The sequence below is a fragment of the Citrobacter sp. CK194 genome (assembly GCF_030333395.1).
Taxonomy (GTDB): Bacteria; Pseudomonadota; Gammaproteobacteria; order Enterobacterales; family Enterobacteriaceae; genus Citrobacter_B; species Citrobacter_B koseri.
On record NZ_JAOWGA010000018.1, the window covers coordinates 674002 to 789344 of the forward strand.

The following is a 115343-nucleotide window of genomic DNA, read 5'->3' on the forward strand; positions in this document are numbered from 1 at the left end:
AGTCTCTGGCCTGTTCCTGATTGGCTATGGCGCGTTTCGTATCATTGTTGAATTCTTCCGCCAGCCGGATGCGCAGTTTACCGGCGCATGGGTACAGTACATCAGCATGGGGCAGATTCTCTCTATCCCGATGATTGTCGCTGGTGTGATCATGATGGTTTGGGCTTACCGCCGCAGCCCACAGCAACACGTTTCCTGAGGAACCATGAAACAGTATTTAGAACTGATGCAAAAAGTGCTGGATGAAGGCACACAGAAAAACGACCGTACCGGAACCGGAACGCTTTCCATTTTTGGTCATCAGATGCGTTTTAACCTGCGGGAAGGATTTCCGCTGGTGACGACGAAGCGCTGCCATTTACGCTCCATCATTCACGAGCTGTTGTGGTTCCTGCAAGGCGATACCAACGTCGCTTACCTGCATGAAAACAATGTGACGATCTGGGACGAATGGGCCGATGAAAACGGTAATTTAGGCCCGGTATATGGCAAACAGTGGCGCGCATGGCCTGCGCCGGACGGTCGCCATATTGACCAGATCACCACGGTCATGAACCAGTTGAAAAATGACCCGGACTCCCGCCGTATTATTGTTTCCGCCTGGAACGTCGGCGAGCTGGATAAAATGGCGCTGGCGCCGTGTCATGCGTTCTTCCAGTTCTATGTTGCGGACGGCAAACTCTCCTGCCAGCTGTATCAGCGCTCCTGCGACGTCTTCCTGGGGCTGCCGTTTAATATCGCCAGCTATGCGTTACTGGTGCATATGATGGCGCAACAGTGCGACCTGGAAGTGGGCGACTTTGTCTGGACCGGCGGCGACACGCACCTGTACAGCAACCATATGGAACAGACGCATCTACAGTTAAGCCGCGAACCGCGCGCGCTGCCGAAACTGGTGATCAAACGTAAGCCTGACTCTATCTTCGACTACCGTTTTGAAGATTTTGAGATTGAAGGCTACGACCCGCATCCTGGCATTAAAGCGCCGGTCGCTATCTGACCTGAGCTCATCCTGTCATAACCGACGCCCTTGCGCGTCGGTTTTTTTTATCCTGTACGCCATTCTTCGGCGCTGATTCCCGAATTTTTGCAACGCGCTGTAATACGATAACTATTTCTCGTAACGCGCCGAATAATCTGCATTCTTGCCTCGTCATTTTCTCCGCCCCCGGCATACTGCCGCTATGAAAAAACAACAGGGCTATACGCTCATTGAAACAATGGTCGCAATGTTTCTTATGGTTAGCCTTAGCGCCACAGGACTCTATGGCTGGCAGCGTTGGCAACAGCAGCAGCGGTTATGGCAAACCGCCAGCCAGCTGCGGGATTATTTGCTGCAACTGCGTGAGGATGCGAACTGGCACAACCGGGATCACATTGTTCAGGTCATCAGAGAACGCGGCGGCTGGTGCTTTGTCAGCGCTGCTGCGGCGCAAGGTGCCTGTACGCCAGACGCGCCGTTCGTCTTTATTCCAGCATGGCGCGATATCGACATGGTGGAGATCACCCCCTCGCTGGCGTTTTTTGGTCTGCGCAATACCGCCTGGGCCGGGCATATCCGCCTGAAAAACGCTGCGGGCGAATGGCGTCTGGTGGTTTCGTCCTGGGGGCGAATCCGGCTCTGTGAGGGACGCGAGGCCGAAGCATGTCGATGAACGAGCGCGGTTTTTCTCTGCTGGAGGTACTTATCGCGATGGCGATAAGCAGCATGCTACTGCTCGGCGCGGCACGATTTTTACCCGCGCTACAGCGTGAGATTCTACAGACCACGCGGCAGCTGTTGCTGGAAGATGAGATCTGGCAGCGTGCTTATACCGTGGCAAAACACCTGCAACGCGCGGGATATTGTCGGGGAAACTGCACAGGGAAAGGACTGGTGATTGCCGGGCAGGGGGAGTGCGTTATCGTACAGTGGGATGCCAATAATAACGGGCGCTGGGAGACTGCGCCGGGAAAAGAGGCCGAACAGATCGGGTTTCGTTTAAACAATAAAACGCTGGAAACACTGCGCGGGGCAACATCATGCGCAGATAAAGGGTGGGATAAAATGACCGATCCCGATACGGTACAGATTGAGGCATTTAACGTTGAGCGTCAGGAGATGCCCGGTTTTACGCCGGTACTGACGCTGTCTCTTCGGGGGCGCAGTAAAGCGGCTTCTAAAACCGCTGTTGAGGCGCAATACAGCGTCACCGGGTTTAATCTGTGAAGCGTGAACGGGGTGTGTCCTCTCTGGTGATGGTGCTTTTGCTGCTGGTATTGGGCAGCCTGCTGCTTCAGGGGGCAAACCAGCAGCAGGCGAGTTTTTCCACTCTGGTGGCGACAGAAAGCCGGGCCTTGCAGCGTCAGGCGGTGGCGCAGTCGGCGCTGGAATGGGGAAGGATGCAGTCATGGTCGGCGCAGGCTGCGGTTGAGTGTCGGCAATACGCCACGCCGAATGCCCGCGTTTGCCTGCGCCTGCTCGCGAACAACACCGCTTTATTGATTGCGCAGTATGATGGCGCATCGGTCTGGCGCCTGGGAGCGCGGGAGGAAAGCGGCGTTGTATTTTCTCCGCATGGATGGAGCGATTTTTGCCCGTTGAGTGAGGTGGCGTTATGCCAGATACCCTGAACAGGCAGCGTGGTTTTAGTCTGCCGGAAGTGATACTGGCGATGGCGCTGCTGGTGATAACCGTCACCGCGTTATCGGGTTATCAGCGGGCGTTGATGACGAGTCTTGTCGTCAGGGCGCAATATCAACAGCTCTGGCGGTACGGCTGGCAGCAAACGGCGCTGTATTCATTTTCACCTCCCGAAAGCTGGCAGACCAACCGAATGCAGACAACACAAGCGGGATGTGTCAGCATCAGCGTTAAACTCATTTCCCCTTTGGGCAGGCAAGGCCAGATGTTGCGCTTACACTGCCCGAAAAGTCAGTAGTCAGGAGTTGCTATGTTAAGGGTCTACCACTCCAACCGTCTGGACGTGCTGGAAGCGTTAATGGAATTCATCGTTGAGCGCGATCGGCTTGACGATCCCTTTGAACCCGAAATTGTGTTGGTTCAAAGTACCGGTATGGCGCAGTGGCTGCAAATGACCCTTTCGCAGAAATTTGGTATCGCCGCGAATATCGATTTTCCGCTACCCGCGAGTTTTATCTGGGATATGTTTGTACGCGTGCTGCCTGATATCCCGAAAGAGAGCGCGTTCAGCAAGCAAAACATGAGCTGGAAGCTGATGACGCTGCTGCCGCAACTGCTGGAGCGTGAGGATTTTACGCTACTGCGCCACTATCTGACGGACGACGCTGATAAGCGCAAACTATTCCAGCTTTCCTCGCGTGCCGCCGATCTTTTCGATCAGTATCTGGTCTATCGCCCCGACTGGCTTACCCAGTGGGAGGCGGGGCAGATGGTTGACGGGTTAGGGGAGGCTCAGATCTGGCAGGCGCCGCTGTGGAAGGCGCTGGTGGAATACACGGCTGAACTGGGGCAGCCGCGCTGGCACCGTGCGAATGTGTATCAGCGTTTTATCCAGACGCTGGAAAATGCGACAACCAGCCCGACGGGGCTGCCTTCGCGCGTCTTTATTTGTGGTATTTCCGCGCTGCCGCCGGTGTATCTCCGGGCCTTGCAGGCGCTGGGAAAGCACATCGAAATCCATCTGCTGTTCACTAACCCCTGCCGTTATTACTGGGGGGATATCAGAGACCCTGCCTGGCTGGCAAAACTGGTGGCTCGTCAGCGTCGTCACAGCTTTGAGGAGCGCGACTTACCGCTGTTTCGCGATAACCAACGCGCCGGGGAGTTATTTAATAGCGACGGCGAGCAGGATGTCGGGAACCCGATGCTGGCGTCCTGGGGGAAACTGGGGCGGGATTACATCTACTTGCTTTCCGAACTGGAAAACACGCAGGAACTGGATGCGTTTGTCGATATTCCCCCGGACAACCTGCTTCATAACATTCAGGCGGACATCCTTGAGCTGGAAAGTTGCGCCGTGGCTGGGGTGAACCTCGAAGAGTACGCCCGAAGCGACAACAAGCGTCTGCTTGACCCGAATGACGCCAGCGTGACCTTTCACGTATGCCATAGCCCGCAGCGTGAAGTGGAGATCCTGCACGATAGTCTGCTGGCGATGCTGGAGGCCGACCCGACGCTGATGCCGCGCGATATTATCGTCATGGTGGCGGATATCGACAGCTATAGCCCCTTTATTCAGGCCGTATTTGGCAGTGCGCCTGCCGAACGCTATCTACCTTATGCCATCTCCGATCGCCGGGCGCGTCAGTCGCATCCTGTTTTGCAGGCGTTTATCAGCCTGCTGTCGTTGCCGGACAGCCGTTTTGTCTCTGAAGATGTGCTGGCGCTGCTGGACGTGCCGGTTCTGGCGGCTCGGTTTAACATCAACGAAGAAGGGCTGCGCTATCTTCGCTTATGGGTCAATGAGTCGGGTATCCGCTGGGGGATTGATGATGACAACGTGCGCGAGCTGGCGCTTCCTGCAACGGGGCAGCATACCTGGCAATTTGGCCTGACGCGTATGCTGCTGGGTTACGCGATGGAAAGCGCGCAGGGCGAATGGCAGTCCGTGCTGCCTTATGACGAGTCCAGCGGGCTGATTGCGGAGCTGGTCGGGCATCTGGCGTCCCTGCTTATGCAGTTGAACCTCTGGCGTCGCGGACTGGCGCAGGCGCGTCCGCTGGAAGAGTGGCTCCCGGTTTGCCGCGACATGCTCAATGACTTTTTCCTGCCCGATGCGGAAACGGAAGCCGCGATGACCCTTATCGAGCAGCAATGGCAGGCGATTATCACCGAAGGGCTTGAGGCGGAGTATGGCGATGCGGTGCCGCTGTCTCTGTTACGGGACGAGCTGGCGCAAAGGCTGGATCAGGAACGCATCAGCCAGCGTTTTCTGGCGGGGCCGGTAAACATCTGTACGCTCATGCCTATGCGTTCTATCCCCTTTAAGGTTGTGTGTCTCCTTGGTATGAATGACGGCGTCTATCCGCGTCAGCTGGCGCCGCTCGGTTTTGACTTGATGAGTCAGAAACCGATGCGTGGGGATCGTAGCCGTCGCGATGATGACCGCTACCTGTTCCTTGAGGCCTTAATCTCTGCGCAGCAGACGCTCTATATTAGCTACATCGGGCGCTCTATTCAGGATAACAGCGAACGTTTCCCGTCAGTCCTGGTGCAGGAACTGATGGATTATATCGGGCAAAGTCACTATTTGCCGGGAGATGAAGAACTGACCAGCGATGAGAGCGAGGCCCGCGTGAAAGCGCATATCGCTCGCCTGCACACGCGGATGCCGTTTGATGCGCAAAACTATCTTCCCGGTGAACAGCAAAGCTACGCGCGCGAATGGCTACCTGCTGCAAGTCAGTCAGGCGAGGCCCATTCTGATTTTGTACAGCCGTTGCCCTATGAACTCCCTGAGACGTTGACGCTGGAAAAACTTCAGCGCTTCTGGGCGCATCCGGTGCGGGCGTTTTTCCAGATGCGGCTACAGGTGAATTTCCGCGCGGAAGAGAGTGAAATTCCCGATACGGAGCCGTTCATTCTGGAAGGGCTAACCCGCTATCAGCTTAATCAGCAGTTGCTTAATACGCTGGTCGAAGAAGAGGATGCCGGGCTTTTATTCCGTCGCTTCCGGGCGGCGGGCGATCTCCCGTATGGCGCTTTTGGCGAGATCCTCTGGGATACGCAGCGTCAGGAGATGCAGTCGCTGGCGGACAGGATTATCGCGTGTCGTCAGCCGGGGAAAAGTATGGAAGTTGATCTGCTCTGCAATGGCGTGCAGATCACGGGGTGGTTGCCGCAGGTGCAGGAAGACGGTTTGTTGCGCTGGCGCCCATCTTTAATAAGCGTTGCGCAGGGAATGCAACTTTGGCTGGAACACCTTGTCTATTGTGCCTGTGGCGGAAAAGGCGAAAGTCGTTTGTTCCTGCGTAAAGAGGGAGAGTGGCGCTTCCCGCCGTTAGAGGCTGAACAGGCGTTAACTTACCTCGCTCAGCTGATTGACGGTTATCGGGAAGGGATGTCGTCCCCACTGCTGGTTCTTCCTGAAAGCGGCGGCGCATGGATAAAAGCTTGTTATGACGCGGCGAATGATGCCATGTTAGATGATGCTGACACGCTGCAAAAAGCCCGGACGAAGTTCTTACAGGCTTATGAAGGTAACATGGTGATACGCGGAGAAGGGGATGATATCTGGTATCAACGGTTGTGGCGTCAGCTGGAGCCGAAGACGATAGAGAGCATTATTTCTCAGTCTCAACGTTATCTGTTACCGCTATTTCGTTTTAATCAGTCGTGAGGGTTGTATAAAAATTGCGCAATTAAATGGCTTCATTTATGATGCGTTTTCTGTCACGGACTGATTTTACAATAAGAGATGCTGACTCGTTTAGCACACAGTTTTGTCCTGCTCAATAAGCGCCAGCGTCGCGCTCGCGCTTCACCTGAGCGGGAAAGAAAGTTAATGATGAGGTTCGTGAATGCCCCGCAGCACCTGGTTCAAAGCGTTATTGTTGTTTGTCGCCCTTTGGGCACCCTTAAGTCAGGCAGATACCGGTTGGCAGCCTTTGGCGGAAACCATCCGTAAAAGCGAGAAAGATACGCGTCAGTATCAGGCGATTCGTCTGGACAATGACATGGTGGTTTTGCTGGTATCCGACCCGCAAGCGGTGAAATCGCTTTCCGCGCTGGTGGTGCCTGTTGGATCGCTGGAGGACCCCGATGAACATCAGGGGCTGGCGCACTATCTCGAACATATGAGCCTGATGGGGTCTAAAAAATATCCCCAGCCTGACAGCCTTGCCGAATACCTTAAAATGCACGGCGGCAGCCATAATGCCAGCACCGCGCCGTATCGTACCGCCTTCTATCTGGAGGTAGAAAACGACGCCCTGTCAGGTGCGGTCGATCGCCTTGCCGATGCCATTGCCGCCCCGTTGCTGGATAAAAAATATGCCGAGCGTGAGCGCAATGCGGTCAATGCCGAACTGACGATGGCGCGTACGCGAGACGGTATGCGTATGGCGCAGGTCAGCGCAGAAACCATCAACCCGGCGCACCCGGGTTCGCGATTCTCTGGCGGCAATCTGGAAACCTTAAGCGACAAACCTGGCAATCCGGTTCAGCAGGCGTTGCAGGCGTTTCACGAAAAATATTATTCAGCGAACCTGATGAAGGCGGTGATTTACAGTAACAAACCGCTGCCGGAACTGGCGCGTATTGCGGCTGAAACCTATGGCCGGGTGCCGAATAAAAATATCAAAAAGCCGGAAATTACCGTGCCGGTAGTAACGGACGCGCAAAAGGGCATCATCATTCATTATGTGCCTGCTCTGCCGCGTAAAGTGCTGCGCGTGGAGTTTCGTATTGATAACAACAGCGCGCAGTTTCGCAGCAAAACCGACGAACTGGTGACCTACCTGATTGGCAACCGGAGCCCGGGAACGCTCTCCGACTGGCTGCAAAAACAAGGATTAGTGGAAGGCATTCGTGCGGACTCTGACCCGGTGGTTAACGGTAACAGCGGCGTACTGGCTATTTCCGCTACCCTGACGGACAAAGGGCTGGCGAACCGGGACGACGTTGTCGCCGCCATCTTCAGCTATCTCAACCTGTTACGTGAAAAAGGCGTGGATAAACGCTACTTCGATGAGCTGGCGCATGTGCTGGATCTCGACTTCCGTTACCCCTCTATCACCCGTGATATGGATTACGTCGAATGGCTGGCGGATACGATGATTCGCGTTCCGGTGGAACATACGCTGGATGCGGTGAATATCGCCGATCAATACGATGCGGCGGCGGTGAAATCACGCCTGGCGATGATGACGCCGCAGAATGCGCGTATCTGGTACATCAGCCCGAAGGAACCGCACAACAAAACGGCCTATTTTGTCGACGCGCCTTATCAGGTGAATAAAATCGACGACAAAACGCTCGCCGACTGGCAGCAAAAAGCGCAGGGCATTGCGCTGTCATTACCGGAGCTTAATCCCTATATTCCAGACGATTTCACGCTGATCAAACCGGAGAAGGAATATCCCCACCCGGAGCTGATTGTCGATGAACCGGATTTGCGCGTGGTTTATGCGCCGAGCCGTTATTTTGCCAGCGAGCCTAAGGCGGATGTCAGCGTTATTCTGCGTAACCCGAAAGCAATGGACAGCGCCAGAAACCAGGTGATGTTTGCGTTAAACGATTATCTCGCGGGGATCGCGCTCGACCAGTTAAGCAACCAGGCATCGGTCGGCGGGATTGGCTTTTCCACCAACGCCAACAATGGTCTGATGCTTAACGCGAACGGTTACACGCAGCGCTTGCCGCAGCTTTTCCAGGCATTGCTGGAAGGGTATTTCAGCTACACCGCGACGGAAGAACAGCTGGAACAGGCGAAATCCTGGTATGCGCAGATGATGGATTCCGCCGAAAAAGGGAAGGCCTACGATCAGGCGATTATGCCGGCACAGATGCTTTCTCAGGTGCCTTACTTCCAGCGTGATGAACGCCGTAAGCTGTTGCCTTCGATCACGCTGAAAGAGGTCATGGCTTACCGCGATACGTTAAAAGCAGGCGCGCGACCGGAGTTCCTGGTGATTGGCAATATGCGCGAAGCGCAGGTGAAAACCATGGCGCGGGATATCCAACAGCAGCTTGGCGCCAACGGTTCAGAGTGGTGTCGCAATAAAGACGTACTGGTGGATAAAAAGCAGTCGGTCATCTTTGAGAAGGCGGGAAGCAGCACTGACTCCGCGCTGGCGGCGGTATTCGTTCCAACCGGTTACGATGAATATGCCAGTTCAGCCTACAGCGCGATGTTAGGGCAAATCGTTCAGCCGTGGTTCTATAATCAGTTGCGTACTGAAGAACAGTTAGGCTATGCGGTGTTCGCTTTCCCGATGAGCGTCGGGCGTCAGTGGGGGATGGGTTTCCTGCTGCAAAGCAGCGACAAGCAACCGTCTTATCTCTGGGAGCGTTACAAAGCATTCTTCCCAACGGCAGAAGCGAAGCTGCGGGCGATGACGCCGGAAGAGTTTGCGCAAATTCAGCAGGCGATCATCGCGCAGATGTTGCAAGCACCGCAAACGCTGGGCGAAGAGGCGTCGAAATTAAGCAAAGATTTCGATCGCGGCAATATGCGCTTTGATTCACGTGATAAAATCGTGGCTCAGATTAAACTGCTGACGCCGCAAAAACTTGCCGATTTCTTCCATCAGGCGGTGGTTGAGCCGCAAGGCATGGCGATACTGTCACAGGTTTCCGGCAGTCAGAATGGGAAAGCAGAGTACGTGCGCCCGGAAGGCTGGAAAGTGTGGGAGAACGTCAGCGCGTTGCAGCAAACCTTACCCCTGATGAGTGAAAAGAATGAATGATGCCGCTGAGTCCCTTGATCCTTTACGCTTGCCCCTCACGGGCGAGCGTCTGATTGAAGCCTCTGCGGGCACTGGCAAAACGTTTACTATCGCCGCGTTGTATCTGCGCCTGCTGCTCGGATTGGGCGGCCCTGCCGCCTTTCCCCGACCGCTGACCGTGGAAGAACTGTTGGTCGTGACGTTTACCGAGGCGGCCACTGAAGAGTTACGCGGCCGCATCCGCAGCAACATCCATGAACTGCGTATCGCCTGTCTGCGTGAAACTACCGATAACCCGTTATATGCCCGCCTGCTGGAAGAGATCGAGGATAAAAAGCAGGCGGCGCAGTGGTTACTGTTGGCGGAAAGACAGATGGATGAGGCGGCGGTATTCACCATCCACGGTTTTTGTCAGCGCATGCTCAGCCTGAATGCGTTTGAGTCCGGCATGCTGTTCGAGCAGCAATTAATCGAAGATGAATCCCTTCTGCGCTATCAGGCCTGCGCCGACTTCTGGCGGCGTCACTGTTATCCGCTGCCGCGCGAAATTGCCCAGGTTGTCTTTGAAGCGTGGAAAGGCCCCCGGGCGCTACTGAAAGATATCGATCGTTATTTGCAGGGCGAAGCGCCGGTCATCAAAGCACCGCCGCCGTCAGACGAGACGCTGGCGTCTCGCCACGAACACATTTTGTCGCGTATTAACGCCCTGAAGCAGCAATGGTGCGCGTCCGTTGATGAACTGGATGGGGTGATAGAGTCGTCGGGAATCGATCGCAGAAAATTCAATCGCGGCAACCAGACGAAATGGATCGAGAAGATCACGGCGTGGGCGCAGGCGGAAACGCAAACCTATCAATTACCCGACGCGCTGGAGAAATTCTCCCGGCGATTCCTGGAAGAGAGAACCAAAGCGGGTGGCATAACCCCGCAGCATCCGCTGTTTGTCGCCATTGAGGAGCTGCTGGCTGAACCGTTGACGATAAAAGATCTGCTGATCACCCGTGCGCTGGCGGAAATCCGCGAGACGGTTGCGCAGGAAAAACAACGCCGGGGTGAATTAGGTTTTGACGACATGCTGAGTCGTCTGGATGTTGCGCTGCGTAGTAATAGCGGCGATGCGCTGGCAAGCGCAATTCGTGGCCGTTTCCCGGTGGCGATGATTGATGAATTTCAGGATACCGACCCGCAGCAGTACCGCATTTTCCGCCGCATCTGGCGGCATCAGCCGGACACCGCGCTGTTGCTGATTGGCGATCCGAAACAGGCGATTTATGCGTTTCGCGGCGCGGATATCTTCACCTACATGAAAGCCCGCAGCGAGGTCAGCGCCCATTATACGCTGGATACCAACTGGCGTTCCGCACCGGGAATGGTCAACAGCGTGAATACGTTGTTCAGTCAGATGAACGACGCCTTTATGTTCCGCGAAATTCCATTTGCGCCGGTTAAATCGGCCCAGAAGAACCAGTCGCTGCGCTTTGTGCTGAACGGCGAGACGCAGCCCGCCATGAACATGTGGTTGATGGAAGGGGAAAGCTGCGGCATTGGCGACTATCAGAGTTACATGGCGCAGGTGTGCGCGACGCAAATTCGTGACTGGCTGAAAGCCGGGCAAACTGGCGATGCGCTGCTTGTTAGCGAGAAAACCTCACGCCCGGTTCGAGCCTCGGATATCAGCGTGTTGGTGCGAAGCCGCCAGGAAGCGGCGCAAATTCGTGATGCGCTGACGCTGCTGGCGATTCCGTCCGTTTATCTCTCCAACCGCGACAGCGTATTTGAGACGCTGGAAGCGCAGGAGATGCTGTGGATCTTACAGGCCGTCATGACGCCTGAGCGTGAAAATACGCTGCGTAGCGCGATGGCGGCCTCGATGATGGGGCTGACCGCGCAGGACATCGAAACGCTGAATAACGACGAAAATGCCTGGGATACGGTGGTCGAAGAGTTCGACGGCTATCGTCAAATCTGGCATAAGCGCGGCGTCATGCCCATGCTGCGCGCGCTGATGTCAGCGCGGAATATTGCCGAAAACCTGCTGGCGACGGCGGGAGGCGAGCGCCGCCTGACCGATATTCTGCACATCAGCGAATTGTTGCAGGAAGCCGGTTCGCAGCTGGAAAGCGAGCATGCGCTGGTGCGCTGGCTGTCGCAGCATATTCTTGAGCCGGACAGCAATGCCGCCAGCCAGCAACTGCGGCTGGAAAGCGATAAACATCTGGTGCAAATCGTCACCATCCATAAATCAAAAGGGCTGGAATACCCGCTCGTCTGGCTGCCTTTTATTACCCATTTCCGTGTGCAGGATCAGGCGTTTTATCACGATCGCAATTCGTTTGACGCGGTGCTGGATCTCAGCCACGCCGAGGAGAGCGTTGAACTGGCGGAAGCAGAGCGTCTGGCGGAAGACCTGCGTTTGCTTTATGTGGCGCTGACCCGTTCGGTGTGGCATTGCAGTCTCGGCGTTGCGCCGTTGGTGCGTCGTCGCGGAGATAAGAAAGGCGATACCGATGTACACCAGAGCGCGCTCGGACGCCTGCTGCAAAAAGGTGAGCCGAAAGATGCCGCTGGGCTTCGCGCCTGCATTGACGCGCTTTGCGGGGAGGATATCACCTGTCGGACGCCAGACGAACCGGACAGCGAACGCTGGCAGGTAACGGAAGCGTCGCGTGCGGCGCTAAGCGCCAGAGCGTTACGCCGAACGCCTGCCGATAACTGGCGAGTAACCAGTTATTCCGGCTTACAGCAGCAAGGCCATAGCGTCGCCCAGGATTTAATTCCGCGTCTGGATGTGGATGCCGCCGGAGTGGGGGACGTGGTGGAAGAGCCGGAGCTGACGCCGCACCAGTTCCCGCGAGGGGCATCGCCGGGTACATTCCTGCATAGCCTGTTTGAAGACCTCGACTTTACGCAGCCCGTTGACCCGGCCTGGGTGCGGGAAAAACTGGAGCTTGGCGGTTATGACGCGCACTGGGAGCCGGTTTTAACGCAGTGGCTGGACGCTGTTTTGCAGGCTCCCCTGACCGAACGCGGCGTGAGTCTGCGTCATCTTTCTGCCCGTGAAAAACAGGTGGAGATGGCGTTTTATCTGCCGATCGCACAGCCGCTTATCGCCAGTCAACTGGATGCGCTGATTCGCCGGTTTGATCCGCTCTCGGCGGGCTGCCCGCCGCTCGACTTCATGCAGGTTCGCGGCATGCTGAAAGGGTTTATCGACCTGGTGTTTCGCCATGAAGGGCGGTATTACCTGCTCGATTACAAATCAAACTGGCTGGGCGAAGACAGCACGGCCTACACTCAGGAGGCGATGGCCTCAGCGATGCAGGCGCATCGCTATGACCTGCAATATCAGTTGTATACGCTGGCGTTGCACCGCTATCTGCGCCATCGCATCGCCGATTATGACTATGAACGCCATTTCGGCGGCGTGATCTACCTTTTCCTGCGCGGCGTTGACCGTGAATATCCACGGCAGGGCATTTTCTCGACCCGACCGGACGGCGAACTGATTGCGTTAATGGATGAGATGTTTGCAGGCGTTGTAGCGGAGGAGGCGCAATGACAATTCAGAAGCGATTACTGGAGGCCGTAGAACAAAAGCTGTTGCGGCCATTAGACGCTCAGTTTGCGCTGGCGGTTGCCGGGCAGGACGATCCGTGCGTGACGCTGGCCGTTGCATTGCTCAGCCGCGATGCCGGGGAAGGGCATGTCTGTATGCCGCTTTCGCGCCTGGCGATAACGGAAGAGTCGCATCCGCTACTGGTCTCCTGGTTTAGCGAGAGGGATGCGCCTGAAGACTGGGCATCGTGTCTGCTGGCTTCCGGGGCGGTCAGTCGGGGAGAGCGGCCAACGCCGTTGATTCTGCATGAAGATCGCCTTTACCTGAACCGGATGTGGAGTAACGAGCGCACGGTAGCCCGCTTTTTTAGCGAGGTTAACCAGGCGATCGCGGTAGATGAACAGCAACTGGCCCGCACGCTGGATGCGCTTTTCCCGCCGACGGATGACGTCAACTGGCAAAAGGTGGCGGCGGCCGTGGCGTTGACGCGCCGTATTTCCGTCATTTCCGGCGGGCCTGGCACCGGTAAAACCACTACCGTGGCGAAGCTGCTGGCCGCGTTGATTCAGATGGCGGACGGCGAGCGATGCCGTATACGACTGGCGGCGCCGACGGGGAAAGCGGCGGCGCGTCTGACCGAGTCGCTTGGCGCGGCATTGCGCCAGCTTCCGCTCACGGATGAGCAAAAAAAACGCATCCCGGATGACGCCAGTACGTTGCACCGGCTGTTGGGCGCACAGCCCGGTAGCCAGAGGCTGCGCCATCACGCGGGAAACCCGCTGCATCTGGACGTGCTGGTGGTGGATGAGGCATCAATGATCGATTTGCCGATGATGTCGCGGCTAATTGAGGCGCTGCCGCCGCACGGACGCGTGATTTTTCTCGGCGATCGCGATCAGCTGGCTTCCGTTGAGGCGGGGGCGGTGCTGGGCGATATCTGCGCCTGGGTAAATGCCGGATTTACCGCCGGGCGCGCGCAGCAGCTGAGCCGACTGACGGGAAGCCCCATTCCTGCGGGCGCAGGCACGGAGGCGGCCTCTTTGCGCGATAGCCTGTGTTTGCTGCAAAAAAGCTATCGCTTCGGGCATGATTCCGGCATTGGTCAACTGGCGGCAGCCATTAATCGCGGCGATAAAGCGGCGATGAAAACGGTCTTTCAGCAGGGATTCAGCGATATTGAAAAACGAACGCTACAGAGCAGCGAGGATTACGCCGCCATGCTCGATGAGGCGCTGGCCGGTTATGGGCGTTATCTGGCGCTTGTTCGCGAGGGCGCGGAGCCGGGGGCGATTATTCAGGCTTTCAATGAGTACCAGTTGTTGTGCGCGCTGCGTGAAGGGCCGTTTGGCGTTGGCGGTCTGAATGAACGCATCGAACAGGTTATGCTGCAAAAGCGCAAAATTCAGCGTCACCCGCACAGCCGCTGGTATGAAGGGCGTCCGGTAATGATTGCGCGCAATGACAGCGCGTTGGGGTTGTTCAATGGCGATATCGGCATTGCGCTCGATCGCGGCCAGGGGTTGAGGGTGTGGTTCGCCATGCCGGATGGCAGCATTAAGTCGGTGCAGCCCAGCCGTTTGCCGGAGCATGAAACAACCTGGGCGATGACGGTACATAAATCGCAGGGATCGGAGTTCGATCATGCGGCGCTGATTTTACCCAGCCAGCGCTCGCCGGTTGTGACCCGCGAGCTGGTGTATACCGCCGTGACGCGCGCACGTCGTCGCCTGTCTCTCTATGCCGATGAACGGGTTTTGAGCGGGGCAATTGCGACGCGCACGGAGCGACGTAGCGGACTGTCCGCGTTTTTTAATAACGGGCTGTGAGGCAAGTTGCCGGATGGCGCCTGCGCTTATCCGGCCTACAGCATCTCCGTAGACCCGATAAGACGCTTTAGCGTCGCCGTCAGGCAAAATGGGTTATCCCAAATCTGCCATCAACACCTTTGAACGACGCTGATAGTTGTACATCTCTTTTTTGCTCTCGGGCAGCAGTTCGATATCCACCGGCGTAAACCCACGTTCCTGGAACCAGTGAATACTGCGCGTTGTCAGCACAAACAGCTTGCTGAGGCCCATCTGTCTTGCCTGCACGGCTATCCGCTCCAGCAAAACTTCGCCACGCGATGAACTGCGATAATCTGGATGTACCGCCACGCAGGCCATTTCGCCGATTTTTTCTTCGGGGAAAGGGTACAGTGCGGCGCAGGCGATGGTCAGATTATCTCGCTGGATAATCGTGAATTTGTCGATCTCCATCTCCAGTTGTTCACGGGAGCGGCGCACCAGAATCCCCTGTTGTTCCAGCGGGCGAATCAGCTCCAGGATCCCGCCGATATCGTTAATGGTGGCGCGGCGAATCTGCTCGGCGCTCTCCATCACGATTTGCGTCCCGATCCCGTCGCGTGAGAACAGCTCCTGCAATAGCGCGCCGTCTTCCTGGTAGCTAATCAGATGGCAGCGACGCACGCCGCTGCGACAGGCTTTCACCGCGCCGCGCAGGAACCGCACGGTGCCTGAATTGTAATCGCCTTTTTCTTCCTGCGCTTCAACGCGTGCCTGCGCTTCGTTCGGGAAAAGTTCGGAAACGATGTCGCCTTCGTCGTTAGTTACCCCTTGCGACGAACAGAAGCCGATCATCTTCTCCGCCTTCAGTTTGATGGCGAGCTGCGTGGCGATCTCTTCTGAGGTCAGGTTAAAACTTTCGCCTGTGACGGAAACCGCGACCGGCCCCATCAGCACAATTGCGCCGCTGTCTAACTGGCGATGAATCGCCTCTTCATCAATACGGCGAATGCGTCCGCTGTGGCAGTAATCCACGCCGTCATCCACGCCCAGCGGCTGTGCAATAATAAAATTGCCGCTGACGACGTTGATGTGCGCGCCCTGTAAGGGGGTGTTGTTCAGGCTCATCGACAGACGGGCGGTGATATCCAGCTGCAACGTGCCTGCCGCTTGCTTAACCAGTTCCAGCGTTTTGGCGTCCGTCACGCGGGTATTTTTGTGGTACAGCGGCTCATGATGATGTGCGGCAAGGTTCGCGTCGATTTGCGGACGCGCGCCATACACCACCACCAGGCGAATGCCCAGACTGTGCAGAAGCCCGATGTCATTGACGATACTGGAGAAATTTTCATGCTCAATGGCCTCACCGCCAAGCATAATGACAAACGTTTTTCCCCGATGGGTATTGATATAGGGAACAGAATGGCGGAATCCCTGTACCAGTTCGGTTCTACGTTCCTTCACCACGGCACACCCTCATTGCATGATTATTCGAAATTAATGTATTTTTATTCTGTTTTTCCGTCGCACGCAAGCGCAAATTTTAATCCCGCTGAAGTTTTCTCTCAGTAATACCGTGAATACAAAAAGAAAGTTTACCCTTTTATAGATGACAGATTATGCGTCATTCGCTAAAGTTTCCGGTCAATTTAGACGTTTTGTACATCAGCACCGTTAAGTTTGTTTTGCTCGGGAGAAGCATGTCGGGATCCAACTCAGCAATCAGTCGCCGTCGTTTACTACAAGGGACGGGCGCCATGTGGCTATTGAGCGTAAGTCAGGTCGGTTTGGCTGCCGTCAGCCAGGTCGTCGCGGTACGCATCTGGCCTGCGTCCAGCTATACCCGCGTCACGGTGGAATCGAACCGTCTGCTGAAATACAAACAGTTTGCCCTGAGTAACCCTGAGCGCGTGGTGGTGGATATTGAAGGCGTGAATCTGAACTCGGTGCTTAAAGGCATTGGCGCGCAGATCCGCGCGGACGATCCGTATATCAAGTCAGCGCGAGTGGGGCAGTTTGATCCACAGACGGTGCGGATGGTGTTTGAGCTGAAGCAAAATGTGAAACCGCAGCTGTTTGCCCTTGCGCCAGTGGCGGGCTTTAAAGAACGCCTGGTGATGGATCTCTACCCTGCCAATGCGCAGGATATGCAGGACCCGTTGCTGGCGCTTCTGGAAGATTACAACAAAGGCGATCTGGATAAGCAGGTGCCGCCTGCGCAGAGCGGGCCGCAGCCGGGCAAGGCGGGCCGCGATCGCCCGATCGTGATCATGCTCGATCCCGGTCATGGAGGGGAAGACCCCGGCGCCGTGGGGAAATACAAGACGCGCGAAAAAGACGTGGTGTTGCAGATTGCCCGCCGCTTGCGCGCGTTAATTGAGAGAGAAGGCAATATGAAGGTCTACATGACGCGTAATGAGGATATCTTCATTCCGCTGAAAGTGCGCGTGGCGAAAGCCCAGAAGCAGCGCGCCGACCTGTTTGTCTCTATCCATGCGGACGCGTTTACCAGCCGACAGCCCAGCGGTTCATCCGTTTTTGCGCTCTCGACGAAGGGCGCGACCAGTACGGCGGCAAAATACCTCGCGCAAACTCAGAACGCCTCGGATTTGATCGGCGGCGTGAGTAAAAGCGGCGATCGCTATGTCGATCACACAATGTTCGACATGGTGCAATCGTTGACCATCGCCGATAGCCTGAAGTTCGGTAAAGCGGTGCTCAACAAGCTGGGAAGGGTTAATAATCTGCACAAAAATCAGGTCGAGCAGGCCGGCTTTGCGGTGCTGAAAGCGCCGGATATTCCCTCTATTCTCGTGGAAACCGCCTTTATCAGTAATATTGAAGAGGAGCGTAAGCTCAAAACGGCGAAGTTCCAGCAGGAAGTGGCGGAGTCGATTCTGGCGGGTATTAAAGCCTACTTTGCCGATGGGGCGACGCTGGCGAGAAGGGGATAATAAAAAAGCGCTGAAAGGCGCTTTTTTTACGGACCGCAGAAACGAAAAAACACCCGTTAAGGTGTTTAATATTGGTTGCGGGGGCCGGATTTGAACCGACGACCTTCGGGTTATGAGCCCGACGAGCTACCAGGCTGCTCCACCCCGCGTCCGTCTGTTACTCTTCCATCGAGTAACCTTTTCTTCACATTGTATTGGTTGCGGGGGCCAGATTTGAACTGACGACCTTCGGGTTATGAGCCCGACGAGCTACCAGGCTGCTCCACCCCGCGTCCGTGGATGCGCACTATACTCTGCTAACATTTTCATGCAACCCTTTTTTCACCCGGATCACGAAATTGGGATGATTGTGTGCAAAAACAACGCGCTTTGGTACGTTTTTTGTGCGTAATTTGCGTCAGGGGAGCGCTTCGCATTTCATTAGGTTCGGGGGTTTGTTATCTTCATAGCGCAAGATTTACAGCTAAAAGACGAGAACTCATGAAAGGACGTTGGGCAAATTACCTTCTTATGGGGGCGGTGGTTGCAATGCTTGCCGCCTGTTCCTCTAAACCGACCGATCGCGGCCAGCAGTATAAAGACGGGAAGTTTACCCAGCCTTTCTCACTGGTGAACCAACCTGACGCCATTGGGGCGCCTATCAACGCAGGCGATTTCGCCGAGCAGGTCAACCAAATCCGCAGCGCGTCGCCGCGTCTGTATGGCAACCAGAGCAACGTCTATAACGCCGTGCAGGAGTGGTTACGTTCCGGTGGCGATACGCGAATGATGCGCCAGTTTGGTATTGATGCCTGGCAGATGGAAGGGGCGGATAATTACGGCAACGTCCAGTTTACTGGCTACTACACGCCGGTTATCCAGGCGCGCCATACCCGTCAGGGCGAGTTCCAGTACCCTATTTATCGCATGCCGCCAAAACGCGGCCGCTTACCGTCTCGTGCCGAGATCTATTCCGGCGCGCTGAGCGACAGCTACATTCTGGCGTACAGCAACTCGCTGATGGATAACTTCATTATGGACGTTCAGGGCAGCGGCTATATTGATTTTGGCGACGGCAGCCCGCTGAATTTCTTCAGCTATGCCGGGAAAAACGGCCATGCTTACCGCAGTATCGGCAAAGTGCTGATCGATCGCGGTGAAGTGAAGAAAGAAGATATGTCGATGCAGGCCATTCGCCACTGGGGAGAAACCCACAGTGAAGCGGAAGTGCGCGAGCTGCTGGAGCAAAACCCGTCATTCGTCTTCTTTAAGCCGCAATCTTTTGCCCCGGTGAAAGGCGCCAGCGCCGTGCCGCTTATCGGCCGTGCGTCTGTGGCTTCCGATCGCAGCATTATCCCGGCAGGAACAACCCTGCTGGCGGAAGTCCCGCTGCTGGATAACAACGGCAAGTTTAACGGCCAGTACGAACTGCGCCTGATGGTGGCGCTGGACGTGGGAGGCGCGATTAAAGGCCAGCACTTTGATATTTATCAGGGGATAGGCCCGGACGCCGGGCACCGCGCAGGCTGGTATAATCACTATGGGCGCGTCTGGGTGCTGAAAAACGCCCCGGGAACCGGTAACGTATTTAGCGGTTGATTGCCTGATGGCGGCTTCGCTGAAGATTTAAATCGTAGGCCTGATAAGCGTAGCGCCATCAGGCAAATCATGCCGGATGGCGTCGCAAGCGACGTATCCGGCCTACGATCGTATTACCCCTTTTTAATTCTGAGGTCGTATGTCTGTTGTAATTAGTGATGCCTGGCGCCAGCGTTTTGGCGGCACCGCCCGTCTGTATGGTGAAAAAGCGTTGCAGCTGTTTGCCGGTGCGCATATTTGCGTGGTCGGAATCGGCGGCGTCGGCTCCTGGGCGGCAGAGGCGCTGGCGCGTACCGGCATTGGCGCGATCACGCTCATCGATATGGATGACGTATGCGTCACCAACACCAACCGGCAAATTCATGCGCTGCGCGATAACGTCGGTCTGGCGAAAGCCGAGGTGATGGCCGAGCGTATTCGTCAGATCAACCCGGAGTGCCGGGTGACGGTGGTGGATGACTTTGTCACGCCGGATAACGTTGCAGAGTATATGAGCGCAGGGTTTTCGTATGTTATTGATGCCATCGACAGCGTGCGGCCAAAAGCCGCGCTGATTGCCTGGTGCCGCCGAAATAAGGTTCCGTTAGTCACCACCGGCGGGGCGGGTGGGCAGATAGACCCGACCCAGATTCAGGTAACGGATCTGGCGAAAACCATCCAGGACCCGCTGGCGGCGAAACTGCGCGAACGGTTGAAAAGCGACTTTGGTGTGGTGAAAAACAGCAAGGGCAAACTGGGCGTGGACTGCGTGTTCTCAACGGAAGCTCTGGTTTATCCGCAGGCTGATGGTTCCGTATGTGCGATGAAAGCGACGGCGGAAGGGCCGAAAAGAATGGATTGCGCCTCTGGATTCGGCGCAGCCACGATGGTAACTGCGACCTTTGGCTTTGTTGCCGTGTCCCACGCGCTGAAGAAGATGATGGCGAAGGCGGCGCGTCAGGCTTGATTGTGTCGGATGGCGCTATGCTTATCCGACCTACGGTTCGTGCGGTGTTGTAGGCCGGATAAGATGCATCAGCGTCGTCATCCGGCTTGCTGGGCAGCCTCAAGAATCGCGTTATTCAGCGCATTCAGCCCCTGGCTGCGCGATGCGCTAAGTTGTGTTGTTAAGCCTAACTCATCAAACAACCCCAGCGGCGAGTGCGTCAGCAGTTCCGCCGGGGTCTTTCCCTCTACCGCCGTGAGTAAAACCGCCAGCAAACCGCGTACAATACGCCCTTCGCTGTCACCGAAAAAGTGCAGCGTTCCCTTCTCTGACAGGGTATGCCCCAGCCAGACGCGGTTCTCACATCCTGCGATCTCTTTTGCCTGCGTTTTTAGCTCATCCGGCAATGCCGGGAGTTGCTTACCCAACAGAATAAGCTGGCGATACTTGTCCTCCCACTGCGAGAGCGGGATAAAGAGAGCGCGTAACGTCTCTTCCGTTACGGTCGTGCCAAACGGGTGTCCGGCAAAAAGAGGGCTTGTCATTAATCCACCAGTATTTCCAGCGCGCGGTCAACGGCGCTGACCAACGCATCCACATCATGCTTTGTATTATACGGCGCAAAAGAGGCGCGCAGGGTGCCCGTTACGCCAAGCGCCGCCAGCAGCGGCTGCGCGCAGTGCTGCCCGGCGCGCAGGGCGATGCCGTATTCGGCCAGTAATGTCACCATATCGCTATGATGAACGCCGGCAAAATCGAAGGCCAGCAGGCTGGAGTCCTGGCAACGGAAAGAGCGGAAACCCGGACGCTTCGCCAGCGCGTCTTCCGCCAGCGTCGCCAGACCGCGACTCCAGCTTTCGGCCTGCGCCATATCCACTTCCGCCAGCCACTCCAGCGCGGCGCTAAGGCCAATAACCCCAGCCACGTTTGGCGTGCCGGCTTCCAGACGCCAGGGAACGGCCTGGGTTGTGAATCCTTCAAAATTGACTTCAGCGATCATCTTACCGCCGCCGAGCCACGGGGACATCTCTTCCAGTAAGGCCGGTTTGCCGTACAGCGCGCCGATGCCCGTCGGGCCGTACAGCTTGTGGGCGGAGAAGGCATAAAAATCAATATCCAGCTGCTGTACATCGGCGGGGAAATGCACCGCACCTTGCGCGCCGTCAACCATCACCACCATCCCTGCCGCGTGTGCCAGCGTGATAGCGCGCGCCAGGTCCGGGCAGCCGCCCGTGACGTTCGACATCTGTCCCAGCGCCAGAATTCGGCTGCGTGGCGTGATGAGTTCAGGCAGACGCTCCACGTCGGGGAGAAAAAGGGCATTCAGGGGCAGTTTGACGATTTTTGCGCCCGTCTGCTGAGCGACCATCAGCCAGGGAATGAGATTCGCGTGATGCTCCGCTTCACTGACGATTATCTCATCGCCGGGTTGCAGGCGCGGGCGGGCATAGCATTGCGCCACCATATTGATGGCTTCCGTAGTGCCGCGTGTCCAGACAATCGATGCATCATCAGGCGCGTTCAGCCACTGCGCCACTTTGCCGCGCGCCGCTTCATAGCGCGCGGTTAGTCGCTGTGCCTCGGCGAACTGGCTGCGATGGACGTTTCCGGCGCTCAGGCTGTAGAACTGATGCGTGGCGTCGATCACGGCCTGAGGCTTAAGCGCCGTCGCGGCGCTGTCGAGATAAACGCCCGCATCGGTAAGGGCAGGAAATTGCGCGCGAAACTGCGCAGGATTGAAAGCGTTCATGGTATTCCTCAATTCAGTATACCGATCGTGGCGCAAAAAGGGCTGTGATACAAGGTTTGTCCTAACCATCGGAATTGTCTGGTTATCCTGGTGAAGTCAGGGAAGCAGGTTATGCTAAATAGTGTTAGGCGAATGTTTTTGCCTGTTACGGAACCCGTTTTATTTAGCATAAACAGCTTTAAGGAGAAGAAGATGAAAATGAAAAAAACTGCCGCAATGATCTCTGCATGTATGCTGACTTTTGCCCTGAGCGCCTGTTCCGGTCCGAATTATGTGATGCACACAAATGATGGCCGTACTATCGTGTCAGACGGTAAGCCAAAAACCGATGATGAAACCGGCATGATTTCTTATAAAGACGCTAACGGCAACAAACAGCAGATCAATCGTACTGACGTTAAAGAGATGGTCGAACTGGATCAGTAACCGGTCGGTCATGGACAAAAAAAAGCACCGCAATTGGCGGTGCTACATTAATCACTATGGACAGACAGGGTAAATGTACAGGAAGTGAAAAAGGGTAGCTTCGCTACCATGGTCTGAATCGCAGACCAATTGCAAACACAACAACACAACATCACAACCGTAAGCCAAAAGCCCATCAGAACACGCATTCCGATAAAACTTTTCGTTCCGGCTCAGGAAGTGTCGCCACTATAGGTATTTGCTGGTAGAACCTCAACGGACAAATTATAATGGCTCAGATTAAAAAAACTAATAGGTTACACAAGGTTACCTAATTGTTAAATTTATTTAACATCAAAGTCTAAAAGCCATGTCAAAACGATTACCACCCTTAAATGCATTACGTGTTTTTGATGCCGCAGCGCGGCATTTAAGCTTCACTCGCGCAGCAGAAGAGCTTTTTGTGACACAGGCCGCAGTAAGTCACCAAATCAAGTCACTTGAGGATTTTTTGGGGCTAAAACTGTTCCGTCGTCGCAATCGTTCGCTTTTGCTAACGGAAGAGGGGCAGAGCTATTTCCTCGACATCAAAGAGATTTTTTCGCAATTAACCGAAGCGACGCGTAAACTTCAGGCGCGGAGTGCAAAAGGCGCGCTTACGGTCAGTTTATTGCCCAGTTTTGCGATCCAGTGGCTGGTTCCTCGACTCTCAAGCTTTAACTCAACTTATCCGGGAATCGATGTCAGAATTCAGGCCGTGGACCGTCAGGAAGATAAGCTGGCTGATGATGTCGACGTCGCTATTTTTTATGGGCGTGGCAACTGGCCAGGCTTGCGCGTCGAAAAATTGTACGCAGAATATTTACTGCCGGTGTGTTCACCGTTATTACTGACGGGCGATAAGCCGTTAAAGACGCCGGAAGATCTGGCAAAACATACATTACTGCATGATGCTTCGCGAAGAGACTGGCAGACCTATACGCGTCAGTTGGGGCTGAATCATATTAATGTGCAGCAGGGACCTATTTTCAGCCATAGCGCAATGGTGCTACAGGCTGCCATCCACGGACAGGGGGTTGCGCTGGCGAACAACGTCATGGCGCAATCAGAAATTGAAGCCGGGCGTCTTGTCTGTCCCTTTAACGACGTTCTGGTCAGTAAAAATGCTTTTTATCTGGTTTGTCATGACAGTCAGGCAGAACTGGGTAAAATAGCCGCCTTTCGTCAGTGGATTCTGACCAAAGCGGCCGCTGAACAAGAAAAATTCCGCTTTCGTTACGAACAATAATTTATTTAGGGTACTACCATGACCAGCCGTTTTATGCTGATTTTTGCCGCGATAAGCGGCTTTATCTATGTTGCTCTGGGTGCCTTTGGGGCGCATGTCCTGAGCAAAACTCTTGGTGTGGTTGAAATGGGCTGGGTCCAGACCGGCCTGCAATATCAGGCATTTCATACGCTGGCCATTTTTGGCCTGGCGGTTGCGATGCAGCGACGCATTAGCATCTGGTTTTACTGGAGCAGCGTTTTTCTGGCGTTAGGTACGGTGCTGTTTAGCGGCAGCCTGTATTGCCTGGCGCTGTCTCATTTACGCCTGTGGGCGTTTGTTACTCCTGTCGGCGGCGTGAGTTTCCTGGCAGGCTGGGTGCTGATGTTAATTGGCGCCATCCGTTTGAAACGTAAGGGCGTTGGTCATGAATAAGGTTGTATTGTTGTGTCGCCCTGGTTTTGAAAAGGAGTGCGCTGCTGAAATAACGGATAAGGCGGCGCGTCGGGAAATCTTTGGCTTCGCTCGTGTTAAAGACAATGGCGGATACGTCGTCTTTGAGTGCTATCAGCCGGACGATGCTGAAAAAGTAGTAAAAGAGTTGCCTTTTTCCTCGCTCATTTTTGCGCGTCAGATGTTCGTCGTCGGCGAGTTGCTGCGCGACCTGCCGCCGGACGATCGCATTACGCCGATTGTCGGGATGCTACAGGGCGTTGTGGAAAAAGGCGGCGAGCTGCGTGTTGAAGTCGCAGACACCAATGAAAGCAAAGAGTTGATGAAGTTTTGCCGTAAATTTACGGTGCCGCTGCGGGCCGCGCTGCGCGACGCGGGGATTCTGACAAACTATGAAACGCCAAAGCGTCCGGTGGTGCATGTTTTCTTCATCGCGCCGGGCTGCTGTTATACCGGGTATTCGTATCCTGACAACAACTCGCCGTTCTATATGGGGATTCCGCGGCTGAAATTCCCGGCCGATGCGCCAAGCCGTTCGACGCTGAAGCTGGAAGAAGCGCTGCATGTTTTTATTCCGGCCGATGAGTGGGATGAACGTCTGGCGAACGGGATGTATGCCGTGGATTTAGGCGCCTGCCCTGGCGGTTGGACCTACCAGTTAGTGAAGCGCAACATGTGGGTTTACTCTGTCGATAACGGCCCAATGGCGCAGAGCCTGATGGATACCGGGCAGGTGACCTGGCTGCGCGAAGATGGATTCAGATACCGTCCGAATCGCAATAACATCTCGTGGATGGTGTGCGACATGGTGGAAAAGCCTGCTAAGGTTGCCGCGCTGATGGCGCAGTGGTTAGTAAACGGCTGGTGTCGCGAGACGATCTTCAATCTCAAGCTGCCGATGAAAAAACGCTATGAAGAGGTGTCGCAGAACCTGGCGTACATTCAGGCGCAGCTTGATGAACACGGCATTAACGCGCAAATTCAGGCGCGACAGCTGTATCACGATCGTGAAGAAGTGACCGTGCATGTCCGTCGGCTGTGGGCCGCCGTGGGCGGGCGTCGCGACGAGCGGTAATACGATGGATTGCCGGATAGCGGCGTAAATGCCTTATCCGGCCTGCGCCGGGTATTTGTTGGCCTGATAAGCGGCAAGGCTATCAGGCGTGAATTACCCCCTGGCGCTCATCGGAAATGATGTGCGTCACATCATCCAGATGCCCGATGCAGGCCTCTCCCGAGCGGTTGAGCTTACTCTTGTCGATCAACAATAAAGACTGTGATGCGCGCTTAAGCAGCGTGGATTTGAAATCCGCGTTGATCGTATTTGAGTCCCAGAGCGCGCCGCCGCGGTCGATCCCCTCGCAGGAAAAAATAAACAGGTCAATGTCGAGCGGCTTAAGCTGAGAAATAAGCGACGGATTGACGTAGCAGCCATATTTACGCTCAAGCTGGCCGCCGGAACTGATGAGCTGAATATGCTCGCGTTTGCCCAGTTCCTGGCAAATCGGGTGACTGTTGGTAAAGACGTGAATATCAATGTCCGGCAACTGGCGGGCCAGATACCAGCAGGTTGAGCTGGCGTCCAGAGCGATCACCATGCCCGGTTCTATCCATGCCAGCGCTTCCCTGGCGATATCCGCCTTATGTGCATAGTGGCTTTTCAGCCGGATGTGGAACGGGTCGCCGCTGTCCTGGTTTTCCCGGTGAATATACTTGGCGCGCCCGTGATTGCGCAGCACTTTTCCCTGCGCCTGTAGCTCGCTGAGATCGCGGCGAATGGTCTCTTTGCTGACGTTAAGCTGTACCGATAGCGCCTCGGTGGTCAGACTTTTATGGTTGATCAGCAGGTCTACTATCGCTTGTTGGCGTGCCGCTTTCATCTTTTCTCACCCCATCATTCGATGAACGCCCGCATCATGCGGGCGCACCGGCAAGAGATTACGGCGTTACCCCTTTTTTTAAAAGAATATTCCCGTACTTCGCGCACTCTCCTGTGATAACGATCGCAAAGGCTTTTTGCGCCCGCTCATAAAACGCATAGCGGTCGATGCGGACAATCTCCGGGCACGGCGTCTGCAATGAGAGCGCATCGCGATAACGCGCTTCAACCGTCGGGTCGAGCGAATCGCCCTCTACGGCGGCCATCATCACCAGCGGCGGCGCGTAGCCGTCCAGTTCAAACAACGGGATAATCGCCCGGAGCAGATCGCTGACTTTCAGACCATCTGCACGAATAACCTGCGGTCCCATGCTGTGCGCGGGAAAGTGGGCATCGGAAAAAATAATCTCATCCCCGTGCCCCATTTCAGCCAGCACTTTCAGTAACTCAGGGGATATTAATGGCGAAATAGTTTTTAGCATCTCACACTCCCTCAATAAATTCGGGTTCAGTTTGCGGCCAGAAATAGCGGTACTGATAGCGTACCTGGGCTCGGGCCTGTTCCGGGCTGGCAAATTCGCCTACGCCATACCAGCCGAACATGGCTGCCCCGGCGACGGTGGTTTCCGCGTCATCCAGCACCTTAATCGGTATATCAAGCAGATTGGCTTTGATTTGATTCCACAGCGCGTTGCGGCTTCCGCCGCCAACCAGCAGAAGCTCAGTTGCCTGGAAGTGACCAATCTGTTCCAGCGTTTGCAGATTACGTTGCAGTTGCGCCGTGAGCCCTTCCAGCGCGGCGCGGTAAAAATGACCACGCGTTGTGTTCAGCGTCACCCCCTGCCAGCCCGCGTTTTGACAGGTGAGGAGATCGCACTGCATCTTCACGCCTTCAGCACCCGGCGGAATGGCGTGCGCCTCGTCAATCAGCGTCTGCCACGGCGTTTCTGGCGTCCAGAGCAGTTTGCGCACCCATTCGAGCACGCCGGAAGCCAGCCACTGCATGCCCGGATTATAAAGTCCGGCCTGGCTGTCCAGTTCACAGGTGGAACCGGCGTAATGGCTGAGCAGCGGCGTGTTCACCTGCGCGCTGCGTACCATCAGGATTTCCCACGTACCGGACGAGAGTACCGGTTCATCCTGTTCTGCGCCGGCGCCAAAAAGGGCAAACTGCGTGTCATGCCCGGCGGAGATCACCGGAATACCTGCCTCAAGCCCAAGCAGGTTTGCGGCGTCGTTTTGCAGCGTGCCAATCCGTTCGCCTGCTTCAACTAACCGTGGAAACAGACGGCGGGGTAAACCCGTGGCCTGTAAAATCTCCGGGCTGAAATCCCGCTGGTGAATATCCAGCATCTGACTGGTGCCCGCCATGGTGATATCCGTGGTGAATTCACCGGTTAAACGGTGGTTGATCAGCGATGAAATAAACAGCCAGGCGTGCGCCTGTTCGAGCAACTGCGGGTGGTTCTCTTTCAGCCACACCAGTTTATACAGCGTATTAAAGGCGAATGCGCCGACGCCGGAGATCGCCTGCAACTGCTGCGGCGGCATAAAGCGGCCGATGTTTTCCATGACGGCAAGGGTGCGAGGGCATTTCCAGCTGATGACCGGATAGCGTAACTGACCCTGTTCATCAACCAGCGCGCCGTCTACGCCGAACGTCGTGACGGTGATGCCGCGAACCCGGCAGGCTGCCAGTTCCGTCTTTAGTTGCTGACAGCAGTCCGCGAAGCGTTGCAGAATGGCCGCCAGCGACCACTGATGCCAGGCGCTATTTTCCGTGGCGATGTCGCTGGTATTCGCTGTTGATGCGCGGGCGACAATGTTTCCCTGACGGTCAACGGCCATTGCCCGTACGTTGGTGGCGCCGCAGTCGAGAACCAGAATGACGTCTTGTTTCATAGTAGCTCCGAAACGTTGCCGGATGGCGCTGCGCTGATCCGGCCTACAAAATGCGAAATTGTAGGCCCGGTAAGCTTACGCCACCGGGCAAAGAAGTGACGCATTAACGTTTGTACAGCGGCCCGTAGTTCTGGCAGGCGCGATAATCCTGGCCTTCAATATCCATACCGTGCGCAGCCCAGGCGGAAGGACGGTAGATTTTCGCATCGTCCACGTTGTGCATGCAGACCGGAATACGCAGCATGGCGGCGAGCGTGATGAAGTCAGCGCCGACGTGGCCGATGGTCAGTACGCCGTGGTTAGCGCCCCAGTTCGCCATCACCGAGTAGACGTCGGTGAACGGGCCTTTACCGGTAAGACGCGGCGCAAACCAGGTGGTCGGCCAGGTCGAGTTGGTGCGGGCGTCGAGCTGATCGTGCATCTCCTTCGACAGTTCCACGCTCCAGCCTTCAGCGATTTGCAGTACCGGCCCCAGACCCTTGATGATGTTCACGCGGGTCATGGTGAACGGCACGCCGCCTTCGGTCAGGAAGCGAGAGGAGTAGCCGCCGCCACGGAAGTATTCGTGGATCGCCGGGCACCATTCGGTAGCGGCCAGGCAGGCGTCCGCTTCCTGTTGGCTGATTTCCCAGTGCGGCTTCATGGTCGGTTTGCCTTCGCTATCGCGCTGCTTGCAGGAGCCGTCCAGCGCCGCAGAGCCGGAGTTGATCAGGTGAATGATGCCGTGCTCCGCAAGGCCGGTGAGCGGCTGGCCTGTGACGCGCTCTACCGCTTCCGGCGACCAGTAGGTTCGCACGTCGGCAAAGACCTGCGCGGTTCCGGTGAGTTGGTGGCCCAGCAGCATCGCTACGCCGTTGAGGCTGTCGTTTTCGGTAGCGACGACAAACGGTTCGCGCACGCCGTTCCAGTCAAAGGAGCTGTTCAGCAGCGCTTCGGCGGTGTCGCCGTTCGGGTATTGATCGGTCCAGTGGCGCTGGCCCTGGAAGCCTGCCGCAATGGCGTTATAACCCAGCGACTCTTCGACCAGCCCTTTTTCCGCCAGCTTGTTGTTGCCCTGCATCATGTCGCGAATGCACATTGCCATCAGCAGGCTCTCTTTCAGCACCGCGCGGCTTTGTTCTTCATTACGTTTGTACTGCTGCGCGTTCTGATCCTCGCCATAGCGGAAGTTTTTATCCGCCCACGCCAGCGCCATCTCCAGCTCGGCTTCGTCATAGATTTTCTGGTCGATGCGACGGCGCAGCTCGGTCATGTCCACCGCCTGCACTTTCATCCCCAGCCAGGACTCAAAGAAGTTGTGATCGACGATGGAACCGGCAATCCCCATTGAGACTCCGCCCACAGAGAGATAGCTTTTGCCTTTCATGCTGGCGACCGCCAGACCCGCGCGCGCAAAGCGCAGCAGTTTTTCTTCAACGTCGGCAGGGATCGAGGTGTCGTCGGCATCCTGTACGTCATGACCATAAATAGAGAATGCCGGAATGCCTTTCTGGCTGTGCGCGGCCAACGCGGCGGCCAGATAAACGGCGCCGGGACGTTCCGTACCGTTGAAGCCCCAGATGGCTTTCGGGCGCATTGGGTCCATATCGATGGTTTCGCTGCCGTAGCACCAGCACGGCGTCACGGTAATGGTTACGCCAACATTCTGGCTGCTGAATTTCTCTTCACAGGCGGCGGATTCCGCCATTCCGGCAATGCAGGTATCCGCAATCACGCACTCAATCTGCGCGCCGCAGGCATGGCGGAGTTTTTCGGTGATAAGCGCAGCGGTGGCTTTCGCCATATTCATGGTCTGTTCTTCCAGCGACTCGCGTACCCCCATGCGACGTCCATCAATAACCGGGCGAATGCCAATTTTCGGTAAGCTGATTTTTTTCATTACAGGTTCCTCACGTTATTCGGAAAAATGTTCAGTTAGTTGCCGCTTGTGAACGGAAACGGGCAAAGATGAAGATGACGGCAAAGCAGAGCGCCGGGACCAGCTCAGCCGTTGGGATGTTGCCAGCCGCATCGCTGACAAAACCCATGACCGGCGTGACGATGCCGCCGCCAATGATGGTCATGACGATGAACGACGAGCCGTATTTGGTGTCCTGTCCCAGATTTTTAATACCCAGCGAGAAGATAGTGGGGTACTGAATCGACATAAACGCGCTGCACAGCGTCAGGGCCAGCAGGCCGATATGGCCGCCGCTAAAGGCTGAAACCAGACACAGGATCATGGAGAGCAGGGCATAGGCCGCCAGCACTTTATGCGGCGCAAAGCGGCTGATAAGCCAGGTGCCGGAGAAGCGGCCGATAAAGAAGCACACCATCGTGCCGGTCAGGTAGTTGGCGGCAAAGCCAGGCGTCATGCCGGGGATCTCTTCGATAGCGTAACGGATCAGGTAGCTCCAGCAGGCGGTTTGCGCGCCGACGTAGCAGAACTGCGCCAGCACCGCCCAGCGCCAGTGGCGAATACGCACCAGGCGGGCAAGCGAAGCGGTGAATGAACTTTGTTGGGCGTCACTGTGATCGTCGCTCTGTAGCGCCGGGAATTTGGTCAGCATGATCAGCAGGGCAACCAGTAAAACGATAGCCACGATGATCATATAAGGCGTCTGTACCGACAAAACCAGGCTGTGTTTATACGTACTCAATTGCTCAGGCGTCATTTTATCGAGCACGTCCTGAGATTGATGTGGGACGTTAGACAAAATAAGACTTTGCCCGAACACCACGGCGATAATAGCGCCGAAAGAGTTAAATGTTTGCGCCAGATTGAGACGGAAATGGCCACCGCTTTCTGGCCCTAATACCGTAACAAAAGGGTTCGCGGCGGTTTCAAGACAACCAAGTCCTGCGGCAATAATAAAAAGACCAATCAAAAACAAGGTGTAATTCATCACTTCAGCAGCCGGCCAGAATAATGCTGCGCCAAAAGCATATAAGAATAGTCCGGTAATTATCCCCGCTTTATAACTCAGCTTTTTCATCAAAATACCCGCGGGGATGGGAATAACAAAATAGCCGAAATAAAAAGCAGACTGAATCAAACCTGCCTGAAAATTAGTTAACGTAAAGGCTTGCTGAAATTGTGGTAATAAAATGTCATTCAGGTTATTGGCAACCGCCCAAAGGAAAAACAGTGAGCAGAGTAAAGCGAACGGAATGATATAGCGTTTGCTTTGCCCTGTATCCACCGCACGAAAACTCTGCGTCTGTATTGTTGTGTTTCCCATAGCATCCTCATTGGCTCAGAAGCGTGTTCAACATTTTAGAAGTACGACCGGTGTTTCTCACCAGATCGACAAACCAGGCGAGTTCCTGTTATCTGCCAGAGAAAATTGGCTGTTGATGGTGAACTCATGAATTCATTTTCAAATAAAAAACGCTGTTTAATATGATGGTGGTCACATTTAGCACCTGGAGGGTGGCTTTATGTGATTATCATCACTTTAATTTCTGAAAAATGATGCCCGTTTGAGTAAATAAAATTAAAAACCCACAGCGTTGATGACCGATTTAATTTATTACTGCGAAAACGGGCATTTGTTACAAATATTATGAAAATGCCCGTTTGGATAAATAATATTAAGAGCGGTCATTTTGGCGAGAGTGAATCCGGCGAAAACGGTATTTAACTGACGTGATTAATTGATGCGTATCACAAAATAAAGTCATGTAAATTCCTTTATCGCTATTCAATATGATGATGGTTACCAAATGTTCAATTAATTCAGCAGAGCAACGTGCTGTTCTGTTGTCGCGTTTTGAATGACTGAGAGAGGTAACTAATGGAACGAAACACACTGGCCCGCCAGATTATCGACACCTGCCTGGAGATGACCCGGCTGGGGCTGAACCAGGGGACCGCAGGCAATGTGAGCGTGCGTTATCAGGGCGGGATGCTGATCACGCCAACGGGCATTCCGTATGACAAACTCACCGAATCACATATCGTCTTTATTGATGCAGAGGGTCAGCATGAGCAGGGAAAATTGCCTTCCAGCGAGTGGCGTTTCCATATGGCGGCCTACCAGACGCGCCCGGATGCTAATGCTGTCGTCCATAACCATGCCGTTCACTGCACGGCGGTGTCGATCCTCAATCGTCCTATTCCAGCCATTCATTACATGATTGCGGCGGCGGGGGGGAACTCCATTCCGTGTGCGCCTTACGCCACGTTCGGCACGCGTGAACTTTCTGAATACGTTGCCGTTGCGCTCAAAAATCGCAAAGCGACCCTGCTACAGCATCATGGGTTGATCGCCTGCGAAGAGAACCTGGAAAAAGCGCTGTGGCTGGCGCATGAAGTGGAAGTGCTGGCGCAGCTGTACCTCAGTACGCTGGCGATTACCGATCCGGTGCCTGTACTGGATGATGAGGCTATCGCCATTGTGCTGGAAAAATTCAAAACCTACGGATTACGTATCGAAGAGTAATTTCGCACAGCGAAGGAGACGGGCTATGGCGAACAGAATGATCCTGAACGAAACGGCATGGTTTGGCCGGGGGGCGGTGGCGGCGTTAACCGATGAGGTTCAACGCCGGGGCTATCGCAAGGCGCTAATTGTCAGTGACAAAACGCTGGTGCAGTGCGGTGTGGTCAGAAACGTCACGGATAAGATGGATGCCGCAGGGCTGGCATGGGCGATCTACGATGGCGTGATCCCAAATCCAACCATCGGCGTGGTGAAAGAGGGGCTGAACGTATTTCAACAAAGCGGGGCAGACTACCTGATTGCCATCGGCGGCGGCTCCCCGCAGGATACCTGTAAGGCGATCGGTATTATCAGCAATAACCCTGAGTTTGCTGACGTGCGCAGTCTGGAAGGTCTGTCGCCGACCCGTTATCCGAGCGTACCGGTGATGGCGATCCCGACCACTGCGGGAACCGCAGCGGAAGTGACCATTAACTATGTGATCACCGATGAAGAAAAGCGGCGTAAATTTGTTTGTGTCGATCCGCATGATATCCCACAGGTCGCGTTTATTGATGCCGACATGATGGACGGCATGCCGCCCGCGCTGAAGGCGGCAACCGGGGTGGATGCGTTAACCCACGCGATCGAAGGATACATCACCCGTGCCGCGTGGGCGTTGACGGATGCGCTGCATATTAAGGCCATTGAGATCATCGCCGGGGCATTGCGTGGTTCGGTTGCGGGCGAGCGTGAAGCGGGCGAAGCGATGGCGCTGGGGCAGTACGTTGCCGGGATGGGCTTTTCCAACGTGGGGCTTGGGCTGGTGCACGGGATGGCGCATCCGCTGGGCGCGTTTTATAACACTCCGCACGGCGTTGCTAATGCGATTCTTCTGCCGCATATCATGCGCTACAACGCGGAATATACCGGTGAGAAGTTCCGTGATATCGCGCGTGCGATGGGCGAGAAGGTCGAAGGGATAAGTTTGAGCGAGGCGCGTAATGCCGCCGTGGAAGCGGTATTTACCCTAAACCGGGACGTCGGTATTCCGTTGCATTTACGCGATGTCGGCGTGCGTAAAGAGGATATTCCGGCGCTGGCGCAGGCGGCATTTGACGATGTTTGCACCGGTGGTAATCCGCGTGAAGCGAGTATTGCCGATATCATCGAGTTGTATCATACCGCCTGGTAATTTTGCCAGATGGCCTTATCCGGCCTACAGGATTGCACGAAATGTAGGTCGGATAAGCGTAGCGCCATCCGGCAACACAGCTACCGCGTCAGCCGTAGCTGCTGCAAGTTCCCGTCGATATGGAGATCCGTTTGCAGGCGCGCGATATCGCGGCACAAAAATGCCATCTCTTTATGCGCTTCAAGCTTCTTGCGCCACTTTTCCGCTACCTCGTCGAGGTGCGCATAAATCCCTTCCAGAGTCTGAAACTGAACCAACAATTGAGTCGCGCTTTTGGGGCCGATGCCCGCCACGCCGGGGACTTTTGAACTGCTGATCCCCGCCAGCCCCCAGTAGTCCGGCAACTGTTGGGGGAGGACGCCGAACTCTTTCTCAATGAATGGCGTATCCAGCCAGCGTTTCTGGAAATAATCGCGGATACGCAGCGTCGGGGAGAGCAACTGACAGTAGCCTTTGTCGGTAGAAACGATAGTGGCCTGATGCCCGGCCTGTGTGACCTTGAGCGCCAGCGTGGCGGCTAAATCATCCGCCTCATTGCCGCTGGAAACCCAGCATTGCACGCCGCGCTGTTCGAAGGCGGCGCGTATTGCGGGCATTTCATTGTGCAACTCGTCAGGCATGGGAGGACGACCGGCTTTGTAGTCCGGGAGACGCTGATGACGCCAGCCGCTGTTGCGCGCTTCATCGTCAAATACGGCGACGGCGTGCGTCGGCTGACTGTGTACAACCAACTGCTCAAGCGCATGCAGGCAGGTCTCCGCGCAGGGCGAGCCTTGAACCGCATGAATACGGCGAATTAAATTCAGTGCATCGACGATAAGCAGATGGACGGCCACGGTGTTCTCCCTGACAAATTTGGGGACAGGGTAACATCCAGGGCGACAGGAGGCGAGTGTTGCGAAATAGCGCGATCCGTAGGCCTGATAAGCGAAGCGCCATCAGGCAATAAATGCCGGATGGCGGCGAGCGCCTTATCCGGCCTACAGATCCTGAAACGTGGTAGGACTTAATCGCAGGCGACAATCTTCATCGCCAGGCCGCCGCGAGAGGTTTCACGGTACTTGGCGTTCATGTCTTTACCGGTTTCGTACATGGTCTCAATAACTTTATCGAGGCACACGCGCGGCTCGCTGGTACGACGCAGCGCCATACGCGCGGCGTTGACCGCTTTCACGGAGGCAATCGCGTTACGCTCAATGCACGGCACCTGTACCTGACCCGCAACCGGATCGCAGGTCAGACCCAGGTTGTGTTCCATGCCAATTTCCGCAGCGATGCACACTTGCGTCGGACTGCCGCCCAGCAGCTCTGCCAGACCCGCCGCCGCCATAGAGCAGGCCACGCCGACCTCACCCTGACAGCCCACTTCCGCACCGGAAATGGAGGCGTTCATCTTGTACAGAGAGCCGATCGCGCTGGCCACCAGCATGTAGCGAGCCAGTGAGTTGGCGTTAACTTCGCGGATAAACTTGTCGTAGTACGCCAGTACCGCCGGAACGATGCCGCATGCGCCGTTGGTTGGCGCAGTCACGACACGCCCGCCCGCCGCGTTCTCTTCGTTGACCGCCAGCGCGAACATGTTGATCCAGTCGACAACCGCCATCGGATCGGTCGTGGTTTTATCCTGGCTGACCAGCATACGACGCAGCGCTGCGGCACGACGTGGAACGCGCAGTTTCCCCGGCAGTACGCCTTCCGTCGTGATGCCGCGCTCAATACCGCCGCGCATCACTTCCCAGACGTTGGCAAAGTGCTGTTCCAGCTCTTCTTTGCTGTGCAGCGCCAGCTCGTTTTGCATCATCAGGCCGGAAAGCGACAGACCGGTTTCCTGGCAGTGTTTTTGCAGATCGGCTGCGGATTTGTACGGATACGGCACGTTGACCGGCGCACTGTTCGACAAACCGAAATGTTCTTCATCAACGATGAAACCACCGCCAATGGAGTAGTAAGTTTGGCTGTAGAGGACCTTATCGCCCGCCAGCGCGCTAATACGCATCCCGTTCTCATGCAGAGACAGGTTGTCGGCATGGAAATTCATGCACTTATCGACCGGAAACTCCACTTCATGCTGACCATTCGCCAGCAGTAAACGTCCGTGGGTGTTCACGTCCTGAATAAAGAATGGAATGGAGTCGATGTCGACGGTATCCGGCAGATTTCCCGCCAGACCCATAATAATGGCAATGTCAGTGTGGTGACCTTTACCGGTCAGCGACAGTGAACCATAGACATCCACCACGACGCGGGTGACATCGGTCAGGATATTGCGGGCAATCAGATCATCCGTGAATTGTTTGCCTGCTTTCATTGGCCCGACGGTGTGAGAGCTGGAAGGGCCAATGCCGATTTTGAAAATATCGAATACGCTAATCATAGGGCATCCATTGCTTAAATCTCAGGGAGGAAGCGCCGCCCGAAAGCGGCGCTACAAAACTTAGCTGAACAGGGAGTAGAAAATAGCGGAGATAGCGATCAGACCCATAACAACAACGAATACGTTGCTGATGTGGCCGCTGTACTTACGCATTGCCGGGACTTTCTGGATGGCATACATCGGCATCAGGAACAGAATCATCGCGATGATTGGGCCGCCCAGGGTTTCAATCATTCCCAGGATGCTTGGGTTCAGCGTGGCGACAATCCAGGTCGTAACCAGCATGAACAGCGCAGTGATTTTGTTCAGTTTGTTGATTTCGATGGATTTGCCTTTGCCGCGCAGAGACTTGATAACCATTCCGTTGAAACCTTCACGAGCGCCCAGGTAGTGGCCGAGGAAGGATTTCGTGATGGCGATAATCGCGATGATCGGCGCCATCCAGGCGATAACCGGTGCGTTAAAGTGGTTCGCCAGGTAAGACAGAATAGAGATGTTCTGCTCTTTCGCTGCCGCCAGGTCTGCTGGCGTCAGGCTCAGTACGCAACTGAAGACGAAGAACATAACGGTCAGCACCATCATGATGTGAGCGAATGCCAGGATCTTAGAGCATTTCTTCTCAGCCGCATCGCCGTACTCTTCACGCTTCGCGACCGCGAAGGAGGAGATGATCGGAGAGTGGTTGAAAGAGAACACCATTACCGGAATTGCCAGCCACAGCGTCATCCACAGACCATTGCCGGTAGAGGCAGCGGAATCAAAGGAGAGCGTTTCCAGCGCTGCGCCGCTCCACTGAGGGATCAGGTACAGGGCCAGCAGCATCAGGGCCGCAACAAACGGGAATACCAGAATACTCATCGCTTTAACGATCATCTGCTCACCGAAGCGCACGATGGTCATCATGCCGACAATCAGGATCAGAGACAGAATCGCGCGCGGCGGCGGGGTGATGGCCAACTGGTGGGTCATGAAGCTTTCCACGGTGTTGGTAATCGCCACACTGTAAACCAGCAGAATCGGGTAAATCGCGAAGAAGTAGAGCAGGGTGATCAGTTTACCCGCGCCAATACCGAAGTGCTCTTCAACCACTTCAGTGATGTCTTCGCCAGGGTTTTTACCGGACAGCACGAAGCGAGTCAGGCCACGGTGTGCGAAGAAGGTCATCGGGAAAGCGATAATCGCCATGATGATCAGCGGGATCATACCGCCGACGCCTGCGTTAATTGGCAGGAACAGTACGCCCGCGCCGATTGCCGTGCCGTAAAGGCCCAGCATCCACATGGTGTCCGTCTTGCGCCATCCGCTTCGAGAATCAATCGAAGCAATAGTGCTGGTTTGAGTGGTTTCCATCTGTTTCTCCTGGAGGAAGCTAAAAGTCAGGTTTGTGGTCTAATCCAATGAAAAAAGACCTGACCGTAAAATGAAATTCGTTTAATGACGATTTTTATATAATTTTTCGCCGTAATAATTTGCGGGCGGAAAGATACATTTAACTTATGAATGTATCAGTGATCGCGATCCCAAATGCAATAATCCACCTGTTATGTGGATAAATTTGGACCATTAATCTGTTAAAAAAACGTCAAAGCGAATTTACGGGCGCGAAGGCTACCATTAACGACATATGCCCTAAAAGATCGGGGCGCAATATACGGAGGTTTGGCTATAAAAAACAATGTTTTTGGAGGATTGTCGCGACTAATAAGAATTACGGCTGATAAATTACTATTGGCATTGTAAGGTAAACGTTTGCGCGTTAATGCTTTTATTTTGAAATATAAGCGGCATTTATAAACTTAGCTTCACTATGTGACTGGTATCAATGAAAAAACCGGGCGGTGAAAACACCAGACCCGGTCTGAGAAAGCGGACGATCGTCTGACCCGGCGGATGTGCTCCACCGGGCGCTGCGCGTTATGCGCAGATTTCGTAGCAGGGAATGTAAGCCGAGCCGGGCAGTTTCATACGATGCTGCGCGACAAAGCCCTGGAGCAGGTCGTCCATGCGACGCATCATCTCGCGGTCGCCGTGGATTTTATAAGGCCCGAACTCCTCAATCGCACGGATGCCGACCTCCTTGACGTTACCCGCAACGATGCCGGAGAAGGCGCGCCGCAGATCCGCCGCCAGAATTTCAACCGGTTGATCGGGGTAAAGTTGCAGATTCGCCATATTCTCATGCGACGGTTCGAACGGAATTTGCAGGTCCGGCGCGATGCGAATCGACCAGTTGAAGCTGTAAGCGTCGCCAGTGTCGCGGCGATTCTCTTTCACCAGCGGCATCGCTTTTTTCATCAGCCGCGCCACTTCCGTGGCGTCATCAATGATGACGCGGTAGTAACGGCGGGCGTCTTCTCCCAGCGTATGCACGATAAATTCGTCCAGCACGCGGAAGTAATCCGCACTCTCTTTCGGCCCGGTGAGGATCAGCGGCAGCACCTGATCTTTATTCGCCGGGTTCATCAGGATCCCCAGCAGATAGAGAAGTTCTTCCGCCGTACCGACGCCGCCCGGGAAGATGATGATGCCGTGGGCGATACGCACGAAGGCTTCGAGGCGTTTTTCGATATCCGGCATGATGATCAACTCATTGACCAGCGGGTTAGGCGGTTCTGCCGCGATGATGGAAGGTTCCGTCATACCGATAAAGCGGCTGTCTTTGTAACGCTGCTGCGCGTGGCCTACCGCTGCGCCTTTCATTGGCGCTTCCATTGCGCCTGGCCCGCAGCCGGTGCAAATGTTCAGCTCACGCAGACCCAGCTGGGTGCCGACGCGGCGGGCATAGAGATATTCGTTTTCGTTAATGGAGTGACCGCCCCAGCAGACGACCATGTTTGGCGCTTCGCCGACGTGCAGCGCCCGGGCGTTGCGCAGAATCGAGAACACCAGGTTGGTAATATGCACCGAGCTTTCGAGATCCAGATGCTGGAAACGGCCTGCATTGTGAATCTGACCGTTGACGAACAGGATGTCGCGCAACACGGCGAACAGGTTAGCCTGCAAGGCGCGGATGATGCGTCCGTCCACAAAGGCGTCTTCAGGCGGGTTAATCAGTTCGAGCTTCACGCCGCGTTCACGACGCAGCACGTTGATGTCGAAACTTTCAAAACGAGACAGCAATTCTTTGCTGTTATCAGTCAGACTGCCGGAGTTCAGTACGGCAAGCGAACAGTTACGAAACAGTTGATACAAGTCGCTGCTGGCCGTGCGTTTAAGCATATCGACTTCCAGCTGCGACAACATGTCCATTGAGCCAAGCGGGCTAATATGTGTAATCAAGTAAACTCCTTATGGGACGCAAGACGTCATTCCCTGTTGATTACAATAGCGCTGGCTTATGACCTTTCACAACCTTGCGCGCGGAATCCGGCGCGCAAAATTGAGAAAAAAAGATTACTGACGCACCAGTCTGCCCGTTGCAGGCACAAAATCGGTGTTGCTGCGCCACGGGTTGATATCCAGACCGCCACGACGCGTATAGCGTGCGTACACGCTCAGTTTTTCCGGCTGGCAGAAACGCAGAAGGTCGTTAAAAATGCGCTCTACGCACTGCTCGTGGAACTCGTTGTGATGACGGAACGAGACCAGATAACGCAGCAGCTTCTCGCGGTCAATTTTGCGCCCGCGATAACAAATTTGTATGGAGCCCCAGTCCGGCTGGTGGGTGATCAGGCAGTTTGACTTCAGCAAATGGCTGACCAGCGTCTCTTCCACGACTTTTTCGCCGCTGGCGGCATTCTCCAGATAGTCGGTGCTGAACTGATAGTTATCGATGGTGATATCCTGGTCATCAATGCAGGTGCCGTGAAAATGGGCGACAGGTTGCCCTTCCAGCTCATCAAGACGGTACAGCGCGACGCTGACTTCGCCTTGCGCACAGGCGCGCAGGTCGTTTTCCAGCGTCTGGCGCACGGCGTCCCAGGAGTCAAAACGGGTCTGGTTAAAGCTGTTCAGGTACAGCTTAAAACTTTTCGACTCAATCAAATTGACGCTGGTGTAGTCCAGTTCCACATGACCAACGGCGACCTGCGGCACGCCTTTCGCGTTCAGCCATGACAGTTCATACAGCGTCCAGATATCGGCGCCGTGAAAAGGCAGGTTGTCCGCTTTTAAATCCAGCGGATCGCGATTCAGGCTGCGCGGGACGCCTTGTAACAGGCTGGCGTCATAATTATCCCGGTAATCCGTTGATTTTCCGAGAGTCAGGCCATCAAGCGCCTGATGGTTTTCATAAGAAGACATGTTTCACCGTCATAAACCAGATACACTATGCGTCAAGTGTATCCTGGCTTTTATGAAGAGAGAAATCGGTGGACGAACTGACATCGCAAGCCCTGACGGCATTTACGACGCGTTATTGCGACGCATGGCATGAGAAACACAACAGCTGGCCGCTCAGCGAAGAGCTGTATGGCGTGCCTTCCCCGTGCATTATCTCTTCGACCAGCGATGCCGTTTACTGGCAGCCGCAGCCGTTTGAAGGCGAGGCGAATGTAAACGCGGTTGAACGCGCATTTGATATTGTGATACAACCTGCGGTCCATGCTTTTTACACCACGCAATTTGCCGGGGATATGTACGCGCAGTTCGCGGATGAAAAGCTGACGCTGCTGCAAACATGGAGCGCAGATGACTTCAGACGCGTTCAGGAAAACCTGATCGGCCATCTGGTCACGCAGAAGCGTCTCAAGTTACCGCCTACGCTTTTTATCGCCACGCTGGAAAATGAACTTGAGGTCATTTCGGTGTGTAATCTCTCTGGTGAAGTTTGCAAAGAGACCCTGGGAACGCGCAATCGTACCGTTCTGGCCGCCTCTCTTGCGGAATTCCTGACTCAGCTTAAGCCGCTTCTGTAATCCACTTTGCCAGACACCGTGTGAGAGATCTCTTACATACCCTGTGAGAGATCGCCAGATAATAAGCGAATACTTATCTCATAGTGTTAACTATAATTCCTTTAATATTAATGAGTTGAGTTAATAATCCTGCCTTTCATATGAAAATATCCTTAAGGCATTGTCTGTAAGTGTCTTGTAAGACAAGGCGAAACAGGCGATTCTATACCTGTCGACAAGGAGTCGCACAACGAAGCGAACGTCAGGATGATGGCGCTTCAGCAGGACACGCCAGGATGGTGTTACAAGGACAGGCTTCAGGATGAAGCAAAGTGGAAAACGCCGGATGCGTTAAGGGACACCTCCAGGACGGAGAACGAGAGCCGGGCAGGATGTTCGGTGGGTCAGGATGGCCAGGATACTTCAGGATGAAGTCGATTCACATCGGGGTGATGTGAGCAGGATGCAAATTGTTCAGGATGAGCAGGTCGCAAGACCACAGGAAAAGTTGTCACGGATGAGCAGGGAGCACCAAAAGTAGCCGGAATGCTGCGAAACGAACCGGGAGCACTGTTTTTACAGTGCTCCCTTTTTTTATTTCGTCTTCACTGATGCTATCCTTCGCGCCAGTTTTTCATCACTGAGGTTAATTTCATGACGACTCATGACCGTGTGCGCCAGCAACTCCACGCGCTGGAAGCCCTGCTGCGTGAACATCATCACTGGCGGATGGACGAGCCGCAGGCCCACCTGTTTACCAGCACGCAACCTTTTTGTATGGATACGATGGAACCGCTTGAATGGCTGCAATGGGTGCTGATCCCCCGTATGCACGCGTTGCTCGATAACGCGCAGCCGCTTCCGCAAGCCTTTGCTGTCGCGCCGTATTATGAAATGGCGCTGACGGCCGATCATCCTCAACGCGAGGTGATCCTGACGACATTGCAGGATCTGGACGCGCTGTTTACGAGCGATAACGTCTGATGCTGGAAATCCTCTATCAGGATGAATGGCTGGTGGCGGTGAATAAACCGTCTGGCTGGCTGGTTCACCGCAGCTGGTTGGATCGCGACGAAAAAGTCGTGGTGATGCAAACCGTACGCGATCAGATTGGTCAGCACGTCTTTACCGCCCACCGGCTCGACAGGCCGACTTCCGGTGTCCTGTTGATGGGGCTTTCCAGCGAAGCGGGGCGCCTGCTGGCGCAGCAGTTTGAGCAGCATCAGATTCAGAAACGCTACCATGCGATTGTGCGCGGCTGGTTGATGGATGAGGCCGTTCTGGATTATCCGCTGGTGGAAGAACTGGATAAGATTGCCGATAAATTTGCCCGCGAGGATAAAGGCCCGCAGCCTGCCGTGACCCATTACCGGGGGCTGGCGACGGTCGAAATGCCGGTGGCGACCGGGCGTTATCCGACAACCCGCTACGGCCTGGTGGAACTGGAGCCGAAAACGGGCCGTAAACACCAGCTCAGACGTCATCTCGCGCATTTACGCCATCCGATTATCGGCGACAGCAAACACGGCGATTTACGTCAGAATCGCAGCGCCGCAGAGCATTTTGGTTGCCAGCGCTTAATGTTGCACGCCAGTCAACTGACGCTTACCCACCCCTTTACCGGTGAACCGCTGATCCTGCGCGCCGGTCTGGACGACGTCTGGATGCAGGCGTTATCACAGTTTGGCTGGCGCGGACTTCTCCCTGAGAATGAAAGGGTTGAGTTTAATGCGTTGTCCCGGCAGGATGAAAATAATCAGGCTTAAATCAGGGAGAAAACGTTAATGGCGGAAATTGGTATTTTTGTCGGCACCATGTATGGAAACTCGCTGTTGGTTGCCGAAGAGGCCGAGGCGATCCTTACCGCGCAGGGGCATAAAGCAACTGTCTTTGAAGATCCGCAACTGAGCGACTGGCAGCCGTATCTGGATAAAGTTGTGCTGGTTGTGACATCGACGACGGGGCAGGGCGATCTCCCGGACAGCATTGTGCCGCTATTCCAGGGAATAAAGGACAATCTCGGTTTTCAGCCAAATCTGCGTTACGGCGTGATTGCGCTGGGCGACAGCAGCTACGTTAATTTTTGCAATGGCGGCAAACAGTTCGATGCGCTGTTGCAGGAGCAAAGCGCGCAGCGTGTTGGGGAGATGCTGTTGATTGACGCCAGCGAACACCCGGAGCCGGAGAGCGAATCCAACCCCTGGGTCGAAAACTGGGGAACATTGCTCTCCTGAGCAAAACCCAGCCGGATGGCGACGTCCGGTCTACATGCGCAGTCTGTTGGCCTGATAAGCGTAGCGCCATCAGGCATGTGCCCTAAAACCCTTTCATACGAAAGGGTTTTCAGAGGCATTTTCATAGGGTCAAGCGACCCGTTTCACACTCCTCTTCTTTTGCTTCTCGCACCCTGTCTGTTTACCTCTTCGTTTTTCATTTCCGTGAAGTGGCTTCCATTGCCCTGGGCTTTTGCCACAAACATACGTGATACGCTGCCGAAATACTGTGTTGTTGCACGGTGAGAGTGCGAGGTGTGCTTTTTATACTTCTCGTGCCAGTTATTAAAAATGCAGTACACAAGGCAAACGACCTCATAAAAAGCTGCAAAAAAACACGAAACGTCATCTCTGATTCCCTACCGGTTGTGCAGTTCAGAGTGAGCGTAGATAACGCGAAAATTCAGGAGTGCAACAATGAGTTCATTAAGTCACGCGGTGAGCGGCGCGGAAAAACGCACCAATGCCCGCTACTGGATAGTGGTGATGCTGTTTATCGTCACATCCTTCAACTATGGCGACCGCGCCACATTGTCCATTGCCGGATCGGAAATGGCCAAAGATATTGGTCTCGACCCGGTAGGCATGGGGTACGTGTTCTCCGCTTTCTCATGGGCCTACGTGATCGGGCAAATCCCCGGCGGTTGGCTGCTCGACCGTTTTGGTTCTAAACGTGTCTACTTCTGGTCCATCTTTATCTGGTCCATGTTTACCCTGTTACAGGGCTTTGTGGATATATTCAGCGGTTTTGGCATCATCGTGGCGCTGTTTACCCTGCGATTCCTGGTCGGGTTAGCCGAAGCGCCATCTTTCCCCGGCAACAGCCGAATCGTCGCGGCCTGGTTCCCGGCGCAGGAGAGGGGAACGGCGGTGGCGATTTTCAACTCCGCGCAATACTTTGCCACCGTTATCTTTGCGCCAATCATGGGCTGGCTGACCCATGAAGTGGGTTGGTCGCATGTCTTCTTCTTTATGGGCGGTCTGGGGATCGTGATCAGCTTTATCTGGCTGAAAGTGATCCATGAACCAAACCAGCATCCCGGCGTTAACAAAAAAGAGCTGGAGTACATTGCTGAAGGCGGCGCGCTGATCAATATGGATCAGAAAGATACGAAGGTGAAAGTCCCGTTTAGCGTGAAATGGGGCCAAATCAAACAGCTGCTGGGTTCCCGCATGATGATCGGCGTCTATATCGGCCAGTACTGCATTAATGCGTTGACCTATTTCTTTATCACCTGGTTCCCGGTTTATCTGGTGCAGGCGCGTGGCATGTCGATTCTGAAAGCGGGGTTCGTCGCTTCCGTCCCGGCTATTTGCGGCTTCGTGGGCGGCGTGCTGGGCGGCATTATTTCCGACTGGCTGATGCGTCGTACCGGCTCGCTGAACATCGCCCGTAAGACGCCGATCGTGATGGGGATGCTGCTGTCGATGGTGATGGTGTTCTGTAATTACGTCAACGTCGAATGGATGATTATCGGCTTCATGGCGCTGGCCTTCTTCGGTAAAGGCATTGGCGCGCTGGGCTGGGCAGTCATGGCGGACACCGCGCCGAAAGAAATCAGCGGCTTGAGCGGCGGCTTATTCAACATGTTTGGCAATATTTCCGGCATCGTAACGCCAATTGCGATTGGCTACATCGTCGGCACGACCGGCTCGTTCAATGGCGCGCTGATTTACGTTGGCGTCCATGCGCTGGTGGCGGTACTGAGTTACCTCGTGCTGGTCGGGGATATTAAACGCATCGAACTGAAACCTGTAGCAGGACAATAAATATGACAACGCAATCAAGTCCCGTCATTACCGATATGAAAGTCATTCCGGTGGCCGGACATGACAGTATGTTACTCAACATCGGTGGGGCGCATAACGCGTATTTCACGCGCAATATCGTCGTCCTCACCGATAACGCCGGTAACACCGGCGTGGGTGAAGCGCCCGGCGGCGAGGTGATTTACCAGACGCTGGTGGATGCGATTCCGATGGTTTTAGGCCAGGAAGTGGCCCGCCTGAATAAAGTGGTGCAACAGGTGCATAAAGGTAATCAGGCTGCCGACTTTGATACCTTTGGTAAAGGCGCCTGGACTTTCGAACTGCGGGTGAATGCGGTAGCGGCGCTGGAAGCGGCGCTGCTGGATCTGCTGGGCAAAGCGCTGAATGTACCGGTGTGCGAACTGTTAGGGCCGGGCAAACAGCGCGATGCGGTGACTGTGCTGGGCTACCTTTTCTACGTGGGCGATCGCACCAAAACGGATTTGCCTTATCTCGAAAAAACGCCGGGCAATCATGACTGGTATCACCTGCGCCATCAGGAAGCGCTCACCAGCGACGCGGTTGTGCATCTGGCGCAGGCGGCGCAGGATCGCTACGGCTTTAAAGATTTCAAACTGAAGGGCGGCGTGTTGCCCGGCGAGCAGGAGATCGACACGGCCCGCGCGCTGAAAAAACGCTTCCCGGATGCGCGAATCACGGTTGACCCAAACGGCGCCTGGCTGCTGGATGAAGCCATCGCGCTGTGTAAAGGGCTGAACGATGTGCTCACGTATGCTGAAGATCCGTGTGGCGCAGAACAAGGATTCTCCGGGCGTGAAGTGATGGCGGAGTTCCGTCGTGCGACGGGGCTGCCGGTCGCGACCAACATGATTGCCACCAACTGGCGTGAAATGGGCCATGCGGTGATGTTAAACGCGGTGGATATTCCGCTCGCCGACCCGCACTTCTGGACGCTCTCCGGCGCGGTGCGCGTGGCGCAATTATGCGATGACTGGGGGCTGACCTGGGGCTGCCATTCGAACAACCATTTCGATATTTCCCTGGCGATGTTCACTCACGTTGGCGCTGCCGCGCCGGGTAAACCGACGGCGATTGACACCCACTGGATCTGGCAGGAGGGCGATTGCCGCCTGACGAAGCAACCGCTGGAAATTAAAGACGGAAAAATTGCAGTGCCGGATGCGCCGGGTCTTGGCGTGGAGCTGGACTGGGAGCAGGTGCAGAAAGCGCATGACGCTTACAAGAAACTGCCCGGCGGCGCGCGCAATGACGCAGGCCCGATGCAATACTTGATCCCCGGCTGGACTTTTGATCGTAAACGCCCTGTTTTCGGCCGTCGCTAATTCATATAAGGACTGAATGATGAGTACACAATTTACGACCCCTGTTGTTACCGCTATGCAGGTTATCCCGGTTGCGGGGCATGACAGTATGCTGATGAACCTGAGCGGGGCGCATGCGCCGTTCTTCACCCGTAATATCGTCATTATTAAAGACAATTCTGGTCACACCGGCGTGGGGGAAATCCCTGGCGGCGAGAAAATCCGCCAGACGCTGGAAGAGGCGATCCCGCTGGTGGTGGGTAAAACGCTGGGTGAGTACAAAAACGTGCTGAATGCCGTACGTCATCAGTTCGCCGATCGTGATGCGGGCGGGCGCGGCTTACAAACCTTCGACTTACGTACCACCATTCATGTGGTCACCGGCATTGAAGCGGCGCTGCTTGATCTGTTAGGCCAGCACCTGGGGGTTAACGTGGCATCCCTGCTGGGTGAGGGGCAACAGCGTAGCGAAGTAGAAATGCTTGGCTATCTGTTCTTTGTCGGCAACCGTAAAGCGACGCCGCTGCCGTACCAGAGCCAGCCGGATGAGAAATGCGACTGGTATCGTCTGCGTCACGAAGAGGCGATGACTCCTGATGCGGTCGTCCGCCTGGCGGAAGCGGCATACGAGAAGTATGGCTTTAACGACTTTAAACTGAAGGGCGGCGTTCTGGCGGGAGATGAAGAGGCGGAATCCATTGTAGCACTGGCAAAACGCTTCCCGAATGCCCGCGTGACGCTGGACCCGAACGGCGCCTGGTCGCTGAACGAAGCAATCCAAATCGGTAAGTACCTGAAAGGCTCGCTGGCCTATGCGGAAGATCCGTGCGGGGCGGAGCAGGGTTTCTCTGGCCGCGAAGTGATGGCGGAGTTCCGTCGCGCGACCGGCCTGCCGACGGCCACCAATATGATCGCCACTGACTGGCGTCAGATGGGGCATACGCTCTCCTTGCAGTCTGTGGACATTCCGCTGGCTGACCCGCATTTCTGGACGATGCAGGGATCTGTTCGCGTCGCGCAGATGTGCCATGAGTTCGGCCTGACCTGGGGTTCGCATTCCAATAACCACTTTGATATTTCCCTGGCGATGTTCACGCATGTGGCGGCCGCCGCGCCAGGCAAGATCACCGCGATCGACACCCACTGGATCTGGCAGGAAGGTAATCAGCGTCTGACCAAAGAGCCGTTTGAAATCAAAGGCGGTATGGTGCAGGTGCCTGATAAACCAGGTCTTGGCGTTGAGATTGACATGGATCAGGTGATGAAGGCGCACGAGTTGTATCAGCAACACGGCCTGGGCGCGCGTGATGATGCGATGGGAATGCAGTATCTGATCCCGAACTGGACATTCGACAATAAGCGCCCGTGCATGGTGCGCTGACTGTATTGAACCGGTTTCGTCATGGGGTCGGTTCTTCTCCTGGTGTATGCTTAGTACAGTCAACATGCGTAAGGATGCTTTATGAAAATAGTGATCGCACCGGACTCTTATAAGGAAAGTTTGAGCGCTCTTGAGGTAGCGACCGCCATTGAGGAGGGGTTTCGTGAAATCTGGCCTGATGCGGATTACGTAAAACTCCCGGTTGCTGATGGTGGTGAGGGAACGGTTGAAGCGATGGTCGAGGCCACGGCAGGCCGAATTGTTGATGTTGACGTGACGGGCCCGCTCGGCGACAGCGTGCGGGCATTTTATGGGCTTTCTGGCGACGAACGTTCGGCCTTTATCGAAATGGCCGCCGCCAGCGGGCTGGAGTTGGTTTCACCGCAATTACGCGATCCGCTAAAAACCACCTCGTGGGGAACCGGCGAGTTAATTCGCCACGCCCTCGATGCCGGGGTGGAACATATTATTATTGGCCTTGGCGGTAGCGCGACGAATGACGGCGGCGCCGGTATGGTGCAGGCGCTGGGGGCGAAATTGCTGGATGCGCAGCACCAGGAGATTACGCAAGGCGGCGCGGCGCTGGAAGCGCTCTCAAAGATTGATATCAGCGGTATTGATAAACGTCTTGCCGCGTGTCGTATCGAAGTCGCCTGCGATGTCACGAATCCGCTGACCGGGAAAGAGGGGGCATCTGCGGTATTTGGTCCGCAAAAAGGCGCCACGCCGGAGATGATTCAACGCTTAGACGACGCGCTGACGCACTATGCCCGGCTGATTTCCCGCGATCTGGATATTAACGTATTCGAACTGGCGGGCGGCGGCGCGGCGGGCGGTCTGGGGGCCGCATTATATGCGTTTTGCGGCGCGGAGTTACGGCGCGGCATTGAGATCGTGACCGATGCTTTGCATCTGGAGGAGTGCGTTGCTGATGCGGATCTGGTTGTTACCGGAGAAGGGCGCATTGACAGCCAAACGATACACGGCAAAGTGCCTGTCGGCGTGGCAAAGGTCGCGAAACGACATAATAAGCCCGTGATTGGTATTGCAGGTAGCCTGACGGCGGATGTGGGTGTTGTACACCAACATGGGCTGGATGCTGTTTTCAGCGTGATTTATACCATCTGTACGCTGGATGAGGCGCTGGAGAATGCCGCAGAAAATGTGCGTATGGCTGCGCGCAATATCGCCGCCACCCTTAACGTGGGGCAGCATTTACGTTAACTGCCTGATGGCGCTGCGCTTATCAGGCCTACGGTCACGCACCTGTAGGCCGGTCACGCTGCGCTTATCAGGCCTACGGCCACGCACCTGTAGGCCGGATAAGACGCGCTAGCGTCGCCATCCGGCATCCCCTCATCCTAATATTTTCTTTGCTTCGCGCGCGACGTTGTCCATCTCATCAAGCAGCTCCAGAAACTCGGGTTCAAGCTCCTCTTCTTTGGTGCCGCTGCGTAACTGCTGCTCAATTAACTGGCACAAGTTTTTCATGCGCGGCACCCCGCTGTAGCCGCAGCTGCCGTGCAACGTATGGATGAGATCCACCAGCCCTTCGGGCGCCTCTCCCACCAGCTGTTCTTCAATTTTGTTACGCACTTCCGGCAGGAAGTCGATGAGCATTTGCAGCAGATCCCGCGCCAGATCGGATTTTCCGGCCGCCTGGCGCAGCGCCAGTTGCCAGTCGAGCGTTGCGTTCGGGTTGACGATAAACTCTGTCGATTCAGCGGCGGGTAATCGGGTCGCTACCACGGCCCCCGGCTTATAGCGCAACAGCAGGCTGTGCAGTTTCTCTTCTTCTATCGGCTTGGCCAGATAGTCATTCATCCCCGCGCTCAGCAGCTTCTCTTTCTGACCCGCCATCGCATGTGCCGTCACGGCGATCACCGGCGTTTGCTGCTGATGCGGAAGCTGATGAATCAGCTCACAGGCGCGGATACCGTCCATATCCGGCATCTGAATGTCCATCAGGATCAAATCAAACTGCATCTGTTTGGCCCGTTCCACCGCCTGATGCCCGCTGTCGCAAAGCTCCACATGCTGGACTTTGTCCTCCAGCAGCGCGCCGATCAGCTTCAGGTTGGCCGGGTTATCGTCGACCGCCATTACCGTCATGGCGATTTTGTTCTCATCCGTCAGCAGCGGTTCAACATGCTGATTTAAATGGCAGTATTCCGTCAGCGCAGGCAGTAAACGCGTTGAGGTGAGCGGTTTTAACAGACAGGCCGCCGCGCCGCCTTGCTTGAGTTTTTCGGCGTTAATCTGGGCATGGCAAGGCAGCGCCAGCAGCAGGAAGTCCGTCATGGCGGCGGCTTTTGCCAGCCGTTCTTGCTGCATGGTGAGCGGTTCGTTAAAGGTCACCGGAACGCTGATAAGCAGGATATCGTAGTGATCCAGCGGCAACGCTGAGAACGTCGGGCTGTAGATCACCTCCAGCGGCGTGTCGCTCAGCATATCCAGCGTGCATTGCGCGGCGGTGGCGTTCGGTTCGACGTAGGCCAGCCGTTTTCCGACCAGACAGCGCGTTGGCGGCGCGTCGCTTATTACATTCGGGTTGAGATCGAGATTAATGTGGAACCAGAAAGTGGAACCGCGATTGGGCTGACTGTGGAACGAGATATCGCCGCCCATCTCATTGACCAGTTTTTGCGTAATCACCAGCCCCAGACCGGTTCCGCCATGACGGCGTGAAATGCTGGCGTCCGCCTGGCGGAAAGCCTGGAACAGACGCGACTGGTCGCGCTCGGGAATGCCGATGCCGGTATCGCGGATCTGGATTTCAATCTGTACTTTGGTATTACTGAGCGCGCGCTTTTCAACCAGAATGTCGATATTGCCGCTTTCGGTAAATTTAATGGCATTACCGACCAGATTGGTAATGACCTGCTGTAGGCGCAGCGGGTCGCCGATGACGTTATCCGGTACGTCATTTTTGATGTTTAACGTGAGCTCCAGCCCTTTGTCATGGGATGAATGCGCCAGCAGCGTCACCACTTCATCCAGCGTGCTGCGTAGCGGGAAGGGAATGCTTTCCAGAATCAGCTTGCCCGCTTCCAGCTTGGAAAAATCGAGCACGTCATTGATGATCGCCAGCAGGTTGTTGGCCGAACGCTCGATAGTATTGAGGTGATCGCGCTGGGTTGTATTGAGTTCGGTTTTTAGCGTCAGACGGGTAAAGCCAATCACGCCGTTAAGCGGCGTGCGCAGTTCGTGCGACATGTTGGCCAAAAACTCAGACTTAATACGCGCCGCTTCCTGAGCTCGCTTCTTCGCCAGATCCAGCTCAACGTTCTGGATCTCCATCTGTTCCAGCGTTTCGCGCAGATCCGAAGTGGCCTGATCGATATTATGCTGCATCTCTTCATGGTAAGCGGCAAGCGACATCGCCATCGAGTTGATGCCGTTTTTCAGCATATCCAGCTCGCCCAGCATAAAGCCCTCGACGCGGCTGTCGAGCTGCCCACGACGAATGCGGTCAACGGTATTGACCATATTACGAATGGGGCCGGTGACGTCGCGCATCAGACGCCAGCCAAAAATTAAGGCAATGCCGATACAGAACAGCATCATCACGCTGGAGATGAAAATCTCTTTGTACTGTTGCAGGCGGACGGACTTGAGATCCAGTTCAAGCGCCACATATCCCAACATATTTCTCGGCGTTTTGGCGTCTGTTACGGGGGATTCGTCCGGCGAATACCTTTCGGAGATAATCGGCGTTCGCAGGATCATAATGTCCCCGTGGCGGGTCACGCTCAGCCTGCGGGGAAACGGCTCCCCGGTGGCGAGCTGCATTTCTGACGGATCGAGATGGAAATTGGATGTGACAAACAGCCGGTTATTCTCGTCATAAACGGAAATGGCGCGCACGATGTCGGAGTGGCGGCGATGGAGAACGCTGATGAGCTGCCCGATTGATTCGCGGTTTTGCAGGTTCATGCCATATTCGCTGGAGACCGCAAGAGGTTCGATAATGCTGGCACCAGCATCTTCCAGTTGACGCTGCAAGTCGTTATAGCGATGCACAACGAAAAAGATACTGAGCAGTAAACCAATGAGGACGGTCGGGGCCAGGATCAGAATCATCATGCGTGCGCGCAGGCTGTAGTTGGTCATGGAGTTCCGTTATGGGACAATTAGGGTCACACTGTTAAATTGAGAAATATCTCGTCGATGGCGCAATTCTACTCTGCAAAACGACGCGTGACGACGCGTCAGATCATAACCGTTACGGTCAATGACCTCGATCCTTTTGGTCAGGGCGTGGCTCGCCATAATGGAAAGGCGCTGTTTATACCGGGATTACTGCCCCAGGAAAAGGGTGACGTCGTCATTACTGAAGATAAAAAACAGTTCGCCCGCGCGCAAGTTAAGCGTCGCCTGAATGATAGCCCGGAACGGGAAACGCCGCGCTGCCCGCACTTTGGCGTCTGTGGCGGCTGCCAGCAGCAGCATGCCAGCGTCGCGCTGCAACAACGCAGCAAAAGCGCCGCGCTGTCGCGCTTAATGAAATGCGATGTCGCCGAGGTGATCGCCGATACGCCGTGGGGCTATCGGCGCCGTGCGCGTTTAAGCCTGAATTATCTGCCTAAAACTCAGCAATTGCAGATGGGATTTCGCAAGGCGGGCTCCAGCGATATCGTGGATGTCAGGCAGTGCCCCATTCTGGTGCCCCAGCTTGAGGCGCTGCTGCCTCGCGTCAGGGCGTGTCTGGAAAGTTTGCAAGGAAACCGCCACTTTGGCCATGTCGAGCTGGTACAGGCGGGGAATGGCACCCTGATGGTGCTGCGTCATACGGCGCCCTTGAGCGCGGCGGACAGAGAAAAACTGGAACGCTTTTCGCATTCTGAGGGACTGTCTCTGTTTCTGGCCCCTCAAAGCGACATACTTGAACCGCTTACCGGGGAGGCGCCCTGGTATGATTCAAACGGGCTACGCTTAACCTTCAGCCCGCGCGACTTTATTCAGGTCAACGAAGGGGTGAACCAGAAAATGGTCGCCCGGGCGCTGGAATGGCTGGATATTCAACCTGACGACCGGGTTCTGGATCTGTTCTGCGGCATGGGGAATTTTACTCTGCCGCTGGCGACGCGCGCCGCCAGCGTTGTGGGCGTTGAAGGCGTTCCGGCGCTGGTGGAAAAAGGCCGGGAAAACGCGCGGCGTAACGGATTACAGAATGTGACATTCTTTCACGAAAATCTCGAAGAAGATGTCACGAAGCAGCAATGGGCGAAAAATGGTTTTGACAAAATTTTGCTCGATCCCGCTCGTGCCGGGGCGGCAGGCGTGATGAAACACATTATAAAGTTAAAACCAATTCGTATTGTTTATGTATCCTGTAATCCTGCTACGCTGGCACGGGATAGCGACGCCTTGTTGAATGCCGGATACCAAATTCAGCGGCTGGCGATGCTCGACATGTTCCCACACACTGGGCATCTGGAATCAATGGTGTTGTTTGAGCGTTTGTAATGAGTCATGGCTTGCTGACTTCGGTAGGCCTGGTCCCTTAAGGAGAGGACAATGGTTGCGGTAAGAAGTGCACATCTTAATAAAGCTGGTGAGTTTGATCCGAAAAAATGGATCGCGAGTCTGGGTATCTCCAGCCAGCAGTCGTGTGAACGCTTAGCCGAAACCTGGGCGTATTGCCTGCAACAGACACAAGGACATCCCGATGCGGAACTGTTGCTGTGGCGTGGCGTGGAGATGGTGGAAATCCTCTCTACGTTAAGTATGGATATCGACACGCTGCGGGCGGCGCTGCTCTTCCCCCTGGCTGACGCCAATGTTGTCAGCGAAGATATTCTGCGCGAGAGCGTGGGGACATCGATCGTCAATCTGATTCACGGTGTGCGCGATATGGCGGCGATTCGTCAGCTGAAAGCGACGCATAACGATTCCGTCTCCTCCGAGCAGGTGGATAACGTTCGTCGGATGCTGCTGGCGATGGTGGACGACTTCCGCTGCGTGGTCATCAAGCTGGCGGAACGTATCGCCCATCTGCGCGAGGTTAAAGACGCGCCGGAAGATGAACGCGTACTGGCGGCGAAAGAGTGCACCAATATCTATGCTCCGCTGGCTAACCGGCTGGGCATCGGGCAACTGAAGTGGGAGCTGGAAGATTACTGCTTCCGCTATCTGCACCCGGCGGAATACAAGCGGATCGCCAAACTGCTGCACGAACGCCGCATTGACCGCGAGCATTACATTGAAGAGTTTGTCGGGCATCTGCGTTCTGAAATGAAAACCGAAGGTGTGAAGGCGGAGGTCTATGGCCGCCCGAAACACATCTACAGCATCTGGCGCAAAATGCAGAAAAAGCATCTGGCGTTTGACGAGCTGTTTGACGTGCGCGCCGTGCGTATTGTGGCCGAACGTTTGCAGGACTGCTATGCCGCGCTGGGGATTGTGCATACGCACTATCGCCATCTGCCGGACGAGTTCGATGATTACGTCGCCAATCCGAAACCTAATGGCTACCAGTCAATCCATACGGTGGTGCTTGGCCCTGGCGGTAAAACCGTTGAGATCCAGATTCGTACCAAACAGATGCACGAAGATGCCGAACTGGGCGTCGCGGCGCACTGGAAGTACAAAGAGGGAGCGGTCTCCGGGGGGGCGCGCACGGGCCATGAAGACAGAATTGCGTGGCTGCGTAAGCTGATCGCCTGGCAGGAAGAGATGGCGGATTCTGGCGAAATGCTGGATGAAGTGCGCAGCCAGGTCTTTGACGACCGGGTGTATGTCTTTACGCCAAAAGGCGATGTGGTGGATCTGCCCGCAGGCTCCACGCCGCTTGACTTTGCCTACCATATCCACAGCGATGTGGGGCATCGCTGCATCGGGGCGAAAATCGGCGGGCGTATCGTGCCGTTTACCTATCAGTTGCAGATGGGCGATCAGATTGAAATCATCACCCAGAAGCAGCCAAACCCTAGCCGGGACTGGCTCAACCCGAACCTGGGCTATGTGACGACCAGCCGTGGCCGTTCTAAAATCCACGCCTGGTTCCGCAAGCAGGATCGGGACAAGAACATTCTCGCCGGGCGGCAAATCCTCGACGATGAACTGGCGCATTTGGGCATCAGCCTGAAAGAGGCGGAAAAACACCTGCTGCCGCGCTACAACTTCAATGAGCTGGAGGAACTGCTGGCGGCGATTGGCGGCGGGGATATTCGCCTTAACCAGATGGTGAACTTCCTGCAATCGCAGTTTAATAAGCCGAGCGCCGCCGAACAGGATGCCGCCGCGCTGAAACAGCTTCAGCAGAAAACATACGCCCCGCAGAATCGCCGTAAAGACGATGGTCGCGTGGTGGTGGAAGGGGTCGGCAACCTGATGCACCACATTGCGCGCTGCTGCCAGCCGATTCCTGGAGATGAGATTGTCGGGTTTATCACCCAGGGGCGCGGGATCTCCGTTCACCGGGCGGACTGCGAACAGCTTGTGGAACTGCGTTCTCATGCACCGGAACGTATCGTGGATGCGGTGTGGGGCGAGAGCTACTCTGCGGGATATTCGCTGGTGGTACGCGTTCAGGCCAACGATCGTAGCGGCTTGTTGCGGGATATCACCACCATTCTGGCTAACGAGAAGGTGAACGTGCTGGGGGTGGCCAGCCGCAGCGACACCCGGCAGCAGCTCGCTACCATCGATATGACCATCGAAATTTACAACCTGCAAGTGCTGGGGCGCGTTCTCAGTAAACTCAACCAGGTGCCGGATGTGATCGACGCGCGTCGTTTACACGGCAATTAATTTTTCCAGGCCGGATAAGCTTTGTAGGCCTGATAAGACGCGTCAGCGTTGCCATCAGGCATTGCCAGTTGCCGGATGGCAGCTGTCGCCTTATCCGGCCTACGTTGGTGACAATTTTCAGGATATTCCAATGAATCAAATCGATCGTCTGCTTGGCATCATGCAACGCTTGCGCGACCCGGAAAACGGCTGCCCGTGGGACAAAGAGCAGACGTTTGCCACCATTGCGCCGTATACCCTTGAAGAAACCTATGAAGTGCTCGACGCCATTGCCCGTGAGGACTTTGACGACCTGCGCGGAGAGCTGGGCGATCTGCTGTTTCAGGTCGTGTTTTATGCGCAGATGGCGCAGGAAGAAGGGCGCTTTGACTTTAATGATATTTGCGCCGCCATCAGCGATAAACTGGAGCGCCGCCATCCGCATGTCTTTGCGGACGTTGCCGCTCACAACAGTACCGAGGTATTAGCCCGCTGGGAGCAAATCAAAACCGAAGAGCGCGCGCAGAAAGCGCAGCATTCGGCGCTGGATGATATTCCCCGCAGCTTACCGGCGTTAATGCGCGCGCAAAAAATCCAGAAGCGCTGTTCGAACGTCGGCTTTGACTGGACGACGTTAGGGCCGGTTGTCGATAAGGTGTATGAAGAGATCGACGAGGTCATGTTCGAGGCGCGGCAGGCTGTCGTAGACCAGGCTAAACTGGAGGAGGAAATGGGCGACCTGCTCTTTGCCACCGTCAATATGGCGCGTCATTTAGGGACAAAAGCAGAGACCGCGTTACAAAAAGCCAATGAAAAGTTCGAACGGCGTTTTCGTGAAGTTGAGCGGATTGTTGCGGCGCGAGGCCTGGAAATGACGGGAGTTGATCTGGAAACAATGGAAGAAGTCTGGCAGCAGGTAAAACGCCAGGAAATTGATCTCTAACGAATTTAGGCAGTCAAGGGCGTTTTGTGTGATTTTTTAAATAACAAGCTCTTGATTTACGTCAAAAACATTTACCCCAAAGGGGCTATTTTCTCTTCCCGTTATGTTGATGAAACACCTTGTATACTGCCTCTTCGAGTTATTCGAGTCGCAACAAGGCGGCGACTGAAAGAATCCCCAGGAACATAGAAATGCGATGTGACTGGGGTGAGTGAAGGAAGCTAACACTGGTGCGGCTTGAAGAACGAAGGAGAGGGGATAATGAAAGTTTGTGGCGTACGCCATGTTCGGGTATACTGCTTTCCCGTCCTGGTTATTCCATCGTCTTTTAAACCTAACTTCTCAGGTTCAGCATGACAACGAACTATATTTTTGTGACCGGCGGGGTCGTATCCTCTCTGGGTAAAGGCATTGCCGCAGCCTCCCTCGCAGCCATTCTTGAAGCCCGTGGCCTCAACGTGACCATCATGAAACTGGATCCGTACATCAACGTCGATCCTGGTACTATGAGTCCAATCCAACACGGGGAAGTGTTCGTTACTGAAGACGGCGCCGAAACCGATCTGGACCTGGGTCACTATGAGCGCTTCATTCGCACCAAGATGAGCCGCCGCAACAACTTCACCACGGGTCGTATTTACTCTGACGTTCTGCGTAAAGAACGCCGTGGCGATTATCTGGGCGCAACCGTACAGGTTATCCCGCACATCACCAACGCGATTAAAGAGCGCATCATCGAAGGCGGCGAAGGCCACGACGTGGTGCTGGTCGAAATCGGCGGTACTGTCGGTGATATCGAGTCCCTGCCGTTCCTGGAAGCGATTCGTCAACTGGCGGTTGATATCGGTCGTGAGCACGCGCTGTTTATGCACCTGACGCTGGTGCCGTACATGGCCGCGGCAGGCGAAGTCAAAACGAAACCGACGCAGCACTCCGTTAAAGAACTGCTCTCCATCGGTATCCAGCCGGATATTCTGATCTGCCGTTCCGATCGCGCCGTTCCGGCCAATGAGCGTGCGAAGATTGCATTGTTCTGTAACGTTGCTGAAAAGGCCGTTATTTCTCTGAAAGACGTCGATTCTATTTATAAAATTCCGGGCATGTTGAAATCTCAGGGCCTGGACGATTATATTTGTAAACGATTCAGCTTAGACTGCCCGGAAGCGAACCTGGCCGAATGGGAACAGGTTATCTACGAAGAAGCGAACCCGGCGGGCGAAGTGACTATCGGTATGGTCGGCAAGTACATTGAACTGCCGGATGCCTATAAGTCGGTGATTGAAGCGCTGAAACACGGTGGCCTGAAGAACCGTGTCACCGTCAACATCAAGCTGATCGATTCGCAGGATGTTGAAACGCGCGGCGTCGAAATTCTGAAAGATTTAGACGCTATCCTGATCCCTGGCGGCTTCGGCTACCGTGGCGTTGAAGGTAAGGTCGCGACGGCGCGTTATGCGCGTGAGAACAATATTCCTTATCTGGGTATTTGCTTGGGTATGCAGGTTGCGCTGATTGAATTTGCGCGCAACGTAGCGGGTATGGAAAACGCCAACTCAACGGAATTTGTGCCAGACTGTAAGTACCCTGTTGTGGCGCTGATTACCGAGTGGCGTGACGAGAACGGCAACGTTGAAGTCCGTACGGAGAAGAGCGATCTGGGTGGCACCATGCGTCTTGGCGCGCAAATGTGTCAGCTTTCCGATGAGAGCCTGGTTCGCCAGATGTACGGTACGCCGACAATCACTGAGCGCCATCGTCACCGCTATGAAGTCAACAACATGTTGTTGAACCAAATTGAAGCTGCGGGTCTGCGCATTGCGGGCCGTTCCGGGGATGATCAGTTGGTCGAGATCATCGAAGTGCCGAACCATCCGTGGTTCGTTGCCTGTCAATTCCACCCGGAATTTACTTCAACGCCGCGTGACGGGCATCCGCTGTTTGCAGGCTTTGTGAAAGCCGCCAGCGACTATCAGAAGCGTCAGGCGAAGTAAGAAGTAAAAAAAGTTAGAACGGCAACGCGTACCAAAGGTACGCGTTGTTTGTCTGGAGTTTTAGTTTAACTTGTACTGAGGAAAACCTAATGTCCAAAATCGTTAAAGTCATCGGTCGTGAAATCATCGACTCCCGTGGTAACCCGACTGTTGAAGCCGAAGTACACCTGGAAGGTGGTTTCGTTGGTATGGCAGCCGCTCCGTCAGGTGCTTCTACGGGTTCCCGCGAAGCGCTGGAACTGCGCGATGGCGACAAATCCCGTTTCCTGGGTAAAGGCGTAACCAAAGCTGTTGCAGCGGTTAACGGCCCGATCGCCCAGGCAATCCTTGGCAAAGACGCCAAAGATCAGGCTGGCATTGATAAAATCATGATCGACCTGGACGGTACTGAAAACAAATCTAACTTCGGTGCGAACGCGATCCTGGCTGTGTCTCTGGCTAACGCCAAAGCCGCTGCGGCCTCTAAAGGTCAGCCGCTGTACGAGCACATCGCTGAACTGAACGGCACCCCGGGCAAATACTCCATGCCGGTTCCGATGATGAACATCATCAACGGCGGCGAGCACGCTGACAACAACGTTGATATCCAGGAATTCATGATTCAGCCGGTTGGCGCTAAAACCCTGAAAGAAGCAGTACGTATGGGTTCTGAAGTGTTCCACAACCTGGCTAAAGTTCTGAAAGCTAAAGGTATGAACACTGCTGTTGGTGACGAAGGCGGCTATGCGCCGAACCTGGGCTCCAACGCTGAAGCACTGGCTGTTATCGCTGAAGCGGTTAAAGCTGCTGGCTACGAGCTGGGCAAAGACATCACTCTGGCGATGGACTGCGCAGCATCTGAATTCTACAAAGACGGCAAATACGTTCTGGCTGGCGAAGGCAACAAAGCGTTCACCTCTGAAGAATTCACTCACTTCCTGGAAGACCTGACCAAACAGTACCCGATCGTTTCCATCGAAGACGGTCTGGACGAGTCTGACTGGGACGGTTTCGCATACCAGACCAAAGTGCTGGGCGACAAAATCCAGCTGGTTGGTGACGACCTGTTCGTAACCAACACCAAGATCCTGAAAGAAGGTATCGACAAAGGCATCGTTAACTCCATCCTGATCAAATTCAACCAGATCGGTTCTCTGACCGAAACGCTGGCTGCTATCAAGATGGCGAAAGACGCTGGCTACACTGCCGTTATCTCTCACCGTTCTGGCGAAACTGAAGACGCGACCATCGCTGACCTGGCTGTTGGTACTGCGGCAGGCCAGATCAAAACCGGTTCTATGAGCCGTTCTGACCGTGTTGCTAAATACAACCAGCTGATTCGTATCGAAGAAGCGCTGGGCGAAAAAGCTCCGTACAACGGTCGTAAAGAGATCAAAGGTCAGGCGTAATCCTGCTTTCACTCTTAACGTAAAAAACCCGCTCCGGCGGGTTTTTTTATGGCGTGCGTTTGGCGCAGCTGCTGTGCATGACCTTAGCGAGGTTTTCTGCGATAATCACTGATTATCCCCTTAACAGAGAATGCTATGCAGTACCCGATTAACGAGATATTCCAGACCCTGCAAGGTGAGGGTTACTTTACCGGCGTCCCCGCCATTTTTATTCGTTTACAGGGATGCCCGGTTGGCTGTGCCTGGTGCGATACCAAACACACCTGGGATAAGCTTGAAGATCGGGAAGTGTCGTTGTACAGCATCCTGGCGAAGACCAAAGAGAGCGACAAGTGGGGCGCGGCAAGTAGTGAAGACCTGCTGGCGGTGATAAGCCGACAGGGGTATACCGCGCGTCATGTCGTGATCACCGGCGGTGAGCCCTGCATCCATGACCTGATGCCATTGACCGATTTACTTGAGAAGAATGGATTCAGCTGTCAGATTGAAACCAGCGGCACACACGAGGTGCGCTGTACGCCCAATACCTGGGTGACGGTCTCGCCGAAGGTGAATATGCGCGGTGGCCATGACGTCCTGTCGCAGGCGCTGGAGCGTGCGAATGAAATCAAGCACCCTGTTGGTCGCGTCCGTGATATTGAAGCGCTGGATGAGCTATTGGCGACGCTGAGCGACGATAAGCCGCGAATCATTGCCTTGCAGCCAATCAGCCAGAAAGAAGACGCGACGCGTCTGTGCATTGAAACCTGTATCGCGCGTAACTGGCGCTTATCAATGCAGACGCACAAATATCTGAATATTGCGTGATAAAAAATCGTTAGCGCGCTTGCCGGGGGCGCTTCGCTTGCCCGGCCTACGGTCATACTCATTTGTAGGCCGGATAAGACGCAACGCGTCGCCACCCGGCACGTTCGCCCGTTCATTTACAGGCCGGATAAGACGCGAGATAAGGAATGCTACGCGTTCGACCAGCTTTGAATCGAATCGACGTTATCCAGGTTGCCATGCAGCACTTCATACGACTTTTTCAAAATCACATCGGTGTATTGCGTTAAGTCGCGGAAAATCCCTTTATTCAGCGCGTCATAGCGTCTGGCATTGCTCTCTATCGGCATAAACACATCTTTTACCCGCACCATTTTTTCAACCGCGGTCTCATAGTTCGGGTACAGACCAAGCCCTATGGCCGTGTTAATTGCCGCTCCCAGACTCGCGCAACCATTTATCACATTGCGTCTGGCGGGGAGATTGAACACATCGGCAAAGATTTGCATAAACAGGTCGCTATTCGAACCACCCCCGGTGATGATCACATGTTTAGCAAAGTGGTTCATTTCATTGCACATATTGTCGTAGTTGTTTTTCAGCGTCAGCGCAACGCTCTCCAGAATAGAACGGTAAATCCATGCGTAATCCATGCTGGAATCAAAGCCGATCATGATTCCTCGCTTGAACGGTTCCCAGGGATTGGTCAGCCAGTCGAGAACCGTCATTAAACCGTTACAGCCAGGCGGTACGCCGGCCGCTTTCTTATTGAGTAAATCTTCCGGCGACAGCCCCTGTGCTTTGGCGTCCTGAATCAGTGATTCGCCCAACATATCCCGCAGCCAGCTGACCGTCCACATGCCTTTACGAATACCGTAGCCTTCATAGAGCAGGGTTTCGGGAATAGAAGACATAATCGGCCAGTAAGCGACCGGATCTTTGGGGAGCGCTTTGCCGTTCATCATCAGGGCGATATAGGTGCCTAATGAGATAACTGCGGTTTCATCGTCCAGCAATCCTGCGCCCAGTGCTTCCACTGGTTTGTCGCTGGTGGTGCAGACCACGGGCAAGCCGACAGGGAAACCCGTTGCCAGGGCGGCGGCTTCAGTCAGATGACCGAGCACGCTTCCCGGCATCTGGATGTCAAACAGCATCTTGCGCGGAATGTTGAACTTCTTCATCACCGCATCGTCATCGCTCCACGCCCAGGTTTTGTAATCCACCGGCCACTGCCCAAAGTAGTTGGCGATATTGTCTTTAAACTCACCGGTTAAGCGATGCGACAGATAACCTGAAAATGAGGTGACATAAGCCACATCGGAGTTGGTATGCTCGTAGGGACGGGTTACGCGCGCGTCCTGCCAGCTAATCAGCGGAGCTGCGGGCGTGCCGTCGGCTTTTAATAATGCGCGACAGCAACGGATGGAACCCAGACCGATTCCAGCAATGTCTTTTCTGTCACCCGAAAACTGACTCATCAGGTCTTGCCCTGCGGAGCATAAAGACGTCCATAAATCATCATCAGGATGTTCTGCCGTATTGGCATCGGGTGTATACATGGGCTGTAACAATCCTTTCCCTTCGCACACCACATTCCCTTCGAGATCGTACATCACGACCTTCGTACTCTGACTTCCGCCATCAATTCCAATGATGTATTTCTTCGACATTGTCATTCTCCTTAATTTTCTCTCTTCACTCGCCGGAGGCTTCTGCGGCCAGCGATGTCATCTTTTCCGGTGTGGCGTTAGCGGTACGAATTTTGCGAAAGAGCAAAAAGGTAAACAGAATCACCATACACAGCGCCGCCAGTCCCATCAGCCACATGTTGCGATAGGCTTCCGCTGCCGGGAGCGTGTCCTGCCAGTGGCCTACGATCGGATAAACAAAAACGTCGGGCAGAAAACCGATAACCGAGCAGATACCTACCGTCGTTCCCATGATGTAAGACGGCGTTCTGGCTTCACCAGGGCAGGCCCAGTAAAGCCCGCGTGAGGCGTAGCAGGTGAAGCCCAACAGCAGAATCAGGCCGATCCCCATCACGACAGACTGCGGATTTGAGTTGGTGATCAGCAGCGCAATAAGCGCGACGGCTCCGACAATGGAGAGAAGCTGAATGACGCGCGTCGGCGATTTAATTTTGCTGTAAGTGGTAATGATGCCGCCCAGCGGGCCACAGATAGCGCGGAAAATTTTGTTGATCACAATGCCCATGTAACTCGCGGCGACCAGCGACATGCCATACATTTCGGTCAGGTAGTTGGTGGAGTAGCTGAGGATGGCATAGATCGTAAAGACGCCGAAGATGACCATGCTGCAATACCAGGTGGTGCTGATGCGTAACACGGCCAGAATATCGCTGAGCTGGAATGATTTTTTCTCTTCTTTCGCCGCGCTGCTGTGATGATGACCATCGCTGACGAAGAACCAGCACAGGATACCCAGCAGGATATAGACCACGCTGTAAATCAGAATCACCGTTTTCAGGCTGTTGCTGTCATCCGGCGCGAAGCGAGAAAAGACCCACATGGTAAACACTGCCAGCGACATCACGCCGACGCCGCGCAGCCCTTCCATCCAGCCCATAATTTTGCCTTGTTCACTGTGATCGCCAAGCAGCGACGCGGCTTTAATGGATACGGACCACAGCATCAGGATTGTCGTAATCGCGAACGCGACCTGAATGCACAGCATGACCCATAGCGGTGGATACGTCGCCATGACCAGACCGAGGAGTCCGGTAATAATCATTGCGGAGGTAATCATTTTGCGATGGGAAAATTTATCGGCGATGATTCCGCTGGGCGCATAAAGAATAATAGCAGCAACACCAAAGGTACTCATTATTAGCCCTATTTCGGTATTGCTAAATCCCATAAATTTTGCCATGGGAATTTGATATATATAGCGTAAATAAGCCAGATCAAAACTGACGCCACCGCTAAAACTAATAATGGCGAGGGTTATCCAGCGGCGATATGAGTTGTGTTGCATATCGAATTCCCATTTGTAATGGACAAAAAAAAGAGAAAAGTAAGCCGCCTTTTCAGGAGGATTACTTTTCTCAGGTCTCTAGTAATTACGTTAGAAATAGCATGGAAGGGCAGCTTATAGTGTGAGAATAATCACGCTTCTTGTTTTTTACCATAATTACAAAGCGAACGGTTCATCTGTGATTACGATCACATTAGATGTCTGGAGGTTGTGCTAAAAATTTACGCCAGTTACCAGAGATAATGAGAAAGGTAACTTCCCTCTCGCGGGGGAAGTTACCTTTCTTTTTTTTTGCCTGAAGGAATTTGGAGCCAACTATGTCGATCGAATCTCTCAATGCATTCTCAATGGATTTTTTCTCCCTGAAAGGGAAAACGGCAATTGTAACGGGCGGGAACAGTGGTCTGGGTCAGGCTTTCGCAATGGCGCTGGCGAAAGCCGGAGCCAATCTTTTTATTCCCAGCTTCGTAAAGGATAACGGTGAAACGAAAGAACTCATTGAAGCACAAGGTGTTGAAGTGGCGTTCATGCAAGTGGACATCACCGAGAAAGGCGCGCCGCAGAAGATTATTGCCGCCTGCTGCGAGCGTTTTGGCACGGTAGATATTCTGGTGAACAACGCCGGGATCTGTAAGCTGAATAAGGTTCTGGACTTTGGCCGCGCGGACTGGGACCCGATGATTGATGTTAACCTGACTGCGGCGTTTGAGCTGAGCTATGAAGCGGCAAAAATTATGATCCCACAAAATAGCGGGAAAATTATTAATATCTGCTCTTTGTTCTCTTATCTTGGCGGGCAGTGGTCTCCGGCTTATTCAGCAACCAAGCATGCTCTTGCTGGTTTTACCAAAGCATATTGCGATGAGCTTGGGCAATATAATATTCAGGTTAACGGTATTGCGCCGGGTTATTATGCCACTGATATTACGCTGGCAACCCGCAGTAACCCGGAAACTAATCAGCGTGTATTGGATCATATTCCGGCCAATCGTTGGGGTGATACTCAGGATCTTATGGGGGCGGCGATATTCCTCGCCAGTCAGGCATCAAATTATGTTAATGGTCATCTTTTGGTTGTCGATGGCGGTTATCTGGTGCGTTAATTTTAATATCGGTGGTTTCTGGTTTTTATTTTATTCTGCATTGACTATCAGGAAGGATTTATTATGTCATTATCCCGTGAAGCGATTGTTGACCAGTTAAAAGAAATTGTGGGTTCCGGGCGTGTTATTACGGATGAAACCGTATTAAAGAAAAACAGTATTGACCGTTTTCGCAAATATGCGGATATTCACGGCGTTTACACGCTGCCCATTCCGGCGGCCGTGGTTAAGCTCGGTTCGACGGAGCAGGTCTCTCGTGTTCTGGCATTCATGAATCAGCATAAAATCAATGGCGTGCCGCGTACCGGCGCATCTGCGACGGAAGGCGGTCTGGAAACCGTCGTCAAAGATTCTGTGGTGCTGGACGGCGCAGGGATGAATCAAATCCTGAGTATTGATATCGAAAACATGCAGGCAACCGCGCAATGTGGCGTACCGCTTGAGATTCTGGAAAACGCGCTGCGTGAAAAAGGCTATACCACCGGGCACTCGCCGCAGTCTAAGCCGCTGGCGCAGATGGGCGGTCTGGTCGCCACTCGCAGTATCGGCCAGTTCTCCACGCTGTACGGCGCGATTGAAGATATGGTGGTGGGGCTGGAAGCCGTACTGGCGGACGGAACCATTACCCGCATCAAAAACGTGCCTCGCCGGGCGGCCGGGCCGGATATCCGCCATATCATCATTGGGAACGAAGGCGCGCTGTGCTACATCACTGAAGTCACAGTGAAAATCTTTAAGTTCACGCCTGAAAACAACCTCTACTACGGCTATGTGCTGGACGACATGAAAACCGGTTTCGACATCCTGCGTGAAGTCATGGTGGAAGGCTATCGCCCCTCCATTGCGCGCCTGTACGACGCCGAAGATGGAACCCAGCACTTCACGCATTTTGCCGACGGCAAATGTGTGCTGATTTTTATGGCTGAAGGCAATCCGCGACTGGCGCAAGCCACCGGCGAAGGAATTGCGGAGATCGTGGCGCGCTACCCGCAGTGCCAGCGGGTGGACAGCAAACTTATCGAAAACTGGTTCAACCATCTGAACTGGGGGCCGGAAAAAGTGGCTGCCGAACGCGTACAGATCCTGAAAACCGGCAATATGGGCTTCACGACGGAAGTATCCGGTTGCTGGAGCTGCATCCATCAAATCTACGAAAGCGTGATCAACCGTATCCGTACCGAGTTCCCGCATTCGGACGATATCACCATGCTGGGCGGCCACTCTTCTCACAGCTATATCAACGGCACCAACATGTATTTTGTGTATGACTACAACGTGGTGGACTGTAAGCCGGAAGAGGAGATTGATAAGTACCATAACCCGCTCAACAAGATCATCTGCGAAGAGACGATCCGTCTTGGTGGTTCAATGGTGCATCACCACGGCATTGGTAAGCACCGCGTTCACTGGAGCAAGCTGGAACACGGTAGCGCCTGGCCGCTGCTGGAAGGTCTCAAGCGCCAGTTTGATCCAAACGGTATTATGAATACAGGCACGATCTACCCGATTGAAAAATAGAGAGTTATACGCAAAATCCTTTAAGCTGCATCAGGCAGCTTAAAGGGCGAAGCGTATAAACGGCTTCTCAACCGGGAAGCCGCGACTTTACCGGACAATGAAGGGGCTACGATGAACACTTCACCGGTGCGAATGGATGATTTACCGCTGAATGGTTTTCATTGCCGCATTGCTGCGCTGACATTCGGCGCGCATTTGACCGATGGCTATGTATTAGGCGTCGTCGGCTATGCCATGATCCAACTGACCCCCGCCATGCAACTGACGCCTTTTATGGAAGGGATGATTGGCGGCTCGGCGCTGGTTGGACTTTTTCTCGGTAGCCTGATCCTGGGATGGGTATCTGATTATATCGGGCGTCAGAAAATTTTTACCTTCAGCTTTATGCTGATAACCATCGCCTCTTTCCTACAGTTTTTTGCCACAACGCCGGAACAGCTTATTGGCTTGCGCATTCTGATTGGTATCGGCCTTGGCGGTGACTACTCGGTTGGTCATACATTGCTGGCTGAATTTGCGCCGCGTCGCCATCGGGGAATATTACTGGGCGCATTCAGTGTGGTGTGGACTATCGGCTATGTTCTGGCGAGCCTGGTGGGGCATCATTTTATTCAGGAAACGCCGGATGCCTGGCGCTGGCTGCTGGCATCGGCATCATTACCCGCGCTGTGCATTACGTTCTTACGCTGGGGAACGCCGGAGTCGCCTCGCTGGCTGATGCGTCAGGGGCGGATAACAGAGGCGTATGCGATTGTGCACCGCTACTTTGGCACGCATGTGCTGCTCGGCGATGAGGTGACGGCGCCGACGAGCAGACATATCAAAACGCTATTTTCAACGCATTACTGGCGAAGAACCGCGTTTAACAGCGTGTTCTTTGTCTGCCTGGTGATCCCGTGGTTTGTGATTTACACCTGGCTTCCCACCATTGCACAAACGATCGGTCTTGAAAATGCGCTAACCGCCAGCCTGATGCTTAACGCGCTGCTGATTGTTGGTGCGCTGCTGGGGCTGTTGTTAACACACCTGTTGGCGCACCGCCAATTTCTGCTCGGCAGTTTTATGCTGCTCGCCGCGACGCTTGTCGTCATGGCCTGTTTACCGGCGGGAAGCAGCCTGACGCTGTTGCTATTTGTGTTGTTCAGTACCACCATTTCTGCCGTCAGCAATCTGGTGGGGGTTCTGCCTGCGGAAAGCTTCCCGACGGATATTCGTTCCCTGGGCGTCGGATTTGCCACGGCAATGAGCCGATTAGGGGCGGCGATCAGCACCAGTTTGTTGCCCTGGACGCTGGCGCAGTGGGGAATGCAGGTCACGCTATTACTGCTGGCTGGGATATTAGTCATCGGATTTGTGGTGACCTGGCTGTGGGCGCCGGAAACCAAGGCGCTGCCGCTGGTGGCTGCCGGGAGTGTGGACAAAAGACAGGGAGGTGTGAATGAACATTCTGTTAGCGTTTAAGGCAGAGCCCGATCCCGGCATGCTGGCGGAGAAAGACTGGCAGGCGGCGACGGCGGATACCCACGGCCCGGATGTCTCCTTGCTGCGTTGCTCTCCGGGTGCGGATGAACAGGCGGCGGCAGCGTTGCTGCTGGCCCAGCGTAATGGGGGCTGTGAGATGACGTTGACTGCGTTAAGCATCAGCGACGAGCGGGCGCTCCACTGGTTACGCTATTTTGTCGCGCTGGGTTTTGAGACGCCGGTGTTGCTGGAGACGACGGCAGACCTGCGGTTTGCTCCCGAATTTGTCGCCAGGAACATTGCCGACTGGCAGCGTAATCACGGTGCGGATCTGATTATAACGGGCTGTCAGAGTAGCGAGGGTCAGAACAGTCAGACGCCATTTCTGGTTGCTGAAATGCTGGCGTGGCCCTGTTTTACCCAGGTGGAGCGTTTTACGCTTGAGCCTCCTTTTATTGTGGTTGAGCAGCGAACGATGACCGGGCTTCGGCGTTGTCGGGTACGGTTCCCGGCCGTCATCGCCGTCAGGCAGTGTGGTGAAGTGGCGCTTCCCGTACCGGGGATGCGCCAGCGTCTGGCGGCGGCGAAAGCAGACGTCGAGCGTCGGAACGTTGTGGTTGAGACAACACCAGCGGTTCAGTGCCTGCGTCTGGAGAGGCCGGAGCAGCGGCGGCATGCAACGATTATCAGCGGCGCGACGGCGCAGGAAAAAGCCCGGAGGCTATGGGCGGATTATTTGCGCCAGAGGATGCCGTCATGAAAATTGCCATCATTACTGACTCGCATGAGTGTGCGGCGATGGCGAGCTGGATCGCAGAGAATGCGCTTTGCACCGCAGAACTGGAGCGCTGGATTATCGATCCCGTGCCGGATGTTGCAGAGCAGGTGCTGGATGCGCTGGCGGCGCAATGGCTGCGGACACCTGTTGATATGCTGATCTTTCCGGCAGGTAGTCCGGGCGATGAACTGGCAACGCGACTCGCCTGGCGTCTGCATGGCGGCAGCCTCTGTCAGGTTCAGGCTGTGGATGTGCGACAAGGCCTGGTGAAAAAATCCCACTGGGGGAATGCGCTGACGGCAACGTTGCAAATTACCGCACGCCCTTTGTGCCTGTCGCTGGCGCGACAGCCGGAGGTGAGCGCTTCTGGTCATTCTTTACCTGTGATGACGGAATATCTGATTACCCCCACGGCGCCCCCCGACTGGCTGGATAAGGTGGAAAGCGTAAATAGCGTCGCTACCCATCCTTTGTTACGTGCCGGGCGCGTACTGGTGGTTGGGCAAGGGGGAAGTGAAGCGGATGCAGATAAGATTACCGCGCTTGGTCAGGCGCTTGATGCTGAGGTAGGGTATAGCCGTGCGCGGGTGATGAACGGCGGTTTTGATGCCGATCGCGTGACTGGAATATCGGGGCATCTGCTGTCGCCGGATGTCTGTATCGTGGCTGGCGCGTCAGGAGCGGCGGCGTTGATGGCCGGAGTACGCCAGAGCCGTTTTGTTGTGGCGATAAACCACGATGCCAGCGCGCCGGTTTTTGCGCAGGCGGATGTCGGGATTGTCGATAACTGGCTACCGGTGCTGGAAGAGTTGGTCCGCTGCAAAAATGCCTGATGGCGCTACGCTTATCAGGCCTACGTGTAGGCTACAAAAATGCTTGATGGCGCTATGCTTATCAGGCCTACGTGTAGGCCCGATAAGACGATTTATCGTCGCCATCCGGCGTTGCCCGGCTTAATTAAGGTGTTTCGCTAACGTCCAGACGTCGGTATTGGTGGTGGAAAGCGCCGCCACACCGGCTTTCATCGCATTGCGGGCGTCTTCTTCATCGCATACCAGCCCCCCGGCAATCAGCGGCTGGCGTATCTTCTCTGTCACCCAGCCCAACACTTTCGGCATACAGCCCGGCAGGATCTCAATACAGTCCGGGTTTGACTGCGCGACCTGCTTATCAATATTGTGAAATGAAATGGAATCAACGATAAACAGACGGTGAATACAGAAAAAACCTTCCGCTCTGGCGGCTTTCAGCATTGCCGCTTTCGTGCTGATGATGCCATCCGCTTCGGTGACCAATTTTAAAAACTGGATCACGACCTCTTTATTTGACGCCCCCTCCAGCAGATCAACGTGGATAAACGCATATTTACCCGCATTTTTTATTTTCTTCACAATCGCGCTGATGGTGCAAATGTTACCGTACAGCACGGAGATGAACTGACATTCGGAATCAATGGCTAACTGTAGGCTGGCGTTATCTTTAACGGCGGCAATCACCGGATTCTGGCGGAGCAGGTGTAACAGGGGCATAGATTATCCTTATATACTCGTCATACTTCAATTTGCTGGTGCGTTGGCTTTCCTCGCAACTCGAATTATTTAGAGTATCAAATTAGCCAAATCGGTAAGTGATGCCAAACCCAGATGCCGGGTAGCGCCACTGTTGCAGCGTTTTTTCATCACACAGTAGTCGACAGGCGCCGCACTCCAGGCAGCCGCGAAAGTCGACTTGTAGGCCCCCTTCCGGCGTGCGGGAAAAGAGTCCGGCGGGGCAGGACGTGATCAGCCGTTCTGCCGTTTTGCTGTCGACAGCGGCAGCCGTAACGATATGGGAAATTTCGGCGGGGCGCCAGATGTTGCGGGCTACAGACATCGTAAGCTCCTGATAATATCGCCTGCCAGATGGCGCAGGCCGTGACGGCGAAAATGACGCCAGACGATCTGGCGCAGCGGCGGCACGGGATGATGCCCCTGATGCCAGAGCTCGTGAGAAATATCCTGCATTAATGCAGGCCATTGACGATACCATCCCGGGCGCTGCAACAGCGCGGGAACATCCCGATAGCGTTGCAAAACCTCCCACAGCAGACTGTGCCGGATGTCCTGATGATAGGCCGGGAACAGATTTTGCGGCGCATGTTTCTGGCAGGCGTTAATCAGGGTTTGCGCGGCCGCCTGAGCGCCGATGAGCGCCATATCCATACCGCGTACGGAGAAGCCGGTATTGACGCAGCTGCGCAACGCATCGCCTGTCAGCAGCCAGCCTTCGCCTGCGTACTGGACGGGCATGCTGTGTAAGCCGCCTTCCGGCACCAGATGCGCGCCGTACTCCAGCGTTTCGCTGCCTCTGAGCAAAGGACGCAGCGCCGGATGCGCTTTGAGCCGTTCCAGCATTTCGACTGTCGGAATGTCGCTCTGTGCAACAGAAGAGAGTGGACACACGACGCCTAAAGAGAGCGTCTCCTGGTTGGTATAAAGAAACGCGCCGCCGGGGAGATCGCCGCAAATTTCTCCGCTAAACAACATGGCGGCACCTTCCGCCCCGGACAATCGGAAGCGCTCTTCAAGCGTCTGTTTATCCAGCGCCAGCACCTCCTTGATCCCCAGCGCCATTGATGTCGCGGCGGGGCGAGGCAGGAATCCATACCGTTCCGCCAGCACGCTGTTTGCTCCTTCTGCCAGCACGACATAACGGGCGCGCAGCGTTTCATCTTCGCACATGACGCCGCAGACTCGGCCATCTTCAATATGGAGCGCTTCAACCGTAACGCCGTTAACGCACTGTACCCCTGCGGCCTCGGCCTGAGCGACAAACCAGGGATCGAAGCGGGCGCGCAGCAGACTCCATGAGTCACCGTCTGGTTGCAGGCTGGACCAGGTTGTTGCGCCATCACGGGTTAATAGCGTGAGGTTTTCCTGAGTGATACGGCGTTCAAGGGGGGCGGACTGGTGAACGTCGGGAAGAAGCTCGGCGAGCGCATGACAATATAAACGACCGCCGGAAAGATTTTTGCTGCCGGGAAACTCACCGCGTTCAAGCAGCAGGACTGAGAGTCCAGCCCGCGCACAGCGTAAAGCACAAGCGGTGCCCGCTATCCCTGCACCAATGATGATGATATCGAAATCGTCAGCCATGTTGTGCTCCAGAAATCCTGAGAACACAACCCTAACATAACGTTATTTAAGGAAAATTGACCCGCGACACAAACAAAAAAATCACTCGCCGCGATACACGCAGCCTGCTGTGCAGGTCTCTTTCACCATTACTGCGCTCAGCAGCGGTACGGCAGGTTTAACCTGATCCCAAATCCATTTTGCCAGTACTTCGCTGGTTGGATTTTCCAGACCTGGAATATCGTTCAGATAATAATGATCCAGACGATCGTACGTCGGTTTGAACGCGGCTTTCAGTTCGGCGAAATCCATGATCCAACCGGTATGCGGATCGACGTCACCGGTAATTTCAAGGCGCACCATAAATGAATGACCATGCAGGCGGCCACATTTATGCCCTTCCGGTACGTGGGGCAGGCGGTGAGCGGCTTCAAAGGTGAAATCTTTAAACAAGGTGGTGGACATGGATGATTAACTCTCAAGAATACAAAAACCGCCGTAGGGTACCGGAAAGCACATTTTTTATCATTAACTAAAACGGCGTTGACGTGCGGATAATGAGATTTACACAAGAATTGTGAATTATTTCTTTCTATTTCAATAGGTTGTTTAATCGCTTTTGTTGTTAATAACTATAACTAAAACAGGTTAGTCCATTTGGTTATTTGTTATTTCCATCCCTTCTTTAATTGTTATTATCCCCGCCGTTAACCTTATCGCTAGTTTGGTCTTTTTGCATAAATTCCGCTTTGCTACTGGAACATAACGACGCATGACAACACAGGCCCCACCATCCGCTTTGCTTCCGCTAAACCCGGAGCAACTGGCACGCCTTCAGGCGGCCACAACCGATCTTTCTCCCACCCAGCTTGCCTGGGTTTCCGGCTATTTCTGGGGAATGCTGAACCAGCAGCCGGGCACGCTCGCCGCCACGCCAGCGCCTGTCGCTGAAATGCCGGGTATTACGCTTATTTCTGCATCGCAAACCGGCAATGCGCGGCGCGTGGCGGAAGCCCTGCGCGATGACCTGCTGGCGGCAAAACTGAGCGTCACGCTGGTTAATGCGGGCGACTACAAATTCAAACAGATCGCCAATGAGAAGCTGCTGGTTGTGGTCGCGTCCACGCAGGGCGAAGGCGAGCCACCGGAAGAAGCCGTTGCGCTGCGTAAGTTTCTGTTCTCTAAAAAAGCGCCGAAGCTCGACAACACCGCCTTCGCCGTCTTTGGCCTCGGTGATACCTCCTATGAATTTTTCTGCCAGGCGGGTAAAGATTTCGACAGCAAGCTGGCGGAACTGGGGGGGGAGCGTCTGCTCGATCGCGTCGATGCGGATGTGGAATATCAGGCTGCGGCACAAGAATGGCGGGCTCGCGTTGTTGACGTACTGAAAGCGCGTGCGCCGAGCGCATCGGCAGCGCAGGTCGCTGTCGCGGCAACGGGGGCCGTGAATGACGTGCATTCCAGCCCGTACACCAAAGAAGCGCCGCTGAGCGCCTCGCTCGCCGTCAATCAGAAAATCACCGGCCGCGACTCGGAAAAAGATGTGCGCCATATCGAAATCGATCTGGGCGATTCCGGCCTGCGTTATCAGCCGGGCGATGCCCTGGGCGTCTGGTATCAGAACGATCCTGAACTGGTCAAAGAGATCGTCGAACTGGTCTGGCTGAAAGGCACGGAGCCGGTTACCGTTAACGGTAAGGTGCTGCCGCTTGCCGAAGCCTTGCAGTGGCATTTTGAGCTGACGGTGAACACCGCCAATATCGTGGAAAACTACGCCACGCTGACCCGCAGCGAATCGCTGTTGCCGCTGGTGGGTGATAAAGCCCAGTTGCAGCATTACGCCGCGACGACGCCTGTCGTTGATATGCTGCGTTTCTCTCCGGCTCAGCTGGATGCTGACGCGCTGGTGGGGCTGCTGCGCCCGCTAACGCCGCGTCTTTACTCGATAGCCTCTTCCCAGGCGGAAGTCGAGAGCGAAGTACATATCACCGTAGGCGCCGTGCGTTATGAAATAGAAGGTCGGGCACGGGCGGGCGGGGCATCAAGCTTCCTGGCCGACCGCGTGGAAGAAGAAGGGGAAGTGCGCGTATTTATCGAACAAAACGATAATTTCCGTCTGCCGGCCAACCCGGAAACACCGGTGATCATGATAGGTCCAGGCACCGGGATCGCCCCTTTCCGCGCCTTTATGCAGCAGCGTGCGGCAGATGAAGCGCCGGGTAAAAACTGGTTGTTCTTTGGCAACCCGCACTTTACCGAAGATTTCCTCTACCAGGTGGAATGGCAGCGCTACGTCAAAGAGGGCGTCCTGAGCCGCATCGATCTGGCCTGGTCCCGCGATCAAAAAGAAAAAATATACGTACAAGACAAACTGCGCGAACAGGGCGCAGAGCTATGGCGCTGGATTAATGACGGCGCGCACATTTATGTCTGCGGCGACGCGAATCGCATGGCGAAAGACGTTGAGCAGGCACTGCTGGAAGTGATTGCCGAATTCGGCGGTATGGATGCCGAAGCGGCGGATGAATTTTTAAGTGAGCTGCGCGTTGAGCGCCGTTATCAGCGAGATGTCTACTAATGAGCGAAAAACATCCAGGCCCACTGGTGGTCGAAGGTAAACTGGCAGATGCCGAGCGCATGAAGCTTGAGAGCAACTACCTGCGCGGCACCATTGCTGAAGATTTGAATGACGGCCTGACCGGCGGTTTTAAAGGCGACAACTTTCTGCTGATCCGTTTTCACGGTATGTACCAGCAGGATGACCGCGACATTCGCGCCGAGCGCGCCGAGCAGAAGCTGGAGCCGCGTCATGCGATGCTGCTGCGTTGCCGTCTGCCGGGGGGGGTTATCACCACCAGACAGTGGCAGGCGATCGATAAATTCGCCGCTGAAAATACGATTTACGGCAGCATTCGCCTGACTAACCGTCAGACCTTCCAGTTCCACGGCATTCTGAAAAAGAACGTGAAGCCGGTACATCAGATGCTGCACTCCGTTGGGCTGGACGCGCTGGCGACCGCCAACGACATGAACCGTAACGTGCTGTGCACCTCTAACCCGTATGAGTCTGAGCTGCATGCCGAAGCCTATGAGTGGGCGAAAAAGATCTCCGAGCATTTGCTGCCGCGTACCCGCGCCTATGCGGAGATCTGGCTTGATCAGGAAAAGGTCGCCACAACAGATGAGGAGCCGATCCTCGGCCAGACCTATCTGCCGCGTAAGTTCAAAACGACCGTGGTGATCCCGCCGCAGAACGACATCGATCTGCACGCCAACGACATGAACTTTGTCGCTGTGGCGGAAAACGGCAAGCTGGTGGGCTTTAACCTGCTGGTCGGCGGCGGGCTTTCTATTGAGCACGGGAACAAGAAAACGTATGCCCGCACCGCGAGCGAGTTCGGCTATCTGCCGCTGGAGCATACCCTGGCGGTGGCGGAAGCGGTGGTGACGACTCAGCGCGACTGGGGTAATCGCACCGATCGTAAAAATGCCAAAACCAAATACACTCTGGAGCGTGTTGGGGTCGAGACGTTCAAGGCGGAAGTCGAGCGTCGTGCAGGCATCAAATTTGAACCGATCCGCCCGTATGAATTTACCGGGCGCGGCGATCGCATCGGTTGGGTGAAAGGCATCGACAACAAATGGCACCTGACGCTGTTTATTGAGAATGGCCGTATTCTGGATTATCCGGGGCGCCCGCTGAAAACCGGTCTGCTGGAGATCGCGAAGATCCATAAGGGTGAATTCCGTATTACCGCCAACCAGAACCTGATCATTGCCGGCGTGCCGGAAAGCCAGAAAGCGAAGATTGAAAAACTGGCGCGCAACCACGGCCTGATGAATGCAGTCACGTCGCAGCGTGAAAACTCGATGGCCTGCGTATCGTTCCCGACCTGCCCGCTGGCGATGGCGGAAGCGGAGCGTTTCCTGCCGACCTTCGTCGATAAAGTGGACGCGTTGATGACCCACCACGGCGTGAGCGATGAGCACATCGTGCTGCGCGTGACGGGTTGCCCAAATGGCTGCGGACGCGCCATGCTGGCGGAAGTCGGCCTGGTGGGGAAAGCGCCGGGCCGTTATAACCTGCATCTGGGCGGCAATCGCATCGGAACGCGTATCCCGCGTATGTTCAAAGAGAATATTACCGAGCCGGAAATTCTGGCGTCGCTGGATGAATTGATTGGGCGCTGGGTGAAAGAGCGCGAAGCGGGTGAAGGCTTCGGCGACTTTACGGTGCGTGCGGGCATCATTCGCCCGGTGCTCGATCCCGCCCGGGATTTCTGGGAATAACGTGCATCGCCGGATGGCGGCATAAATGCCTTATCCGGCCTACGTAGACGGTAGGCCGGATAAGCGCAGCGCCATCAGGCAAGGCAAACAGTGAGGAACTTATGTCCGTACTCGATCTAAACGCCCTGAATGAATTGCCAAAAGTTGAGCGCGTCATGGCGCTGGCTGAAACCAACGCGCAGCTGGAAAAGTTGGATGCTGAAGGACGCGTGGCGTGGGCGCTGGAGAATCTACCCGGTGAATACGTGCTCTCGTCGAGCTTTGGTATTCAGGCGGCGGTCAGCCTGCATCTGGTTAACCAGATTCGCCCGGATATTCCGGTTATCCTGACCGATACCGGCTATCTGTTCCCGGAAACCTACCAGTTTATTGATGAGCTGACGGAAAAGCTGAACCTGAACCTGAAAGTCTACCGTGCGACGGAAAGCGCGGCCTGGCAGGAAGCCCGCTACGGTAAACTGTGGGAGCAAGGCGTTGAGGGCATTGAGAAATACAATGACATCAACAAAGTCGAGCCGATGAACCGGGCGTTAAAAGAGCTTAACGCGCAAACGTGGTTTGCTGGCCTGCGTCGCGAACAATCCGGGAGCCGGGCGCATCTGCCTGTGCTGGCGATTCAGCGCGGCGTTTTTAAAGTGCTGCCCATCATCGACTGGGATAACCGGACGGTGTACCAGTATCTGCAAAAACACGGTCTGAAATACCATCCGCTATGGGATCAGGGCTATCTGTCGGTTGGCGATACCCACACCACCCGTAAATGGGAGCCCGGCATGGCGGAAGAAGAGACGCGATTCTTCGGGCTGAAGCGCGAGTGCGGGCTGCACGAAGGGTGATTGTTTGCCTGATGGCGCTGCGCTTATCAGGCCTACCAGACAGCACGAAGGGTGATTGTTTGCCTGATGGCGCTGCGCTTATCAGGCCTACCAGACAGCACGAAGGGTGATTGTTTTGCCTGATGGCGCTAGCTTATCCGGCCTACAAGACAGTGTTTGTAGGCCGGATAAGGCGTTTACGCCGCCATCCGGCAAGTGCTGCGCTTGTAGGCCCGGTAAGGCGTAGCCGCCACCGGGCGACACATCAGGCTTTACCGGCTTTCGCCAGTTCTTTTACCAGCGGCAACATGATGCGCACGACATCGCGACTGCGGTGTTCAATTCTTCCTGGTAGCGCCTTGTCGATGTGCTGTTGGTTATCCAGACGCACATCGTGCCAGCTGTTTCCGGCCGGGAATGAAGGCGTTTTCGCACGCTGCTGATAGCCGTCTTTTTTCCCCAGATTCCAGTTGGTAGCCTCAACCGACAGCACGGAAATACCGGCTTTATCGAAGACTTCGGCGTCGTTGCAGCAGCCTGTGCCTTTCGGGTAATCCTTGTTCAGACCCGGATTGGTCGCGGCGGCGATACCGTGGCTGCGCGCAATCGCCAGCGCCCGGTCGCGCGTCAGTTTGCGTACGGCTTCCGGCGTTTGCTGCCCGCTGTTGAAGTAGAGTTTGTCGCCGACAATCAGGTTATCAAGGTTAATTACCAGCAGCGTATTTTTCTTCTCAGCGGCGCTCATCCGCTTAAGCAGGTTTTCTGCGCCCAGTTTTCCTTCTTCTTCACCGCTGGTGGCGATAAAGCGGATGCCGTACTGCGTCGGGATGTCTTTCAGGCGTTCAGCCAGTTCCAGCATCACGCCCAGCCCGGCGGCGTTATCGTCAATGCCCTGCAAGGTTAAACCGCCGAGATTGGCGTCGGTATCGGCATCGCTCAGCGGCGCATAGGTATCCAGGTGCGCCATAATAATAATTTGTTGCGGCGCTTTCCCTTCGTGCGCCGCAATAACGGTACTGCCCGTCACGTTATGCCAGTTCTTGCGATTATTCCTGGCGGTATAAATATAGCGGCTATTAAATGTTCGGATATCGCTGCGATATCCCATCTGCTCAAATTGCTGACGTAAATAATCGGCAGAGAGCATCTCCGCCGGTGTTCCGGTCATTCTGCCGGGAAAGAATGTTGCAATGTGTCGTGCCTGAATATTGGCGATATCGCCAGGCTTCGGTGACGTTGCCTGCGCGGGAAGGATAAAGCATACGCCGAGCGCCAGGAGCGCTGCACGGAGGCGCGATGCGGAAAACATAGTGAGTCCTTAAATACAGAGCAGAAATTTTTACCCGCTTAGTATGAAACCGTGATTGCCGTAAAACAATTTCATTTGCTCTGAAATGCCCTAAATTCGGTGGGTTAAGCACTTTTTGATATTTGCTTTCTCAAATCGTTATTCCTTTGAGGAACTACTCATTCCAATTCGTAATTTCATTCGTTCTCCCGCGCTCCCTATAGTCGTGTTATCTGAATGTTTAGCAAAATAGCGGTATTGCAAAGGAACGGTTATGGACCAAAAACGACTCACCCACCTGCGGCAGCTGGAAGCGGAAAGCATCCATATCATTCGCGAGGTGGCCGCCGAATTTTCTAATCCGGTGATGATGTATTCCATCGGTAAAGATTCCAGCGTCATGCTGCATCTGGCGCGTAAAGCGTTTTATCCAGGTACGTTGCCGTTTCCGCTGCTGCACGTTGATACCGGCTGGAAGTTTCGTGAGATGTACGAATTCCGCGATCGCACCGCAAAGGCCTACGGTTGTGAACTGTTGGTGCATAAAAACCCGGAAGGGGTGGCGATGGGGATTAACCCGTTCGTTCACGGCAGCGCTAAACACACCGATATTATGAAAACCGAAGGGTTGAAACAGGCGTTGGATAAATATGGCTTTGACGCCGCGTTCGGCGGCGCGCGCCGCGACGAAGAGAAGTCGCGCGCCAAAGAGCGTATTTACTCCTTCCGCGACCGCTTTCACCGCTGGGATCCGAAAAACCAGCGCCCGGAGCTCTGGCACAACTACAACGGGCAGATTAACAAAGGCGAAAGCATCCGCGTTTTCCCGCTCTCTAACTGGACCGAACAAGATATCTGGCAGTACATCTGGCTGGAAAATATCGAGATCGTGCCGCTGTACCTGGCCGCTGAGCGCCCGGTGCTGGAGCGCGACGGCATGCTGATGATGATCGATGACGATCGTATTGACCTGCAACCCGGCGAGGTGATCAAAAAACGCATGGTGCGTTTCCGTACCCTCGGCTGCTGGCCGCTCACGGGAGCGGTGGAATCCAGCGCGCAGACGCTGCCGGAAATTATTGAAGAGATGCTGGTCTCGACCACCAGTGAACGTCAGGGGCGCGTGATTGACCGCGACCAGGCGGGCTCAATGGAGCTGAAGAAACGTCAGGGGTATTTCTAAGGAGCCGCCATGAACACCACACTTGCACAACAAATCGCTAATGAAGGCGGCGTCGAAGCCTGGATGGTTGCCCAGCAACACAAAAGCCTGCTGCGCTTCTTGACCTGCGGCAGCGTCGATGACGGTAAAAGCACGCTGATTGGCCGACTGCTGCACGATACGCGTCAGATTTATGAAGATCAGCTCTCGTCGCTGCATAACGACAGTAAGCGTCATGGCACCCAGGGTGAAAAACTCGATCTGGCGCTGCTGGTCGACGGGTTGCAGGCTGAGCGCGAGCAGGGAATTACCATTGATGTGGCGTACCGCTATTTCTCGACCGAGAAACGCAAATTTATTATTGCCGACACGCCAGGGCACGAGCAGTACACGCGTAACATGGCGACCGGCGCATCGACCTGCGATCTGGCGATCCTGCTGATCGACGCCCGCAAAGGCGTGCTGGATCAGACCCGCCGCCACAGTTTTATCTCTACGCTGCTGGGCATTAAACACCTGGTGGTGGCGATCAACAAGATGGATCTGGTGGGGTTCAGCGAGGAGACGTTCGCCCGTATTCGCGAAGATTACCTGACGTTTGCCGGGCAACTGCCGGGGAACCTGGACATCCGCTTTGTGCCGCTCTCTGCGCTGGAAGGGGATAACGTCGCGACCCAGAGCGCCAGTATGCCGTGGTACAACGGCCCGACGCTGCTGGAAGTGCTGGAGACGGTTGAGATCCAGCGGGTTGTCGACACCCAGCCGATGCGCTTCCCGGTACAGTATGTGAACCGTCCGAACCTCGATTTCCGTGGTTATGCCGGAACGCTGGCCTCCGGCAGCGTGAAGGTCGGGCAGCGTGTCAAAGTTCTGCCGTCCGGCGTTGAATCCAACGTGGCGCGCATCGTCACCTTTGATGGCGATCTGCAAGAGGCGCACGCCGGTGAAGCGATTACGCTGGTGCTGAAAGATGAAATTGACATCAGCCGTGGCGATCTGTTGCTGGATGCAGGCGAAAACCTGCCAGCCGTACAGAGCGCCGCCGTTGATGTGGTATGGATGGCGGAACAACCGCTGTCGGCCGGGCAGAGTTATGACATCAAGATTGCCGGTAAAAAGACCCGTGCGCGCGTCGATGCCATTCGCCATCAGGTTGATATCAACAACCTGACCCAGCGCGAGGTGGAAAGCCTGCCGTTGAACGGTATCGGCCTGGTCGAACTGACTTTTGACGAACCGTTAGTGCTGGATACATACCAGCAGAACCCGGTCACTGGCGGGTTAATCATCATCGACCGGCTGTCCAACGTGACCGTTGGCGCGGGGCTGGTGCGTGAGCCTATTGAGCACACCGCCGCGACGCCTTCCGGGTTCAGCGATTTTGAGCTGGAACTGAACGCGCTGATCCGTCGCCACTTCCCGCACTGGGGCGCGCGTGATTTGCTGGGAGGCAAGTAATGGCGCTGCATGACGAAAACGTCGTCTGGCATGCCCATGCGGTAACGCGCGAAGATCGTGAAGCGCTGCATGGGCATAAAGGGGCAGTGGTCTGGTTTACGGGACTTTCCGGTTCAGGGAAATCAACGATTGCAGGCGCGCTGGAAGAGGCCCTGCATAAGCTGGGCGTCAGCACCTGGCTGCTGGATGGCGATAATGTCCGTCACGGCCTGTGCAGCGATCTTGGCTTTAGCGACGCAGACCGTAAAGAGAATATCCGCCGGGTGGGGGAGGTTGCGAACCTGATGGTGGATGCCGGGCTGGTGGTGCTGACGGCGTTTATTTCGCCGCATCGCGCGGAGCGGCAGATGGTGCGCGAGCGCATCGGGGAGGGGCGGTTTATCGAGGTTTTTGTCGATACGCCGCTGGCAACCTGTGAAGCGCGCGATCCTAAAGGGCTGTACAAGAAGGCCAGGGCGGGTGAGCTGCGTAATTTCACCGGCATTGATTCGGTATATGAAACGCCTGAATCGCCTGAAGTTCATCTGGATGGTGAACAATTAGTAACAAATTTGGTTGCCCAATTATTAGATCTACTGAGACAGGGCGATATTATCAGATCCTGAGACACCGCCGGGCTTGTATGCCCGGTGAGTCAAGGTTACAGGATTCGATATGCGTAATAGCCATAACATTATTATCACAAGGTCAGATGCCCTCACGACCGACGACGACACAACCTGGTCACTGCCGGGCGCCGTGGTCGGTTTTGCCTCGTGGCTGCTGGCGTTGGGAATTCCCTTTCTCATCTATGGCCCTAACACGCTGTTTTTCTTCCTCTATACCTGGCCCTTCTTCCTGGCGCTCATGCCCGTTGCGGTTGTGGTCGGCGTGGCCCTGCATTCAATCATGAGCGGCAAACTGTTCTACAGCATTACGGCTACGCTATTAACGGTAGGCGCGATGTTTGGCGCGCTCTTCATGTGGCTGTTGGGGTAGGTCAGCCCTCCCTTTTCATGACGGGCGAGAGTGGCCATAATTCAAACCGTAACCAACAATAAGATTATGTTCTCCCTGCACGAGATATGCGGATCGGCGGATAAATGTGGTACATTTGCCCGCGTTGTCGCGGCATTCCCGCCTCAGAGTAGAGTCTCTGGGAAAGTTATGGGATGATGGTGCCGTTTTTCAGGGGGCAGGATGGGTAAACTAACGCTGCTGCTGCTGACTTTACTGGTCTGGTTGCAGTATTCGCTGTGGTTCGGTAAGAACGGCATACATGACTACAGCCGCGTCAACGATGATGTGGCTGCGCAGCAAGCTACGAATGCGAAACTTAAAGCGCGTAACGATCAGCTTTTCGCCGAAATTGACGATCTCAATGGCGGCCAGGAAGCGATCGAGGAGCGCGCGCGTAATGAACTCAGCATGACCAAACCGGGCGAAACTTTTTACCGTCTGGTGCCTGACGCGTCTAAACGTGCTCAGGCTGCGGGGCAAACTAATCGATAAATCAGCCCAGGAAATGACATGGCAGCCACTTTATTGGACGTTTGCGCTGTGGTACCGGCTGCCGGATTTGGCCGCCGAATGCAAACGGAATGTCCTAAGCAATATCTCTCTATTGGCAATAAAACCATTCTTGAACACTCGGTGCATGCGCTGCTGGCGCATCCCCGGGTGACGCGCGTCGTTATCGCAATCAGCCCTGGCGACAGCCGCTTCGCCGAACTTCCTCTGGCGCAACATCCGCAGGTCACCGTCGTGGACGGGGGCGACGAGCGCGCCGATTCCGTACTGGCAGGCTTACGGGCGGCCGGTGACGCGCAGTGGGTGCTGGTGCATGACGCCGCCCGGCCTTGTCTGCATCAGGATGACCTGGCGCGCCTGCTCTCGCTTAGCGAAACCAGCCGCACGGGCGGAATCCTCGCTGCTCCGGTACGCGACACCATGAAACGCGCCGAGCCGGGTAAAGCCGCCATTGCGCATACCGTAGAGCGTACCGACCTGTGGCACGCGTTAACGCCGCAATTCTTCCCACGCGAGCTGCTGCATGATTGTCTGAGCCGTGCGCTGAACGAAGGCGCGACCATTACCGATGAAGCGTCCGCGCTGGAGTATTGCGGTTTTCATCCCCAGCTGGTTGAAGGCCGGGCTGATAATATAAAAGTCACCCGCCCGGAAGATCTGGCGCTTGCAGAATTTTATCTGACCCGAACAATCTAGACACAAAATCATTCAGGCTGCATCGAGGCGGCAACTGAGTGCATCCCCAGGAGCTTACATAAGTAAGTGACTGGGGTGAACAAAGGCAGCCAACAAAGAGGCAGCTTGAAGGATGATGTGTATATCAGGAGAATGCATAATGCGAATCGGACACGGTTTTGACGTACACGCTTTTGGCGGAGAAGGCCCAATTATCATTGGTGGCGTGCGCATCCCGTATGACAAAGGGCTGCTGGCGCATTCTGATGGCGACGTGGCGCTGCATGCGCTGACCGATGCGCTGCTCGGCGCGGCGGCGCTTGGCGATATCGGCAAACTTTTCCCGGATACCGATCCGGCCTTTAAAGGCGCGGACAGCCGCGAATTGCTGCGGGAAGCATGGCGACGCATTCAGGCCAAAGGCTATACCCTTGGTAACGTGGACGTGACCATTATCGCCCAGGCGCCGAAGATGCTGCCGCATATCCCGCAAATGCGCGTGTTTATCGCGGAAGATCTTGGTTGTCATATGGATGATGTCAACGTCAAGGCGACCACCACGGAGAAACTCGGGTTCACCGGGCGTGGGGAAGGGATTGCCTGCGAAGCGGTGGCGCTACTGATTAAGGCCGCGAAATGACCGAGTTTGAAAACCTGACGTACCTCCACGGAAAGCCGCAGGGCGCCGGGCTGCTTAAAGCGAACCCGGAAGATTTTGTGGTGGTTGAAGATTTAGGTTTTGAGCCAGATGGCGAAGGCGAACATATTCTGGTTCGCATTCTGAAAAACGGTTGTAACACCCGTTTTGTGGCCGATGCGCTGGCGAAATTCCTTAAAATTCATGCCCGTGAAGTGAGCTTTGCCGGGCAGAAAGACAAGCATGCCGTCACTGAACAGTGGCTGTGCGCGCGCGTGCCGGGCAAAGAGATGCCAGACCTGAGCGCATTCCAGATTGAAGGCTGTAAAGTGCTGGAGTACGCGCGTCACAAACGTAAGCTGCGTTTAGGCGCGCTGAAGGGCAACGCGTTTACGCTGGTGCTGCGTGAAGTCAGCCATCGTGATGATGTCGAAGCCCGGCTACAGGCCATCAATACGCGCGGCGTACCAAACTATTTTGGCGCGCAGCGATTCGGTATTGGCGGCAGCAACCTGCAAGGCGCGCTGCGCTGGGCGCAAAGCAATGCGCCGGTGCGCGATCGCAATAAACGCAGTTTTTGGTTGTCGGCGGCCCGCAGTGCGTTGTTTAATCAGATCGTCAACGAACGCGTGAAAAAACCAGACTTTAATCAAGTTGTTGATGGCGATGCGCTACAATTAGCGGGGCGCGGGAGCTGGTTTGTGGCCACGCAGGAAGAACAGGCGGAATTGCAGCGTCGCGTTGACGAAAAAGAACTGATGATTACGGCGGCGCTTCCCGGTAGCGGCGAGTGGGGAACCCTGCGCGACGCGCTGGCGTTTGAAGAGGCTGCCATTGCGGATGAGGGCGAACTGCAATCGTTACTGCTGCGCGAAAAGGTTGAAGCGGCGCGCAGAGCGATGCTGCTCTATCCGCAACAATTACGCTGGAACTGGTGGGATGACGTCACCGTTGAGCTGCGCTTCTGGCTACCGGCAGGCAGTTTCGCCACCAGCGTCGTAAGGGAACTGATTAACACAATGGGTGATTATGCGCATATTGCTGAGTAACGATGATGGGGTCCACGCGCCCGGTATACAAACGCTGGCGAAAGCGCTGCGTGAGTTTGCTGACGTACAGGTCGTCGCCCCGGATCGTAACCGCAGTGGCGCGTCAAACTCGCTGACGCTGGAATCCTCGCTTCGTACCTTTACCTTTGATAACGGCGATATCGCCGTGCAGATGGGCACACCGACCGACTGCGTCTACCTGGGCGTGAACGCGCTGATGCGTCCGCGCCCGGATATTGTGGTTTCAGGCATTAACGCGGGCCCCAATCTGGGCGATGATGTCATCTATTCCGGGACCGTCGCCGCAGCGATGGAGGGCCGTCACCTGGGTTTTCCCGCGCTGGCGGTATCGCTTGACGGCCATCAGCACTATGAGACGGCGGCAGCGGTAACCTGCTCTATTTTGCGTGCATTACGTCGGGAGCCGCTGCGTACCGGACGCATTCTGAATATCAATGTCCCGGATCTGCCGCTGGATCAAATCAAAGGCATTCGCGTAACCCGCTGCGGCAGCCGCCATCCGGCCGATCAGGTTATTCCACAGCAGGACCCGCGCGGCAACACGCTGTACTGGATCGGCCCGCCGGGCGGCAAATGCGACGCCGGGCCGGACACCGATTTTGCGGCGGTGGATGAGGGCTATGTCTCCGTTACCCCGCTGCATGTGGATTTAACGGCGTATAGCGCGCATGATGTGGTTTCGGACTGGTTAGACAGCGTGGGAGTTGACGCGCAATGGTAAGCAGACGCGTACACACTCTTCTTGAACAATTGCGCGCTCAGGGCATCAAAGATGAGCAAGTGCTGGATGCGCTTGCCGCCGTCCCGCGTGAAAAATTCATTGATGAAGCGTTTGAACATAAAGCCTGGGACAATATCGCTTTGCCGATTGGCCAGGGGCAGACCATTTCGCAGCCCTATATGGTGGCGCGAATGACAGAATTGCTTGAGCTGACGCCGCAATCCAGAGTGCTGGAGATCGGCACTGGCTCCGGGTATCAGACGGCGATTCTCGCGCATCTGGTACAGCATGTGTGCTCGGTGGAGCGCATTAAAGGGCTGCAATGGCAGGCGCGTCGTCGCCTGAAACAGCTTGATTTACACAATGTTTCAACTCGTCATGGCGATGGATGGCAAGGTTGGCAGGCTCGCGCCCCGTTTGACGCCATCATCGTGACGGCAGCTCCGCCGGAAATTCCGACGGCGTTAATGACGCAACTGGATGAAGGCGGGATTCTCGTTTTACCCGTGGGTGAGGAGCATCAGTTCTTGAAACGGGTGCGTCGCCGGGGAGGCGAATTTATTATCGATACCGTGGAGGCCGTCCGCTTTGTGCCTTTAGTGAAAGGCGAACTCGCTTAAGCATCCTTTAATACCCGGATTTTTCCTGGTTATTTTATAAAGGGTAAGCGTATTGTGGGGACGTTTCCAGCGTCCAGGCCGATGCCTTGCACGGTTATTACGTCACTGGTTGTTAACCAAATTTTTCCTGGGGGATAAATGAGCGCGGGAAGCCCAAAATTCACCGTTAGCCGCATTGCGGCATTGTCGCTGGTTTCGCTATGGCTGGCAGGTTGTTCCAATTCTTCGAATCCTCCTGCGCCGGTAAGCTCAGTTAATGGTAATACCCCGTCGAGCACCAGCTCCGGGATGCTGATCACGCCACCGCCCAAAATGGGGACAACGGCGCAACAAACGCCGCAGATTCAGCCCGTGCAGCCTGTTCAACCGGTTGCCCAGTCCCGGCAGATCCAGCCGGTCGCTGAGCAGCCTGTGCAAATGGAAAATGGCCGTATTGTGTACAACCGCCAGTATGGGAACATTCCGAAAGGCAGCTACACCGGCGGCAGCACATACACCGTTAAAAAAGGCGACACGCTTTTCTATATCGCCTGGATCACCGGGAACGATTTCCGCGACCTTGCTCAGCGTAACAACGTTCCGGCCCCATACGGCCTGAATGTGGGGCAAACGCTCCAGGTCGGCAATGCCTCAGGCACGCCAATTACCGGCGGCAACGCGATTACGCAGGCGGATGCAGTAGAGCAAGGAGTTGTGACCAAACCTGCACAAAATTCCACCGTTGTAGTTGCGTCGAAACCGACAATTACGTATTCTGAGGATTCAGGTGAACAAAGTGCTAATAAAATGTTGCCGAACAACAAGCCTGCTGGGACCGTGGTCACAGCGCCTGTAACGGCACCAACAGCGAGCACAACCGAACCGACTGCAAGCAGTACGTCAACCAGTTCGCCAATCTCCACATGGCGCTGGCCGACTGAGGGCAAAGTGATCGAAAACTTCGCGGCTACCGAAGGTGGCAACAAAGGGATCGACATTGCAGGCAGTAAAGGACAGGCTATTGTCGCGACCGCAGATGGACGCGTCGTATATGCCGGTAACGCGCTGCGCGGTTACGGTAATCTTATTATCATCAAACACAACGATGATTACCTGAGTGCCTACGCCCATAACGATACGATGCTGGTCCGGGAACAACAAGAAGTTAAGGCGGGGCAAAAAATCGCTACCATGGGTAGCACCGGAACCAGTTCTACACGCTTGCATTTTGAAATTCGTTACAAGGGGAAATCCGTAAACCCGCTGCGCTATTTACCGCAGCGATAATTCGGCGGAACCAGGCTTGCACTTGCTAGTTCCGTCCAGGGATCACGGGTAGGAGCCACCTTATGAGTCAGAATACGCTGAAAGTTCATGATTTAAATGAAGACGCGGAATTTGATGAGAACGGAGTAGAGGCTTTTGATGAAAAAGCTTTGAGTGAAGAGGAACCCAGTGATAACGACCTGGCTGAAGAGGAGCTGTTATCGCAAGGGGCCACACAGCGTGTGTTGGACGCGACTCAGCTTTACCTTGGTGAGATTGGTTATTCGCCACTGTTAACGGCCGAAGAAGAAGTTTATTTTGCGCGTCGCGCACTGCGTGGAGATGTTGCCTCTCGCCGTCGCATGATTGAGAGTAACTTGCGTCTGGTGGTAAAAATTGCCCGCCGTTATGGCAATCGTGGACTGGCGTTGCTGGACCTGATTGAAGAGGGCAATCTGGGGCTTATCCGTGCCGTCGAGAAGTTTGACCCTGAACGTGGGTTCCGTTTCTCAACATACGCTACCTGGTGGATTCGCCAGACGATCGAACGGGCCATTATGAACCAAACCCGTACGATTCGACTGCCGATTCACATTGTTAAAGAGCTGAACGTCTATCTGCGTACCGCACGAGAGTTGTCGCATAAACTGGACCACGAACCGAGCGCGGAAGAGATAGCAGAGCAACTGGATAAACCGGTTGATGACGTCAGCCGTATGCTTCGTCTCAACGAGCGCATAACCTCGGTAGACACCCCGTTGGGTGGTGATTCCGAAAAAGCGTTGCTGGATATCCTGGCCGATGAAAAAGAGAACGGCCCGGAAGACACCACGCAAGATGATGATATGAAACAGAGTATCGTCAAATGGCTGTTCGAACTGAACGCCAAACAGCGTGAAGTGCTGGCACGTCGTTTCGGTCTGCTGGGGTATGAAGCGGCGACACTGGAAGATGTGGGGCGTGAAATTGGTCTCACCCGTGAACGTGTTCGTCAGATTCAGGTTGAAGGCCTGCGTCGTCTGCGCGAAATTTTGCAGACTCAGGGGCTGAATATCGAAGCGCTGTTCCGTGAGTAAGTGATTATTCGTCAAAAAAAGGCCAGTCTCGCGACTGGCCTTTTTCTTTGGGCGTCAGTTCGTAGGCCGGATAAGGCGTAGCCGCCATCTGGCACTTATTGCCCGATGGCGCTTTACTTATCGGGCTGACAAAAATATCCCAGGCTGACTTTACCCCATCATCTTGCGCACCAGCTGCGTGAACTGTTTGCGCTCATCGTCGCTCAGGCGCCCTAAAAATTCATCATCCACACGATCCCCCAACGGCATGGCGCTGGTCAGCAGCGTTTCTCCTTCGCCAGTAAGATAAACAAAGCGGCGGCGTTTATCTTGTGGATCGCTTTCCCGCGTCACCAGTCCCCGGCTTTCCATTCGGCTTAGCATCTCCGCCAGCGTCGCTTTTGTACTGACCGCCGCCTCCATTAGGGCAATCTGCTCAATGCCTGGATGCTCAGCAATAGCGCGCATTACCGCATACTGTGGCTTGGTCAGTTCCGGTAATTCGTGCTGCCAGCGGGACGTATGCTGTTGAAAAAGCTGACGTAACAGATGAAACGCTGTGTTTCGTAACTCCATGTGCGCTCCTGGCAAAATATCTGTTGCTATCATAACGGGTTGTAGCAATTTTTATAATGCTCAATCTTTTAGCTCTCCGTGCGGCTATGGGGAATGAAGCTTGTCCAGGTATTCCGGGTAGCGTATTTTATCTAAAACGTTCGTATACGAACAAAATGGAGTGATGGATGAGACTGATTGTGGGGATGACCGGCGCAACGGGGGCGCCGCTAGGCATTGCGCTGCTACAGGCGCTGTGGCAAATGCCGACAGTAGAAACACACCTGGTAATGTCTAAGTGGGCCAAAACGACCATTGAGCTGGAAACGCCTTACAGTGCGCGAGATGTTGCCGGACTGGCTGATTACTGCCATAACCCGGCGGATCAGGCGGCGACGATCTCTTCCGGCTCATTTCGCACCGACGGCATGATCATTATTCCTTGCAGTATGAAAACGCTGGCGGGGATTCGCGCAGGATATGCCGAGGGGTTAGTTGGCCGTGCCGCCGACGTGGTGCTGAAAGAAGGGCGCAAACTGGTGCTGGTGCCGCGTGAAATGCCGCTCAGCACGATCCATCTGGAAAACATGCTCGCCCTTTCTCGCATGGGGGTCGCGATGGTGCCGCCCATGCCTGCTTTCTACAACCATCCGCAAACCATTGATGATATTACGCAGCATATTGTGGCGCGTGTGCTGGATCAGTTTGGTCTGGAGCATCCGCGTGCCCGGCGCTGGCAGGGGTTGCAGCAGGCGCAGAATTTTTCACAGGAGAATGAATAATGGCATTTGATGACTTACGCAGCTTTTTGCAGGCGCTCGACGAGCAGGGGCAACTGCTGAAAATCAGTGAAGAAGTGAATGCAGAGCCGGATCTGGCTGCTGCGGCTAACGCAACCGGGCGCATTGGCGACGGCGCGCCCGCGCTGTGGTTCGATAATATCCGTGGCTTCACGGATGCGCGCGTGGCGATGAACACCATTGGTTCCTGGCAGAACCATGCCATCTCTTTAGGCTTGCCGCCCAATACGCCAGTAAAAAAGCAAATTGATGAATTTATCCGCCGCTGGGACACGTTCCCCGTCGCCCCCGAGCGCCGAGCCAACCCGGCGTGGGCGGAAAACACCGTTGATGGCGAGGCGATCAACCTGTTTGATATTCTGCCGCTGTTTCGCCTCAACGATGGCGATGGCGGCTTCTATCTGGATAAAGCCTGTGTCGTCTCCCGCGATCCGCTCGACCCGGATCACTTTGGCAAGCAGAATGTGGGTATCTACCGGATGGAAGTGAAAGGCAAGCGCAAGCTGGGCCTGCAACCGGTGCCAATGCACGATATCGCGCTGCATCTGCATAAGGCGGAAGAGCGTGGCGAAGATCTGCCGATTGCTATTACGCTCGGTAACGATCCGATCATTACTCTGATGGGCGCCACTCCGCTGAAATACGATCAGTCTGAGTATGAAATGGCGGGCGCGCTGCGCGAAAGCCCATACCCGATCGCCACCGCGCCGCTGACCGGCTTTGATGTGCCGTGGGGTTCAGAAGTGATCCTTGAAGGGGTGATCGAAAGCCGTAAGCGTGAAATTGAAGGGCCGTTTGGCGAGTTTACCGGCCACTATTCTGGTGGGCGAAATATGACGGTAGTGCGCATCGACAAAGTGTCTTATCGCACTAAACCGATTTTTGAATCGCTCTACCTCGGGATGCCGTGGACTGAAATTGACTACCTGATGGGGCCAGCGACCTGTGTGCCGCTGTATCAGCAGTTGAAAGCGGAGTTCCCGGAAGTGCAGGCGGTTAACGCCATGTATACCCACGGTCTGCTGGCGATTATCTCGACCAAAAAACGCTATGGCGGGTTTGCCCGCGCAGTCGGCCTGCGGGCAATGACCACGCCGCACGGTCTGGGCTATGTGAAGATGGTGATTATGGTTGATGAGGATGTCGATCCGTTCAACCTGCCGCAGGTGATGTGGGCGCTGTCGTCTAAGGTCAACCCGGCAGGCGATCTGGTGCAGCTGCCGAACATGTCGGTGCTGGAACTGGACCCAGGCTCAAGCCCGGCGGGGATCACTGACAAACTGATCATCGACGCCACAACGCCGGTTGCGCCGGATAATCGCGGCCACTACAGCCAGCCGGTATGTGATTTACCGGAAACCAAAGCCTGGGCTGAAAAGCTGACTGCCATGCTGGCCAACCGTAAATAAGGAGTAGCAGATGATTTGTCCACGTTGCGCTGATGAACATATTGAATTGATGGCGACCTCTCCGGTCAAAGGGATCTGGACGGTGTATCAGTGCCAGCATTGTCTGTACACCTGGCGTGATACCGAGCCGCTACGCCGTACCAGCCGTGAACATTATCCGAAAGCGTTTCGCATGACGCAGAAAGATATTGATCAAGCGCCGATGGTGCCGGGCATTCCACCGCTGCTGGCGGAAGATAAGCGTTAATAAAAAAGCCGGATGGCGGCTGACGCCTTATCCGGCCTACGTATTATGGTGTGTCTTGCTGGCCTGTGCATCGGGCGTTGTGCCGGATGGCGGCTGGCACCTTATCCGGCCTACGTATTGTGGTTGTGTTTTGCTGGTTCGTGCATCGGGCGTTGTGCCGGATGGCGGCTGACGCCTTATCCGGCCTACGGATTGTGGTGTGTCTTGCTGGCCTGTGCACCGGGCGTTGTGCCGGATGGCGGCTGACGCCTTATCCGGCCTACGGATTGTGGTGTGTCTTGCTGGCCTGTGCACCGGGCGTTGTGCCGGATGGCGGCTACGCCTTATCCGGCCTACGGATTGGGGGGTGTTTTGCTGGCCTGTGCATCGGGCGTTGTGCCGGATGGCGGCTGACGCCTTATCCGGCCTACTTATTGTGATGCTTCTTGTAGGCCCGGTAAGCGTAGCGCCACCGGGCGTTTCTGATTTACACCAGACTCTTCAACCGGTAGATCCACTCCAGCGCCTGGCGTGGCGTCAGAGAGTCAGGGTCGAGGTTCTCCAGCGCTTCAACGGCAGGAGAGGTCTCTTCCGCAACCGACAGCAGCGACATCTGCGTACCATCCACCTGGGTCGCGGCGGCATTCGGCGAGAGGCTTTCCAGCTCGCGCAGCTTCTGCCGCGCGCGTTTGATCACCTCTTTCGGCACGCCCGCCAGCGCAGCTACCGCCAGACCGTAACTCTTGCTTGCCGCCCCGTCCTGCACGCTGTGCATAAAGGCGATGGTATCGCCGTGCTCCAGCGCGTCCAGATGCACATTCGCGACGCCTTCCATTTTCTCCGGCAACTGCGTCAGTTCGAAGTAGTGGGTGGCGAACAGCGTCAGCGCTTTGATCTTATTCGCCAGATTTTCCGCACACGCCCACGCCAGCGACAGGCCGTCATAGGTCGATGTGCCGCGCCCGATTTCGTCCATCAAAACCAGACTGTTTTCGGTCGCGTTGTGCAAAATATTGGCGGTTTCGGTCATCTCGACCATGAAGGTTGAACGACCGGAAGCCAGATCGTCCGCCGCGCCTACGCGGGTAAAGATGCGGTCGATCGGGCCAATCTCAACGCTTTGCGCAGGCACGTAGCTGCCAATATACGCCAGCAGCGCAATCAGCGCGGTCTGACGCATATAGGTGCTTTTACCCCCCATGTTCGGCCCGGTGATAATCAGCATCCGGCGCTGTGGGGAAAGGTTCAGCGGGTTGGCGATAAACGGCTCGTTCAGCACCTGCTCGACAACCGGATGGCGACCTTCGGTAATACGAATGCCGGGCTTATCGCTAAAGGTCGGACAGGTATAATTCAGCGTATACGCGCGTTCAGCCAGGTTGACCAGCACGTCCAGCTCAGCCAGCGCATTGGCGCTCTGTTGCAGCTCTGCCAGGTGAGGGAGCAGCAGATCGAACAGCTCGTCATAAAGCTGTTTTTCCAGCGCCAGCGCTTTGCCTTTAGAGGTCAGAACTTTGTCTTCGTACTCTTTCAGCTCGGGAATAATGTAGCGCTCGGCGTTTTTCAGCGTCTGACGGCGGACGTAGTTAATGGGCGCCAGGTGGCTTTGCCCACGGCTGATCTGGATGTAATAACCGTGTACGGCGTTAAAGCCGACTTTCAGCGTATCCAGCCCGGTACGTTCACGCTCGCGGATTTCCAGACGATCGAGATAGTCGGTCGCCCCGTCAGCCAGCGCGCGCCATTCGTCCAGCTCTTCGTTGTAGCCCGGCGCAATAACGCCGCCGTCGCGCACCAGAACCGGCGGCGCGTCGATAATGGCGCGTTCCAGCAGATCGCGCAGTTCGGTAAACTCGCCCATTTTCTCGCGCAGGTTCTGCACGGGGGCGCTGGTTACGGTTTCAAGCTGTGCGCGCAGTTCCGGTAACTGCTGGAAGGCGTGACGCATACGGGCGAGATCGCGTGGTCGGGCGGTACGCAAGGCCAGACGGGCGAGGATACGCTCCAGGTCGCCCACCTGACGCAGCACCGGTTGCAATTCACTGGTCACATCCTGCAACGCGCCAATGGTCTGCTGACGTTCGATCAGGGTTTTCGTGTCGCGCACCGGCATATGCAGCCAGCGTTTGAGCATACGGCTGCCCATTGGCGTGACGGTGCAGTCGAGCACCGAAGCCAGCGTATTGTCCACGCCGCCCGCCAGGTTCTGGGTGATCTCCAGGTTGCGGCGAGTGGCGGCATCCATAATGATGCTGTCCTGCTGGCGTTCCATCGTAATGGAGCGAATGTGCGGCAGTGAAGTGCGCTGGGTGTCTTTGACGTACTGCAACAGACAGCCTGCGGCGCACAGTCCGCGTGGTGCGTTCTCTACGCCAAAGCCGATCAGGTCCCGCGTACCAAATTGCAGGTTTAGCTGCTGGCGAGCGGTATCGATTTCAAATTCCCACAGCGGGCGACGGCGTAAACCACGGCGGCCGTCGATCAGCGCCATTTCGGCAAAATCTTCGGCGTACAGCAGTTCTGCCGGGTTAGTGCGCTGTAATTCTGCGGCCATCGTTTCACGGTCAACCGGTTCGCTTAAGCGAAAACGCCCGGAGCTGATGTCCAGCGTGGCGTAACCGTAGCCTTTGCTGTCCTGCCAGATGGCGGCCAGCAGGTTGTCCTGGCGCTCCTGCAACAGCGCTTCATCGCTGATGGTGCCAGGCGTAACGATGCGCACGACCTTACGTTCAACCGGGCCTTTGCTGGTGGCCGGATCGCCAATCTGTTCACAGATTGCGACGGACTCCCCTTGATTGACCAGCTTCGCAAGGTAGTTTTCGACGGCGTGATGCGGGATGCCCGCCATCGGAATCGGTTCGCCCGCCGATGCGCCGCGTTTGGTCAGTGAAATATCGAGTAATTGCGAGGCGCGGCGTGCATCGTCGTAAAACAGTTCGTAAAAATCGCCCATGCGGTAAAACAGCAGGATCTCCGGGTGCTGGGCTTTCAGCTTGAGATACTGCTGCATCATTGGGGTATGGGCGTCGAGATTATCGATTGTACTCATGGAGTCGTGTCCAGTTCCCTGATTTTAAATGGATTGCGATGCTTTTTCTTTTCGTTGTTATCACATAAGGGGCACATGATAACGGAGATACGCATTTCAGGGAAAGCAGCGATGGACGACTTATCGATCCTTATTCCGTTTCTGATTTTTATAACTGCTGTTTGAGCTGCATTTCGGAACGCCGCTCCCGCAACGTAGCGTAAATAAATGCCACGATGAAGATCGCAGTGAACAATACTACGATGGTTGGCGCAGGGGCGCTGTCGAGGAAAAACGACAGATAAACGCCGAGAAAAGAGGTGACGACCGACAGCGTGACCGCCAGCATCAGCGCGCGGGCAAAACGTCGCGTCAGCAAAATCGCAATCGCGCCAGGGGCGATTAACAGCGAGATGGAAAGAATAATCCCCACCGATTTCAGCGTTGCGACGATGGTCAACGCGATCATGCACAACAGACCATAATGCAGCAGGGAGGTATTAAGGCCGCTGGCTTTTGCCTGGTGTGGATCGAAGGCATGCAGTAAAAAGTCTTTCCATTTTAGCCCGATAATCAGCGCAATACCCAGAGCAATCAGCGCCGTTTGCAGAATATCGCTGATGGACACGCCCAGCATATCGCCGAACAGAATATGATCCAGATGGACTTCAGACTGGATAGAAACGTACAGCACCAGCCCTGCGCCAAACATTCCTGAGAAGACGATTCCCATGATGGTATCGCGCTTAATGCGGCTGTTATCGTCGAGATAGCCGGTGGCAACCGCGCAGAATAGCCCGGCAATAAACGCGCCGATGGCCAGCGGAATACCGGCGATATAGGCCAGCACAATGCCGGGGAACACGGCGTGACTCATGGCGTCGCCCATTAACGCCCAGCCTTTCAGCACCAGAAACACCGACAATAACGCGCAGGGGATCGCCACAATTGCCGAGACCATGAGCGCGTTGATCATAAAATCAAACTGGAAGGGTTCCAGTAGGGCAGTTAAGCGCATGGGGTCTCCTTATTCAGACGCGCACGGCGGCGGTTGGCAAGCAGGCCGTGTTTCGGAGCGAAGATAAACGCCAGCAGAAACAATAGCGTTTGCAGGACGACGATGATCCCGCCGGTCGCACCATCCAGCCAGTAGCTGAGCCAGGCGCCGAAAAAGCTGGTCAGGCTGCCGATGGCGACGGCGATGGTTAACAGGCGCGGAAAACGATCGGTCAGCAGCCAGGCGGTGGCGCCAGGCGTGACCACCAGACAGATCACCAGAAAAGCGCCGACGGTTTGCAGCGCGGCGACGGTGGAGACCGACAGCAACGTGAAAAACAGCAGCTTCAGCCGGGCGGGGTTAAGCCCAATCGATCGCGCATGGTTTTCGTCGAAAAAAGTCACCATCAGATCTTTCCACTTCAGCAGCAAAATCACCAGAGAGACCGTACCTATGATCGCCAGTTGCAGAATATCTTCTGGCGCAATAGCCAGCACGTTGCCGAGGATAATGGTCTGGATGTTGACCGACATCGGATTGAGCGAAACCATAAACAGCCCGATGCCAAAGAAAGAGGAGAAGATAAGACCGATAATCGCGTCTTCCTTCAGGCGTGAACGCTGGTTGAGAAAAAGCATGCTGCCCGCCGCCAGGCCGCCGGAGAGAAACGCGCCGAGAGAGAAGGGCAGCCCCAGCATATACGCGCCCGCCACGCCGGGGACGATGGAGTGGGAAAGCGCGTCGCCAATCAGCGACCAGCCTTTAAGCATCAGATAGCAGGAGAGAAAGGCGCACAGGCCGCCGACCATTGCCGAGACCCACATGGCGTTGAGCATGTACTGGTAGCCGAACGGTTCCACAAGCCAGTTCATGATGATTCTCCTCCGCCTGCCGCGCGCCGTGAGATAAAGGGGCGCTCGTCGTCGGTGATGATATGCTCCTCGCCGCCGCTCAGCGCCACATGACGCAATACGCCGCTGAACGCCAGTTCGAGGTTTTCAGCGGTGAAGGTGGTTTCCGTCGGGCCGCTCGCCAGCACGGTGCCTTTGATCATCACCGTGTAATCGCAAAACTCCGTTACCGAGCCGAGGTTATGCGTTGAAACCAGCATGGTGCGGCCTTCATCGCGCAGCTCGCGCAACAGGGCAATAATGCGGGCTTCGGTTTTTACGTCAACGCCGGTAAAAGGCTCATCCAGAAGAATAACCTGCCCGTCCTGGGCAATGGCTCTGGCCAGAAAGACGCGTTTTTTCTGCCCGCCGGAAAGCTCGCCAATCTGCCGATAGCGATATTCCAGCATGTCCACCCGCGCCAGCGCAGCGTCCACGCTTTCACGATCGCGCGCGCTGGGGCGGCGCAGCCACCCCATATGGCCGTAGCGCCCCATCATCACCACATCTTCCACCAGTACCGGAAACGACCAGTCCACCTCTTCAGATTGCGGGACATAGGCGATCAGATTCTGCTTCAACGCTTTGTTGACGGGCTGTTGCAGGATGGCGATTTCTCCCTTCGCCAGTCGGACAAACCCCATCAATGCCTTAAACAGCGTCGATTTCCCTGAACCGTTGACGCCAACCAGCGCGGCAATTGAGCCGCCAGGCACCTGAAACGTTGTGTCCCGCAGGGCAGTGTGACCATTGCGATACGTCACCGTGACGCGATCAACGGTAATCGCAGATTGACTCATTTCTGGCTCCTCAGCCCGTCAGTGATGCCGCTGACGATGGTTTCAGTTGTGACGCGCAGCAGATCCAGATACGTCGGCACCGGACCGTCGGCAGCGCTCAGAGAATCAACATATAGCACACCGCCGTAGTGCGCGCCGGATTCACGCGCGACCTGGCGGGCCGGTTTATCGGAAACGGTACTTTCGCTGAACACCGCCGGGATGTGATGTTCCCTGATCGCGTCGATCACTTTGCGTACCTGTTTAGGCGTGCCTTGCTGATCGGCGTTGATCGGCCAGAGGTACAGCTCTTTCAGGTCGTTATCGCGCGCCAGATAGGAAAATGCGCCTTCACTGGTCACCAGCCAGCGCTTGTCGGCAGGAATCTTCGCCAGTGCGTCGCGTAGTGGATCGAGCGTCTGGCGGATTTGGGCTTTATAGTTTTCGGCGTTTTTCTGGTATGTCGCGGCGTTATCTGGATCGTATTTCACCAGCGCATCGCGAATGTTATCCACGTAAATCAGCGCATTTTCCGCCGACATCCAGGCGTGCGGGTTGGGTTTGCCGTTATACGGCCCTTCGGTAATGCCCATCGGCTTCACGCCGTTGGATACCGTAACTTCCGGCACGCCGGATAAGTGCTGGTAGAACCGGGCGAACCACAGCTCCAGGTTCAGGCCGTTAGAGAGGATCAGCTGCGCGCCCTGCGCCCGCTTAATGTCGCCGGGCGTCGGCTGATACTCGTGGATCTCCGCGCCAGGCTTCGTGATTGAACTGACGTCCGCCGCATCGCCCGCTACGTTTTTCGCCATGTCGGCGATGACGGTAAACGTTGTGATGACCTTAAATTTATCTTTTGCATAAGCAGGCGACAGCGCAAGCATCGCCAGCGCGCTGGCAAGGAGAATGGATTTCAGACGGAGCAAGTGCGGCATAGTATCCCTCATCATAATGCGGTTAATTATTCATCGAATATAGCCTTTGCTATGTTATATAGCACAAGGTATAGATAAATGAAAATAATTCTTATTTACGTAGGGCGCTAAGGATGTGTCACCTTAGGGTGATAGTCCTGAGAGAAGATAAGGTGTATTATTTATGCAACTTATTTGTGGAGGCATCATGTCCGGTAAGCGTATTGCTCGTGAAAAACTGACGATTAAAAAAATGATCGCGCTGTACGAGAGCCAGTGCCCGCAGGCCTCAAACGAGCAAGGTCATTACGATGCGCTGTTTGCCTATGCGCAAAAGCGGCTGGATAAGTGCGTGTTTGGCGAGGAAAAACCGGCCTGTAAGCAGTGTCCGGTGCACTGTTATCAGCCCGCGAAGCGTGAGGAGATGAAGCAGATCATGCGTTGGGCAGGCCCAAGAATGCTCTGGCGCCATCCGATTTTGACCATCCGTCACCTTATTGATGACAAACGCCCCGTCCCGGAATTGCCGGAAAAGTATCAGCGCAAGAAATAAATGTGTCTTGCCGGATGGCGGGAGTTAATCGCAGTTGCGTAGGCCCGATAAGCGTTAGCGCCATCGGGCAACACCATTACGCTTTGGTCGCAATCAGAATCGCTGACGCCTTAATCAGCGCAATAACGCGACTGCCCTGCGCCAGTTTCATCTCTTCCTGACTCTCATTGGTGACAACGGCCACAATCTCAAAACCAGCGTCGGTTTTGATGTGTACAGTCGCGTTGACTGCGCCTTCCGTCACCTGAGATACGCTACCGGCAAACTGGTTGCGGGCGGAAAACTTCAGGCCGCAATCTTCGCTTGCCAGAGTAACCCAGGGGGCTTTAATCAAAGCAATGGCGTCTTTTCCGTTTGTCAGACCCAGCGCCTGCTGGCTGCTGTGAGTGACAATCGCCACCAGTTTTGCGCCGCCCGCCAGCGTCAGTTCAACTTCATCATTCACCGCACCCGTTGCGACTGCGCTAACCGTACCGGTCAGTTGATTACGTGCTGATATCGCCATACTGCCTCCTTTCGTTGAGATATCTGCCAGTATAGCCAGAGATGCTATACCAATGCATCTTTATCAATGCCTAATCGTTTCATGCGAGAGAGCAGGGTGGTGCGCTTCAGCCCCAGACGCTGCGCGGCGCCTTTTGGCCCCGCCACCACGCCATTTGTCTCTTTCAACACGCGCATAATGAGCTGAAATTCATCCTCGCCCTCCTGGGCGACTTCGGTGGCGACCGGCGGCGCGCCCGGCGTGAGCATTCCCATGTCCGGCAGCGAGAGTTGCAGCACGTTGCCCCGCGTCAGCAGAACGGCGCGCTCGACGACGTTTTCCAGCTCGCGGACGTTCCCCGGCCACTCCATATTGCTCAGCGTGCGCAGCGTTTCGGCAGGAATACTGTTGATGTTGCGCCCCATCCGGCGGGCGATTTTAAAGGTGAAGGCTTTGACCAGCAGCGGAATGTCCTCCGGGCGCTCGCGCAGCGGCGGGAGCTGGATCGGAAAGACGTTCAGACGGTAATAGAGATCGTTGCGGAACTCACGATCGGCCACCATTTTTTTCAGATCGCGATTGGTGGCGGCGATCAGCCTGACGTCCGTCTGGATCAGTTTATTGCTGCCCAGACGTTCAAATTCCTGCTCCTGGAGCACGCGCAGCAGTTTCGGCTGTAGCTCCAGCGGCATGTCGCCCACTTCATCAAGAAACAGCGAGCTTTTATCCGCCAGCTCAAAACGACCAATACGCTGCGCGCTGGCGCCGGTAAAGGCGCCGCGCTCGTGACCAAACAGATCGCTTTCCAGCAGCCCGGCGGGCATCGCCGCGCAATTCATCTTCACCATTCGCCGTGCGTTACGCCCGCTCAGATTATGAATCGCCCTGGCGATCAGCTCTTTACCGGTTCCTGTTTCACCGAGGATCAGGACGGTGCTGTCGCTTTGCGCCACCATCTCCACCTGCTTGAGTACGTTGTACATGGCTTCGCTGCGACCGATTATCTCGCCAAATTCGCTATCCACGTTATTGAGCTGCTCGGTAAGCGCCAGGTTCTCGTCGACCAGACGCTCTTTCAGCCGGTGAATCTCCTGATAGGCGAGGGCGTTGTCCACGGCAATCGCCACGCGTTCGGCAATCTGGCGCAGCAGTTTGAGGTTGGCGGTGGTAAACACTTTTTCTTCGCATTGCGCCAGCTTCAGCACGCCGAGCATTGTATTGCCGGACATCAGCGGCAGCAGACACAGGGTCTGTATCTGGTTGCCCCAGGTGTCGAACAGCATGCGTTCGTACGGCGCAAGCGTATCCCGCTCGTTCAGGTTAATCAGCAGCATCTCTTTGCTTTTGAAAACCCGTTCAGAGAGCGTTCCCGCTTCGTCCACTTCGCTTTGTTCATGCGCGGGATTATGTTCATCCAGATAATGCGTGGAATAGATGCTCAGCTTATTTTTGCGGGAGCTGTGCAGGACGATGCTAATGGCATCGATATTAAAGTAGTGGTGGATCTCTTTCGCGACTTCGCTCACCAGTTCGTCGATGTCCAGCCGTGAAAGCACGGCATTGGTGATCGCCACCAGAATGCGGAAGTTGTCGCGCTCACGGCACAGGAGATCGTAGTCAACGTTATTGCTGACCCGACACTGAATTTGCTCAGCGACTACTGCGACAATCTGGGTGAAGGTTTGCAGACGTTCGTACTCTTTCTCGCTCCACGGCTGGTCGTTTTGGCGGATGAATTCGCAGCCGCCAAAAATGCGCCCTTCAGCGGCCAGCGGCAGCAAACAGTAGTGGCCAAATTCACCGTACAGCCCGCTTGTCGCCAGTTGCGGCCAGGTTTCGCTGAATTCATGATGATTGCAGTGCAGCGCATCGGGGCGCGAGAGAATGCGCCGAACCGGGCCGTGTGCCAGCACGGTTTCGTCTTCATACGCGACAGGTTTACCATTTTCGCGAGTTGCATAATAACGCGCGCGTTGTGTCTGTGGCTGCCATAACACAATAGCCGCGCTGTCGGCCAGCGCTGAGCGCTTGACCAGTTGCGAAAGCGCTTCACTGAGCGACGCCAGGTCGGGCTGCTGCAATAATGTACGAGTGATGTCGAACAAACCTTGTTGTCCGAGATCGCTCATCGGTGTATACGACATGTTGCTTTTCCAGAAAAGCACCGCGATGCAGTGCGAAAACGGTAAATAAATTATAGATATAGGTAATATATTTTGGGTATCACCGCAGGCCTGTCCATCCGTAGGCCTGATAAGCGCAGCGCCATCAGGCGCCTTTGCCGGATGGCGGCGTAAACGCCTTATCCGGCCTACAAACTGCGTCGAACCGTAGGCCTGATAAGCGCAGCGCCATCAGGCGCCTTTGCCGGATGGCGGCGTAAACGCCTTATCCGGCCTACAAACTACGTTGAACCGTAGGCCTGATAAGCATAGCGCCATCAGGCGCCTTTGCCGGATGGCGGCGTAAACGCCTTATCCGGCCAACAAACTGCGTCGAACCGTAGGCCTGATAAGCACAGCGCCATCAGGCGCTAGCATATACGCGGCAACGGTTCGGCGTGGGGTAAATCAAGGGTACGTTTCACGCCATACAGACCGGCCAGGCGAACGCCTCTGCGTTCAACTACCTCGCCGATCGGCGCCGCATCGCGGCCCAGCGGGTGCGCGCGCAGCGCGTCAAGCACCGCGTCTGCGGCCTGGCGCTCAACGGCGATCACCAGTTTGCCTTCATTGGCAAAGTTAAGCGCATCCAGCCCCAGCAGTTCGCAGACGCCGCGCACCGCCGGTTTGACCGGCAGCGCGGATTCAGACAACTCAATACCGAAGCCGCAGGCGGCGGCAAACTCATGGGCGACAGCATTCACGCCGCCGCGCGTCGCATCGCGTAAGGCTTTCACGCCTGGAATATCGCGCAGCGTCTGAATAAGCGGGGTTAATACTGCGCAGTCGCTGACCAGTTCGCCATCCAGCCCCAGTTGTTCACGCAAATTGAGGATCGTTGCGCCATGATCGCCGAGCGTGCCGCTGACCAGCAGCACATCTCCCACGCTTAATGTCTGCGCCCCCCAGTGAATATTGGCGGGAATCGCCCCCATCCCGGCGGTGTTGATGAACAGCTTATCCGCCGCGCCGCGCTGAACGACTTTGGTATCACCGGTCACAATGGCGATACCGGCTTCGCGCGCGGTTGCCGCCATGCTGTTCACCACGCTTTTCAGCGTCTCCATCGGCAGACCTTCTTCGAGGATAAAGCCGCAGGAGAGATAACGCGGGATCGCGCCGCTGACCGCCACGTCGTTGGCCGTGCCGCAAATCGCCAGTTTGCCGATATTGCCGCCGGGGAAAAACAGCGGGTCAATAACATAGCTGTCGGTGGAGAAGGCCAGGCGGTCGCCTTCCGCCGCCAGTTGCGCCAGTTCAAGACGCGCCTGATCTTCCTGCTCAGCCAGCCACGGGTTGGCAAAGGCCTCCATAAACAGGCTGTTAATCAGCTGCTGCATGGCCAGACCGCCGCTGCCGTGGGCAAGTTGTACGCTGTTCATGCTTCACACTCCTGCTGACGATATTGATACCAGGCGGCGCATGCCCCCTCGGAGGAGACCATTAATGCGCCGAACGCCGTCTGCGGGTTACAGGTCGTGCCAAACAACGGGCACTGGTGCGGTTTGCACTTGCCGGTGAGCACTTCTCCGCAGCGCGCACGCGGATCGTCGCACACCTGTTGCGGCGCCGGGCGGAAGTGCGCTTCGGCGTCAAACCGCTGGTAGTCTGGCGTCAGGTGGACACCGGATGATTCAATCACGCCCAGCCCGCGCCATTCGCTGTCGCCGTTGACGCAAAACACCTCGGCGATAGCCTGTTGCGCCAGTAGATTACCGGCATCCGGCACCACGCGACGGTACTGGTTCTCAACCTGGCTATGGGAGGCTATTTTCTGCTCAACCAGCATGACGACGCCTTGCAGTAGATCAAGCGGTTCGAATCCCGCCACCACCAGAGGACGATGGAAATCCGTCGCGATGAAGCTATAGGCGTCGGTGCCGATCACCATGCTGACGTGACCCGGCGCGAGAAACGCGTCAATTCCGTTATCCGGCTGCTCCAGCAGGCTGCGCAGCGTTGGAATAAGCGTGATGTGCTGGCAGAAAAAGTAAAAGTTCTGCACGTTGCGAAGCTTCGCCTGTTGCAGCGTGATGGCGGTGGTCGGCATGGTGGTTTCAAATCCCAGACCGAAGAAAACGACTTTGCGCGTTGGGTTTTCCTGCGCCAGTTTCAGGGCATCCATTGGCGAATAAACAATGCGGATATCTGCGCCACGGGCTTTGGCCTGCAATAGCGAACCCTGTTTCCCCGGTACGCGTATGGCATCGCCAAAGGTGCAGAAAATCACCTCAGGATGGCTGGCGATCTCCACGCAGCTGTCAATTCTGCCCATCGGCAGCACGCACACCGGGCAGCCGGGGCCGTGGATAAACTCCACGTTGTCGGGCAGCAGCTGGTCGAGGCCGAACTTGAAGATGGCGTGCGTATGACCGCCGCACACTTCCATGATGCGCAGCGGACGTTCGGCGGTATAAGGGAGATGCGCGGCACGTTCACGCAGGTGATCAATCAACTGCATTACCTGTTCCGGCGCGCGATATTCGTCAACAAAACGCATTATTTTTCCTCGCCATACAACAAAGCGCCGACGTCCGGTTCGACATCAAACATGTTTTGCAGCGCGTCGAGGGTGTCGCGCGCTTCCGCTTCGTTAATCACACTCATGGCAAAACCAACGTGAACCAGCACCCACTGGCCCAGACGCGGCTCACCGCTCTCATCGCAACTGCCAACCAGCGTCAGGTCGACATCGCGCTGGATGCCGCAGACATCGACTTTCGCCTGATTGCCGTCAATGGAGCGAATTTGCCCCGGAACGCCTATGCACATCGCTGTGCCTCCAGCCAGTTCAGCCACCGATCCATCCCTTCGCCGCTGGTGGCGGAGATGAGGATGATCTCAATGTCAGGATTGACTTCCCGGGCGCTGGCGATGCACTTCTCAACGTCAAAATTGAGGTACGGCAGCAGATCGACTTTGTTCAGGAGCATGAGCGAAGCGGCGGCGAACATATGCGGGTATTTCAGCGGCTTGTCTTCGCCTTCCGTAACGGAAAGCACCGCCACTTTATGGCGCTCGCCGAGGTCAAAGCTGGCCGGGCAGACAAGGTTGCCGACGTTTTCGATAAACAGAATACCGTTGTCGGCCAGCGGCAGACGCGGAGCGGCATCGGCAATCATTTGCGCATCAAGATGGCAGCCTTTGCCGGTGTTGACCTGAATAGCAGGCGTACCGGTCGCGCGGATGCGGGCGGCGTCGTTGACCGTCTGCTGGTCGCCTTCAATCACCGCGCACGGCACACTGTCTTTTAACTTCATCAGCGTTTCGGTCAGCAGGGTGGTTTTACCGGAACCGGGGCTGGAGACAAGGTTGAGCACCAGATGCTGGCGGGCGGCGAAGCGGGCGCGGTTGCGCTCGGCCAGACGGTTGTTTTTGTCCAGCACGTCAATTTCGACTTCCAGCATCCGGCGCTGGCTCATACCCGGCGCATGGGTTCCCGCTTCTCCATGACCGTAGTGCAGATCGCCTTCTGCGGTCTGGCTCGGGGTAAAGGCGGATGTCTTCACGCCGGTGATGTTCAGCGCCGGGCGAGCCGCCGGGGCAAAAGGCGCGCTACGAAACGCCGAATGGGGATTATGCTCATCTCCCTCTATATAAAGGTTGCCTTCACCGCAACCGCATGTTGTACACATCGCTCACTCCTGATCTCTATCTTGCGGTAACTCTATTGCCGGATGGCGGCTTTGCTTTATGCAGCCTACAACTCAGGCCATTCCTGTCGGCCGGATAAGACGCTCAGGCGTCGCTATCCGGCGTTGGATTACTGTCTATTTCAATTCGGCGAATCTGCAATCCGTCATCGGCCACAATGCGTAGCGTGTCACTCTGGCATTGCGGACAACGGCGCACGCGCTGCGTCAGTAACGTGACGTACTGCTGACAAGACTCGCACCAGCATTCGGCTTCTTGTTCTTCGAGGTGGAGTTTACAACCTTCCGCCAGGGTGCCACGGCATACCAGATCAAAACAAAAGGCGAGAGCGCTGGTTTCTACGCAAGAAAATGCGCCAATTTTGAGCCAGACCCCAGTTACCCGTTTTGCACCGTGCGCAGCGGCCTGTTGTTCAATTAATTCCAGTGCCCGTTGGCAGAGAGTTATTTCGTGCATATCGCCTCCCGAATTCATTGCCCTGAATAAGCAATAAATATGCCAGTTATTTCTCCCTTGCTTGTGACAATGACGACGATGACGAAATGACATGTCGTCACAGCGTCGAACGTGATGGTTGTTTTTGTATCATCATGAAAAATAAAGGTTTAAAAACTGGCATGGAAAATGCTTAAGGCTGGCTATCTCTGCTAACCGGGTAACCTGACATGACTATTTGGGAAATAAGCGAAAAGGCTGATTACATCGCGCAGCGGCATCATCGCCTGCTGGACCAGTGGCGAATCTACTGCAACTCACTGGTTCAGGGGATCACCTTATCAAAAGCGCGTCTGCATCACGCCATGAGCTGTGCGCCGGACAAAGATCTGTGCTTTGTGCTTTTCGAGCACTTCACGATTTACGTCACCCTGGCGGACGGTTTTAACAGCCACACCATCGAGTATTACGTCGAAACCAAAGACGGTGAAGATAAGCAGTTGATTGCACAAGCGCAATTGACCATTGACGGTCTCGTTGATGAGAAGGTCAGTAACCGCGATCGCGAGCAGGTGCTGGAGCACTATCTCGAAAAAATCGCCAGCGTTTACGACAGCTTATATACCGCCGTGGAAAACAATCGCCCGGTGAATTTACGTCAACTGGTAAAGGGAAATAGCCCGGCGGCATAAGCACGAGGCGCTGCCCGTTGTTACTCGCGGCGTGCGCTTCACGCTGCATATGAATGTTTGAGGGGATGGGAATGTCGATAAGTGTCGAAAATGACATTTTTCAGACATGTTTTCGTCAAAAATGACTATCACCTGAGGAATGCCTGGTGAATCGTTTTGTAATTGCTGACTCCACGCTCTGTATTGGCTGCCACACCTGTGAAGCAGCCTGTTCAGAGACGCATCGCCAGCACGGCCTGCAATCAATGCCGCGGCTGAAAGTGATGCTCAATGAAAAAGAATCCGCGCCGCAGCTGTGTCACCACTGTGAAGATGCGCCCTGTGCCGTGGTGTGCCCGGTGAACGCCATCAATCGGGTAGACGGCGCCGTACAGTTGAATGAAAGCCTGTGCGTAAGCTGCAAGCTGTGTGGCATTGCCTGCCCGTTCGGCGCGATTGAATTTTCCGGCAGCCGTCCGCTGCATATTCCGGCGAATGCCAATTCACCGAAAGCCCCGCCGGCGCCTCCCGCGCCGGCACGCGTCAGCACGCTGCTGGACTGGGTGCCGGGCGTGCGCGCCATCGCGGTCAAATGCGATCTGTGCAGCTTCGACGAACAAGGCCCGGCCTGCGTGCGGATGTGTCCGACCAACGCGTTGCACCTGGTGAATAACATGGATATCGCCCGCGCCAGCAAGCGCAAACGTGAGCTGACCTTCAACACCGATTTTGGCGATCTCACCTTGTTTCAGCAGGCGCAAAGTGGGGAGGCAAAATGAACGCAATTTCACTGATCAATAGCGGTGTGGCCTGGTTCGCGGCGGCGGCCGTACTGGCATTTCTGTTTTCCTTTCATAAAGCGCTGAGCGGCTGGGTCGCCGGTGTCGGCGGCGCGGTCGGCAGTCTGTATACTGCGGCGGCGGGTTTTTCCGTCCTGGTGAATGCGACAGCGGTCAGCGGCGTGATGCCGTTGATCGGTCATGGTTTACAAATCACCCCGCTGAACGCCATCTGGCTGATTACGCTGGGGCTGTGCGGGCTGTTCGTCAGCCTGTACAACATCGACTGGCATCGTCACCCACAGGTGTTAGCCAACGGGCTGCTGGTAAACCTGCTGATGGCGGCGGCAGTTTGTGCGGTCGTCGCCAGCAATCTCGGCACGCTGGTGGTGATGGCGGAAATCATGGCGCTGTGCGCGGTGTTTCTTACCGGTTGCAGCAAAGAGGGCAAACTGTGGTTTGCGCTGGGGCGTATCGGTACGCTGCTGCTGGCTGTCGCCTGCTGGCTGGTGTGGCAGCGTTACGGCACGCTGGAGCTGCGTCTGCTCGATCTGCGCGCCCAGGCGATGCCGCTCGGTTCTGACATCTGGCTGCTCGGCGTAGTCGGTTTTGGTCTGCTGGCCGGGATTATCCCGCTGCACGGTTGGGTGCCGCAGGCGCACGCCAACGCCAGCGCGCCGGCGGCGGCCCTGTTCTCTACCGTGGTGATGAAAATGGGTCTGCTGGGCATTCTCTCTTTATCGCTGATTGGCGGCAATGCGCCGCTGTGGTGGGGCGTTCTGCTGCTGGTGCTCGGCATGATCACCGCGTTTGTCGGCGGTCTGTATGCGATGATGGAACATAACATTCAGCGTCTGCTGGCGTACCACACCCTGGAAAGCATCGGCATTATCCTGCTCGGTCTGGGCGCGGGCGTCACCGGTATTGCCCTTAATCAACCAGCGCTGATTGCGCTCGGCCTGACCGGTGGTCTCTATCATCTGGTCAACCATAGCCTGTTCAAAAGCGTGCTGTTTTTGGGCGCGGGCGGCATTTGGTTCCGTACCGGTCATCGTGACATTGAAAAACTGGGCGGCATCGGCAAGCGTATGCCGGTGATTTCTGTCGCGATGCTGATTGGCCTGATGGCGATGGCCGCGCTGCCGCCGCTGAACGGGTTTGCCGGTGAGTGGGTTATCTATCAGTCCTTCTTCAAACTGGGCAACAGCGGCGCGTTCATTGGCCGTCTGTTAGGGCCATTGCTGGCCGTGGGGCTGGCGATTACCGGTGCGCTGGCGGTGATGTGTATGGCGAAAGTCTATGGCGTTACGTTCCTTGGCGCGCCGCGTACCAAAGAGGCGGAAAACGCCTGCTGCGCGCCAATCCTGATGGGGGTGAGCGTCGTCGCGCTGGCCATTTGCTGCGTGCTGGGCGGCGTTGCCGCGCCGTGGCTGCTGCCGCTGATTTCCGCTGCCGTCCCGCTGCCGCTGGAGACGGCAAATACCACCGTTTCTCCGCCGATGATCGCGCTGCTGCTGATCGCCTGTCCGCTGCTGCCGTTCATCATCATGGCGATTTTCAAAGGCAACCGTCTGCCGTCGCGTTCACGCGGCGCGGCCTGGGTCTGTGGCTACGACCACGAGCAGTCGATGGTGATTACCGCCCACGGTTTCGCCATGCCGGTGAAAGAGGCCTTTGCCCCGGTACTTAAGTTGCGTAAATGGCTTAACCCGGTATCGCTGGTTCCGGGCTGGCAGAATGCGGCGGCACCGGTTCTGTTCCGCCGCCTGGCGCTGATTGAGCTGGCGGTGCTGGTGGTGATTGTGGTTTCACGAGGAGCCTGAGAATGAGTGTGTTATATCCGTTAATTCAGGCGCTGGTGTTATTCGCCGCAGCGCCGCTGCTGTCCGGTATTACCCGCGTGGCGCGTGCCCGGTTGCACAACCGTCGCGGGCCGGGCGTTTTGCAGGAGTATCGCGACCTGATCAAACTGTTGGGGCGCCAGAGCGTTGCGCCTGCCGATTCCGGCTGGGTCTTTCGCCTAACGCCGTTTGTGATGGTCGGCGTCATGCTGACTATCGCGACCGCGCTGCCGGTGGTGACGGTTGGTTCACCGTTGCCGCAGTTGGGCGATCTGATCACCCTGATCTACCTCTTTGCGATCGCCCGTTTCTTCTTTTCTATTGCCGGTCTGGATACCGGGAGTCCGTTTACCGCGATCGGCGCAAGCCGCGAAGCGATGCTCGGCGTACTGGTGGAGCCAATCCTGCTGCTCGGCCTGTGGGTGGCGGCGCAGGTGGCCGGTTCCACGCACATCAGCAATATCACCGACACGATTTACCACTGGCCGGCAGCGCGCAGCATTCCGCTGATGCTGGCGCTGTGCGCCTGCGCGTTCGCCACCTTTATCGAGATGGGCAAACTGCCGTTCGATCTGGCGGAAGCGGAGCAGGAGTTGCAGGAAGGCCCGTTGACCGAATACAGCGGCAGCGGCTTCGCGGTGCTGAAGTGGGGCATCAGCCTGAAACAGCTGGTGGTGCTGCAAATGTTTGTCGGCGTATTCCTGCCGTGGGGACAGATGGAAACCTTCAGCGCGGGTGGGCTGCTGCTGGCGCTGGTGATTGCCATCGTCAAGCTGATCGCTGGCGTACTGGTGATTGCCCTGTTCGAAAACAGCATGGCGCGCCTGCGTTTTTGCGCCACTTCACGCGTGACCTGGGCCGGTTTTGGGTTTGCGTTTTTAGCATTCGTCTCCTTGCTGGTGGCGTGATTTAAGAGAGTTTGAGCATGTCTGAAGAAAAATTAGGTCAACAATACCTTGCGGCGCTGCACCAGGCTTTTCCGGGCGTGGTGCTGGACGAAGCCTGGCAGACCAAAGATCAGCTGACCCTCACCGTGAAGGTGAACTACCTGCCGGAAGTGGTGGAGTTTCTCTACTACAAACAGGGCGGATGGCTCTCGGTACTGTTTGGCAACGACGAACGCCAGCTGTGCGGCCACTATGCCGTTTACTACGTGCTGTCGATGGAGCAGGGGACGAAGTGCTGGATTACCGTGCGCGTTGAAGTCGATGCCAACAAACTGGAGTTTCCGTCCGTGACGCCGCGCGTGCCGGCTGCCGTCTGGGGCGAACGTGAAGTGCGCGACATGTATGGCCTGATTCCGGTAGGGCTGCCTGACGAACGCCGCCTGGTGCTGCCGGATGACTGGCCGGATGAACTCTATCCTCTGCGTAAAGACAGCATGGATTACCGTCAACGCCCGGCGCCGACCACCGATGCCGAAACCTACGAATTTATCAACGAGCTGGGTGACAAGAAAAACAACGTGGTGCCGATCGGCCCGCTGCACGTCACCTCTGATGAACCGGGTCACTTCCGTCTGTTTGTTGACGGCGAAAACATTATCGACGCCGATTACCGCCTGTTCTACGTCCATCGCGGCATGGAGAAACTGGCGGAAACCCGTATGGGTTACAACGAAGTCACCTTCCTGTCGGACCGCGTGTGCGGCATTTGCGGCTTTGCTCACAGCACCGCCTATACCACCTCCGTCGAGAATGCGATGGGCATCGTGGTGCCGGAACGCGCGCAGATGATTCGCGCCATTCTGCTGGAGGTGGAGCGTCTGCATTCACACCTGCTGAACCTCGGCCTGGCCTGTCACTTCACCGGCTTTGACTCCGGCTTTATGCAGTTCTTCCGCGTGCGTGAAACGTCGATGAAGATGGCGGAGATCCTTACCGGGGCGCGTAAAACCTACGGTCTGAACCTGATCGGCGGGATTCGTCGCGATCTGCTGAAAGAGGACATGATCCAGACCCGTCAACTGGCGCAGCAGATGCGCCGCGAGGTGCAGGAACTGGTGGATATGCTGCTCAGCACGCCGAACATGGAGCAGCGCACCGTCGGCATTGGGCGCCTCGACCCGGAAATCGCCCGCGACTTCAGTAACGTGGGGCCGATGGTGCGCGCCAGCGGTCACGCGCGCGATACCCGCGCCGATCACCCGTTTGTCGGCTACGGCCTGCTGCCGATGGAAGTGCATAGCGAGCAGGGCTGTGACGTCATTTCCCGTCTGAAAGTGCGCATCAACGAAGTGTACACCGCGCTGAACATGATCGATTTCGGCCTGGACAACCTGCCGGGCGGCCCGCTGATGGTGGAAGGCTTTACCTATATCCCACACCGTTTTGCGCTGGGCTTTGCCGAAGCGCCGCGCGGGGATGACATCCACTGGAGCATGACCGGCGACAACCAGAAGCTGTACCGCTGGCGCTGCCGTGCGGCGACCTACGCCAACTGGCCGACCCTGCGCTATATGCTGCGCGGTAACACGGTCTCCGACGCGCCGCTGATCATCGGTAGCCTCGACCCTTGCTACTCCTGTACCGACCGCATGACCGTGGTGGATGTGCGTAAGAAGAAGAGCAAAGTCGTGCCGTACAAAGAACTTGAGCGCTACAGCATTGAGCGTAAAAACTCGCCGCTGAAATAAGGAATCGCCATGTTTACCTTTATCAAAAAAGTTATCAAAACCGGCGCGCCGACGTCGTCGTATCCGCTGGAGCCGATTGCGGTCGATAAAAACTTCCGTGGCAAACCGGAGCATAATCCGCAGCAGTGTATTGGCTGCGCAGCCTGCGTCAATGCCTGCCCGTCGAATGCGCTGACGGTTGAAACCTGCCTTGTTACCGGCGAGCTGGCCTGGCAGTTCAACCTCGGGCGTTGCATCTTTTGCGCCCGCTGTGAAGAAGTGTGCCCGACAGCGGCGATTAAACTCTCGCAGGAATATGAGCTGGCGGTGTGGAAGAAAGAGGACTTTCTGCAACAGTCCCGCTTTACGCTGTGCAATTGCCGCGTGTGCAACCGTCCTTTCGCGGTGCAGAAAGAGATTGATTACGCCATCGCGCTGCTGAAACACAATGGCGACAGCCGCGCGGAACATCACCGTGAAAGCTTTGAGACCTGCCCGGACTGCAAGCGTCAGAAATGCCTGGTGCCGTCCGACCGTATTGAACTGACTCGCCATATGAAAGAGGCCAGCTGATGAGCAATTTATTAGGCCCACGCGACGCCAACGGCATTCCGCTGCCGATGACGGTGGATGAATCCATCGCCAGCATGAAGGCGTCTTTGCTGAAAAACATTAAGCGTTCGGCGTATGTCTACCGCGTGGACTGCGGTGGCTGCAACGGCTGCGAAATTGAAATTTTTGCCACCCTTTCTCCGCTGTTTGACGCCGAACGTTTTGGTATCAAAGTCGTCCCGTCGCCGCGTCATGCGGATATTCTGCTGTTCACCGGGGCGGTGACGCGCGCGATGCGTTCTCCGGCGCTGCGCGCCTGGCAGTCCGCGCCGGACCCAAAAATCTGTATCTCTTACGGCGCCTGCGGTAACAGCGGCGGTATCTTCCACGACCTGTACTGCGTCTGGGGCGGCACCGACAAAATCGTACCGGTGGATGTCTACATTCCGGGTTGCCCGCCGACGCCTGCGGCAACGTTGTACGGTTTCGCGATGGCGCTGGGTTTGCTGGAGCAGAAAATCCACGCCCGCGCGCCGGGTGAACTGGACGAGCAGGCGGCAGAGATTCTGCATCCTGATATGGTGCAGCCGCTGCGCGTGAAGGTGGATCGCGCGGCGCGTCGTCTGGCGGGTTATCGCTATGGCCGTCAGATCGCCGATGATTACCTGACCCAACTGGGGCAGGGTGAACATCAGGTGGCGCGCTGGCTGGAAGCGGAAAACGATCCGCGTCTGACCGAGATCGTCACCCACCTGAATCATGTGGTTGAAGAGGCGCGTATCCGATGAGTGAAACGGTGGTGTTCAGTCAACTGAGCCGTAAGTTTATTGATGAGAACGATGCGACGCCTGCCGAGGCGCAGCAGGTTGTCTATTACAGCCTGGCGATTGGCCACCACCTTGGGGTCATCGACTGCCTGGAAGCGGCGTTAACCTGCCCGTGGGAGGATTATCTGGCGTGGATTGCAACTCTGGAAGAGGGAAGCGAGGCCAGACGTAAAATGGAAGGCGTGCCGAAGTACGGCGAGATCGTCATCGATTTTAACCATGTGCAAATGCTGGCGCGCGCTTTCGACGGCGCGCTCGCTGCGCAAAGCCCGCAACAGCAGGCGTGGAGCAAGCTGATGCTGAGTATGCTCCACGATATTCATCAGGAAAGCGCCATCTATCTGATGGTGAGGAGACACCGTGACTGACGTTTTATTGTGCGTCGGCAACAGTATGATGGGCGATGACGGCGCCGGGCCACTACTGGCCGAGATGTGCGCCGCGCAGCCTAAAGGCAACTGGGTTGTTATTGACGGCGGCAGCGCGCCGGAGAACGATATTGTCGCGATCCGCGAACTGCGCCCGGATCGTCTGCTGATTGTCGATGCGACCGACATGGGGCTGAATCCGGGCGAGATCCGCATCATCGACCCGGATGACATCGCCGAAATGTTTATGATGACCACCCACAATATGCCGTTGAATTACCTGGTGGATCAGCTGAAAGAGGACGTTGGCGACGTGATTTTCCTCGGCATCCAGCCGGATATCGTTGGTTTTTATTATCCGATGACGCCGCCGGTGAAAGAGGCGGTGGAAGTGGTTTATCAGCATCTTGAAGGGTGGCAGGGGAATGGTGGATTTGAGCAGTTGGTTGCTGAGGACGAGGAGTAGGCGTCGTTTGTGATGCCGGATGGCGCTAACGCTTATCCGGCCTACATACGGTGCGTTTTTTGTAGGCCGGGTAAGGCGAAGCCGCCACCCGGCAAAACGGGCTACGCCAGATCTTCCCCGTTACTCGCAATCACTTTCTTGTACCACCAGAATGATTTTTTGCGGGTACGCGCCAGCGTGCCGTTGCCAGCGTCGTCACGGTCGACATACACAAACCCGTAGCGTTTGCTCATTTCGCCTGTCGAGGCGGACACCAGATCGATGCAGCCCCAGGTGGTGTAACCCATCAGCGGCACGCCGTCTTCAATGGCGTCGGCCATCGCCCGAATATGCTCACGCAGGTAGCTGATGCGGTAATCATCATGGATCTCACCTTTCGCGTCCGGCTCATCTTTCGCGCCGAGGCCGTTTTCCACCAGAAACAGCGGCTTCTGGTAGCGGTCATACATCATATTCATAGTGATGCGCAGACCAAGCGGGTCAATCCCCCAGCCCCATTCGCTGACGTCAAGGTGCGGATTGCGCAGCGATTTCACCACGTTGGCGGCGTTGGTGTTATTGGCGTTCATCTCCGCTGAGGCGCAGCGTGACGCGTAGTAGCTAAACGAGACGAAATCGACGGTGTTCTTCAGGATAGCGTCGTCTTCCGGGGCTTTTTCAATCACCACGCCTTTCTCGCGAAAAACGCGGGCGGAATAGGCCGGGTAAGCGCCGCGCGCCTGCACATCAATAAAGAACAAGTTTTCGCGGTCTTTCTCCAGCGCGGTCCAGACGTCCTGCGGTTTACAGGAGTAAGGATAAAAATTACCGCCCGCCAGCATACAGCCGACCTGGTTTTGCGGGTTGACCTCATGGGCGATTTGGGTCGCCAGCGCGCTGGCAATCAGCTCGTGATGCGCGGCCTGATACTTCACCTGATCCTGATTTTCACCTTCCTCAAACACCAGGCCCGCGCCGGAGAATGGGCTGTGCAGCATGATGTTGATTTCGTTGAACGTCAGCCAGTATTTCACCAGACCGTCAAAGGCTTCAAAGCAGGTTCGCGCGTAGCGGGTGAAAAATTCCACCATTTTGCGATTGCGCCAGGAGCCGTACTCCGTCACCAGGTGCATCGGCACATCGAAGTGGCACAGCGTGACCAGCGGCTCAATACCGTGCTTTTTACACTCTTCAAACACCGCGCGATAAAACGCGATGCCTTCTTCGTTCGGCGTCAGTTCATCGCCGTCAGGGTAGAGACGGCTCCAGGCGATCGAGGTGCGAAACACCGTGAAGCCCATCTCCGCCATCAGGGCGATATCGTCTTTATAGCGATGGTAAAAATCAATCGCGTCATGGCCAGGATAAAATTCGTCATCCCGCAGTTGAAAGCGTTTCTCCAGTCCCAGTTTGACCGGCATACGGTGCTCGCCGTGCGGGATCATATCGACGGTGCTCAGCCCTTTGCCGCCTTCCCGGTATGCCCCTTCAGACTGGTTGGCGGCCAGTGCGCCGCCCCATAAAAATCCTTGCGGAAATACAGACATAGTCATCCTCAATATGCGCCAGTCAGATGCTGGCTTCTTTTGCAGTAGTCGGTTGCGCGGTCTGGTTTTTTCTTGCCTGTGCGGCTGCGTCTTCCACGGGGATATCTTCAAAGCCGAGGAGGAGCGTCAGAACAAAAGAGAGCACCACGGCCAGCGCCATCACGCCAAACACCCAGGCGATGGTCATCGGGTTCGCCGGGTCGAAGAACTGGACGCTGGTAAACAGGCCCGGCGCCGCCATCGAGTGGCTGGCAAGCCCGGCCATACCTGCCACCGCGCCGCAGATAAAGCCGCTGATCAGGCTCGCAATCAGCGGACGCTTCAGACGTACCGCCACGCCGTACAGCGCTGGTTCGGAGATCCCCGCCATAATTGCGGAAGCGGCGGCGGCAAGCGCCGTCTGGCGCAGTTCCGGGTTTTTGGTTTTCCATGCGACGGCCAGAGAGGAACCGCCCAGCGACAGGTTAGCGCCAATTTCAGACGGCATGACCATGCCTTCTTTGCCGGTTTCAGCAATGGTCTGGATGATGGTTGGGGTAAAGACGCGGTGCATCCCGGTCATGACCAGCAGCGGCCACAGCGCGCCCATGATGGCGACGGAAAGCCAGCCCAGATAGCCGTGAATGGTGTAAACCAGCGCGGAGATGGCGCTACCGATCCAGATCCCGATTGGGCCGATTAAAACAATGGCGAGCGGGGCGGCGATCAGGACGATCAGCATTGGTTTCAGGAAGTTTTTCGTGACGGCCGGGGTAATGCGATCCACCCAGCGTTCGATGTATGAAAGACACCACGTCATCACCAGCGCCGGGATCACCGTGTAGGTGTATTTCACCGCCGTCACCGGGATCAGGGCAAATTCAACGTGTTCACCTTCGGCGGCTTTCGCCATCAGGTCGATAAAACTCGGGTGAACCAGCACGCCTGCGATGGCAATCGCCAGCGACATGTTCGTTTTGAACTTGATTGCCGCTGACGCCGCCACCATCAGCGGCAGGAAGAAGAACGCGCCGTCGCCAATCACCGTCAGGATGGTCAGCGTGGAGGCGCCTTTTTCCAGCAGCCCCGTCATTTCGAGGATCATGGCCAGCAGTTTCAGCATCGATCCGCCGATAATCGCCGG

The 115343-nt window shown here is 55.6% G+C and carries 103 protein-coding genes and 2 tRNA genes (2 of these 105 only partly in view); 67 read left to right on the forward strand and 38 right to left on the reverse strand.

Features of this window, described 5'->3' with window-relative positions; translation table 11 throughout:
- The 10 genes from lgt to recD form a co-directional block, all read left to right on the forward strand.
- Positions 1 to 199: the 3' end of a prolipoprotein diacylglyceryl transferase gene (lgt, locus tag OGX80_RS14970; protein ID WP_047461522.1), read on the forward strand. It extends 677 nt beyond the left edge of the window; the window shows 199 of its 876 coding nt (coding positions 678–876); its start codon lies off the left edge, out of view; it ends in the stop codon at positions 197 to 199.
- A 6-nt stretch (positions 200 to 205) separates the two neighbouring features.
- The gene (gene thyA / locus OGX80_RS14975; RefSeq protein WP_012134943.1) at positions 206 to 1000 is read left to right on the forward strand and encodes a thymidylate synthase; all 795 of its coding nucleotides are present in this window, start codon (positions 206 to 208) and stop codon (positions 998 to 1000) included.
- Between the two features lie 184 nt (positions 1001 to 1184).
- Entirely contained in the window at positions 1185 to 1655 is a 471-nt protein-coding gene (locus OGX80_RS14980; protein ID WP_115181204.1) for a prepilin peptidase-dependent protein, read from the forward strand.
- A complete protein-coding gene (locus OGX80_RS14985; protein WP_115181205.1) occupies positions 1646 to 2209 on the forward strand; it encodes a prepilin peptidase-dependent protein in 564 nt (187 codons plus the stop codon). Before OGX80_RS14980 ends, OGX80_RS14985 begins: the two co-directional genes overlap by 10 nt.
- Positions 2206 to 2613: a DUF2509 family protein gene (locus OGX80_RS14990; RefSeq protein WP_115181206.1), complete on the forward strand. Its 408-nt coding sequence runs from the start codon at positions 2206 to 2208 to the stop codon at positions 2611 to 2613. Before OGX80_RS14985 ends, OGX80_RS14990 begins: the two co-directional genes overlap by 4 nt.
- Positions 2598 to 2921 carry a prepilin-type N-terminal cleavage/methylation domain-containing protein gene (locus OGX80_RS14995; protein WP_115181207.1) on the forward strand — a complete coding sequence of 108 codons (324 nt, stop codon included), beginning with the start codon at positions 2598 to 2600 and terminating at the stop codon, positions 2919 to 2921. The genes OGX80_RS14990 and OGX80_RS14995 overlap by 16 nt, the downstream gene beginning before the upstream one ends.
- A 12-nt stretch (positions 2922 to 2933) precedes the next feature.
- Entirely contained in the window at positions 2934 to 6302 is a 3369-nt protein-coding gene (recC, locus tag OGX80_RS15000; RefSeq protein ID WP_233644153.1) for an exodeoxyribonuclease V subunit gamma, read from the forward strand.
- 181 nt (positions 6303 to 6483) lie between these two features.
- Positions 6484 to 9372 (forward strand): pitrilysin, encoded by a 2889-nt coding sequence (gene ptrA, locus OGX80_RS15005; protein WP_047461534.1) that lies wholly within the window; start codon positions 6484 to 6486, stop codon positions 9370 to 9372.
- Positions 9365 to 12910 (forward strand): exodeoxyribonuclease V subunit beta, encoded by a 3546-nt coding sequence (gene recB / locus OGX80_RS15010; protein WP_115181209.1) that lies wholly within the window; start codon positions 9365 to 9367, stop codon positions 12908 to 12910. The genes ptrA and recB overlap by 8 nt, the downstream gene beginning before the upstream one ends.
- Positions 12907 to 14733: an exodeoxyribonuclease V subunit alpha gene (gene recD / locus OGX80_RS15015; RefSeq protein ID WP_115181210.1), complete on the forward strand. Its 1827-nt coding sequence runs from the start codon at positions 12907 to 12909 to the stop codon at positions 14731 to 14733. Before recB ends, recD begins: the two co-directional genes overlap by 4 nt.
- Positions 14734 to 14826: 93 nt before the next feature.
- On the opposite strand, the gene argA is transcribed toward recD, so the two are convergent.
- Positions 14827 to 16158: an amino-acid N-acetyltransferase gene (gene argA / locus OGX80_RS15020; protein WP_024130906.1), complete on the reverse strand. Its 1332-nt coding sequence runs from the start codon at positions 16156 to 16158 to the stop codon at positions 14827 to 14829.
- 233 nt (positions 16159 to 16391) lie between these two features.
- Here argA and amiC point away from each other — a divergent pair, with 233 nt between their 5' ends.
- A complete protein-coding gene (amiC, locus tag OGX80_RS15025; protein ID WP_024130905.1) occupies positions 16392 to 17645 on the forward strand; it encodes an N-acetylmuramoyl-L-alanine amidase AmiC in 1254 nt (417 codons plus the stop codon).
- Between the two features lie 72 nt (positions 17646 to 17717).
- On the opposite strand, the gene OGX80_RS15030 is transcribed toward amiC, so the two are convergent.
- Positions 17718 to 17794: transfer RNA gene (locus tag OGX80_RS15030), tRNA-Met, on the reverse strand.
- Positions 17795 to 17840: 46 nt separating this feature from the next.
- Positions 17841 to 17917, reverse strand: a tRNA-Met gene (locus OGX80_RS15035).
- A gap of 208 nt (positions 17918 to 18125) precedes the next feature.
- Here OGX80_RS15035 and mltA point away from each other — a divergent pair.
- Both mltA and tcdA read left to right on the forward strand, forming a co-directional pair.
- Complete coding sequence (mltA, locus tag OGX80_RS15040; protein ID WP_012134931.1) at positions 18126 to 19223, forward strand: murein transglycosylase A; 1098 nt, start codon at positions 18126 to 18128, stop codon at positions 19221 to 19223.
- A gap of 139 nt (positions 19224 to 19362) precedes the next feature.
- Complete coding sequence (gene tcdA, locus OGX80_RS15045; protein WP_012134929.1) at positions 19363 to 20169, forward strand: tRNA cyclic N6-threonylcarbamoyladenosine(37) synthase TcdA; 807 nt, start codon at positions 19363 to 19365, stop codon at positions 20167 to 20169.
- Between the two features lie 77 nt (positions 20170 to 20246).
- On the opposite strand, the gene csdE is transcribed toward tcdA, so the two are convergent.
- Both csdE and csdA read right to left on the reverse strand, forming a co-directional pair.
- A complete protein-coding gene (csdE, locus tag OGX80_RS15050) occupies positions 20247 to 20693 on the reverse strand; it encodes a cysteine desulfurase sulfur acceptor subunit CsdE (RefSeq protein WP_115181211.1) in 447 nt (148 codons plus the stop codon).
- Positions 20693 to 21898 (reverse strand): cysteine desulfurase CsdA, encoded by a 1206-nt coding sequence (csdA, locus tag OGX80_RS15055; RefSeq protein WP_115181212.1) that lies wholly within the window; start codon positions 21896 to 21898, stop codon positions 20693 to 20695. Before csdA ends, csdE begins: the two co-directional genes overlap by 1 nt.
- Positions 21899 to 22096: 198 nt before the next feature.
- On the opposite strand from csdA, the gene OGX80_RS15060 reads away from it, so the two are divergent.
- The 4 genes from OGX80_RS15060 to rlmM all read left to right on the forward strand — a co-directional run bounded on the left by OGX80_RS15060 (position 22097) and on the right by rlmM (position 25098).
- A complete protein-coding gene (locus OGX80_RS15060) occupies positions 22097 to 22324 on the forward strand; it encodes a YgdI/YgdR family lipoprotein (RefSeq protein ID WP_024130904.1) in 228 nt (75 codons plus the stop codon).
- A gap of 349 nt (positions 22325 to 22673) precedes the next feature.
- Complete coding sequence (gcvA, locus tag OGX80_RS15065) at positions 22674 to 23591, forward strand: glycine cleavage system transcriptional regulator GcvA (RefSeq protein WP_012134925.1); 918 nt, start codon at positions 22674 to 22676, stop codon at positions 23589 to 23591.
- A gap of 18 nt (positions 23592 to 23609) precedes the next feature.
- The gene (locus tag OGX80_RS15070) at positions 23610 to 24005 is read left to right on the forward strand and encodes a DUF423 domain-containing protein (protein WP_012134924.1); all 396 of its coding nucleotides are present in this window, start codon (positions 23610 to 23612) and stop codon (positions 24003 to 24005) included.
- Positions 23998 to 25098, forward strand: a complete 1101-nt coding sequence (gene rlmM / locus OGX80_RS15075; RefSeq protein ID WP_115181213.1) for a 23S rRNA (cytidine(2498)-2'-O)-methyltransferase RlmM — start codon at positions 23998 to 24000, stop codon at positions 25096 to 25098. Before OGX80_RS15070 ends, rlmM begins: the two co-directional genes overlap by 8 nt.
- Before the next feature lie 82 nt (positions 25099 to 25180).
- On the opposite strand, the gene fucR is transcribed toward rlmM, so the two are convergent.
- From fucR to fucP, 5 genes are all read right to left on the reverse strand, one after another.
- Positions 25181 to 25903, reverse strand: a complete 723-nt coding sequence (gene fucR, locus OGX80_RS15080; protein WP_012134922.1) for an L-fucose operon activator — start codon at positions 25901 to 25903, stop codon at positions 25181 to 25183.
- Positions 25904 to 25961: 58 nt separating this feature from the next.
- A complete protein-coding gene (fucU, locus tag OGX80_RS15085) occupies positions 25962 to 26384 on the reverse strand; it encodes an L-fucose mutarotase (RefSeq protein WP_058668034.1) in 423 nt (140 codons plus the stop codon).
- Between the two features lies 1 nt (position 26385).
- A complete protein-coding gene (gene fucK, locus OGX80_RS15090) occupies positions 26386 to 27804 on the reverse strand; it encodes an L-fuculokinase (protein ID WP_233644152.1) in 1419 nt (472 codons plus the stop codon).
- Between the two features lie 103 nt (positions 27805 to 27907).
- Positions 27908 to 29683, reverse strand: a complete 1776-nt coding sequence (gene fucI / locus OGX80_RS15095; protein ID WP_233644151.1) for an L-fucose isomerase — start codon at positions 29681 to 29683, stop codon at positions 27908 to 27910.
- Between the two features lie 31 nt (positions 29684 to 29714).
- Positions 29715 to 31025 carry an L-fucose:H+ symporter permease gene (gene fucP, locus OGX80_RS15100; protein ID WP_012134914.1) on the reverse strand — a complete coding sequence of 437 codons (1311 nt, stop codon included), beginning with the start codon at positions 31023 to 31025 and terminating at the stop codon, positions 29715 to 29717.
- A gap of 555 nt (positions 31026 to 31580) precedes the next feature.
- On the opposite strand from fucP, the gene fucA reads away from it, so the two are divergent.
- Both fucA and fucO read left to right on the forward strand, forming a co-directional pair.
- Positions 31581 to 32228 (forward strand): L-fuculose-phosphate aldolase, encoded by a 648-nt coding sequence (gene fucA / locus OGX80_RS15105; RefSeq protein ID WP_012134912.1) that lies wholly within the window; start codon positions 31581 to 31583, stop codon positions 32226 to 32228.
- 25 nt (positions 32229 to 32253) lie between these two features.
- Complete coding sequence (gene fucO / locus OGX80_RS15110) at positions 32254 to 33402, forward strand: lactaldehyde reductase (RefSeq protein ID WP_049009485.1); 1149 nt, start codon at positions 32254 to 32256, stop codon at positions 33400 to 33402.
- A gap of 80 nt (positions 33403 to 33482) precedes the next feature.
- Here the strand turns inward: fucO and xni are convergent, their stop codons facing one another.
- From xni to queF, 5 genes are all read right to left on the reverse strand, one after another.
- On the reverse strand, positions 33483 to 34238 hold the full coding sequence (gene xni / locus OGX80_RS15115; protein ID WP_115181215.1) for a flap endonuclease Xni: 756 nt from the start codon (positions 34236 to 34238) through the stop codon (positions 33483 to 33485).
- Positions 34239 to 34408: 170 nt separating this feature from the next.
- Positions 34409 to 35776, reverse strand: a complete 1368-nt coding sequence (gene sdaB / locus OGX80_RS15120; RefSeq protein WP_115181216.1) for an L-serine ammonia-lyase II — start codon at positions 35774 to 35776, stop codon at positions 34409 to 34411.
- A gap of 60 nt (positions 35777 to 35836) precedes the next feature.
- Entirely contained in the window at positions 35837 to 37126 is a 1290-nt protein-coding gene (sdaC, locus tag OGX80_RS15125) for an HAAAP family serine/threonine permease SdaC (RefSeq protein ID WP_049009488.1), read from the reverse strand.
- A 564-nt stretch (positions 37127 to 37690) separates the two neighbouring features.
- Complete coding sequence (ppnN, locus tag OGX80_RS15130; protein ID WP_024130903.1) at positions 37691 to 39055, reverse strand: nucleotide 5'-monophosphate nucleosidase PpnN; 1365 nt, start codon at positions 39053 to 39055, stop codon at positions 37691 to 37693.
- Between the two features lie 114 nt (positions 39056 to 39169).
- Entirely contained in the window at positions 39170 to 40018 is an 849-nt protein-coding gene (queF, locus tag OGX80_RS15135) for an NADPH-dependent 7-cyano-7-deazaguanine reductase QueF (RefSeq protein ID WP_058668030.1), read from the reverse strand.
- Positions 40019 to 40086: 68 nt separating this feature from the next.
- On the opposite strand from queF, the gene syd reads away from it, so the two are divergent.
- From syd to OGX80_RS15175, 8 genes are all read left to right on the forward strand, one after another.
- Positions 40087 to 40632, forward strand: coding sequence for a SecY-interacting protein (gene syd / locus OGX80_RS15140; RefSeq protein ID WP_047461575.1), 546 nt, complete (start codon positions 40087 to 40089; stop codon positions 40630 to 40632).
- 633 nt (positions 40633 to 41265) lie between these two features.
- Positions 41266 to 41595, forward strand: coding sequence for a YqcC family protein (locus OGX80_RS15145; RefSeq protein WP_071257913.1), 330 nt, complete (start codon positions 41266 to 41268; stop codon positions 41593 to 41595).
- Positions 41595 to 42377, forward strand: coding sequence for a tRNA pseudouridine(65) synthase TruC (truC, locus tag OGX80_RS15150; RefSeq protein ID WP_012134901.1), 783 nt, complete (start codon positions 41595 to 41597; stop codon positions 42375 to 42377). The genes OGX80_RS15145 and truC overlap by 1 nt, the downstream gene beginning before the upstream one ends.
- 18 nt (positions 42378 to 42395) lie before the next feature.
- Positions 42396 to 42845 (forward strand): flavodoxin, encoded by a 450-nt coding sequence (locus OGX80_RS15155; RefSeq protein ID WP_012134900.1) that lies wholly within the window; start codon positions 42396 to 42398, stop codon positions 42843 to 42845.
- A 456-nt stretch (positions 42846 to 43301) separates the two neighbouring features.
- Entirely contained in the window at positions 43302 to 44654 is a 1353-nt protein-coding gene (gene gudP, locus OGX80_RS15160; protein WP_012134898.1) for a galactarate/glucarate/glycerate transporter GudP, read from the forward strand.
- 2 nt (positions 44655 to 44656) lie between these two features.
- Positions 44657 to 45997, forward strand: coding sequence for an enolase C-terminal domain-like protein (locus OGX80_RS15165; protein ID WP_012134897.1), 1341 nt, complete (start codon positions 44657 to 44659; stop codon positions 45995 to 45997).
- Between the two features lie 19 nt (positions 45998 to 46016).
- A complete protein-coding gene (gene gudD, locus OGX80_RS15170; protein ID WP_024130902.1) occupies positions 46017 to 47357 on the forward strand; it encodes a glucarate dehydratase in 1341 nt (446 codons plus the stop codon).
- An 81-nt stretch (positions 47358 to 47438) separates the two neighbouring features.
- Positions 47439 to 48581: a glycerate kinase gene (locus OGX80_RS15175; RefSeq protein WP_049009493.1), complete on the forward strand. Its 1143-nt coding sequence runs from the start codon at positions 47439 to 47441 to the stop codon at positions 48579 to 48581.
- A gap of 132 nt (positions 48582 to 48713) precedes the next feature.
- Here OGX80_RS15175 and barA read toward each other — a convergent pair whose 3' ends face one another.
- Positions 48714 to 51470: a two-component sensor histidine kinase BarA gene (gene barA, locus OGX80_RS15180; RefSeq protein ID WP_049009494.1), complete on the reverse strand. Its 2757-nt coding sequence runs from the start codon at positions 51468 to 51470 to the stop codon at positions 48714 to 48716.
- A 57-nt stretch (positions 51471 to 51527) separates the two neighbouring features.
- Between barA and rlmD the strand changes: the two genes are divergently transcribed.
- From rlmD to queE, 6 genes are all read left to right on the forward strand, one after another.
- The gene (rlmD, locus tag OGX80_RS15185) at positions 51528 to 52826 is read left to right on the forward strand and encodes a 23S rRNA (uracil(1939)-C(5))-methyltransferase RlmD (protein ID WP_071257914.1); all 1299 of its coding nucleotides are present in this window, start codon (positions 51528 to 51530) and stop codon (positions 52824 to 52826) included.
- A 51-nt stretch (positions 52827 to 52877) separates the two neighbouring features.
- The gene (gene relA, locus OGX80_RS15190) at positions 52878 to 55112 is read left to right on the forward strand and encodes a GTP diphosphokinase (protein ID WP_012134892.1); all 2235 of its coding nucleotides are present in this window, start codon (positions 52878 to 52880) and stop codon (positions 55110 to 55112) included.
- A 130-nt stretch (positions 55113 to 55242) separates the two neighbouring features.
- The gene (gene mazG / locus OGX80_RS15195; RefSeq protein ID WP_012134891.1) at positions 55243 to 56034 is read left to right on the forward strand and encodes a nucleoside triphosphate pyrophosphohydrolase; all 792 of its coding nucleotides are present in this window, start codon (positions 55243 to 55245) and stop codon (positions 56032 to 56034) included.
- 353 nt (positions 56035 to 56387) lie between these two features.
- Entirely contained in the window at positions 56388 to 58025 is a 1638-nt protein-coding gene (gene pyrG / locus OGX80_RS15200; RefSeq protein ID WP_047461602.1) for a glutamine hydrolyzing CTP synthase, read from the forward strand.
- 89 nt (positions 58026 to 58114) lie between these two features.
- Positions 58115 to 59413: a phosphopyruvate hydratase gene (eno, locus tag OGX80_RS15205; protein ID WP_012134889.1), complete on the forward strand. Its 1299-nt coding sequence runs from the start codon at positions 58115 to 58117 to the stop codon at positions 59411 to 59413.
- A gap of 135 nt (positions 59414 to 59548) precedes the next feature.
- Entirely contained in the window at positions 59549 to 60220 is a 672-nt protein-coding gene (gene queE, locus OGX80_RS15210) for a 7-carboxy-7-deazaguanine synthase QueE (RefSeq protein ID WP_115181219.1), read from the forward strand.
- A gap of 149 nt (positions 60221 to 60369) precedes the next feature.
- Here queE and OGX80_RS15215 read toward each other — a convergent pair whose 3' ends face one another.
- Positions 60370 to 61848, reverse strand: a complete 1479-nt coding sequence (locus OGX80_RS15215) for an FGGY-family carbohydrate kinase (RefSeq protein ID WP_115181220.1) — start codon at positions 61846 to 61848, stop codon at positions 60370 to 60372.
- Positions 61849 to 61873: 25 nt separating this feature from the next.
- Positions 61874 to 63172, reverse strand: a complete 1299-nt coding sequence (locus tag OGX80_RS15220) for an MFS transporter (RefSeq protein ID WP_115181221.1) — start codon at positions 63170 to 63172, stop codon at positions 61874 to 61876.
- Between the two features lie 317 nt (positions 63173 to 63489).
- Between OGX80_RS15220 and OGX80_RS15225 the strand changes: the two genes are divergently transcribed.
- The 5 genes from OGX80_RS15225 to OGX80_RS15245 all read left to right on the forward strand — a co-directional run bounded on the left by OGX80_RS15225 (position 63490) and on the right by OGX80_RS15245 (position 68865).
- Positions 63490 to 64275 carry an SDR family oxidoreductase gene (locus OGX80_RS15225; protein ID WP_012134885.1) on the forward strand — a complete coding sequence of 262 codons (786 nt, stop codon included), beginning with the start codon at positions 63490 to 63492 and terminating at the stop codon, positions 64273 to 64275.
- Positions 64276 to 64338: 63 nt separating this feature from the next.
- The gene (locus tag OGX80_RS15230) at positions 64339 to 65793 is read left to right on the forward strand and encodes an FAD-binding oxidoreductase (RefSeq protein ID WP_286471316.1); all 1455 of its coding nucleotides are present in this window, start codon (positions 64339 to 64341) and stop codon (positions 65791 to 65793) included.
- Between the two features lie 111 nt (positions 65794 to 65904).
- Positions 65905 to 67254, forward strand: a complete 1350-nt coding sequence (locus OGX80_RS15235) for an MFS transporter (RefSeq protein ID WP_115181222.1) — start codon at positions 65905 to 65907, stop codon at positions 67252 to 67254.
- Positions 67232 to 68014 (forward strand): adenine nucleotide alpha hydrolase family protein, encoded by a 783-nt coding sequence (locus OGX80_RS15240; RefSeq protein ID WP_115181223.1) that lies wholly within the window; start codon positions 67232 to 67234, stop codon positions 68012 to 68014. Before OGX80_RS15235 ends, OGX80_RS15240 begins: the two co-directional genes overlap by 23 nt.
- On the forward strand, positions 68011 to 68865 hold the full coding sequence (locus OGX80_RS15245) for an electron transfer flavoprotein subunit alpha/FixB family protein (RefSeq protein WP_115181224.1): 855 nt from the start codon (positions 68011 to 68013) through the stop codon (positions 68863 to 68865). The genes OGX80_RS15240 and OGX80_RS15245 overlap by 4 nt, the downstream gene beginning before the upstream one ends.
- A 120-nt stretch (positions 68866 to 68985) precedes the next feature.
- On the opposite strand, the gene OGX80_RS15250 is transcribed toward OGX80_RS15245, so the two are convergent.
- From OGX80_RS15250 to queD, 4 genes are all read right to left on the reverse strand, one after another.
- Positions 68986 to 69561 (reverse strand): glycerol-3-phosphate responsive antiterminator, encoded by a 576-nt coding sequence (locus OGX80_RS15250; protein WP_012134878.1) that lies wholly within the window; start codon positions 69559 to 69561, stop codon positions 68986 to 68988.
- Between the two features lie 82 nt (positions 69562 to 69643).
- Positions 69644 to 69904, reverse strand: a complete 261-nt coding sequence (locus tag OGX80_RS15255) for a ferredoxin family protein (RefSeq protein ID WP_112001650.1) — start codon at positions 69902 to 69904, stop codon at positions 69644 to 69646.
- A complete protein-coding gene (locus OGX80_RS15260; protein ID WP_112001651.1) occupies positions 69895 to 71166 on the reverse strand; it encodes an FAD-dependent oxidoreductase in 1272 nt (423 codons plus the stop codon). The genes OGX80_RS15255 and OGX80_RS15260 overlap by 10 nt, the downstream gene beginning before the upstream one ends.
- A gap of 81 nt (positions 71167 to 71247) precedes the next feature.
- A complete protein-coding gene (queD, locus tag OGX80_RS15265) occupies positions 71248 to 71610 on the reverse strand; it encodes a 6-carboxytetrahydropterin synthase QueD (protein ID WP_012134875.1) in 363 nt (120 codons plus the stop codon).
- Between the two features lie 307 nt (positions 71611 to 71917).
- Here queD and cysJ point away from each other — a divergent pair, with 307 nt between their 5' ends.
- The 3 genes from cysJ to cysH all read left to right on the forward strand — a co-directional run bounded on the left by cysJ (position 71918) and on the right by cysH (position 76271).
- Entirely contained in the window at positions 71918 to 73723 is a 1806-nt protein-coding gene (gene cysJ / locus OGX80_RS15270; RefSeq protein WP_115181225.1) for an NADPH-dependent assimilatory sulfite reductase flavoprotein subunit, read from the forward strand.
- Positions 73723 to 75435 (forward strand): assimilatory sulfite reductase (NADPH) hemoprotein subunit, encoded by a 1713-nt coding sequence (cysI, locus tag OGX80_RS15275; protein WP_012134872.1) that lies wholly within the window; start codon positions 73723 to 73725, stop codon positions 75433 to 75435. The genes cysJ and cysI overlap by 1 nt, the downstream gene beginning before the upstream one ends.
- Positions 75436 to 75536: 101 nt before the next feature.
- On the forward strand, positions 75537 to 76271 hold the full coding sequence (gene cysH, locus OGX80_RS15280; protein ID WP_058668019.1) for a phosphoadenosine phosphosulfate reductase: 735 nt from the start codon (positions 75537 to 75539) through the stop codon (positions 76269 to 76271).
- A gap of 244 nt (positions 76272 to 76515) precedes the next feature.
- On the opposite strand, the gene OGX80_RS15285 is transcribed toward cysH, so the two are convergent.
- Positions 76516 to 77559 carry an aminopeptidase gene (locus OGX80_RS15285; RefSeq protein WP_012134869.1) on the reverse strand — a complete coding sequence of 348 codons (1044 nt, stop codon included), beginning with the start codon at positions 77557 to 77559 and terminating at the stop codon, positions 76516 to 76518.
- 253 nt (positions 77560 to 77812) lie between these two features.
- Here OGX80_RS15285 and cysD point away from each other — a divergent pair, with 253 nt between their 5' ends.
- From cysD to rpoS, 12 genes are all read left to right on the forward strand, one after another.
- A complete protein-coding gene (gene cysD, locus OGX80_RS15290; protein ID WP_012134868.1) occupies positions 77813 to 78721 on the forward strand; it encodes a sulfate adenylyltransferase subunit CysD in 909 nt (302 codons plus the stop codon).
- Positions 78722 to 78730: 9 nt separating this feature from the next.
- The gene (cysN, locus tag OGX80_RS15295) at positions 78731 to 80158 is read left to right on the forward strand and encodes a sulfate adenylyltransferase subunit CysN (RefSeq protein ID WP_047461627.1); all 1428 of its coding nucleotides are present in this window, start codon (positions 78731 to 78733) and stop codon (positions 80156 to 80158) included.
- Positions 80158 to 80763, forward strand: coding sequence for an adenylyl-sulfate kinase (gene cysC / locus OGX80_RS15300; RefSeq protein ID WP_058668017.1), 606 nt, complete (start codon positions 80158 to 80160; stop codon positions 80761 to 80763). Before cysN ends, cysC begins: the two co-directional genes overlap by 1 nt.
- 49 nt (positions 80764 to 80812) lie before the next feature.
- Positions 80813 to 81136 carry a DUF3561 family protein gene (locus OGX80_RS15305; RefSeq protein ID WP_110493889.1) on the forward strand — a complete coding sequence of 108 codons (324 nt, stop codon included), beginning with the start codon at positions 80813 to 80815 and terminating at the stop codon, positions 81134 to 81136.
- 201 nt (positions 81137 to 81337) lie between these two features.
- Entirely contained in the window at positions 81338 to 81649 is a 312-nt protein-coding gene (ftsB, locus tag OGX80_RS15310) for a cell division protein FtsB (RefSeq protein WP_012134864.1), read from the forward strand.
- An 18-nt stretch (positions 81650 to 81667) separates the two neighbouring features.
- The gene (gene ispD / locus OGX80_RS15315) at positions 81668 to 82363 is read left to right on the forward strand and encodes a 2-C-methyl-D-erythritol 4-phosphate cytidylyltransferase (RefSeq protein WP_012134863.1); all 696 of its coding nucleotides are present in this window, start codon (positions 81668 to 81670) and stop codon (positions 82361 to 82363) included.
- A 139-nt stretch (positions 82364 to 82502) separates the two neighbouring features.
- Positions 82503 to 82982, forward strand: coding sequence for a 2-C-methyl-D-erythritol 2,4-cyclodiphosphate synthase (gene ispF / locus OGX80_RS15320; RefSeq protein ID WP_012134862.1), 480 nt, complete (start codon positions 82503 to 82505; stop codon positions 82980 to 82982).
- Positions 82979 to 84028, forward strand: a complete 1050-nt coding sequence (gene truD, locus OGX80_RS15325) for a tRNA pseudouridine(13) synthase TruD (protein ID WP_012134861.1) — start codon at positions 82979 to 82981, stop codon at positions 84026 to 84028. Before ispF ends, truD begins: the two co-directional genes overlap by 4 nt.
- Positions 84009 to 84770: a 5'/3'-nucleotidase SurE gene (surE, locus tag OGX80_RS15330; protein WP_012134860.1), complete on the forward strand. Its 762-nt coding sequence runs from the start codon at positions 84009 to 84011 to the stop codon at positions 84768 to 84770. Before truD ends, surE begins: the two co-directional genes overlap by 20 nt.
- Entirely contained in the window at positions 84764 to 85390 is a 627-nt protein-coding gene (pcm, locus tag OGX80_RS15335; protein WP_012134859.1) for a protein-L-isoaspartate O-methyltransferase, read from the forward strand. Before surE ends, pcm begins: the two co-directional genes overlap by 7 nt.
- Before the next feature lie 138 nt (positions 85391 to 85528).
- Positions 85529 to 86656 (forward strand): murein hydrolase activator NlpD, encoded by a 1128-nt coding sequence (gene nlpD, locus OGX80_RS15340; protein ID WP_104868264.1) that lies wholly within the window; start codon positions 85529 to 85531, stop codon positions 86654 to 86656.
- A gap of 62 nt (positions 86657 to 86718) precedes the next feature.
- On the forward strand, positions 86719 to 87711 hold the full coding sequence (gene rpoS, locus OGX80_RS15345; protein WP_000081498.1) for an RNA polymerase sigma factor RpoS: 993 nt from the start codon (positions 86719 to 86721) through the stop codon (positions 87709 to 87711).
- A 150-nt stretch (positions 87712 to 87861) separates the two neighbouring features.
- Here the strand turns inward: rpoS and OGX80_RS15350 are convergent, their stop codons facing one another.
- The gene (locus OGX80_RS15350; protein WP_071257923.1) at positions 87862 to 88266 is read right to left on the reverse strand and encodes a MarR family winged helix-turn-helix transcriptional regulator; all 405 of its coding nucleotides are present in this window, start codon (positions 88264 to 88266) and stop codon (positions 87862 to 87864) included.
- 167 nt (positions 88267 to 88433) lie between these two features.
- On the opposite strand from OGX80_RS15350, the gene OGX80_RS15355 reads away from it, so the two are divergent.
- Genes OGX80_RS15355 through OGX80_RS15370 form a run of 4 tightly spaced genes read left to right on the forward strand, consistent with a single transcriptional unit; the run spans position 88434 to position 91120 of the window.
- The gene (locus OGX80_RS15355; protein ID WP_115181226.1) at positions 88434 to 89027 is read left to right on the forward strand and encodes a non-oxidative hydroxyarylic acid decarboxylases subunit B; all 594 of its coding nucleotides are present in this window, start codon (positions 88434 to 88436) and stop codon (positions 89025 to 89027) included.
- Positions 89027 to 90454 (forward strand): non-oxidative hydroxyarylic acid decarboxylases subunit C, encoded by a 1428-nt coding sequence (locus tag OGX80_RS15360; protein ID WP_110493893.1) that lies wholly within the window; start codon positions 89027 to 89029, stop codon positions 90452 to 90454. Before OGX80_RS15355 ends, OGX80_RS15360 begins: the two co-directional genes overlap by 1 nt.
- Before the next feature lie 10 nt (positions 90455 to 90464).
- Positions 90465 to 90701, forward strand: a complete 237-nt coding sequence (locus OGX80_RS15365; protein WP_115181227.1) for a non-oxidative hydroxyarylic acid decarboxylases subunit D — start codon at positions 90465 to 90467, stop codon at positions 90699 to 90701.
- A gap of 50 nt (positions 90702 to 90751) precedes the next feature.
- Positions 90752 to 91120 (forward strand): hypothetical protein, encoded by a 369-nt coding sequence (locus OGX80_RS15370; RefSeq protein ID WP_142757140.1) that lies wholly within the window; start codon positions 90752 to 90754, stop codon positions 91118 to 91120.
- Between the two features lie 47 nt (positions 91121 to 91167).
- On the opposite strand, the gene mutS is transcribed toward OGX80_RS15370, so the two are convergent.
- From mutS to sitA, 5 genes are all read right to left on the reverse strand, one after another.
- Positions 91168 to 93729, reverse strand: a complete 2562-nt coding sequence (gene mutS, locus OGX80_RS15375) for a DNA mismatch repair protein MutS (protein WP_012134851.1) — start codon at positions 93727 to 93729, stop codon at positions 91168 to 91170.
- A 148-nt stretch (positions 93730 to 93877) separates the two neighbouring features.
- Positions 93878 to 94726 carry an iron/manganese ABC transporter permease subunit SitD gene (gene sitD / locus OGX80_RS15380; RefSeq protein WP_012134850.1) on the reverse strand — a complete coding sequence of 283 codons (849 nt, stop codon included), beginning with the start codon at positions 94724 to 94726 and terminating at the stop codon, positions 93878 to 93880.
- Entirely contained in the window at positions 94717 to 95577 is an 861-nt protein-coding gene (gene sitC, locus OGX80_RS15385) for an iron/manganese ABC transporter permease subunit SitC (RefSeq protein WP_012134848.1), read from the reverse strand. Before sitC ends, sitD begins: the two co-directional genes overlap by 10 nt.
- Complete coding sequence (sitB, locus tag OGX80_RS15390) at positions 95574 to 96395, reverse strand: iron/manganese ABC transporter ATP-binding protein SitB (RefSeq protein ID WP_058668011.1); 822 nt, start codon at positions 96393 to 96395, stop codon at positions 95574 to 95576. The genes sitC and sitB overlap by 4 nt, the downstream gene beginning before the upstream one ends.
- Positions 96392 to 97309 carry an iron/manganese ABC transporter substrate-binding protein SitA gene (gene sitA, locus OGX80_RS15395; protein WP_047461652.1) on the reverse strand — a complete coding sequence of 306 codons (918 nt, stop codon included), beginning with the start codon at positions 97307 to 97309 and terminating at the stop codon, positions 96392 to 96394. The genes sitB and sitA overlap by 4 nt, the downstream gene beginning before the upstream one ends.
- 187 nt (positions 97310 to 97496) lie before the next feature.
- Here sitA and OGX80_RS15400 point away from each other — a divergent pair, with 187 nt between their 5' ends.
- Positions 97497 to 97841 carry a nitrous oxide-stimulated promoter family protein gene (locus OGX80_RS15400; protein WP_024130896.1) on the forward strand — a complete coding sequence of 115 codons (345 nt, stop codon included), beginning with the start codon at positions 97497 to 97499 and terminating at the stop codon, positions 97839 to 97841.
- A gap of 76 nt (positions 97842 to 97917) precedes the next feature.
- Here OGX80_RS15400 and OGX80_RS15405 read toward each other — a convergent pair whose 3' ends face one another.
- The 7 genes from OGX80_RS15405 to hypA form a co-directional block, all read right to left on the reverse strand.
- Positions 97918 to 98346, reverse strand: a complete 429-nt coding sequence (locus OGX80_RS15405) for a TOBE domain-containing protein (protein WP_115181228.1) — start codon at positions 98344 to 98346, stop codon at positions 97918 to 97920.
- Positions 98347 to 98390: 44 nt separating this feature from the next.
- Entirely contained in the window at positions 98391 to 100469 is a 2079-nt protein-coding gene (gene flhA / locus OGX80_RS15410; RefSeq protein ID WP_115181229.1) for a formate hydrogenlyase transcriptional activator FlhA, read from the reverse strand.
- 389 nt (positions 100470 to 100858) lie between these two features.
- Positions 100859 to 101869 carry a hydrogenase expression/formation protein HypE gene (hypE, locus tag OGX80_RS15415; protein WP_047461655.1) on the reverse strand — a complete coding sequence of 337 codons (1011 nt, stop codon included), beginning with the start codon at positions 101867 to 101869 and terminating at the stop codon, positions 100859 to 100861.
- On the reverse strand, positions 101866 to 102987 hold the full coding sequence (gene hypD, locus OGX80_RS15420) for a hydrogenase formation protein HypD (protein WP_012134841.1): 1122 nt from the start codon (positions 102985 to 102987) through the stop codon (positions 101866 to 101868). The genes hypE and hypD overlap by 4 nt, the downstream gene beginning before the upstream one ends.
- Entirely contained in the window at positions 102987 to 103259 is a 273-nt protein-coding gene (hypC, locus tag OGX80_RS15425; protein ID WP_047461662.1) for a hydrogenase 3 maturation protein HypC, read from the reverse strand. Before hypC ends, hypD begins: the two co-directional genes overlap by 1 nt.
- Complete coding sequence (hypB, locus tag OGX80_RS15430; RefSeq protein WP_012134839.1) at positions 103250 to 104122, reverse strand: hydrogenase nickel incorporation protein HypB; 873 nt, start codon at positions 104120 to 104122, stop codon at positions 103250 to 103252. Before hypB ends, hypC begins: the two co-directional genes overlap by 10 nt.
- Before the next feature lie 103 nt (positions 104123 to 104225).
- Positions 104226 to 104597, reverse strand: coding sequence for a hydrogenase maturation nickel metallochaperone HypA (hypA, locus tag OGX80_RS15435; protein ID WP_024130894.1), 372 nt, complete (start codon positions 104595 to 104597; stop codon positions 104226 to 104228).
- Positions 104598 to 104806: 209 nt separating this feature from the next.
- On the opposite strand from hypA, the gene hycA reads away from it, so the two are divergent.
- From hycA to hycI, 9 genes are all read left to right on the forward strand, one after another.
- The gene (hycA, locus tag OGX80_RS15440) at positions 104807 to 105268 is read left to right on the forward strand and encodes a formate hydrogenlyase regulator HycA (RefSeq protein WP_012134837.1); all 462 of its coding nucleotides are present in this window, start codon (positions 104807 to 104809) and stop codon (positions 105266 to 105268) included.
- 146 nt (positions 105269 to 105414) lie between these two features.
- Positions 105415 to 106026 (forward strand): formate hydrogenlyase subunit HycB, encoded by a 612-nt coding sequence (gene hycB / locus OGX80_RS15445; RefSeq protein WP_047461668.1) that lies wholly within the window; start codon positions 105415 to 105417, stop codon positions 106024 to 106026.
- Positions 106023 to 107849 carry a formate hydrogenlyase subunit 3 gene (gene hycC / locus OGX80_RS15450; RefSeq protein ID WP_115181230.1) on the forward strand — a complete coding sequence of 609 codons (1827 nt, stop codon included), beginning with the start codon at positions 106023 to 106025 and terminating at the stop codon, positions 107847 to 107849. Before hycB ends, hycC begins: the two co-directional genes overlap by 4 nt.
- 2 nt (positions 107850 to 107851) lie before the next feature.
- On the forward strand, positions 107852 to 108775 hold the full coding sequence (locus tag OGX80_RS15455; protein ID WP_012134833.1) for a respiratory chain complex I subunit 1 family protein: 924 nt from the start codon (positions 107852 to 107854) through the stop codon (positions 108773 to 108775).
- Positions 108776 to 108792: 17 nt separating this feature from the next.
- A complete protein-coding gene (hycE, locus tag OGX80_RS15460; protein WP_012134832.1) occupies positions 108793 to 110502 on the forward strand; it encodes a formate hydrogenlyase subunit HycE in 1710 nt (569 codons plus the stop codon).
- 9 nt (positions 110503 to 110511) lie between these two features.
- Positions 110512 to 111054, forward strand: coding sequence for a formate hydrogenlyase complex iron-sulfur subunit (locus tag OGX80_RS15465; protein ID WP_049011105.1), 543 nt, complete (start codon positions 110512 to 110514; stop codon positions 111052 to 111054).
- Positions 111054 to 111821 (forward strand): formate hydrogenlyase subunit HycG, encoded by a 768-nt coding sequence (gene hycG, locus OGX80_RS15470; RefSeq protein ID WP_012134830.1) that lies wholly within the window; start codon positions 111054 to 111056, stop codon positions 111819 to 111821. The genes OGX80_RS15465 and hycG overlap by 1 nt, the downstream gene beginning before the upstream one ends.
- The gene (locus tag OGX80_RS15475; protein WP_115181231.1) at positions 111818 to 112228 is read left to right on the forward strand and encodes a formate hydrogenlyase maturation HycH family protein; all 411 of its coding nucleotides are present in this window, start codon (positions 111818 to 111820) and stop codon (positions 112226 to 112228) included. Before hycG ends, OGX80_RS15475 begins: the two co-directional genes overlap by 4 nt.
- Entirely contained in the window at positions 112221 to 112694 is a 474-nt protein-coding gene (gene hycI / locus OGX80_RS15480; protein ID WP_115181232.1) for a hydrogenase maturation peptidase HycI, read from the forward strand. Before OGX80_RS15475 ends, hycI begins: the two co-directional genes overlap by 8 nt.
- 101 nt (positions 112695 to 112795) lie before the next feature.
- On the opposite strand, the gene OGX80_RS15485 is transcribed toward hycI, so the two are convergent.
- Both OGX80_RS15485 and ascF read right to left on the reverse strand, forming a co-directional pair.
- A complete protein-coding gene (locus OGX80_RS15485; RefSeq protein ID WP_115181233.1) occupies positions 112796 to 114220 on the reverse strand; it encodes a 6-phospho-beta-glucosidase in 1425 nt (474 codons plus the stop codon).
- 22 nt (positions 114221 to 114242) lie between these two features.
- Positions 114243 to 115343, reverse strand: the 3' portion of a protein-coding gene (ascF, locus tag OGX80_RS15490) for a PTS cellobiose/arbutin/salicin transporter subunit IIBC (protein ID WP_047461688.1). 354 nt of this gene lie beyond the right edge of the window; the window shows 1101 of its 1455 coding nt (coding positions 355–1455); its start codon lies beyond the right edge, outside the window; its stop codon occupies positions 114243 to 114245.

Excerpts from the sequence above, each read along its gene's own strand:
- thyA (WP_012134943.1), top strand. The coding sequence starts at position 206 with ATGAAACAGTATTTAGAACTGATGCAAAAAGTGCTGGATGAAGGCACA.
- OGX80_RS14980 (WP_115181204.1), top strand. The coding sequence starts at position 1,185 with ATGAAAAAACAACAGGGCTATACGCTCATTGAAACAATGGTCGCAATG.
- OGX80_RS14985 (WP_115181205.1), top strand. The coding sequence starts at position 1,646 with ATGTCGATGAACGAGCGCGGTTTTTCTCTGCTGGAGGTACTTATCGCG.
- OGX80_RS14995 (WP_115181207.1), top strand. The coding sequence starts at position 2,598 with ATGCCAGATACCCTGAACAGGCAGCGTGGTTTTAGTCTGCCGGAAGTG.
- recC (WP_233644153.1), top strand. The coding sequence starts at position 2,934 with ATGTTAAGGGTCTACCACTCCAACCGTCTGGACGTGCTGGAAGCGTTA.
- ptrA (WP_047461534.1), top strand. The coding sequence starts at position 6,484 with ATGCCCCGCAGCACCTGGTTCAAAGCGTTATTGTTGTTTGTCGCCCTT.
- recB (WP_115181209.1), top strand. The coding sequence starts at position 9,365 with ATGAATGATGCCGCTGAGTCCCTTGATCCTTTACGCTTGCCCCTCACG.
- recD (WP_115181210.1), top strand. The coding sequence starts at position 12,907 with ATGACAATTCAGAAGCGATTACTGGAGGCCGTAGAACAAAAGCTGTTG.
- amiC (WP_024130905.1), top strand. The coding sequence starts at position 16,392 with ATGTCGGGATCCAACTCAGCAATCAGTCGCCGTCGTTTACTACAAGGG.
- mltA (WP_012134931.1), top strand. The coding sequence starts at position 18,126 with ATGAAAGGACGTTGGGCAAATTACCTTCTTATGGGGGCGGTGGTTGCA.
- tcdA (WP_012134929.1), top strand. The coding sequence starts at position 19,363 with ATGTCTGTTGTAATTAGTGATGCCTGGCGCCAGCGTTTTGGCGGCACC.
- csdE (WP_115181211.1), bottom strand. The coding sequence starts at position 20,693 with ATGACAAGCCCTCTTTTTGCCGGACACCCGTTTGGCACGACCGTAACG.
- csdA (WP_115181212.1), bottom strand. The coding sequence starts at position 21,898 with ATGAACGCTTTCAATCCTGCGCAGTTTCGCGCGCAATTTCCTGCCCTT.
- OGX80_RS15060 (WP_024130904.1), top strand. The coding sequence starts at position 22,097 with ATGAAAAAAACTGCCGCAATGATCTCTGCATGTATGCTGACTTTTGCC.
- gcvA (WP_012134925.1), top strand. The coding sequence starts at position 22,674 with ATGTCAAAACGATTACCACCCTTAAATGCATTACGTGTTTTTGATGCC.
- OGX80_RS15070 (WP_012134924.1), top strand. The coding sequence starts at position 23,610 with ATGACCAGCCGTTTTATGCTGATTTTTGCCGCGATAAGCGGCTTTATC.
- rlmM (WP_115181213.1), top strand. The coding sequence starts at position 23,998 with ATGAATAAGGTTGTATTGTTGTGTCGCCCTGGTTTTGAAAAGGAGTGC.
- fucR (WP_012134922.1), bottom strand. The coding sequence starts at position 25,903 with ATGAAAGCGGCACGCCAACAAGCGATAGTAGACCTGCTGATCAACCAT.
- fucU (WP_058668034.1), bottom strand. The coding sequence starts at position 26,384 with ATGCTAAAAACTATTTCGCCATTAATATCCCCTGAGTTACTGAAAGTG.
- fucK (WP_233644152.1), bottom strand. The coding sequence starts at position 27,804 with ATGAAACAAGACGTCATTCTGGTTCTCGACTGCGGCGCCACCAACGTA.
- fucI (WP_233644151.1), bottom strand. The coding sequence starts at position 29,683 with ATGAAAAAAATCAGCTTACCGAAAATTGGCATTCGCCCGGTTATTGAT.
- fucP (WP_012134914.1), bottom strand. The coding sequence starts at position 31,025 with ATGGGAAACACAACAATACAGACGCAGAGTTTTCGTGCGGTGGATACA.
- fucA (WP_012134912.1), top strand. The coding sequence starts at position 31,581 with ATGGAACGAAACACACTGGCCCGCCAGATTATCGACACCTGCCTGGAG.
- fucO (WP_049009485.1), top strand. The coding sequence starts at position 32,254 with ATGGCGAACAGAATGATCCTGAACGAAACGGCATGGTTTGGCCGGGGG.
- sdaB (WP_115181216.1), bottom strand. The coding sequence starts at position 35,776 with ATGATTAGCGTATTCGATATTTTCAAAATCGGCATTGGCCCTTCCAGC.
- sdaC (WP_049009488.1), bottom strand. The coding sequence starts at position 37,126 with ATGGAAACCACTCAAACCAGCACTATTGCTTCGATTGATTCTCGAAGC.
- queF (WP_058668030.1), bottom strand. The coding sequence starts at position 40,018 with ATGTCTTCTTATGAAAACCATCAGGCGCTTGATGGCCTGACTCTCGGA.
- OGX80_RS15145 (WP_071257913.1), top strand. The coding sequence starts at position 41,266 with ATGACGACTCATGACCGTGTGCGCCAGCAACTCCACGCGCTGGAAGCC.
- truC (WP_012134901.1), top strand. The coding sequence starts at position 41,595 with ATGCTGGAAATCCTCTATCAGGATGAATGGCTGGTGGCGGTGAATAAA.
- OGX80_RS15155 (WP_012134900.1), top strand. The coding sequence starts at position 42,396 with ATGGCGGAAATTGGTATTTTTGTCGGCACCATGTATGGAAACTCGCTG.
- gudP (WP_012134898.1), top strand. The coding sequence starts at position 43,302 with ATGAGTTCATTAAGTCACGCGGTGAGCGGCGCGGAAAAACGCACCAAT.
- OGX80_RS15165 (WP_012134897.1), top strand. The coding sequence starts at position 44,657 with ATGACAACGCAATCAAGTCCCGTCATTACCGATATGAAAGTCATTCCG.
- gudD (WP_024130902.1), top strand. The coding sequence starts at position 46,017 with ATGAGTACACAATTTACGACCCCTGTTGTTACCGCTATGCAGGTTATC.
- OGX80_RS15175 (WP_049009493.1), top strand. The coding sequence starts at position 47,439 with ATGAAAATAGTGATCGCACCGGACTCTTATAAGGAAAGTTTGAGCGCT.
- barA (WP_049009494.1), bottom strand. The coding sequence starts at position 51,470 with ATGACCAACTACAGCCTGCGCGCACGCATGATGATTCTGATCCTGGCC.
- rlmD (WP_071257914.1), top strand. The coding sequence starts at position 51,528 with ATGGCGCAATTCTACTCTGCAAAACGACGCGTGACGACGCGTCAGATC.
- relA (WP_012134892.1), top strand. The coding sequence starts at position 52,878 with ATGGTTGCGGTAAGAAGTGCACATCTTAATAAAGCTGGTGAGTTTGAT.
- mazG (WP_012134891.1), top strand. The coding sequence starts at position 55,243 with ATGAATCAAATCGATCGTCTGCTTGGCATCATGCAACGCTTGCGCGAC.
- pyrG (WP_047461602.1), top strand. The coding sequence starts at position 56,388 with ATGACAACGAACTATATTTTTGTGACCGGCGGGGTCGTATCCTCTCTG.
- eno (WP_012134889.1), top strand. The coding sequence starts at position 58,115 with ATGTCCAAAATCGTTAAAGTCATCGGTCGTGAAATCATCGACTCCCGT.
- queE (WP_115181219.1), top strand. The coding sequence starts at position 59,549 with ATGCAGTACCCGATTAACGAGATATTCCAGACCCTGCAAGGTGAGGGT.
- OGX80_RS15215 (WP_115181220.1), bottom strand. The coding sequence starts at position 61,848 with ATGTCGAAGAAATACATCATTGGAATTGATGGCGGAAGTCAGAGTACG.
- OGX80_RS15220 (WP_115181221.1), bottom strand. The coding sequence starts at position 63,172 with ATGCAACACAACTCATATCGCCGCTGGATAACCCTCGCCATTATTAGT.
- OGX80_RS15225 (WP_012134885.1), top strand. The coding sequence starts at position 63,490 with ATGTCGATCGAATCTCTCAATGCATTCTCAATGGATTTTTTCTCCCTG.
- OGX80_RS15230 (WP_286471316.1), top strand. The coding sequence starts at position 64,339 with ATGTCATTATCCCGTGAAGCGATTGTTGACCAGTTAAAAGAAATTGTG.
- OGX80_RS15235 (WP_115181222.1), top strand. The coding sequence starts at position 65,905 with ATGAACACTTCACCGGTGCGAATGGATGATTTACCGCTGAATGGTTTT.
- OGX80_RS15240 (WP_115181223.1), top strand. The coding sequence starts at position 67,232 with ATGAACATTCTGTTAGCGTTTAAGGCAGAGCCCGATCCCGGCATGCTG.
- OGX80_RS15245 (WP_115181224.1), top strand. The coding sequence starts at position 68,011 with ATGAAAATTGCCATCATTACTGACTCGCATGAGTGTGCGGCGATGGCG.
- OGX80_RS15250 (WP_012134878.1), bottom strand. The coding sequence starts at position 69,561 with ATGCCCCTGTTACACCTGCTCCGCCAGAATCCGGTGATTGCCGCCGTT.
- OGX80_RS15255 (WP_112001650.1), bottom strand. The coding sequence starts at position 69,904 with ATGTCTGTAGCCCGCAACATCTGGCGCCCCGCCGAAATTTCCCATATC.
- OGX80_RS15260 (WP_112001651.1), bottom strand. The coding sequence starts at position 71,166 with ATGGCTGACGATTTCGATATCATCATCATTGGTGCAGGGATAGCGGGC.
- queD (WP_012134875.1), bottom strand. The coding sequence starts at position 71,610 with ATGTCCACCACCTTGTTTAAAGATTTCACCTTTGAAGCCGCTCACCGC.
- cysJ (WP_115181225.1), top strand. The coding sequence starts at position 71,918 with ATGACAACACAGGCCCCACCATCCGCTTTGCTTCCGCTAAACCCGGAG.
- cysI (WP_012134872.1), top strand. The coding sequence starts at position 73,723 with ATGAGCGAAAAACATCCAGGCCCACTGGTGGTCGAAGGTAAACTGGCA.
- cysH (WP_058668019.1), top strand. The coding sequence starts at position 75,537 with ATGTCCGTACTCGATCTAAACGCCCTGAATGAATTGCCAAAAGTTGAG.
- OGX80_RS15285 (WP_012134869.1), bottom strand. The coding sequence starts at position 77,559 with ATGTTTTCCGCATCGCGCCTCCGTGCAGCGCTCCTGGCGCTCGGCGTA.
- cysD (WP_012134868.1), top strand. The coding sequence starts at position 77,813 with ATGGACCAAAAACGACTCACCCACCTGCGGCAGCTGGAAGCGGAAAGC.
- cysN (WP_047461627.1), top strand. The coding sequence starts at position 78,731 with ATGAACACCACACTTGCACAACAAATCGCTAATGAAGGCGGCGTCGAA.
- cysC (WP_058668017.1), top strand. The coding sequence starts at position 80,158 with ATGGCGCTGCATGACGAAAACGTCGTCTGGCATGCCCATGCGGTAACG.
- OGX80_RS15305 (WP_110493889.1), top strand. The coding sequence starts at position 80,813 with ATGCGTAATAGCCATAACATTATTATCACAAGGTCAGATGCCCTCACG.
- ftsB (WP_012134864.1), top strand. The coding sequence starts at position 81,338 with ATGGGTAAACTAACGCTGCTGCTGCTGACTTTACTGGTCTGGTTGCAG.
- ispD (WP_012134863.1), top strand. The coding sequence starts at position 81,668 with ATGGCAGCCACTTTATTGGACGTTTGCGCTGTGGTACCGGCTGCCGGA.
- ispF (WP_012134862.1), top strand. The coding sequence starts at position 82,503 with ATGCGAATCGGACACGGTTTTGACGTACACGCTTTTGGCGGAGAAGGC.
- truD (WP_012134861.1), top strand. The coding sequence starts at position 82,979 with ATGACCGAGTTTGAAAACCTGACGTACCTCCACGGAAAGCCGCAGGGC.
- surE (WP_012134860.1), top strand. The coding sequence starts at position 84,009 with ATGCGCATATTGCTGAGTAACGATGATGGGGTCCACGCGCCCGGTATA.
- pcm (WP_012134859.1), top strand. The coding sequence starts at position 84,764 with ATGGTAAGCAGACGCGTACACACTCTTCTTGAACAATTGCGCGCTCAG.
- nlpD (WP_104868264.1), top strand. The coding sequence starts at position 85,529 with ATGAGCGCGGGAAGCCCAAAATTCACCGTTAGCCGCATTGCGGCATTG.
- rpoS (WP_000081498.1), top strand. The coding sequence starts at position 86,719 with ATGAGTCAGAATACGCTGAAAGTTCATGATTTAAATGAAGACGCGGAA.
- OGX80_RS15350 (WP_071257923.1), bottom strand. The coding sequence starts at position 88,266 with ATGGAGTTACGAAACACAGCGTTTCATCTGTTACGTCAGCTTTTTCAA.
- OGX80_RS15355 (WP_115181226.1), top strand. The coding sequence starts at position 88,434 with ATGAGACTGATTGTGGGGATGACCGGCGCAACGGGGGCGCCGCTAGGC.
- OGX80_RS15360 (WP_110493893.1), top strand. The coding sequence starts at position 89,027 with ATGGCATTTGATGACTTACGCAGCTTTTTGCAGGCGCTCGACGAGCAG.
- OGX80_RS15365 (WP_115181227.1), top strand. The coding sequence starts at position 90,465 with ATGATTTGTCCACGTTGCGCTGATGAACATATTGAATTGATGGCGACC.
- mutS (WP_012134851.1), bottom strand. The coding sequence starts at position 93,729 with ATGAGTACAATCGATAATCTCGACGCCCATACCCCAATGATGCAGCAG.
- sitD (WP_012134850.1), bottom strand. The coding sequence starts at position 94,726 with ATGCGCTTAACTGCCCTACTGGAACCCTTCCAGTTTGATTTTATGATC.
- sitC (WP_012134848.1), bottom strand. The coding sequence starts at position 95,577 with ATGAACTGGCTTGTGGAACCGTTCGGCTACCAGTACATGCTCAACGCC.
- sitB (WP_058668011.1), bottom strand. The coding sequence starts at position 96,395 with ATGAGTCAATCTGCGATTACCGTTGATCGCGTCACGGTGACGTATCGC.
- sitA (WP_047461652.1), bottom strand. The coding sequence starts at position 97,309 with ATGCCGCACTTGCTCCGTCTGAAATCCATTCTCCTTGCCAGCGCGCTG.
- OGX80_RS15400 (WP_024130896.1), top strand. The coding sequence starts at position 97,497 with ATGTCCGGTAAGCGTATTGCTCGTGAAAAACTGACGATTAAAAAAATG.
- OGX80_RS15405 (WP_115181228.1), bottom strand. The coding sequence starts at position 98,346 with ATGGCGATATCAGCACGTAATCAACTGACCGGTACGGTTAGCGCAGTC.
- flhA (WP_115181229.1), bottom strand. The coding sequence starts at position 100,469 with ATGTCGTATACACCGATGAGCGATCTCGGACAACAAGGTTTGTTCGAC.
- hypE (WP_047461655.1), bottom strand. The coding sequence starts at position 101,869 with ATGAACAGCGTACAACTTGCCCACGGCAGCGGCGGTCTGGCCATGCAG.
- hypD (WP_012134841.1), bottom strand. The coding sequence starts at position 102,987 with ATGCGTTTTGTTGACGAATATCGCGCGCCGGAACAGGTAATGCAGTTG.
- hypC (WP_047461662.1), bottom strand. The coding sequence starts at position 103,259 with ATGTGCATAGGCGTTCCGGGGCAAATTCGCTCCATTGACGGCAATCAG.
- hypB (WP_012134839.1), bottom strand. The coding sequence starts at position 104,122 with ATGTGTACAACATGCGGTTGCGGTGAAGGCAACCTTTATATAGAGGGA.
- hypA (WP_024130894.1), bottom strand. The coding sequence starts at position 104,597 with ATGCACGAAATAACTCTCTGCCAACGGGCACTGGAATTAATTGAACAA.
- hycA (WP_012134837.1), top strand. The coding sequence starts at position 104,807 with ATGACTATTTGGGAAATAAGCGAAAAGGCTGATTACATCGCGCAGCGG.
- hycC (WP_115181230.1), top strand. The coding sequence starts at position 106,023 with ATGAACGCAATTTCACTGATCAATAGCGGTGTGGCCTGGTTCGCGGCG.
- OGX80_RS15455 (WP_012134833.1), top strand. The coding sequence starts at position 107,852 with ATGAGTGTGTTATATCCGTTAATTCAGGCGCTGGTGTTATTCGCCGCA.
- hycE (WP_012134832.1), top strand. The coding sequence starts at position 108,793 with ATGTCTGAAGAAAAATTAGGTCAACAATACCTTGCGGCGCTGCACCAG.
- OGX80_RS15465 (WP_049011105.1), top strand. The coding sequence starts at position 110,512 with ATGTTTACCTTTATCAAAAAAGTTATCAAAACCGGCGCGCCGACGTCG.
- hycG (WP_012134830.1), top strand. The coding sequence starts at position 111,054 with ATGAGCAATTTATTAGGCCCACGCGACGCCAACGGCATTCCGCTGCCG.
- OGX80_RS15475 (WP_115181231.1), top strand. The coding sequence starts at position 111,818 with ATGAGTGAAACGGTGGTGTTCAGTCAACTGAGCCGTAAGTTTATTGAT.
- OGX80_RS15485 (WP_115181233.1), bottom strand. The coding sequence starts at position 114,220 with ATGTCTGTATTTCCGCAAGGATTTTTATGGGGCGGCGCACTGGCCGCC.